The sequence below is a fragment of the Streptomyces lacaronensis genome, from assembly GCF_047337785.1.
Taxonomy (GTDB): domain Bacteria; phylum Actinomycetota; class Actinomycetes; order Streptomycetales; family Streptomycetaceae; genus Streptomyces; species Streptomyces lycopersici.
Window position 1 is genome coordinate 621,961 of record NZ_JBLHDK010000003.1, and the last position, 114,976, is coordinate 736,936.

The window sequence follows — 114,976 nt, forward strand, 5'->3', positions numbered from 1 at the left end:
TCGCGGACACCGGATCGATCACCCAGGCCGCACTGCTGCTGCATTCCTCGCAGCCCGCCGTCTCCCATCAGATCGCCTCGCTGGAACGCGAGACCCGAACGGCCCTGCTGCGCCGCGAACCCCGGGGGGTCAAGCTCACCCCCGCGGGACGTGCCGCCGTCGCCGACGCCAGGCGGGCGATCGAGGCAGCCGCCTCCGCGGTCAGGTCAGCACGTGCGGCCGGTCAGGCCGCCGGAGGAATGCTGAGGCTGGCCTGCGCACAGAGCCTCAGCGTCGCCCTGCTCGCCCCGGTGATCCACGAATGGCACCGCCGCCATCCGGAAGTGGCGATCACCCTGCGCGAGTCCACCGCGATGGACGAACTGCTCCGGTTCGTCGACTCCGACGAGGTCGACGTGGCGCTGCTGCCCGGCTCCCCACCGGGCAACTTCACGATCACCGCCGTCGCCGAGGAGGAGATCGTATTGACCGCGCCCGCCGGCCACCCGCTGGCCGAGCGGCCGGCCGTGCGTCTGGAGGACCTCGAGGGCGCGCCGCTGGTCCACTTCGCACCGGACAACGGCCTCAGCGGTTGGCTGGACGGGGCCCTGGCCCGTGCCGGAGTCCACCCCGAGACCGTGATGCGGACCTCGGTGACCACCGCGGCACCACAACTCGCCGCCGCCGGCCTGGGAATCGCCGTGAGCCCGGTCAGCGCGGTCAGCGACGGCTTCCCCGGCGCGGTGCGCTCGTTCACCCCACGGTGGGTCAGGCAGTTGGTCGCGGTGACATCCGGCGAACCCGACCCCCTCCTCACCCGCTTCCTCGCCCACCTGCGCGGCCACGGCGTACATGTACCTCGCGACGTACGGAATCAGCTGGACTCCGACTCGACATCCGGCCGCTAGGGTCCTTCTGACGGATCTCCGTCAGAAGGACCCTAGGGACTGTCTCCAGTTGTGATCATTGGGCTTTCAGGATGCTGCTGATCCAGATGGTCGCTGCGCGGAGATGGAGTCCGGCGAGGTAGCTCTCGGGCGTCTTGTCGTAGCGGGTCGCGATGCCTCGCCAGTCCTTCATCCTGTTGATGGCCCGCTCGACCGTGTTGCGGTCGCGGTAGAGATCGGCATTGTGGGTGACGGGCCTGCCGCCCCGGCTGCCTTTCTTCCTGCGGTTGGCGGCCTGGTCCCTCTTCTCCGGGATGACTGCCTTGATGCGGCGTTTGCGCAGATGGGCTCGGTTGGCGCGGGAGGAGTAGGCCTTATCACCGGCCACGGCAGCCGGCCGGGTGCGGGGACGGCCGACCGGCAGACGGACCCGTACCTTGCTCAGAACCGGGATGAACTGCGGGCTGTCGGCGGCCTGTCCGGCGGTCAGAAGGAGCGCCATCGGCCGGCACCGCCGGTCGGCAGCCAGGTGGATCTTGCTGGTCAGCCCGCCGCGCGACCGTCCGAGCAGGGCGGCCTTCAGCCGGGCCCGCCGTCGTAAGCGGATGCGCCGGCGTTCGGCCCGGACCGGATCGCTTTCGCCGTCCTGCCCGCCTTGTCCCTGCGATGCTCCCCCTTTTGCGAGGCTGCCTCCTCGAGTGCGGCCAGAGTCTGTTCGCTGACCCGCATGCCGGCGGCGTCGTGATGGGCCCGCGTGGTGGTGGAGTCCACGCTGACCAGGGACATGTCGATCTCGTCCCTGCGGGCGGCCTCGGCGATCGCTTCGTCCAGCAGGGTCTGGAAGACGCCCGCGTCCCGCCATCGCATGAAGCGGTTGTAGACGGTCTGCCAGGCGCCGAACCGCTCGGGCATCTCTCTCCACTGGCTGCCGGTGCGGAACCGCCAGATCACCCCCTCGAACTGCTCACGCAGCCGCTCGGGGTATGGGCCGAACCTGCCGACCGGCAGGAACGGCTCGATGAACTCCCACTCAAGGTCCGTGAGTTGCGCACGCGTCACAGCACAGTCTTATCGGACCGGCCCCCACCCCGGGGCTTGATCACAACCGGAGACAGTCCCTAGCCCTCGGCACGCTTCAGGCCGCGCACGGCCGGGATTGCCAGCAGCAGGGCACAGGCGACGAGCGCCATCGACGCGGACACGCGCAGCAGCGGCACCGTCCCCACGACGGCCGCGAGCGGCCCCGCCAGGGCCTGCCCGACTGGCTTCATCACCAGCGAGCCTGCCGCGTCGTACGCGTGCACCCTGCCGAGGACGTCCTGCGGGATGTGCGTCTGTACGCTCGTGTGGAACATGACGATCCAGAACGCCATGCCCACACCGCTCACCCCGTAGCACCCGGCGATGAGCGGCGCGGGAAGGCCGAGAGCGACGCCCAACGGCATGAGCGCCCAAAGGATCATGGAGAGGGCGCCGGCCCGGAGCGGATACCGCGGGCGGAACCTGATCGCGACGATCCCGCCCAGCACACTTCCCACCCCGAGGGACGACATGACCAAGCCGAACGTCGATGTTCCGTAGTCGGTGACGAGTGTGCTGTTGCCGAGGGTCATGGTGGGGCCGGCGCCGGCCAGTTGCCAGAGCATGAAGACGACGATGACGCTCCACAGCCAGGTCCTGGCCCGGAACTCCCGCCATCCCTCGACGAGATCGGCCCGGAACGACGATTCGCCGTCCCGCGCGGGCGGGCCCATCGGGACCGAGCGGAGCAGGAGCAGGCAGGCGCCGCTGACCCCGTAGGTCAGGGCGTCGAGGGCGACCACCGTCGCCGGTGAGGAGATCGCCAGCAGCAGGCCGGCCAGCGACGGGCCGATCACGGCGGTGACGGACTCCGAGATGCGGAGGGTGGCGTTGGCCTTCTGTACGTCCTGGGCTATGCGCGGGGTGATGCTGGCGACTCCCGGCTGGAAGATCGCGCTGCCCGCCCCGATCAGGGCCAGCAGCGCCAGGATCTGCCACAGCGGCGGCGTACCCAGCAGGAACAGCAGCGCGAGTACCGCCTGAGAGCACAGCCGAGCCGTGTCCGAGACGACCATCAGCCGTCGGGCGCCGAAGCGGTCGGACAGCACCCCGCCAAAGATGATCAGTGCTGCGAACGGCGCTACGAGCGCGGCGAGCGCATAGCCCACCCCACTCGCCCCGTAGCCCGCCCGGAGCACGGCGGCCGTGATCGCGACGGGGAGCATCGCGTCGCCCAGCAGAGAGGTGGTACGGGCGGTGAAGAACAGCCGGAAGTCCGCGCTCCACAGCGACGGATCAGACGAGGTCTCCTTGACTTGCAGGTCACGGGCCATGTCCGAGCCAGCCACCGCACACCGCCCCATGTATGCCGTTGATCCCGACCGGTGCGACAGTGTTGTGCCTCGGCCGTCCCCCAGTCAACGGCATATGTTCGACAAGCTCGTTCAGCACGTAAGCGCGTTGGGAGAGGCCGCCTAGGAGCGGGTCCGGCACAGTTGCTGGTCCACGAGTGTGCTCATGGCCCGCTGGGTGTCCTGGCCGCCGTCACTGGTGACGTACACCACGGCGGTCCGGGTCCCGTCCCGGGTGACGCCACCCCAGGTGTGATAGCCGAGCAGTTCGCCCGGGTGACCGAAGTAGCTGCCGCCACAGGAAAGCGGGATCTCGCCCAGACCGAGTCCATACCTCACGCCCAGCTCGGGCGCGGGCGTGGTGGTCGTCATCTCGTCGAGCTGCGCCGGAGCCAGCAGACGGCCGCCGAGCAGTGCGGTGTAGAACCGGTTCAGGTCGTGCGCGGTGCTGATGATCGACCCGGAACCGACGGCCATACTCGGATTGAGTGTCGTGACGTCGATGCTTTTGTCGGTGCCGAACGCGGCGTAGCCGTGGGCGTGCGGGCCCAGGATGGACGGGAAGGTGCCGGGCGTACTGGTGTCCCTCAGGTCCAGCGGGCGGATGATTCGGTCGTTCACCTCCCGTGCCCAGGTGCGGCCGGTGACCTCGTGAATGATCATTGCGGCGAGAATGTAGTTGGTGTTGGAGTACGACCAGTCAGTGCCCGGGGGGAAGTTGGGAGGGTGCCGCATCGCCGTCCCCACCAACTCTTCGGGCGTGTAGTTGCGGAACCGCTCGGCTCGATAGCCGTCCGCGCCGTTCAACGCGGGTATCTCCGGCTCGACGTCGGGGATGCCGCTGGTGTGTCGCAGCAGCTGTCGCACGGTGATCCGGCCGCCGTCGTTGCCGTTGCCCCGGACCACTCCCGGCAGCCACTGCTCGACGGTGTCCTCCAGGGACATTCGCCCCTCACCGACGAGTTGCAGCACGACCGTGGCGGTGAAGGTCTTGGTGGCGCTGCCGATCCGGAGCCTGCCATTGTGCGGCATCTGCCTCCCGGTGCCCCTCTCGGCCGTCCCGGCGCGTGCGCTGTCATGTGTGTGCGGTGACGTGACCTCGGCGGAGACACCGACGGCCCCGGTGTCGTGGGTCGCGTCCACCTGCTGTTGAAGCGGATCGGCCTGCTGGGCCTGCCGGGGTTTCGCCGACGCCGTCAGCCCGGTCGATGCGGCGAGGAGGACCGCCGCCAGGCCGGTCAGGACAAGTGGGCCTCGCCGACGCGCTCCTGACATCTGCATGAGTTCCCCTTTTCTGTTCAGGTCGCCCGCGCGTTGAGGAAACGCTCAGGCTGTGGCGCGCGGCGGCTTCGCCCCCGGAGCCGGTGGTCGACGACCATCCCACCAGCGGAGAGCGGATCGGCCCATCCGGCTATCCCCCTGACATGCCGATGCGCTGTCCTCAGGGCGGTGCCTGGGGCTACCCCTAGGCAGCTGCCAGACCCCGCACCGGCCCGGCAGCGCGATATGGGCACCGGGTCAGTGCGGATGCCGATCGCTCAGGGCTCCGTCCTGCTCGGCCCCTGCCGACACGGTGTACCCGATCCGGGTGGCGGTGGCGTCAGGGAGTGCGGAAGCCGCGAAAGGTCACATGCTTCCGGCTCGCGAATCCGAGCCGTTCGTAGAGCGCGATCGCGCCGGTGTTCGTCTCGGCCACGTGCAGGAAGGGGCGTTCGTTCCGGGCCAGGACGCGGGCGACGAGGGCACTGATCAGGCGGGCGGCGTGGCCTCGTCCGCGTGCCTCGGGGGCCGTGCAGACGGCACTGATCTCGGTCCACCCCGGAGGCCGGAGCCGTTCGCCCGCCATGGCCACCAGTCTGCCGCCGTCGCGGATGCCGAGGTAGGTGCCGAGTTCGCGGGTGCGCGGCCAGAACGGTCCCGGTTGGGTCCGTGCGACCAGGTCGAGCATCTGGGGCACATCGGCAGCGCCGAGTTCGGCCACGTCGGTGCCGGTCGGGGCAGGAGCCTGGCCGGGGCGGCCGTTGCCGGGCCAGATCATCTGCCGGCCTTCGAGGACGAAAACCTGCTCCCAGTCCGGAGGAGGGGACGCCTGGCAGCTGAACATGTCGGCGAACGCGTCCCGTCTCCCGCCGAGCGCCGCCGGGTGATCTCCGCGGTATGCCCCGCGGGATTCGCCGACCTGCTGGGATGCGATCCGGCCGGAGCGGACGTGCTCGCCGTGGACGGCAAGCACCTCCGTGGCTCCCGCCGCGACAGCGCACCCGCTGGCCGCCATGACCGGTGCCGGAGAAGCGTCAATCAGCCGCGTGTCCCGGCCAAGACCAACGAAATCCCCCGCTTCGCCTGCCTGTTGCCAGGGTCGCGGCGTAGGTGGTTTTGTCGCGGTTGGCGAATGACCGGCCGGCGAAAGTGGCTTTGCGGAAGGAAAGTGGCTTTGCGGAAGATGCGCCACCAGCTGTCCTGGAGGTTGAGCCGGCAGGCGCCGACGGGGATGAAGGCGTGGTGGACGCGGTGGTCGTCCTCCAGCCAGGTCCGGGTGGACAGGCTGTTGTGGGAGTACAGGTTGTCGGTGACGACCAGATCTCCCGGTGCGGGTTGACGTCCTCGACAGCCGGTGCAGCATATGTGCAGCGGCTGTCGAAGGTGCACCGTCAGGCAGAGACCACCGGGGCTCCGGTTGCGCTCCAGACCGTGCCCCGGCGCTCGTGCCGCATCAGTTCACCGACCGCGTGCGCAATGCGGGGCCCGATCTCACGCTCGACCAGGTGCAGCGCCACGTCTACGCCGGAGGTGACGTTGCCGCAGCTGACCAGGTCGCCGTCGTCGACAACGCGGGCCTCCACCGGAACCGCCTTCGTGCCGGCCAGGTCCTCTCCCCGTTCATGGGTCACCAAGGGACGTCCGTCGGCCAGGCCCGCGTGGGCGATCAGGATCGAGCCTCCGCACACGGTCACGACGGTCGTGCCCTGGTGGGCAAGCGCCTCACGCAGCAGGTCCGGCAGGCCCGTGCGTCCGGCCTCCGCGAGAATCCGGCCGATGCTGCCGTCGACGTCCGGGTCCATCGACAAGCTTCCCGCGGCGCCAGGAACGACGATCAGACCTTCCTTGTTCGCGTCCACAGCGGACGTGGCGCTGAGCGTGATCGACGGGAAGCCGCTGGGCACCTCTCGCGCCCCTTCGGCACTGACGAACTCGGTGGACACCAACCCTCCGGAGAACTCGCCCGCGGAGTGAAAGACCTCGAAGGGGCCGAGGACATCGAGAGGGTCGAATCCGTCGTAGAGCGCGATCTGCACATGCATGGCACAACTCCTTGTCATCAGAAAAAACGCTGTCGTCCAGGAGGCGATGTCATCGGGGAATAACGGTGTCTTGTGATGTCTTCCGGCAAAACGGCGCCTCGGCCGGACAGCGCCGGGAACCGGGTCAGTCCAGCATCCGGCGCAGGGCGTCGGCGCTCGCGTCGGCGGCGTGACCGAACCGGAAGCCGAGATGGACGAACGGCAGGAAACCGTGGGGAAGGTCCGGCTCGCGCACAGCCGTGACCGCAACGCCCGCGGCGCGCAGCTTCTCCGCGTACAGCTCCCCTTCATCGCGCAAGGGGTCGAATCCGGCGGTGACGAGATGAGCCGGTGGAGTCCCGGCCGCGACCGTGCCGTAGAGCACCGACACGAGCGGGTCCGTGCGGTCCACCCCGGGCGGTAGGTAGTGGTCCTGGAACCAGACGATGTCCTCATCGGTCAGCAGGAACCCTTGGCCGAACAGATCGCGGGACCGGTGGCGGGCCGCCAGATCGGTGGCCGGATACAGCAGCCATTGCCCCGCCGGGACCGGGCCACGACCGCGGTCGGCCGCGCGGCGGGCCGTCACCGCGGCGAGCGTCGCCCCCGCGCTGTCCCCACCCACCACGATCCGCTCCGGGTCGATGCCGAGTTCCTCCGCCCGTGCGGCCGTGTCGTCGAACGCGGCCAGCGCGTCGTCCACCGCCGCGGGGAACGGGTCTTCCGGCGCGAGCCGGTAGTCCACCGACAGCACCCGGTGGCCGCTGCGTTCAGCGAGGAACCTTGCCACGTGGTCGTAGCCGGCGCGACTGCCGATCACCCAGCCCCCGCCGTGGAAGAACACCAGCGCACCCGACGCCCCACGACAGGACGCAGGCTCGTACAGGGTCGCCTCCAGCAACCCCTGCGCGCCGTGAAGACACACTTCCGACACCGACACCGCCCGCGACGGGCGCCGGCCGGCACGCAACATCGGCGCGCCGCGCTCGAGCGCCGCGCGGGACAACTCTGGCGAGTCATCGACCACCAGCGCCGATCTCTTGCCGCCCAGGGCCCGGATCAGCAGGCGCGCGTCAACCGCCAACCGCGCACCATCGACGACGACCTCAGGACCCGCCATCACCGCCCGCACCCGGGCCGGTAGCCGACCCAGCAGCCCGACAGCGAACTCCTGCGCCCGCACCGCAACCGGCACCCGGGGTGTGTTCCACATCCCAAACCTCTCGATGACTTACAGTTTGACTGTAACTTAGTTTCAGGCAGACTGTAACCCAGCGGGAAGGGAACATGCCAGCGGATGTGGAGGTGAGCGGGAGCACGTGCAGAGACACGAAGTCGCGTCCCCGGCCACCGGTGAATAAGGCGTTTCTGGCGATGGCGCTCGCTCGCGGGCCAGGGAACACATCGAGGCTCGCCTCAGCGACCGGCTCGCCGATGCCCTGCACCCCGCACTGGCGCAATTCCCCGCACCGCAGGAAACGCATCACGGAAAGAAGATTGATGACGCCTCCCATGGACGCCGAGATCGCGGCCGTGCTGGCCCCGACGCTCAAGGCGATGAAGTCCGCCCCACCCCTGGAACCCGGCGACTGGCGAACCAGGCGAGAGCTGTTCGGCGCCGCACTGGCCGCGCAGGCCCACGCGCTCCCGGTACCTGCCGATGTCACCGTGACGCCCTGTTCGGCCACGGCCAAGGACGGCACCACGATCCCGATGCGCCTGTACCGGCGTGACGACACCCGCCCGTCGTCGCTGGCCGTCTACATCCACGGCGGCGGGATGTTCCTCGGCAGCCTCGACACCCACGACACACGGTGCCGCATCTACACCCACCTGTCCGGGGTCGCGCTGCTTTCGGTCGGCTACCGGCTCGCACCCGAGCACCCCCACCCCATCCCCGTGGAGGACTGCTATGCCGCCCTGCGCTGTTCCGTGGACAACGCTCCCGGCCTCGGCATCGGCCCCGCCCGCATCGCGATCATGGGCGACAGCGCCAGCGGCGGACTCGCCGCCGCAGCCGCTCTCCTCGCCCGAGATCGCCGGGGGTCTCGGCCGCGCCGGCGTCCCAGTCGAGCTCGTCCAGTATCCGGCAGTGCCCCACGGGTTCGACACCTTCGATCCCGCAGCGGCGGTCAGCCGCCGCGCCACAGACAACCGCGTACAGGCACTGAAAGCTCTCTGATCTCCAACCACCCGGCTTTCCTGTAGACGCTCTGATGGAAGAAACGATGAACGAGCGGTTCGTCCGCGAGGTCGGTGCCGTTGGTCGAGGCTCCGTGGCCGGTCAGGGCTGTTGCGACGGGCCAGTTCGGGATTCGTCCGGAGAGCGGCCGACCCCGTTTCACAAGAGCTTCCACAGGTGGTCCGTCGTTCCGCTGTCGTCGTACTGCACCACCTGTGCGCTGTTGGTGGTCGACATTCCGTCGACACCGAGTACTTTGCCGCTGTGTTTGTTGCGGATGCGGTACCAGCCGTCGCCGCTGTCGAGCAGTTGCCACAGGTGGTCGGCGGTGCCGTTGTCCTCGTACTGCACGACCCGGGCACTGTTGTCGGTGGACATCCCGTCGACACCGAGGACCTTGCCGCTGTTGCCATTGCGGATCAGGCACCAGCCGTCGCCCTGGTCCACCAGTTGCCAGGCGTGGTCGGCGGTGCCGTTGTCGTCGAACTGGACGACGCGGGCGCTGTTGGCGACCGACATCTGGTCCACGCCGAGGACCTTGTTGCTGTTCTGGTTCAGGACGCGGTGGAACGGCGGCTCTGGCGTCCAGGGCTTGCCGTCGGGTGAGGCGGTCGGGAAGGCGGTGATGCGCAGGCGTGCGGCGCCCATCGGGATCAGGGTGATGTCCTCGACGGCGGCGGTGCTGCGGGCGGGGCTCGGCTGGAGCGGGTTGACGACGCGCTGGCTGTCTGCGGTCCATGCGTCGATCCGGCGGGCTCGGGCGGTGATGCGGACCGGGGTGCCGGTCTGGGTGAAGGGGTCGCCGTCGAGCGGCCCGGGGTCGGCGGTGAAGCGTAGGCTGTCGGCGGCGTCGGGGGTCAGGCCGTAGTTCCACGGGGTGGTGGGGTGCACGGCGTACTCGGGGAAGTCGTCGGTGCCCGCGTAGCGCTCGTAGCGTTCGCCGATCCGCAGGGAGTAGGTGAGCGGGCCGCGGACGACGCTGACGGAGTCCTGGTTGGTATCCCAGGTGCGCACGGTGGTGTGCTGCGGCAGACGCAGGGTGACCCGGTCGCCGCGGGTCCACGTGCGGTGGATCCGGACGAAAGCGGGGCCCTTCCGTGCCGCCACCGGCTTGCCGTTGACGCGGATGTCCGGGCCGGTGCACCAGCCAGGGACACGCAGCAGGAGCGGGAAGGCGAGCGGCCTGGGCGTGGTGATGGTGAGGGTGACGCTCTCCTTGAACGGATAGTCGGTGTCCTCGGTGATGGTGATCTCGGTACCGTCGGCGACCTTGGCACGCACCACGCTCGGTGCGTACATCGCGGCGGCGAGCCCACGATCGGGCGTGGCGAGCCACAGCTCCTCGGTGAAGTAGGGCCAGCCCATGCCGTAGTTGTGCGGGCAACAGCGGTACTGGGTGACGCCTGGCTGGAAGGACTGCATCGCGAAGCCGTTCTGGAACTGGCCGAGGTTCTTGACGGCGTTGTCGAGGTCGATGCTGTTGGCACTGGTGATGTAGTGGACGCCGCGTCCGTGCGGATCGGTGGCGGCGGGCAGCAGGTTGAACGCCAGTTCCTCGCAGCGGTCGGCCCACACCGGGTCACCGGTGATGCGGGTGAGCAGTTCGTGGCTGGCCATGAACTCGACGATGCCGCAGGTCTCGAAGCCCTGCCGGGGGTCGCCGAAGCCGGGCCGGGCGTTCTCGTCACCGGCGAAGCCGCCACCGGGGAACTGGCCGTAGGCGCCCATCACGGTGGCGTAGTCACGGTACGTGGCCCGGGTGAGATCGGCGTCGCCCGAGCGCAGAGCGTACTGGGCGGGCTCGCGGAAGCCCTGGGCGATGTTGACGTTGTGCAGGTCGGGGAAGTTGTCGACCCAGTTGGCGCCGTAGCGGTGCATCTTGTCGGCCAAGTCGAGCAGGAAGGGCTCCCCGGTACGGTTGTACAGCCAGAAGGCGATGTCGAGGCCGTCGCCCCAGCGCTTGGATATCCAGCTGGTGTTGAAGGCGCCTGGGCCTTGGGCGTTCATGTAGCGCAGGAAGGCAAGCACCAACGGCACGATGTGTTCGTCCCCGGTGTGCTCCTCGTGGCTGCGCAGTGCCTGCAGCAGCGGCAGGTAAGGCCAGAAGTCCGGGCCGCCGCCCAGGGCGGTGCGCAGCCGGTTGGGGCCGAGGAAGCCGTCCGGCTGCCGGGTGGCGAGGATCGCGTCGATCCAGCGGCGGTTGGTGGCGATGGCGTCGTCGTCATCGGTCAGGACGGCGAGCCCGACGTGGCCGCGCAGCCAGTAGGTGACCTCCTCCCAACCCTCATTCTCGGGGTGGACCCAGCCGGAGTTGGCCATGTCGAGGTAGCGCGAGATCGCCGGATAGCGGCCGAACAGACCGTCACGCAATAGACGCAGCTGCCCGACGAGCCAGCCGCGCGGGGTGACGCTGCCGAGCGGCAGTTTCAGGAAGGCGGTAGGCGCGAGCGGGGCGGCGTTGGGGCCGTACAGACCGCCGCGCACCGGACTCTCGGCGACGGCCGAGACAGTGGTGTTGGCGAACAAGGCGGCGCTGCCGGCGGAGAGCGCGCCGGCACGGAGGAAATGTCGTCGGTCGAGGGTCACCGGTGCTCCTTGGACGATGGTCCGGATGCGCACGCGGACGCGGGCATCGAATCGACAGGGCACGCACTGTTCAACGTCGGATTTTGGGGCGACGTGTTCGCATATGTGGGATTGGGCTAGTCGGCATGACAACATGCCGCACGCCCCGCCGTACAGGTCCATGCCAAGACTTCTTCGATCGTGGCGCGGTGCTGGACCTCCGTCTCCCCGTGCAGCAGCGCAAAGAAGCCCGTGCCGTTCGCCAGCCACCCATTCGCCATCAGGTGCGTGAGAATTGCGCGATCTGGCCTGTTCAAGGCAGCACATGCTAATGGCAGGGTCCACTGGCGGCATCTTTGGCATCGCCTGCGCGGCCATGACGGCTACCGTGCCCGTGGAGACTTTGCCCAGGTATTTGGAGCCACTATGAATGACGAGCCGGTGCTGAGCCTTGACGAGGACAGCAGGGAGGTGGCGGGCAGGCTGCTCGTCTCGTTCCTGGACGAGTACGAGCGTTCCGCTGCGCAGCGTCCCCTCGTTCCGGACGTGGACCGTGACGTTCTCTCCAGCCTGCTGGAGACACCGTTCCCGGACGAGGGGATCGGGGTCGAGGGACTCTTCCGCGAGATCGATCAGAAGGTCCTTCCGAACTCGACCACGGTGGCTCACCCGCGGTTCCTTGCCTACGTACTCGGCCCGCCCAACGGCATCGCGCCATACGCCGAGGCGATCGCTTCCGCCATCAACCAGAACTGCAACTTCTGGCAGCTGTCGCCGGCCGCGAGCGTGATCGAGCGGGCCGTCATCGGATGGCTGGCCGGGCTGTTCGGCTACGGCGATCAGGCGGGCGGCATCCTGACCGGGGGCGGTTCGATCGCCACGCTCAACGCCTTGACGACTGCCCTGCACGCCCGGCGCCCAGCCTTTCGCGACGAGGGACTTCAGACAGCCGCTCCCCGGCTTGTGGTGTACACCTCCGCCGAAGCACATCGGTGTGTCGACAAGGCCGCGGCCATTTTGGGCATCGGGTTGGACAATGTCCGCCGCATTCCCGCGGACGACCGCTACCGGATGCGCGTCGATGCCCTGGAGGAGGCGATTCACGCTGACCGCGAGGCCGGGCTGGAGCCATTCTGCGTCGTGGCCACCTCGGGAACGGTCACCAGCGGTTCCATCGATCCGATCGCCTCGATAGCCGATGTGTGCACGCGGCAGGACCTGTGGCTGCACATCGACGGGGCCTACGGAGCACTGTTCGTACTCTCCGACAGCAAGCGCGAGACATTCGAGGCATGCGGCCGAGCGGACTCCATCGCACTCGACCCCCACAAGCTGCTGTTCGCCTCCCTGGAAGCGGGCTGTCTACTGGTACGCGACCGCACCAAACTGGCGCAAGCCTATGCGTTCTCCTCCTCGTACCTCACCGTGGAGGAGGACTCACTGATGATCGACTACATGGACTACGGCCCCCAGTTGTCCCGCGACTTCAAGGCCCTCAAGGTCTGGAGCGCCCTGCAGGCCTTCGGTATCCAGACCTTCCGGTCCGTGATCGACCGCATGCTCGGCCTCGCCCGATACATGGCCGACCGCATCGATGCGGAGCCGGATCTGGAACTGATGGCGCCCGTTCCACTCACCGCCGTCTGCTTTCGGGTCAAGGGCGCCACCGAAGCCGACCACACCGCCATACTCGGCGCCCTCATCGAGGAGGGCACCGCGCTCCTCGGCCCGGCACGGCTCGACGGCCGGTACGGCATGCGCGCCTGCGTCACCAACTACCGCACCACCCATGCCGACATCGACCTCATCGTCGCCCGCCTCTCCGAAATCGCCCGCCGCCACCGTGAGGCAGCGACCGACACGGCGGTGGCAGCCCGATGAGCGGCGGTACCGGCCGGGCACCCGGTGCTATGACTCGTTCCGAGCGCAGACGGCCGACCAGCTCAACGGACAGGCCGGCCAGGACGTGGGCGAGGCGGGTGACGTCGTAAGCGCTGCGCCGGTGGGTCCGCCAGACCGAGACCGGCCTGGGCGAACGGGATGACCGGCGCCAAGATCGAGACGGACCCGACGGAGCGCTTCAGGTGCTCACGTCGCCTGGTGGTCCGCAGCAGGGATAACTGGCAGCAGAAGGTGGGAGTCCAGTTCGCCGCCGGAGTGCACGGTGTTGATTCCGCGGAAGGCGGTTTCGGACCGATCCTGCTCGTCATTGTGACGGAAACGGCTGGGATCGCTTCGGTCAGCGGCCTGGACGACCAGACCAAGCCGATGCCCCTTGGCGAACACCATGCTGGTGGGCAGGATCTCCACGGAGGCCGGCACAGGAGTGCCCGGCTCCAGGGGGAGGCGCTCCGTGTGCGGGTGGTAGGGGCGGTAGGGCAGAGATTTTTCCTCGTCGAGTGCACGGTGCGAGACGCGAAGCCAGCCCTTGACGACCGGTCCGCGGTTGCCGACGCCGGAGGCGTCCTCGAAGGTGACCTCCTTGCCTTCGGGGTCGACGTTGATGAGCGTGACAAACAGGTCCATGTCCCGCGTGTCGGCCTCGACCCACACATGAAGGGCGGACGGGCCTGTGACCTCGATGTCCTCGGGGAAGGGCGCGGTGAGGAAGACAGTGCCGCCCTCGGGTGCCCGATAGCTCACCTCGCTGCGACGGTCGGGCTGTTCAGTGCCCAGGCTTCCGGTGGCGCCGTCCAGATAGAACTTCGTCCACCGGGTGCGGGCGATGGGCCACTCGTTCTCGGCGCGGAAGCGACCGCCGCCATAAGAGTCCCGGATGAATAGCTTCACCGGCGGCTCGTCCCGCCAGGCGCTGGCATCGTCCTTGAGCCAGCGGTCCAGGAAGCTCTTCTGATACTTCCGGGATTCCTCGGTATAGAAGGGGGTGAAATGGTTCCCACTGTGGATTTCCAGCCACTTGTGCGCCGAGCCGACAGCGGTGAAGCCCTCGGTATTGCCGCGAAGATGCAGCTGGAAGCTGGTCCAATTGCCGGCCGACAGCACCGGTACCTGAATCTTCGACAGATCGGCGTCTGCTGCGGTGTAAGTCTCGTCCAGCAGCGGGTGATCGCGGAATCGCTGCGGCAAGTCCACGTTCTTGGCCACTACGTGGCCGGGGTTGTCGGCACCCGCCGGCAGCGCGTTCTGGTTGCCAGTGATCTGCCGGACCCACCAGGCGTCAGTGAACTCGTTGGACAGAATGCCGCCGTGGTGGGACCAGTCGCGGTAGATGTCGACGGCGCCCTCCCACGGCACGATGGCGGCCAGATGCGGGGGCTGGAGGGAGGCGACGTGCCACTGGCCGATGGCGTAGTAGGAGATGCCCAGCAGCCCCACCTTGCCGTTGCTCCATTCCTGCACGCCGGCCCATTCGATGGCGTCGTAGTAATCTTCTCGCTCCTGGCGGCTGAAGAGATCCATCTGGCCTGGTGAATGCCCGGTGCCTCGCTCGTCGACCCGGATGACCACGTAGCCCCGGGGTACCCACCACTCGGGATTGGCGGTCTCCCAGTTCATATAGGGGCCGCGTTCGTCGACGATGGAGTACGCGCCTGCGTTGAAGTCCTCGAAGTGGATGTCCTTGCCGTACGGGCCGTGAGTCATGATCACGGGATAGCGGCCGGGCTCGGAGGGGCGAAAGACATCTGCGCGGAGCGGCGTGCCGTCTCGTGTCTCGATGACAACGTCCTTGTCCAAGGTGAACGGAACTGGGGCGGGCATGGCATTCCTCCTGGATGCGCCTCGGTCTCTGGTCTGGCAGGAGGCCGAGAATCAAATGCGTGGGTGCCAAACGCGGATGACCGCTGAGGCGGTGCAGCTCGCGTGCCGATCACCCGGCCTCTCGTCACATTCGCGCCTGCGCGAACACGTTCGCCGTACTACGGCCGGGTTCATGGCAGCGATGCTGTCGATTCGGGCTGATCCGACAGGCAGCACCGTCTTGATGTCAGCCAACGTATCAGCTAACTGATACATTGCCCAGACGTAGACTTGACGCGAGAGCGGGAGGAGAGTCAGTGGTAGAGGACTTCGGCCAGCGGCTGCCGTACATGATGCGCATGGTCAGCACCGCACTCTCACAGCAGCTCGACCGCACGCTGCGCAAGTTCTCGCTCACTCACGCGCAGCTAGCGGCCCTCGCTCAGCTCGGGCTCGAAAAGCCCAACGGGCTGTCCGGCGCGGAACTCTGCCGTCGCGCAGGAGTCACCGCGCAGTCGATGTCGAGCGCCATCGCCTCACTACTCGACCGAGGCCTGGTGGTGCGCGCCCCCCACCCCACACACGGCCGCATCCTCGACGTGCGGATCACCGAGTCAGGTCTGGACCTCCTCGAGCGTGCCCAAGCGGCAACCAAGGCTGTCGAGGACAGGGCTCTGGCGACCCTGACGGCCGCGCAGCAGCGTGAGCTCCGCGCTCTGATGCGGCAGATCATGGCCGACATGGATCTCTATCTTCCCGAGGTGTCCGGCTCTTGAGTCCTTGTCGAGGCGAGTCGACCAGTCTCCATGGTGGGCAACCTGGTACCGGGCACGCCGGCCACAACACCGCCACATGTGACACCAAAGGCGCCCATGCCGACGGCTCTCCCTAGCATGGTGCGCCATGGACAAGATAGATCGAGCAATTCTCGCGCATTTGATGAAGAATGGTCGGCTCGCGAACACCGAGCTGGCCGACCTCGTGGGCCTGTCCCCCTCTCCGTGCCTGCGCAGGGTGCGACAGCTCGAACGCAGCGGCGTGATCACCGGCTACCACGCGGCGGCCGATCCGGCCGCCATCGGCCGCGGCTTCCACGTACTGCTGCATGTTCAAATGGCGGTCCAGGACCGAGCCACCATCGAAGCGTTCGAAATGGCAGTCGCCCAACTCGACGAGGTAACCCAGTGCCTGCGGATGTTCGGCCAGCCCGACTACCTCCTATGGATCGCGGTACCTGACATCCAGTCCTACGAGGCCCTGTACATGGCAGAACTCACCGGCCTGCCCGGGGTGGCACGAACCAACTCGCAATTCGTTATGAAAACCGTCAAAATCACTCCCGGCTTGTCCATACCCTCATAGAGTCGGCTTCGGGGAATACGTGCCGCACTACGGATTTCGCGGCCCCCTCCGAGGCCACGGTGCCCGGCCATTGGGGTCGCGGACGAAGAACCGCCGCACACCCCACTCCTCGTCCGCTGGACGGTGTGGTGGAGGCCGTCGCCGCACCGCTCGCAGTGACGCATCCGATGGACAACGTCTCCTGATCAGACGTGGCGCCGGATTCCACTGCTCCGGGTGTTGAGGTGCTGTCGAAGGGACGAGGAATCGGCTGGTCAGCCAGGGTCGGGCAGTTGGGTGAGCCGGTCGAGGGCTGCAATGATGTGACCGGTCCAGGGCCAGTGCCGGGCCAGGCGGAGGATTCGCCGACGGCCGGTGGTCACGAGCTGTCCGGCCGCGGTGAACAGGCGGAGCCGCAGTCGGCGGGGCTCCCAGAGTCTGGCCTTGCCGGTCCGGCCGAGCATCGGCATCCAGGCCAGCAGGTCGAGAGCGATCTGCACGATCTCCAGCCAGATGCGGTTCTGGGCGGTGCGGTGCAGGGGCAGGTTGCGCAGGCCGGTGGCCCGGGCGGCGCGGATGCGGTCCTCGGCCCGGCCCGCAGCCGGTGACGGAGCTCGAGCTCGGCGATCGGCCGGCCCGAGGTGTTCGTGGCGAAACAGGTCAGTCGCATGCCGTCTGCATCCGTGAGCCGCAACTGGGCCCCGGGGTGCGGTCGTTCCTTCCTGACGATCAGCCGCATGCCCATGGGCCAGCCGTCCAGGACGTCGCCGGTGAGTTCAGCGACCCAAGCGCCGTCGCGGATCTCGCCGTCCGCCTCGACGGCCGCCGTCCAGGCCGATGCCGGAACCTTCAGCACATGCTGGTGTATCGCCTCGGTGATCACCATGCTGACCGAGTAGGACAGGCACCGAGTGCGCGATCACCAGCACCCCGTCGAGGTCCACGGTCACCGTCCCGCCCGCATCAGGCGCTTCCCGGTCGGCCAACCGCCAGATATTGTTGGCGGACTTCAGCGGCAGTCCCCGCCCAGCGCGACCGCCAGGGCCACGTCCAGCAGGATATTGCCCGGATCATGCACCGCCCGCGGACGTCGCCACGGTGCCAGCGCCGTCGATATCCCCCCGGTCCAGTCCAGCCTTGCGGACCGTCTTGGCCAGCAGCACGACCCCTGCCTGGGACACCACAGTCTGGCTACCGCCCTCGACGCGAACGCGGGGATAGGACCCGATACGCTTATTCACCTGGGAAGTGCCTCCGACGGTGATGAGGATCTCTGAAATCAGCCAATGCCGCTCTTCCCTCCATTCCGTTGCGTCGTGAAGCGTGTGGGGAGGGTGGGGAGCGAAGAGCATGTGTGAGGGCCCCGACGACCGAAGGTCGTCGGGGCCTGTTGATCAGTGAGGGTTAGATGGCGTCGGTGCCTGGCCTGGTCACGGGGTCCGCCGCAGTGGGGTGATGTCGGGGACGCGGTTGGTGATCGATGGCCGGGCCGCTTCCGGGGTGGCCAGCAGGGCCACGATGGTGATGGGCTGGTCGCAGTGCGGGCAGTTCCGGACGGCGGTCGGGGTCAGGGCCTCTTCCGAGCGAGGAGGACTGCTGGTGGCTGCTGGAGTCGGTCGTGCTTGTTGCTCGCCAAGACGGATGGCTCTCTGCTCGTCGCGTTCTTGGTTGCGCTGTCTCTCCGCGTCGCGTCGGCAGTTGGGCGAGCAGTAGATCTGCCGCAGGCGGGGGTTGGCGGTGAAGATGCCCTGGCAGACCGGGCAGGTGTGGGCTGCCGGGGGTGCGGGTGGGAGTCGATGGGCTGCGGATTTGCAGCGGGGAGAGCAGTAGATCTGGCGGGGGTGCGGGATGAACTCCCCCTGGCAGCTGGGGCAGTTGGCTGGCTGGGGGGCGATTGGGGCGGTCTCAGCGTCAGGAGACACGGGCGTTCACTCCCTGGCGGATGGCGTCGGCCTGGCTCTGGTGGCTGCGGAGCCGGTAGGAGGGTCCGTCGATGCCTGCCACCGCTGCTCGGTGCAGGAGCCGGTCGAGCATCGCGGCTGCGACTGTGGCATCGCCGAAGGCGCCGGCCCAGTCGGCGATGCCGACGTTGGTGGTCAGGATCGTGCTCGACTTCAAATACCTCTGGTTGATCACCTGGAACAGGGCAGAGGCACCGTCCTCGGGCAGCGGAAGATACCCGAGCTCGTCGATGATCAAAAGTTTGGGGCCTGCGAAGAAGCGCATGCAGGTCTTCCAACGTCCTTCGAGGGCGGCTTTGTGGCACTTGGCTGCGAGTTCGGCGGCGGTGGTGAAGTAGACGCGATGCCCGGCGTCGACCGCGGCCCGGCCGAGTGCCACGGACAGCATGGTTTTGCCCACCCCCGGTGGGCCGACGAACAGGACGTTGGAGGCGTCGTCCAGGAACCGCAGGGTGGCCAGATCGCGGATGAGTTTCTCGTCGACTCCCGGCTGGGCGGCGAAGTCGAAGTCGTTCAGGGTCCAGGGTTCCGGCAAGCAGGCGAACCGCAGCCGGGCGGCGAGTCGACGGGCCTCGGTGGCCTCGACCTCGATCTCCAGCAGCCGTTCCAGCGCGGCAGTCAGCGACATCCGTTCGGCGCGGGCCTGGTCCAACACTCGGTTGAGTGCCTCGGCGGCGTCATTGAGTTTGAGGTAGGACAGGTGACCTCGCAGCTGCTGGAAGCGGCGTGCTTCGCTCATCTGCATCGGCGACGTACTCACTCCGTGTTCTCCTCCTCCGGTGAGGGAACGCTCCGCAGCCGGTCGGCCACGGCGGCATAGTGGGACAGGTCGATCACGACCCGTTCGGCCGGATCGCCAGCGACGTCTCGCTGTCCGCGCAGTCGCTCGGCCTCGGCCAGCGCGGCCTCGGACAGCGGTCTGCGGACCTTGTTCTTGCACGGGGCCCGGTCCGAGAAGGAGGCCAGCACTTCGCGTTCCAGCGCGATGACGTGGCCGGCATCCCGCACGGTCTGGCCTGCTCCGCGCGGTGCCCGGCGGTGGCGGGCGAGCACAGCACGTCCGGCGGTGGCGATGTCGAGGTAGTCCTCGCCGAGCCGGTGCAGGACTCTGACCTGGGACCCGGCCAGTCCTGGTGGGACGGAGTACAGATTTCCCTCGAAGGACACCAGACACTGCGGGCTGACCGTCCGCTCCGCCTCCAGCTCAGCGGGAAACGGACGGACTGGAACATCCAACAACGGTTCCGCTGCCGCGAGTTCACCGACAGTAACCTTGATGCCGTCTACCGTCCGGCGGCGGTCATCCATCCGGACGGCGAGTTTGTCGATGCCGGACTGTGCCTGGAGAACGCTCAGCGCGTCAGGGACCGTGCGCCACCAGCGTTGAGCGGCTGAGTGGTTGGCTTTCTCGACGACGCCTTTGCGGTTACCACGACGGGGCGGGCAGATGTCTACTCCGACGCCGTAATACTTCGCGACTGCGGCGAAGGAGGCGGTGACCTGCCCGCTGGACGGGTAGCAGACCGTCGCTATCCGGTCGAAACGCCACCGTCTCGCGGTCCCGCCCAGTTTTCGCACTACCTGGTCGAGGGCCTGGACCAGGTGCGGGAAGTCCTCGGATTCCGCCAGCACTGCCCGCCAGCGGCCGGAGTGCGCGAGCGCCCCGACCATCAGATGAGCATGCTCACCCACTCCCGACATCTCCGGCGGGCCCGGTAGCTCAAGCCAGTCGAACTGGATCTCCCCACCGGGTGGATGTGCGATCACCGCGACGTTCCGACCGGTCGCGGCATGACACGGCTCGCAGTGAGGGCGGACCTGATAGCGGCGAAGCGCGCGGGTGAATGTCGAGTACCCGCCTTCATAGCCCAGGCTCTTGACCTCGTCGAACAAGGTTGAAGCCCACAGATGCGGATCGTCCGCCAGCCGCTGCCGGCAGTACTCCAGGAACGGCACGAAGGCATCCGGGCTCTGACGGCGCTGACCGGGAACCTGCTCGCCATTGAGATAGGCACGGATCGTTTTGCGATCACGGCCCAGATGCCGCGCGATCGCCGAGATCGTCCAACCCTGACGACGCAGTGCGTGGGCGTCCATGTCTTCCTCCCGCGTGAGCATTCAGGCCCCCGAACAGGCCGAACTCGTAGCTCACACAGGCTCTCCTCGAACAGAACGTCCCATCCCGACACGCCGAGCGAGATCACACGATGGGTGGGGAGATCAAAAGAGCAGGTTTGGAACCACCTCAGAGCACCGGGTGGCCGTTTTCAAAGAGCGTCATCAACCCGGCAGGAACAAGGATCTCGACAATCCTCATTCTTGCTGGGCAGAGGCACTTTTCGCATACCTGACCACCCGTCGGACAGCCCGCTTCACGACAGCGCGTGGCTAGTTGTCACGGTTCGCCATAGCTTCCAAGGCGAGGCAGGTCGGTGTCTGGCCGGTCCACAATGTGCCTGCGGTGCCTGCCTCGACGTGCTCGGCGTACAGGCGGCTTTTGGCCGCGATCACCGCGAGGTTCTCCGTCATCTGGGCCAGTTCGGCCCGCACGCGAGTCTCATGGGTGCGCAGGAGATCAAGGCGTTGCTGTTCGTTGCCCGGACCTGCGGCGACCAGTTCGGCGTAGCGCCGGATGTCGTTCAGCGGCATGCCGCAGGCGCGGAAGCGGTTGCAGAGCTGGAGCCATTCGACGTCGAAGGCGGAGTAGCGGCGCCGCCCACCGCTGCTGCGTGCCACCGAGCCCAGCAGCAGTCCCTGTTTCTCGTAGTAGCGCAGGGTGTGGATTCCCAGCCCGGTGCGCTCGCTGACCTCGCCGATCGTGAGGCTGTCATCGCTCACGCTCGTTCCTTTCCTTGACCTAGACCAAGGTCTAGATCATAGCGTCATCGACGTACCTCGAAGAACGACCCTGGAGCATGCACGATGTCTCTTTCTCTCGACCCCGAGCTGGCCGCCGCTTTCGCCGCCAGTGCCGGTGACACTCCGGCCGAGCCGCTCAAGCCCGGTGACTGGAAGACCTGGCGGGACAGCGTTGCCACTGTTTACCCGGTCCTGACCGCCGGCCTGGACCGGCCCGAGGTCGGGCACCAGGCGTTCACCGCGGCAACCCGGGACGGCGCGCACATCGACCTGCACTGGTTCACCCCACCCGGCGTCACCGGCCCGACCGCGGCCGTCGTCCACGCCCACGGCGGCGCCTTGGTCGCCGGCGAGGTGGCGCACTTCGCACCGTTCATCGCGCAGTACGTCGCTGCCGCGGGTGTGCCGTTCCTGTCGGTGGAGTACCGGCTGGCCCCGGAGGTGACCGGCTCGACCCTCACCGACGATGTGTACACGGGGCTGACCTGGCTGATCGAGCGCGCTGATGAGCTGGGCGTGGACGCGGCCCGGATCGCGGTGATGGGCGAGAGTGCCGGCGCCACCCTGGCGGCGACCACGGCGATCCGCGCCCGCCAGGACGGCATCGGTTTGGCCCGGCAGATCCTCATCTACCCCATGCTCGACAACAGCGACACCCCGCTCGCCCCGCACCTGCACGCCTTCTCCGCCGACCTGCACACCCTCAAGAACACCGCCTGGCAGCTCGTACTCGGCGACGCCCACGCCGCCGACGCGCCCGCGACGGTCGTCCCCGCCCGTCTGGAGGACCACTCCGGCCTGCCCCCGGCCTACCTCGAGGTCGGCGAACTCGACGCCTTCCGGGATGAGACCGTCGCCTACGCCCAGCGCCTGTGGTCCGCCGGGGTCAGTGCCGAACTGCATGTCCTGCCCGGCCTGAGCCACGGCTGGGACCACTTCGCGCCCGGCATCTCCGTGCACGCCGCGGTCCACGCCCGCCGCGTCACCCTCCTGAAGTCCCTCTGAACAACTACCGGTAAGGAAAGACCATGAGCACCCAGGACCTGCGCAGGCTCTACCTCGACTACATCGAGGCCATCAACGCCCGTGAGTTCCACCGGATGGCCGAGTTCGCCCACGACAACCTCGTGTTCAACGGTGAGTCGGTGTCTCGGGACGACTACGTCGCCACGATGCAGCAGCACATGGACGCCGTGGACAATTTCGTCTGGCGCCTTGACGACCTTGTCATTGAGGGTGACCGGGTGGCCGCCCGGCTCACCGACACCGGCACTCCGGTCAAGCCGTGGCTGGGTCTGGAGCCCACCGGCCGGAGTGTCACCTTCACCGAGTACGCCTTCTACCACTTCCGCGATGGGCGCTTCGAGGACATGTGGTACCTGCTCGATGCCCAGACCATCCAGCAGCAGCTGACCGCCCCGCAGGAAGAAGTCTGACCCACTGGCTCTCCGTGGCCTCCGGACCGGTCCGGACGGTTTCGACCAGCAGCACCGCCCCGGTCTGCCAGACCATTTTGCCACCGCCCTCTGCGCAGACCGGGTACAACCCGATACGGCTGTTCCTCTGGAAAGTGCTTCTTCCCGTGCAGCCAACAGGACCCTAGGGACTGTCTCCGGTTGTGATCAAGCCCCGGGGTGGGGGCCGGTCCGATAAGACTGTGCTGTGACGCGTGCGCAACTCACCGACCTTGAGTGGGAGTTCATCGAGCCGTTCCTGCCGGTCGGCAGGTTCGGCCCGTACCCCGAGCGGCTGCGTGAGCAGTTCGAGGGGGTGATCTGGCGGTTCCGCACCGGCAGCCAGTGGAGAGAGATGCCCGAGCGGTTCGGCGCCTGGCAGACCGTCTACAACCGCTTCATGCGATGGCGGGACGCGGGCGTCTTCCAGACCCTGCTGGACGAAGCGATCGCCGAGGCCGCCCGCAGGGACGAGATCGACATGTCCCTGGTCAGCGTGGACTCCACCACCACGCGGGCCCATCACGACGCCGCCGGCATGCGGGTCAGCGAACAGACTCTGGCCGCACTCGAGGAGGCAGCCTCACAAAAGGGGGAGCATCGCAGGGACAAGGCGGGCAGGACGGCGAAAGCGATCCGGTCCGGGCCGAACGCCGGCGCATCCGCTTACGACGGCGGGCCCGGCTGAAGGCCGCCCTGCTCGGACGGTCGCGCGGCGGGCTGACCAGCAAGATCCACCTGGCTGCCGACCGGCGGTGCCGGCCGATGGCGCTCCTTCTGACCGCCGGACAGGCCGCCGACAGCCCGCAGTTCATCCCGGTTCTGAGCAAGGTACGGGTCCGTCTGCCGGTCGGCCGTCCCCGCACCCGGCCGGCTGCCGTGGCCGGTGATAAGGCCTACTCCTCCCGCGCCAACCGAGCCCATCTGCGCAAACGCCGCATCAAGGCAGTCATCCCGGAGAAGAGGGACCAGGCCGCCAACCGCAGGAAGAAAGGCAGCCGGGGCGGCAGGCCCGTCACCCACAATGCCGATCTCTACCGCGACCGCAACACGGTCGAGCGGGCCATCAACAGGATGAAGGACTGGCGAGGCATCGCGACCCGCTACGACAAGACGCCCGAGAGCTACCTCGCCGGACTCCATCTCCGCGCAGCGACCATCTGGATCAGCAGCATCCTGAAAGCCCAATGATCACAACTGGAGACAGTCCCTAGTAGAGTCCTATCGTTGCAGTTCAGGAGCACTCTCTGCTTTTTTAACCGGAAGACGCTCGCGGAGATACGGCAACGGCGGGAAACGGCCGGTGCCACGGACGTGGACGGGTTCACTCCCGCCAAGCCGTGACAGGACGGAGAACAACGGCAGACCGCAGACGGCCCCGCCGAGCGGCCGACGTGGCGACGTCAACCGGCGCTCCAGGCCGGCTTGGGTCCGTGTCCGGTCCGAGCTGCGCCAGCACGACTTCTCGGTGCCGAGGCCAGTGCATACCGGGGTGCCCGGCGGAGTGTGGGTAACGGCGTTGCCGACAAGGTTGGAGGTGATCTGGCGGCGTCCGGTCTCGGCATCGAGGACGCGAGCGCCGCCCCGGCGGTCCGCCGCCGAGGCGGCCCGGTGAGGGTGACGGGGCGGTGCGGGTCGAGGGCGGGCGGCTGAACCTCACCATGCGGGTCACCGGCCTCATCGATCAGGAGACGCATCACTCTGGAAACGTGCCAGGTGAGAGGCTCCAGCAGGGGGTCGGCGAAGCAGCGGGCGACCGCCTCCGGTGAAGCCTACGAACGCGTCGCGGAAGTCATCCTCACCCTTCCGCAGGGAACGGCGTAGCATGATCCGCCGCTACATCGGCGAAACCGCCATGCCGACGACCAGCACCTACGCAGCGTCGTCGACAGGCACCTGGCAGTTGTCCGGTGCTTGGGCAGGTGGCGTGCGTCAAAGGCGGACGTTGCTGCTGCGAGATCGTTGAGTGCCGTGATTTCGGCGTGGTATGGCGGAAGGGTTCATCGATGGCCGAGGACGAGATCTTTTACCGGGACGCGACCGCGTTGGCGGAGCTGATCGGTGAACGACAGGTGTCCGCGGTGGAGGTGGTGCGGGCACATCTGGATCGTATAGAGGCGGTCAACCCGAAAGTCAACGCCGTGATGGCCGTGCTCGCCGAGCAGGGAATCGCCGCCGCGCGTGCCGCGGATGAGGCTGTGGCGGCCGGTGAAGCGGTGGGGCCGTTGCACGGTGTGCCCTTTACCGTCAAGGACGCGCTGAATGTGGCGGGAGCGGTGACCACACGCGGTTCGGCACTGTTCCGGGACCATGTTCCCGCGGCGGACGCGACCGCCGTGGCCCGCCTGCGGGCGGCCGGAGGGATTCCGCTGGCCAAGACGAACCTGCCGGAGTTCTCCTACTGGACCGAGACCGACAACCTGCTCGTCGGCCAATCCCGCAATCCCTGGGACGGCGAGCGCACTCCGGGCGGTTCCAGCGGCGGTGAGTCGGCCGCGATCGCCGCCGGGATGTCGCCGCTGGGGCTGGGCAGCGATGTCGCCATTTCGGTGCGCGGACCAGCCCATGACACGGGCATCGTTGCCCTGAAAGCGACTCGGGGGCGGATACCGATCACCGGGCACTGGCCCGCGGTTCCCCGTCGCTACTGGCATGTCGGCCCGATGGCCCGCAGTGTGCGGGACATCGCGACCGCGTTCGCGCTGCTCTCCGGGCCCGATGGCATCGACGGGCACGTACGGCACTCACCGACATCCATGGACGGACCGGGCGACGTGGCCGGGTTGCGCGTGGGCTGGGCGAGCGACCCCGCGTTCGGCCCGGTGGACCGCGAGGTGACGGCCACCGTTATCGCCGCCGCCGACGCGTTGCGGGAACTGGGCTGCGTGGTCGAGCCCGCCCCACCGGCCGGGCTGGAGGCGGTCGACGCAACCGCGTTGAGCGCGGTGCTTTACGCCGCCGAGGTGGTGCCGTACTTCCGCGAGGCGGCTGCCGGCCGGGAGTCCGCTGTGCATCCCGTCGTCCAGCGGACGCTCGCCGCACCGGAGGTCACGCTGGCCGACTATGTCGCCGCACAGCAGCAGGTCGACAGGCTCAGCTCACTGTTCGCCGCGTACTTCGAGCGCTACGACGCACTGCTGTGCCCGGTGTGCCCGATCCCCGCCCCACCGCATGCCCAGCCGACGTTCTCCATCGGAGACGCCACCGTCCCGGCGCGCGGCATCATGCGGGCGACCGTTCCGTTCAACCTCACCGGTCTGCCGGCCCTGGCATTGCCCTTCGGGACCTCCACCGACAACCTGCCGATCGGTGTTCAACTCGTCTCCCGCTGGTTCGACGAGACAACCATCCTGCGCCTGGCCGCCGCTCTGGAGACGGTCAGCCCTGTCCGGCACCATCGCCCTGGGCTGGTCTGACACCGCGACAGGGCATCGCTGGTCAGAAGTGGTCCGCGAGACGTCAGCAGGTGATGGCACAGGTCGGGCGAAGAAACGCTCCGTGGCCGGAACCCGACCGCGCGATCCTGCTGACGGTGCTGGCCGCCAACGTGCTCACCACCGCCCGCTACGCCGTCGGCCGCGGCCCGAGCCTGCACCCAGCACCGGGCGGCATTCCCTCGCCGCGTACGCCCAGTGGCGTGGCGGCGATGTGCGAGACCACCCATCAGGCAAGCTTTAAGCCTGTCTGATACTGTGGTGACTGAGTTCGCGGTAGGCCGACAGCAACGATGCTGGGCGGATCACCCAGGTAACGGCCTGCCACCACGACGAACAGCGTCTCGCCATAAGCGCGAGGGGTGGAGAGACGGTGCGACCGGACCGGCCATCGCCCCCGCGGGCGCCAGGTCATCCGAGTCCGACCAACATGTGCCCCACCCCGCAATAAGACCAACTGAGGAAGTCAATGAATAGTTTGAGTTCACGTGACCTGGGACTGTCTCAGCCGAGCACCCTGGCTGATGACGCCATGTCGTACGCCGCCGAGCATTTGCCTGGTCATCTGATGGGCCACAGCGCCCGTAGCTTCATGTTCACGCGTCCTACCGCTATGGCTCAGGGTCTCGAGCCGGGGCGGGATTATGACGAGGAACTGGTGTTCCTGATCTGCTTGTTACACGATCTGGGACTCAGTGAGGCAGGTAACGGCGAGCAGCGGTTCGAGGTTGACGGCGCGGACATGGCAAGCGCGTTCCTGCTCGATGCCGGAGTCGACAAGGAACGCGCCGAACGGGTGTGGGCCGGGATCGCGTTGCACACCTCTGATGGCATCGCCACCAGGTCCTCTCCCGAGGCTGGGGTCGCCCAGGTGGGCATCGCGACCGACGTCGCCGGCCTCGCCCGCGAGGCCCTTCCTGAGGACCTCATCGCCGATGCGCTCGCTGCGTGGCCACGCCATGACCTTGGATACGCGATCGCCGAGGACATCGCGGCCCAGATCGCGGAGACACCAGGGAAGGCGTCGCCGATTAACTTCCCCGGCCATGTGGCCACGATCTGCAGGCCGCCCGGCCAGGGCCCCACTTGGTACGACATGGTGGCCGGCTCGGAATGGGGCGACCGTCCACCGTACCGGCGGCCGGGGGCACCGGCGGCCGCCGAGACACCTGATCAACTCGCCCGGCTGTTCCTCGAGCGTTTCCAGGCAGGGGACGTCGACGGGCTGATCGCCCTCTATGAACCCAGCGGAATCCTCGGCCGCCTGGGCGACGATCCGGCCACTGGTCACGAGGCGATCCGGGCCGAACTGCGGAGACTGATCGACGACAAGGTCGCCATCGACCTCTCCATCCGTTCGGTAAGGGAAACGGGAGGGCTGGCATTGGTGTCCCACACCGCCACGATCACTCGGCGCGATGGTGCAGCCACCGTGGTGGACACCACCGAAGTCACCCGCCGTCAGGCCGATGGCCGCTGGCTCTACGCCATCGACGATCCCTTCTTCGCACGCCTGCCTGCCTGACACCACGCGGATGCGGTCGGTTCGGGAAACGTCACCTTCGGACGTCCTGACCCGTGGGCTCCCCTGGTTCTTCCAGTCCGAGCGCCTGCAAACGCCACCCCGGCTGCCGGCCTTTCCGGGGCCGGCCGACAGGTCCTGGTGGCACGTTCCCGTAAGCGGCTCGAGGCGGTGGCCCCGCCGACGGGGCCGTTGCCGACGCACCTTGTGGCGCTGGCCAGTGGCGCCCTGAACGCCGAAGAACTGATTACACATCGCTTCCCGCTGACGCGGTCAACAGGGCCATCACGGCGGTCCAGGACCGTCAGGAACCCAACTGGATGGCCGTGGTGCCCCGTCCTCTTCAATTCGGCTGCTCAACGCCGATGGGTCAAAGCGAAATCTGGGTCAAGCAGAGCGATGTGGCTGGAGCCCACAGCGGAGGCCAGGCCGTAGGCTCCAGCTCTTTCGCCTCGAAGATTCGGGCTATCGGCATGACACGTCCAACGCCGCCCGAACTACCAGGCGAAGCGTGCCCTCATGTCGACTCGTCTTATCCCCACCTCCTCAAGATGATTTCGTGGTGCCCGAGCCCACCGCCGTCCGCTGCTCCAGTACACGGGACACGGCGTGTTGAAGATCCTCGTCGATCTTTATGGCGAACTCATTGAACAGCGCCACCGCTTCGGGTCCCGCGCCCTGGGGGGAGCCTGCGTCGAAAGGTGGCTCGGGGGCGTATTCCATGGCCAGCTGTGCACATTTCGCGAACTTTTCTCCGAGGGCGTGCGCAGTGACCGTGAGGCCGAAGTCGATGCCCGCAGTCACGCCGCCGCCGGAGAACCTGTTCCGGTCAATGCACACGCGCTCCGTCGACACTTCGACGCCCAGCCGTGCCAGATGGTCACGGGTGGACCAGTGCGTTGCCGCGCGATAGCCGTCGAGCAGCCCGGCCGCCGCGAGGACGAGCGATCCGGTGCAGACCGAGGTGACATACGAGGCCGTCGCACCGCGGTCGGCCAGAAACGCGATGGCCGCACTGTCGAGCATCACCTCGTCCACGGACCCTCCGGGCACGAACAGGATGTCCAGTCGGGCAGGGCAGTCGTCGAATGTGACGGTCGGCGTGATGGTCACTCCGGTGTCGGAGACAACCGGTTCACGTGTGCCGGATATCAGGTGGACCTTCATGCCCGCGCCCGAGAAGGCCGTGTGCGGACCGATGAAATCCAGTGTGGTGTGGCCGTTGAAAAGAAGCATACCGACTTCCAACGTCCGTTCGGTTTCAGCGTTATTCTCTTCGCTCATACCGACTACGCTAGTTGTCGAAATAGTTGTGATCGAGTGGCAGGTCCGACAGGAAGCGCTATTTTTCTGCCATGCAGTCCTCTACGCTTACCGCCGGCGTGCCCCACACCATTGCTCTTCTGGTTTTGGAGGGTGTAGTGGCCTTCGACCTGGGAGTCCCACTGCTGGTGTTCGGCGCCTTGCCCGATAACTACCGCATCGTCCTCTGCGCACCCGAGCCGGGGACCGTGTCCAGTTCCGATGGATTCTCACTGGGCGTCAGCCGTGGACTCGACACTCTGGCGCAGGCCGACACTCTCGTCGTCCCAGGCTATGACATGGACAGGCCCGTCCCGGCCGCGGCGCTGGAGGCGTTGCGCGAGGCCCATGTTGACGGGGCGCGCATCGTGTCCATTTGCACTGGTGTCTTCGCTCTTGCTGAGGCCGGCCTGCTCGACGGGCTGACCGCCACTACACACTGGCGGGCGGTGGACCGCCTCGCCCGGCACCACCCCGCCGTACTCATCGATCCGGATGTTCTCTACATCGACCACGGCCAGGTTCTCACCTCCGCCGGCGCCTCCGCGGGGCTCGACCTGTGCCTGCACATCATCCGCCGTGACCACGGCGCGGCCGCCGCCAACGCCGCGGCTCGACTCGCGGTCGCGGCGCCACACCGTACTGGTGGTCAGAGCCAGTACATCAAGCGGTCCATACCTCACACGTCCGGGCAGTCACTCGCCCGGACCCGGGAGTGGGCACTGGCTCACCTCGGCGAACCACTGCCGGTCCGCCGACTGGCGAAACACGCGGCCTTGTCGGAGCGCACCTTCGCCCGACGCTTCGTGGAAGAAGTCGGGGTATCTCCAGCGCAATGGCTGCTGACCGCTCGCATCGACCTCGCCAAACAGCTTCTCGAATCCGGTGACCACAGCATCGACGAGGTCGCCCGGCGCGTCGGCCTTGGCACCGCCGCCAACCTCCGCGCCCGCTTCCACAAAGCCACCGGCACCAGCCCAACCGCCTACCGCCAGACCTTCACCCGCCACTGAGACACGACCGCCAACGGCCCGGCATGACTATGGGGTCGCCAGCTGTGACGTCGCCCCAGGCACGGGCTCATGCTTCCCTCATCACAAGCCCTCTCCACAAGGGCGCCGTATCTGTCCGTAGTCGACTTCGGCTTCATGACCAGACTGGAACGGCAGGTGATCGCCTGCCGTTCCAGTCTGGTCATGAGAGGGTGTCCTCCCTGGATATCAGGGTCGACATAGCAAGGGTGCGCCATGCCTACCGCAAACGAAGAGGGTACCTCCGCATACAAGCCGGCTATGACCGGTTCGCTGGCCTTGTTGCTGGTCGGTGCCGGACGTGCCGCTCAGCGCCGCATCGAGGATGCCTTGGCGGCCGATGGGCTGACGTTGCGTCACCTTGGTGCGCTGGGTCACCTGTCCCGGCGTCCGGACCTGTCGTACAGCGATCTCGCCCGCAGGGCAGGCGTCACCGCGCAGAGTATGCATGCCACCGTCCGTCAGCTTCAGGAGCTCGGTGTGGTCGCCGGAGTGCGGACCGGGCAGGGACAGCGAGCGCGCCTGGAGGTCACCTCCCAGGGTCGTGAACTGCTGACCGGTGTTGCCGAGAGGCTACGCGGAATCGACGAGGAACTGCTGGAGGGCCTGCCGGAGGAGCACAGAGAGCACGTCAAGGCATTCCTCGCCGGGCTGGCTCCGGGCGCGACCGAGATCGGTGACGGGATGTAGCACCACCCGACATTCAGGCAGCCTTTGCTGACCAGCCCGGCAGGCCTACTCACCCTCTATCATGCGCTCCGCATTCGCCGCGGTGGTGCCGTGGTGGACCGCTGAGTCACGGATCGGTGCCCGCCGCGGGCACGGGCCCGCACAGGCCGACGGGCACCGTGAGCTCAGGCACGACCACGGCACGCACACCGGGCCCACGGGGCACGCCCTCGGGTATCAGGACCACTCCGATGGCTTGCAGGACGAAGGGTCTATACCGATTCCCGGCGTTGCGGACCGGGCTGTCGTGCCACCTTGCTGCGCCTGCTGTCGGTGTTCGAGGGCGCCGTATTCACGATGGGCCCTCCAAGCAGTGCCGGGCGCATCCGCGATGTCGCAGATGTCGGTGGTGTGAAACACGTCGTCGCGACGCCAGGCGGGCAGGGGCCCGATCACCGGGCCGCGTCGTCCGGGTAGGCCGCCCGGAACGGCCGTGGTCGGCGGCGCCTCAACTCCGGCGGGCTGCTCGTCGCGCGCGCCACCGCGGTCGGTGCCGACACGCGACGCACAAGACACCGGCGATCAAGCTATGGCAGCCACGGCCGATACCCGCCGGCCCCGATCTCCTGGTCTGATCAGAACGCAGCAGATCTTTACGCAGCACAGCGGGGGCTGGACGTTCATCGCGGCGTCGGTGCGGGGCTCGCGCCGCTGGGTCCTTCGCCGAAACAGGTCGGCGGGACGGGTGAGGCAGGAAGCGGCAGAGCCTTGCTGGCCAGGCGCAACAACTGCATGCGCTCGCGCAGTGAGAGGTTCGCCAGCGGGGTCTGGTGAGTGATGATTTCAACAAGCCGGGCCCGGGCCCGGCTGCCGTCTGCGGTGAGATGCACGGTGCGGCTGCGCTTATCCCGGTGCCCAGGTTTGCGCTCGACTAGACCAGCACGCTCCAGCTTCCCGATGAGGAACGTGACCGTCGACGGGTCACAATACAGCTTGCCCGCCAGCTTCCCCATAGTCAGGGGCTCACCCGCCGGATCGATATGCCACAGGAGGTTGGCAAGCGCCTCGGTCAGCTCCAACTCCTGGAGGGCCTGGTTGACCGCGCCAAAGGTCGCCGCCGAGATGGCCAACACTCGGTCGACGAGGGCATATGTCAGCTCCTCCGGCGTCCGACGGGCCTCCTCACGAGGGTGCTGAGACATTGCGGTCACCTCTCCGGTTGCTTGGACTCTCCAAATTTGACATACCACTGGAGGCAGGACAACTTGGTTGGAGAATCCAAGCAAAATGGAGGTGCGGAAATTGCGACTGCTCGTCGTCGGAGCCAACGGGGGCCTGGGACGCCAAGTCGTCAGTCACGCTCTGAAACGCGGACATCGAGTGACAGCACTGGTCCGCCGGGCTGAAGCCATGGACACTGCAGAAGGCCTGAGCATCGTGGAAGGTGCGGCTGGTGACCACCTGCCATCCGTTTCCCACGCCGTACAGGGGCAGGAGGCGGTGATTTGCGCTCTGGGCAACCCGCTTTGGCTTGCGGGCCACAGAGGCCCGGCCGTCATGGCGCGCTCTGCGTCCAACTTGGTGACCGCCATGCACCTCCACGATGTACAGCGCATCGTAGTGCCCCTGGCCTGGGGTAGCGGCGAGTCGCGGTATGCAACCTCTCGGCCACTGCGTGTGCTCACCCGACTGCTGATCCGCCGGGACTACCAGGATTTCGATACGGCGGAGCAGATACTGGCCGCCTCGGGGTTGGACTACACCGTCGTCTATTTCGGTGCTCTCACCGACCAAGCAGCCACCACCGCATGGCAGGCCACGGGAGAACTGAGATCCCCAAGCCCGATGGCCGTCAGCCGCGCCGATCTCGCCCAGTGCCTCGTCGATGTGGCCGAAGGGCCTGGCTGTGCCACACATCTTGCTGTCAGCGGGGGGCGGACGGGGGGCGCGGCATGAACTTGAACGGCAAGACCGTGGTCCTGACAGGCGCCAGCTCCGGAGTGGGCGCGCAGGCAGCTCGCCGCTTGCGGGCACAAGGAGCCCTCGTGTACCTCGTGGGACGGGACGAACAGCGCACCCAACAGATGGGCGAAGCCTTGGACGCCCCCTGGTACACGGCGGACTTTGAGAGCCTGGCGGATGTGCGCCGCCTGGCCGAGCAGATCACACGCGCCACACACCACATCGACGTGCTGGCCGCCAACGCCGGCGCGGTCATGCCGAACCGGCGCACTGCGGCCGGCATCGACGCCACCTTCCAGGTGAACGTGGTCAGCCCGTGGCTGCTGATGACTCTGCTCGCCGACCATCTGCGGGGTGGCCGCGTCCTGGCGACCAACTCACGCTCCCACAAGAACGCCGCCATCGGACTGCACTCACTCAACGATATGGCCCGCAGCCGACAAGGGCTGTCCGGACACCGCGCGTATGCCCGCTCCAAGCTGGCAGCCGGAATCCTGCTGCGCGAATACGGTCACCGCTACCTCGCCGTGGACGTCGGCGACTTCCATCCCGGCATCATTGCCTCCGACTTCGGTCGCTACATGGGCAAAAGTGGCGCCGTCATGAAGGTGCTGGCCCGTCCCTTCATCGACTCTCCCGACCAAGGCGCCGCCCGCCTGGTACACCTCGCCTCCAGCGATCGCCCCCTGGCAGGCGCCTACCACACCCACACGCGGCCCTCGAAGGGGTCACCCCAGCTGTACTCACGCGACCTCGGCGCCGCGCTGTGGGAGCTCGCCACCGACCTCACCGGCTCTCGTCACCCTTCCCCCAGCACTGAAGGTACGCGCCATGACGAACAATCAGCGAATGAATAGCAGCTCCTCCGAGCCAGATGACGGCTGTGGCCACGTCACGAGCATTCTCTGGTCCAGGTAGGCCATCGCGCCGAGCACGAACGTCTGGAGCTGCACCTGCGCGTTCGGTCGGGAGGAAAGCGCCTTTTCGTAGGTGATGGGAAGGCATGGCCCAAGGCGGGGACGTTCGCCGAAACCTTCCACTCCCACCAGGCTCCCTGGAAGGTCTGATGACGGTCGGGACGCAGCCGCCAGGTCGTCGCCAGCGAGGTCTACGGACCGGTGCTGCCGACCGTGCGCCTGACTCGCCCCGCAAGGCGCGTGCTCACGCCGCCGCAGCACGGGTAGGTGTACGGCTTCCTGATCCCGACGCGCTGTGAGGGTCGGCCGGCACCTCGCGGCCCCCCGTTATCTCCTTCGCGGTCCTGCAAAAGGACCGCTGGCCTCTGTGTGTCAAGCGGCCGTAGTGAGAGCCGTGTGGTGGTCGCGTTTGAGGGTGCGGTAGACCACGTTTGACAGGCGTCGTTTGAGGGCCCGTCGTGCCTCCGCCGGCGTTTTGCCCTCGGCGATCTTCCGCAGGTAGTACTCCTGTCCGCGGCCGCCGTCGCGGATCTGGCAGACGGCGATGATGTGCAGTACCGAGTTCAGGGCTCGGTTGCCTCCGGTGTTGAGGCGGTGGCGGGTGTTCTTCCCGCTGGAGGCATCCACGGGCGCCGTGCCTGTGTAGCTGGCGAAGTGGTGCTCGCGCAGCTGGGCCTCGTTGTCACGGACCTGCCGGTCGATGCGTCGTAGGTCGGCGAGGAGGTCGCGGGCAAGGTCGCGGCGGCAGCCACCGCCCGAGAGCGGCTGGCGCGCCGGGAACTCGGCTCGGAGCTCGAGCAGGAACTGGAAGCCAGTGCCCGCAAGGCACGGCTGCTGGGCCAGCAGGCCACCGCCGAGACCGTACGGGTGGCGACGGACGGGCGTGCCGTCGTTGATATCGCGCGCGAGGTGGTGACCGCCACTGGCTGGGCCGAGCACCACTCAGCGAGCAGCCCCTGACAGTTCCTCGCCGCGAGCGGACATGTCGATACGGTCGGCGTTCCGGTCCCGAGAGCTGCACGCTCTGCCTGCCGTACGCGAGCTCCGACGATGCGGAAGTCGCGACAGCCGGTACCCGATTGGTGGACGTCAACCTGGATCCGCCGTTCCCGAGTGCGCCTGGCATCGCCCTGTGCCGGGCCGCCGGCCGCGTTGTCACCGGGCTCGATGGTGCCCGGATAGGCGAGGCGGGTCGTGGGCTTGTGGTCGCCGCCGACGACGAGACCCACGGGCCGCTGATGTCGATGACGCGCAGCCGAAGCCGGCGCTGTGACCGCATGGGTTTCGCCGGTGCTGGTCAGCAGCCGCTGGTCGCCGTGATGAGCCCTGATTCGTAGGCGCTGATGACCAGTTGCGCACGATCGCGCGCTTCCAGCTTGCTCAGCAGCCGGCCGATGTGCGTCTTGACGGTGCCGTGGCTGAGGTGGAGGTATTCGGCGATGTCGGTGTTGGAGAGGCCGCGGGCCACCAGCAGCAGGACTTCTCGCTCGCGGTCCGTGAGGTTCTCCAGCGAAGAGACGGGCGCCGGGCACGCGTGGGGAAGACGGGCGAACGCGGCGATCAGGCGCCGGGTCACCGAGGGGGCCAGGAGGGACTCCCCCGCGGCGACGGTGCGGATACCGGCCAGCAGGATCTCGGGCGAGGTGTCCTTCAGCAGGAACCCCGCTGCCCCGGCCCGCAGCGCGCCGTACACGTACTCATCGAGGTCGAAGGTGGTGAGGATGAGGATGCGTGTCTGTGCTGTCCCGGGCGACCGGGCTATGTGCCGCGTTGCCTCGATCCCGTCCATGCCGGGCATCCGGATGTCCATGAGCACCACATCCGGGCGCAGCCGCCTGGTGCTCTCGACGGCTTCCGTGCCGGTTCCGGCTTCGCCCACCGTGGTCAGTCCGGGCGCGGTGTCGATGAGCACGCGGAAGCTGCCCCGGAGCAGGGACTGGTCGTCGGCGACGAGTACCCGGATCGGTTCTGTCACGCGGTCGGCTCCCTTCGGTCGGATGCGGTCCCGGGCGCGGGTTCGGCCGGGAGGCGGGCCGATACCGCGAACCCGCCGCCGGGCCGCGGCCCGGCCTGAAGTGTCCCCTCGTACATCATCACCCGTTCCCGCATCCCCACCAGTCCGTGACCGCCCCTGAGGTCTGCCCGGCCGGACACGGGCGCCCTCCCCGCCCCGTCGTCGACCACCTCGATGTGCACCTGGCCGCGCGCGTCCGCGGTGACGGTGACCTCGCAGTGCGTTCCGTCGCCGGTGTGCTTGACGACGTTGGTCAGCGCCTCCTGGACGATGCGGTAGACGGTCAGTGCCGTCCCCGCGGGCAGGTCGGCCGCCAGCCGGGTACGGAGCCTGGCGCGGATGCCCGCCCGCTCGGCGCGCCGGACCAGGGCGGGCAGGTCGTCCAGTCCGGGTGGAGGTGCCATCTGCGCCGCGTCGGCACCTGGTGTGTGGGATCCGGTATCGGCACCTGAGGTGTGCGGTTCGGCGTCGGCACCCGGAGTGTGCGGTGTGGCGGTGTCACCGCGCAGCATGCCCAGGGCGCGCCGCATCTCGGTCAGCGCCTCCCGGCCGGTCCGCTCGATCGCGCCGATGGCGTCCCGTGTCTCCTCGGGGCGTTCCTCGGCCACGTGGTTGGCGACGGACGCCTTGACGACGATCACGCTGAGGCTGTGCGAGACGATGTCGTGCAACTCCCGGGCGATACGCAGGCGTTCCTCGGCCAGCGCCTCCTCGGCCAGGCGCCGCCCGCGCCGCGCCGCCCGGGCCCGCCGCCGGCGTACGGCACGGCCCGCACCCCAGGCGGCACCGGCCACCAGCCACACCAGCGCCGCGGTTCCGAGCGCTTCCGGCCATGGGCCGGACGGGGTCAGCACCGCCTCTCCCGTGATGACCCGGCCGCCGAGACGGCCAGGGTCAGTGCCAGCGCCACCACGGCCCGGCGGGGCGGTACCAGGAGCGCCACCGCGTAGAGGGCCAGGGCGGTGGCGAGGTAGGGGTCGCGGGTGATGTCGAGGAGCGTCGCCGCTGCCGTGGCACCCAGTACCACCGCGAGGGCGGGCAGGGGCCACAGGCGCCGGACGGCCAGCGGCGCTCCCACACCCGCCGCCACCAGCCAGCCCATCCACACCGGGCCGGAGAACCGGGGCAGTCCCTCGGACCCGCCCTGCCCGGCCAGTGCCACATACGCGGCCGTCACCACGCCCGCCACACAGGCGTCGACTGCCAGCAGATGTGGCCCGGTCCGCGGGCGCCACCGCACGATGCGCACCGCACGACAATACCGAGCGCTCATCCCGCCTGCCCGAAGCAGAACATCGCGGTGCCCACCGCACCCACCAGCACAAGCCTCCCGATGACCGTGGCCGCCCGCGGCGTTGGCCCTGTGCGCCATGCGGCCACGCCCAGCGGTACGAGCGCCACGCACAGCCCCGTGGCGGCCACGACCGACCACGCGGTCGTCCCCTTCAGCACCCCCAGTGGCATCACCGACACCAGGCCCAGGGCCACCGCGCGCCGGGGTCCGAGCACCCGTGCGCGGCAGGCGCCGACGGCCAGCAGGATCCAGCCGCCCATGATGGCGGCGTTCAGCGCGCTGAAGACGTGGAAAGCGCCATAGGTCTCGCTCACGGTCCGGGCCGCCGACGCCGCGCCCTGAGCAGTCACCAGCTGGAAGTCCGCGTGATCCACACCTGCGTGAAACGCCCGGGCGAACAGGCCCAGGACGGTGAGAACACCACCCCACACAGCCAGTTCCCGGCACCGCGCACCGATCCGGGCGGCCAGGAGCGCCACTCCCGGCCAGAGCAGCACCCACCCCGCCGCGACAAGGCTGTACGAGGCGGTCATGAGATGCGAATGGCGCTCGTAGGCGCTCAGCTGCGCGGGAAAGAAGAAGCTGAAGCGCACACGGAGCAGCACACCGGCAAGCACCAGCAAGGGCCCGACGACGAGGGATGCCGCGCCCACCCAGCGTCCCGGAAAGAGAGTCTGCGGCGCGGCGACTGACGGAGAGGTGACGGTCATGAGGCAACGATGTCGCCACCGCATACGCCACGTCGTCGGAGCACGGACCACACTTCCGGATCGGACCGTGGTCGTACCTCCCGCCGCGGAGTGCCGAACTGCCGGACCCGGTGGCCGATCCGGGCTGGGTCGTGGTGGACGTCGGGACCGCCGGGCTGTGCCACTCCGACGTCCATGTGCTGGACGGCCTGATCGAGCTCGTCTGCCGCCCGCCCTTCACTCTCGGCCACGACGTCGCGGGCACCGTCTCTTCATCCGCCAACCGATCGTGGAGGAGGTCCCCTTCGGGCCTCATCGAGTACCCCCCGGTCACGCGGAACGGGAGAGCTGTTCGCGTACCCATGCGGGGTCGGGGTTGGTGTGTGGCCGGCCTGCCACGACGACGGTCGGTACGGTCTCGTTGCCGTCGTTGGCCGCCCTCACCGCTGCCGCTCCAGCCGGGTCACGCCAGATGTTGACCCAGTGCGCCTGGCGGGCGCTGCGGCCCAGGCGGATGCGCAGACGGAGGCAGAACGCGCAGCCCGGGCGCCAGAAGACGACTGGGCGGCCGTCTGCCGCGCCGCGTCGTTGTGCCTCCGGTGCGCTGATCGACCTCGGGAAGATCAGGGGCGAGTTCACGACTGCGAGAGTTACGAACACCAGCAGGGGCGCTACGGCTGTGCCGGGGTTTCCGCTGGAGGTCAGGCCAGTGGCGAGGGCTGCGCCGCAGAACACGAGGACTATCGGCAGGATCCAAGCGCGCGTCATAGCGGCCAAGGTTATCGGCGTGCGGGCTCGGGCTCGGGCTCAGCGGGCTACAAGGTCATGGGAGCCGTATCGGGTCAGCCGCGTGGCCGGGCCCTGTGCTCAGCTCTTCCGGGGATGGTGCCGGCTCGTCCGGGGCGGTCTTCGGGCAGGTGACGAGCGGTCCGCCGGGAAGGGCGATGCCCGCCGCCACGAGGAGGGCAACCTGGTAGCCGGCGACCGCCGCGCCGGGGCGTGCGGCATCGGTGGGGCCGGTGCGCACGGCGGCGACGGCGCCGATGACGGTGCCGAGCCCCATGCGGTGACCGGCGACGGCGGTCGGGATGCCGTGGTGTGCGTGATCGCGAAGACGAGCAGGGAGAGACCGGTGACGGACAGCAGCGCACCGGGCAGGTCCAGTTCGCGGTGAGCCGTCACGGTACGGGCGGGCACGAGCCGGGGCGTGGCCACGACGGCCGTCAGGGCGACGGGAACGGACAGCAGGAAGACGTACCGCCATCCAAGGCCCTGGGTGACCGCACCGCCGATGACCGCTCCCCCGGCGGCGCCGAGACCGCCCGCCACGGCGACGGCGGCGAACATCCGGCCGCGCGCCGGGCCGTCGTCATCGATGACGCCGAGGTCGTGGTGCAGCTCAACGACTCGGGCGAACGCGATCCGCACCACCTGCTGAGCGTGATCGCCGAACAGCGCGTCACCTTCACGTACCTGGTGGCCTCCATGGTGGACGGGCCGGCTGGCCGGCCGGCCCGGCCGCCTCACAGCAGGCGTTGCGACCGGTGCTCGTCGACGATGGCGACGGCGTCCGGCCTGGTCCGCGCCCGCTCACGGAACATCTCCACGATGGTCGGGCGGATCCGGTCGGCCTCGGTGCCGTTGTCGACCCATCCGAGGATGTCGGCGAACAGTGTGCCGGGGGTGAGGTCGATGCCGTCGGGGCTCCGGACGTTCGGCCCCGTCTCAGATCGCGGCGCGAATCGCCCGTTCGAAGCCCTCGACATGGCTGTGGGCGAGCTGTGCCGCCTTGTCGGGGTCACCGGCGACGACCGCCTCGATCAACGGCCCGTGCTCTCCGACGTGACCGGCCATGTCGGACAGACGGTCGATGAACAGGCACCAGATGCGGGTCGCCAGATTGTCGTGGCGGACGAGCGTGTCCTCCAGGTACGGATTGTGCGTGGCGGCGTAGATCGCGCGGTGGACCTGGAGATCCAGGCGCATCAGCTCGGCGGCGTCGCGCTGAGGTGAATCCGCGCCCTCCAGCTCGCGCAGGGCGGCCGTCAGGGTCGCACGGTCCGCGGCCGTGGCGCGCCGCGCGGCCAGGGCGGCGGCCAGGGGCTCCAACTCCTGGCGCACCTCCGAGATATGGGCCAGGTCGGTGATGTTGACGTCGGTGGCGAAGGTGCCGCGCCGGGGGTAGGTCGTGATCAGGCGCTCGTACTGGAGCCGCTTGAGCGCCTCGCGCACCGGAGTGCGTCCGACGCCGAGGGACTGCGCCAGCTGGTCCTCGTTGATCGGCGCGCCCGGGCGGATCTCCAGCATGACGAGCCGGTCGCGGATGGCGCGATAGGCGCGCTCGGCGAGGGAGAGCTCCTCGCCCGCGGGTTCGGTCGCCACCTGCTGCATGAAATGCCCCCTTGACCTGTCTCGCGAGCTCTCATACCTTACCGCAGAGGCTGATATATCAGTTGCCCATTAGTTGGCTCTCAGGATGGTGCACAGATGGCAATCACTCCGTCGACCAGCACATTCGCCTCCCCACTCACCCTCCCGCTCAGCGAACTCGACCCGGACGTCGCCGCCGCGGTGGAGGCCGAGCTGCGCCGCCAGCAGTCCACCCTGGAGATGATCGCCTCCGAGAACTTCGCTCCGTCGGCGGTCATGGAGGCCCAGGGCTCGGTCCTGACCAACAAGTACGCCGAGGGCTACCCCGGCCGCCGCTACTACGGCGGCTGTGAGCACGTCGACGTGGTCGAGCAGATCGCCATCGACCGGGTCAAGGAGCTCTTCGGCGCCGAGGCCGCCAACGTCCAGCCGCACTCGGGCGCCCAGGCCAACGCGGCCGCGATGTTCGCCCTGCTCTCCCCCGGCGACACCATCCTCGGCCTGGACCTCGCGCACGGCGGCCATCTGACCCACGGCATGAAGATCAACTTCTCCGGCAAGCTCTACAACGTCGTGCCGTACCACGTGGACGAGTCCGATCTGCGCATCGACATGAACGAGGTCGAGCGGCTCGCGCTCGCACACCGGCCCAAGATGATCGTCGCGGGCTGGTCGGCCTACCCCCGCCGGCTGGACTTCGCCGCGTTCCGCCGGATCGCCGACGAGGTCGGCGCGTACCTGATGGTGGACATGGCGCACTTCGCCGGGCTGGTGGCCGCGGGCCTCCACCCCAGCCCGGTGCCGTACGCCGACGTCGTGACGACCACCACGCACAAGACCCTCGGCGGCCCGCGCGGCGGGGTGATCCTCAGCCGTGCCCACCTGGCCAAGAAGATCAACTCGGCGGTCTTCCCGGGTCAGCAGGGCGGCCCGCTGGAGCATGTCATCGCGGCGAAGGCGGTGGCCTTCAAGGTGGCGGCGGGCGAGGAGTTCAAGGAGCGCCAGCGGCGCACCCTGGACGGCGCCCGCATCCTCGCCGGGCGGCTGCTGGCCGACGATGTGGCCGAGGCCGGGATCACGGTGCTGACCGGCGGCACCGAGGTCCATCTGGTCCTCGTCGACCTGCGCAATTCCACGCTCGACGGGCAGCAGGCCGAGGACCGGCTGCACCGCATCGGCATCACGGTCAACCGCAACGCGGTGCCGTTCGACCCCCGCCCGCCGATGGTCTCCTCGGGGCTGCGGATCGGCACTCCGGCCCTGGCCACCCGCGGCTTCGGCGACGCCGAGTTCCGGGAGGTCGCCGACATCATCGCCCAGGCCCTGATGAACGAGCGGCTCGACGACGAGCGCGCGGGCCTGCTGCGCGACCGGGTCGAGAAGCTCGCCTCCGCCTTCCCCCTCTACCCCCGCCTGAACGGAGACGCGGCATGACCGCCCAGCCGCTGCCGGAGCACCCGGACTTCCTCTGGCGCAACCCCGAGCCGCGCTCCTCGTACGACGTCGTCATCGTCGGCGCGGGCGGCCACGGCCTGGCCACCGCCTACTACCTGGCCCAGAACCACGGCATCACCAACGTCGCCGTCCTGGAGAAGGGCTGGCTGGCGGGCGGCAACATGGCGCGCAACACCACGATCATCCGCTCCAACTACCTGTGGGACGAGAGCGCGGCGATCTACGAGCACGCGCTCAAGCTGTGGGAGGGGCTGCCCGAGGAGCTGGACTACGACTTCCTGTTCAGCCAGCGCGGCGTCCTCAACCTCGCACACACCCCGCAAGACGTCCGCGAGGGCGTGCGCCGGGTGGGCGCCAACCGCCTCAACGGCGTGGACGCCCAGTGGCTGGCGCCGGACGAGGTCGCCGAGGTCTGCCCCATCCTCAACGTCTCGCCCCGCACCCGCTATCCGGTCCTCGGCGCCACGTTCCAGCCGCGGGCCGGTATCGCCAAGCACGACCACGTCGCCTGGGCGCTGGCACGCCGGGCCGACGCCATGGGTGTGGACCTGATCCAGGGGTGCGAGGTCACCGGCTTCCTCAAGGACGGCGACCGGGTGGTGGGCGTCGAGACCAGCCGTGGCCGCATCCGCGCCGGCCGGGTCGGGCTCGCGGCCGCCGGGCACAGCAGTGTGCTGGCCGAGCTGGCCGGTTTCCGGCTGCCGGTGCAGTCCCATCCGCTCCAGGCGCTGGTCTCCGAACTGCACGAGCCGGTCCACCCGACCGTGGTCATGTCGAACCATGTGCACGTCTACGTCTCCCAGGCGCACAAGGGCGAACTCGTGCTGGGCGCGGGCGTCGACTCGTACAACGGCTACGGGCAGCGCGGCTCCTTCCACGTCATCGAGCAGCAGATGGCCGCCGCCGTCGAGCTGTTCCCCGTCTTCGCCCGCGCGCATGTGCTGCGGACCTGGGGCGGCATCGTCGACGTCACCCCGGACGCCTCCCCCGTCATCGGCACCACCCCCGTCGAGAACCTCTACGTCAACTGCGGCTGGGGCACCGGCGGGTTCAAGGCCACCCCGGCCGCCGGCTGGACCTTCGCGCACACCATCGCCACGGGCCGGCCGCATCCGCTGAACGCCCCCTTCGCCCTCGAACGCTTCGCGACGGGCGCGTTGATCGACGAACACGGCGCCGCGGCCGTGGCCCACTGACAACCGGCCGAGCCCCCACTGAGAGCCCGCCGAGAGCCCGCTGAGAGAAGGACACCGTGCTGCTGATCACCTGCCCATGGTGCGGTCCTCGCGACGAGGCCGAGTACCACTACGGGGGACAGGCCCATGTCCCCTACCCCGAGCGCCCCGCCGACCTCGACGACGAGCAGTGGGCCGCGTACGTCTTCTACCGGGACAACCCCAAGGGCCTCTTCGCCGAGCGGTGGACGCACAGCACCGGCTGCCGCCGCTGGTTCAACGTCCTGCGCGACACCGTCAGCTACGAGGTGCTGGCCTCCTACCGGCTCGACGCGCCCCGCCCCGAACTGCCACAGGCCGGAGGAAACCGATGACCGACCAGCCCCGCCGGCCCGACCAGCACTGTCGGCTCCGGCAGGGGGGCCGTATCGAGCGCGGCACCGTACTGCGGTTCACCGTCGACGGACGGGAGCTGACCGGGCACCCGGGCGACACCGTGGCCTCGGCGATGCTGGCGAACGGGGTCGTCGAGGTCGCCCCGTCGATCTACCGCGGCCGCCCGCGGGGCATCGTCGCCGCGGGCGTCGAGGAGCCCAACGCCCTGGTGCAGCTCGGCGGTTCATGCTCGGAGGGCATGCTTCCGGCGACGACCGTGGAGCTGTACGACGGGCTGTCCGCCACGACGCTTTCGGGGATGGGGCGGCTCGACCGCACTCCCGATCCCGCCGTGTACGACAAGAAGTACGTCCACACCGACGTCCTGGTCATCGGCGCCGGACCGGCCGGGCTCGCGGCCGCCGCCGCTGCCGCCGGCTCCGGCGCCCGGGTGATCCTCCTCGATGACCAGCCCGAGCCCGGTGGTTCGCTGCTGTCCGGGCGCGCCGAGAGGGTCGGCGCGCAGACCGCCCTCGAATGGGTCGCCGAGGTCCGCGCGGCGCTCGACGCCGCCCCGGAGGCCGTCGTCCTGTGCCGCACCACGGCGTTCGGAGCCTACGACGACAACTACGTGCTGGCCGTGCAGCGGCGCACCGATCACCTCGGAGCCGACGCGCCCGACCCCTCCGAGGGCGTCTCGCGCCAGCGGCTGTGGCACATCCGGGCCCGCCAGGTGGTCCTGGCGACCGGCGCCCACGAACGTCCGCTGGTCTTCGCCGGGAACGACCGGCCCGGGGTGATGCTCGCCGCGGCCGTGCGCTCGTACGTCAACCGGTACGCCGTGGCTCCCGGCTCGCGGGCCGTGGTGAGCACGACCAACGACAGCGCCTATGACACGGTCGCCGATCTCCACGCCGCCGGGATCGACATCGCCGCCGTCGTGGACGCCCGTCCCGAGCTGTCCCGCCGGGCCGCCGAGGTCGCCACGGCGACCGGGGCACGGGTGCTGACGGGCAGTGCGGTGGTCGGCACCGCGGGCGGCGGCCGGCTCACCGGCGTCACCGTCCAGGCCCTCGACGAGGAGGGACGACTCACCGGCCGACCGGTGTCGTTCGACTGCGACCTGCTCGCCGTGTCGGGCGGGTGGAGCCCGGTGGTGCACCTGCACAGCCAGCGCCAGGGCAAGCTGCGCTGGGAAGAGGACCTGGTCGCGTTCGTGCCCGACGGCACCGTACGGGACCAGCGGGTCGTCGGCGCGGCCCGGGGGACGTACGACCTCGACGGCTGTCTGGCCGAGGGGGCGCGGGCCGGTGCGCGGGCCGCGACGGACGCCGGGTTCCCGGTCCCCCTGCCGTCGCCGGACGAGGCCCGGCCCGGAGGCGGCCCGATCCGCGCGCTGTGGCTGGTGCCCGCCCCCGAGGGCGAGCCCGGCGGCTGGGACACCCACTTCGTCGACCTGCAACGCGATGCCACCGTCGCCGACGTCCGGCGGTCCACCGGCTCGGGCATGCGCGGTGTCGAACACGTCAAGCGCTACACCTCGCTCGGCACGGCGAACGACCAGGGCAAGACCTCCGGCGTCAACGCGATCGGTGTCATTGCCGAAGTCCTCGGCGCGGGCGCGTCACCCGGAGAGATCGGCACCACGGCCTACCGGGCGCCGTACACGCCGGTGGCCTTCGCCGCCCTCGCCGGGCGGGAGCGCGGTGAGCTGTTCGACCCGGAGCGCATGACGTCCATTCACAGCTGGCATGTCGCCCAGGGGGCCGTGTTCGAGGACGTCGGTCAGTGGAAGCGCCCCTGGTACTACCCCCGGCCCGGCGAGGACATGGACTCGGCCGTGGCCCGCGAGTGCCGCGCCGCCCGTGAGGGGGTGGCCTTCATGGATGCCTCCACCCTCGGCAAGATCGAGATCTGGGGCCGGGACGCCGGGGAGTTCCTGGGCCGCGTCTACACGAACGGCTTCAAGAAGCTGAGGCCCGGAATGGCCCGCTACGGCGTGATGTGCAAGCCGGACGGCATGATCTTCGACGACGGCGTCACGCTGCGCCTCGAGGAGAACCGCTACTTCATGACCACCACGACCGGCGGCGCCGCCGGGGTCCTGGACTGGCTGGAGGAGTGGCTGCAGACCGAGTGGCCCGAGCTCGACGTCCACTGCACCTCGGTGACCGAGCAGTGGGCGACGATCGCCGTCGTCGGCCCGCAGTCGCGCGAGGTGGTCGCCCATCTCGCCCCCGACGTCGACTTGTCGAACGAGGCCTTCCCCTTCATGGCCTTCCGCGAGACCACCCTGGCCTCCGGTATCCCGGCCCGCATCTGCCGGATCTCCTTCTCCGGCGAACTGGCCTACGAGATCAACGTCTCGGCGTGGTACGGCCTGGCGGTCTGGGAGGAGGTGTACGCGGTGGGCCGACCGTACGACATCACCCCGTACGGCACCGAGACCATGCACGTCCTGCGGGCCGAGAAGGGCTACATCATCGTCGGCCAGGACACCGACGGCACCGTCACTCCGCAGGACGCGGGCATGTCCTGGGCGATCTCCAAACAGAAGGACTTCATCGGCAAGCGCTCGTACTCCCGCCCCGACACCTCCCGCCCCGACCGCAAACACCTGGTCGGCCTGCTGCCGATCGATCGCAGCACCCGGCTGCCCGAGGGCACCCAGCTCATCGCGCCGAACGTGCCCGTCACCCCCGACGCCGGGCCGGTGCCGATGCTCGGCCATGTCACCTCCAGCTACCACAGCCAGGCGCTGGGCCGTCCGTTCGCCCTCGCCCTGGTCGCCGCCGGCCGGGACCGCGTCGGGGACACGCTCCTCGCCCCCGTCGGCGACGACCTCGTCCCCGTCCAGGTCACCGAACCCGTGCTCTACGACCCCGAAGGGACCAAACGAGATGGCTGAGCCGACCGACACGAGCCCGGTGGCGCTGCGCACCAGCCCACTGGCACATCTGGCGGACCGGATGCACGCGGCCGCCGTCACCGGCGCCCGCGGCGTCACGCTGGCCGAGCGGCCGTTCATCTCCATGGTGAACCTGCGCCTCGACCCCGCTTCCGAAGCGGCCGACCGGGTGGAGAAGACACTGGGGGCACCACTCCCGCGAGAGTGCGGCCACACAGCCGCGTCCGGCCCTCACACGGTTGTCTGGCTCGGCCCCGACGAGTGGCTCGTGCTGTCCGAAGAACCCGTCGACACCGCCGAGTTGCGGCAGGCACTCGCGGGAGACCCGGGCTCGGTCGTGGATGTCTCGGCGAACCGCACCACGCTGGAGCTGAGCGGCCCGGCCGCCCGCCAGGTGCTGGAGAAGGGCTGCCGACTGGACCTGCACCCCCGGGCCTTCGGCCCCGGCCGGGCCGTGTCGACCGCGGTGGGACCCGTCCCGGTGCTGCTCTGGCAGCTCGACGACGCGCGGACGTATCGGCTCCTCCCGCGATCCTCGTTCGCCGACCATCTGGCGCGCTGGCTCATCGACGCGATGAGCGAGTACCGCGGGCCGGAGGTGCCCTGACGAGGGCTCGGCGCGGCCGTGTCCACCGGACGTCAAGGCCTGCCAAAGGGGGAAAGCACCGCACCCTGGGGGACGCGGGCGTCTTCCATGAACTGATGGGCGGGCCCGAGTCCCGGCTCGTCCGCATGGGTGTGGTGAACCCGGAGGGGCCGGCCGAGGCGCTGACCGACCCGCGCCGCAGGCGCCGGAGGGCCAAGACACCTGCGGACGGACAGCCGAAGAGGTGGTCTGGCGCATCATCGGCCCGGTCCGGTCGAACAACACCCCGCAGTGCACCCGATCCGCCCAGTACGGGCGTCAGTTGACCGTTCGCGCCCAGGATCAGGACGCCCAGCCCGGCCATTCGATCGGCCTGACCTGCGGCGGTTCATCCATGTAGCCCTGCGCGACATTCCGGCGTTGCCCACGAATCCTGTGAGAGGTATTGACGCCGCTCACCGGTCCCCTACCATCCAGATTGCTCGATACTTCGACCCTTGTTCGGTATCACGAACAGAGCGCATCCGCTCCACTCGCACAGCAGGACACTTCCGGGCCACGCCCACCGGAACGGCCGAGTCGCAAGGAGCACGCCGCTTTGTATATGTCATGGCTCCTTCAGCCCTTCCCCCGTCGTCGCGCGACGGCGACAGCCACCGGCCGCATCCAGGGCACCACCTCCGCCGGTGTACGTGAGGTTCACCGTGCGGCGAGCTTGCACCACGACGAACCCGTCCGGACAGCCCCTGACGGGGCCGGCCGGAACCGCCTACTCAAGAATCAAGAGGTCCTCATGCGCCAAGGAAGTCTCAATCGCAAACGTCTGTCTGTGATGCTCGGCGCCTCGGCCGCGGCCCTGGCCTCGTTGGCGGCGACGCTCGTCGCCAACCCGGCTCAGGCGGCCACCAGCGCGTGTTCTCTTCCGTCGACGTACCGGTGGAGTTCGACGGGTGTGTTGGCGCAGCCGGCGAACGGCTGGGTCTCGCTGAAGGACTTCACCAATGTGGTGTACAACGGCAAGCACCTGGTCTACGCGTCGAACGTATCGGGATCGTCTTACGGCTCGATGAGGTTCAGTCCCTTCACGAACTGGACGGACATGGCGTCGGCCGGCCAGACCGGGATGGGCCAGGCCGCGGTGGCGCCCACGCTGTTCTACTTCGCACCGAAGAACATCTGGGTGCTGGCGTACCAGTGGGGTGCGTGGCCCTTCATCTACCGCACGTCGAGCGACCCCACCAACCCCAACGGCTGGTCCTCGCCGCAGCCGCTGTTCACCGGTAGCATCTCGGGCTCCAACACCGGCCCGATCGACCAGACCCTGATCGGTGACGGCCAGAACATGTACCTGTTCTTCGCCGGTGACAACGGCAAGATCTACCGAGCGAGCATGCCGCTCGGGAACTTCCCGGGCAACTTCGGCTCCTCGTACACGACGGTCATGAGCGACTCGACGAACAACCTGTTCGAGGGGGTACAGGTCTACAAGCTTCAGGACCAGAACCAGTACCTCATGATCGTTGAGGCGATGGGCGCGAAGGGACGCTACTTCCGCTCGTTCACCGCCTCCAGCCTGAGCGGTTCGTGGACCCCGCAGGCCAGCAGCGAAAGCAACCCCTTCGCGGGCAAGGCCAACAGCGGTGCCACCTGGACCAACGACATCAGCCACGGCGACCTGGTCCGCAACAACCCCGACCAGACCATGACCATCGACCCCTGCAACCTGCAGTTCCTCTACCAGGGCAAGTCCCCCTCCGCGGGCGGCCCCTACGACCAACTGCCCTGGCGGCCGGGTGTCCTTACCCTGCAGCGCTGACCTCACGCTTTCACCGGGCGGGCCGTCCGAAGCCTGACCACGAACGCGAGAAGTGCTTCCGACCTCCAACGACGGGACTTGTCGAGAGTCCTGCTGGTTGCGAGGAAAGAAGCACTTCTCCGGTGACCAAACGTATCGGGTCATACCCGCCGGATAGCCATCAAAGTCGGCGTCCGACCGCCCGCTCCAGCCGACGCAGAGCACCAACACGCTGCGCTGATCTCCGTGGCTCGTTCCAGGGACCGGAACGAGCCACGGCGGGCTGACCAGCGCAAAGGAAACATGGGATGGATCCGGTTCCGATTGAGGCAGACATGCCTATTGACACTGCGAAGGACCGGTGGAATCACTATGGGACATGGGATGTCTGAGAGTTCTCTGTGGATGCTTTCGGGTGCCCTTACCCCAAGGGAGGGTCACCCCATGACCTCATCCGGATCGTCCCCTCGCCCGAACGCACTGGCGGCGGCTCGTCGACCACGCTTACCGGCGGCCGCCGCCGTATGCGTGATGGCACTGCTGACCATGTTGCTGGCGACCGCGCCGACATGGTCGGCATCGGCGCCGGCGGTGACGGCCCCCCTGGTGAGCTCGGCGTCGGGGCGGTGTCTGGATGTCAAAGGCAACTCCGGCACGCCGGGAACGGCGTTGGACATCTGGGACTGCGACGACCAGGCGAATCAGGCGTTCGAGTTCACGTCGGCGGGTGAGCTGAGGACGATGAGCGGCACCCGGTGCGTGGACGCCCGCGACGGCCAGACGGCTCCGGGAACCCCGGTGGTCATTTGGTCGTGCGACGGGCGGCCGACCCAGGTGTGGCGGCAGAACTCCGACGGGTCCATCACCGGTGCCCAGTCCGGCTTATGCCTGGACGTCAACGGGGCGGGCACCAGCAACGGCACCGCGGTCATCCTGTGGACCTGCAATGGCCAAAGCAACCAGAAGTGGAGCACACCGACACTTCCGCCCGGGTCCGGCGGGTCCGGCCCGTGCGACATCTACTCCGCGGGCGGTACGCCGTGCGTGGCCGCGCACAGCACGGTGCGGGCGCTCTACGGTTCGTACAGCGGCGCCCTCTACCAGGTCAGGCGCTCCTCGGACAACGCGACCAGGGACATCGGCATGCTGGCGCCCGGCGGCTTCGCCGACGCGGCGGCGCAGGACTCGTTCTGCGCGGGTACCTCGTGCGTGATCACGGCGGTCTACGACCAGTCCGGCCACGGCAACGACCTGTGGTACCAGGGATCGGCCCAGGTCCCGGGCTCGAGTCAGAGCAGCCCCGCGAAGGCGGCCTCCGAGTCGCTGACCGCCGGGGGCACCAAGGCGTACTCGCTGTACATCAACCCCGGGAACAGCTACTGGCGGGACGGCCACCTGACGGGCGTGCCGACCGGTGCCGCACCCGAAGGGGCGTACATGGTGACCAGCGGCACCCACGTCAACAGCGGCTGCTGCTTCGACTACGGCAACAGTGAGACGGACAGGAAGGCCGACGCCGCCGGGGCGATGGACGCGATCAACTTCGGCACCGAGTGCTGGTTCGGCGGCTGCTCGGGAGGCGGTCCCTGGGTGCAGGCCGATCTCGAATGGGGCCTGTACTCCGGAGGCAGCCAGTCCTGGAACCCCAACCAGCGGGCTTTCCCCAGCAAGTTCGTCACCGCGATGCTCAAGAACAACGGGACGTCGAGGTTCGCCCTCAAGGGCGGCAACGCGCAATCCGGTGGCCTGACCACCTTGTGGAACGGCGGGCTTCCCAGCGGTTACAGCCCCATGAAGAAACAAGGAGCCATCGTCCTGGGAAGTGGCGGCGACTGCTGCAAGCCCGGCGGCGGGGCCAACCTGAGCGCCGGCACCTTCTACGAAGGAGCGATCGTCGCCGGCTACCCCTCCGATGCGACCGACAACGCGGTACAGGCCAACGTGACGGCGGCCGGCTACCGCTGAGCTCCTTTCATCACATCCGCGCGAGAGGTGGCGGTCCCCCGGCACGTCCGGAGAACGGCCACGAAACTGCCCCGCCGCCATGCGTGCCCCTCTCCCCGCAGCGGCCGCGCAGCCCGTGACCGTCGCTGGATCCCTCGGCGGCGGATGCTCTCCAGGAGCGCCGCACCCCGCACGCGCGGGAGGCGGCCCCCCGTCCAGCACGCGCGCCCGCAACGCAGCGGCGCCCCACCGCAGGAGGATCGGATGAGGACGAGAGCGAGACCCGGCCGTCTGGCACTGGTGGCCGGCATCGTCCTGGCACTCGTGCTGCCGCTGTCGGCGACGGACACGAGCCAGGCCGCCTCGGCCACGTCGCTGAACGTGAACCTGGCGTCGGCCCGCGGACCGTCGACCGGCGTGGGGGAAGGATTCCTCTACGGCTTCAGCGAAGACGGCAGCCGGCCGGCGGACCAGTTCATCCAGCCGCTGGGGATCAACGCCTTCCGCGGCGGCGGATGGTTCTCCGGCGGCTGGATCAGGGACGGCTACCAGTACGGCTCGGCCACCCGGGCCGACATCGACTCGATCATCGCGCAGGCGAAACGGCTCACCCGGCCGCCCTACCACGCGCAGTACCAGGTGCTCGTCAGCGACATCTATGGCGCGAACGGCGGCCAGCCGTCGAACACGAGGTATCCGTGCGACAACGGCGACTGCTCCAACTGGGTCGGCTTCATCGATTCCACCGTGGGAGCGCTACAGGCTTCGGGGCTCACGTTCTCCTACGACATCTGGAACGAGCCCGACATCTCCGCCTTCTGGACCCGGGGTGTCAACAGCGCGCAGTACTTCCAGATGTGGGACACCGCTTACCGGGAGATCCGGCGCATCGCCCCCGGAGCGCGGATCGTCGGCCCGTCACTCGCGTTCACCCCGGAGCGCAACCCGGGTGAATGGCGAACCTGGCTCGCGCACGTGAAGGCGGCCGGGACGGTGCCGGACATGATCGCCAACCACAACGAGGGCGATGTCGACGACCCGGTCACCGTCGCGCGGGCCCTGAATGGCGCCCTGACCGCGGCGGGCATCGGCCCGCTGCCGCTGTCCTCCAACGAGTATCAGCCGGCCGACCGGCAGACCGCCGGGGTGACGGCCTGGTACCTCGCCCGGTTGGCGCAGTCCGGGTACACCAACGCGATGCGCGGCAACTGGGTGTGCTGCGTCACCCCCAACCTGACCGGAGTCCTGACCCAGAGCGGGGGCAGCTGGCAGCCGACCGGCAACTGGTGGGCGCTTCGGGACTACGCCGATATGACCGGCACCCTCGTGGACACGTCCGGCCAGGTCGGTTCGATGGCGATCTCGGCCTCCGTGGACTCCTCCGCCAAGCGAGCGGTGGCGGTCATCGGCGACTCGAACGGATACACCGGCGCCGCGTCCGTGACCTTCAACGGGCTGGCGTCCCTGCCCTGGCTCGCGGACGACGGCGGCGTGCACGTCACCGTGCACCGCATCCCCGACCAGGCACCGCTCGGTGCCCCGCAGATCGTGTACGACCAGAACGTGAGCGCTTCGGGCGGCTCGATCACCGTGCCGTTCACGTTCCAGGGCTCGCACGACGCGTTCGCCGTCTATCTGACACCCGCCTCGTCGGGCGGCGGCTTCCCGGACGGCTACCACCACCTCCGCTGACCGCGGCTGAAGGGACGCCGACCCGCGAGCGACCTCCGGCAACCGTGGAGCCACGGCCCACCACGAGCAGCACGAGCACAGCACAGTCACCGCGCCCCATGGCGGACCCGGCGGCCAGGGGACGCCTCCGACCTGCGAAAGGAACTTCCCAATCGTGTTGTCAAGCTGCTCCCGTGACGGGAGGTGAAGCATGAAAGCACTCTCCGTCACGGATCATCGCCCACAGAACGTTGAGGCGTCGGCGTGCGAGGGCCAGCAGCGCCTGCTTGTGCCCCTTGCCCTCGTTCCGCTTCCGGTCGTAGTACGCCTTGGAGGCGGGGCAGCATCGAAGGCTGACCATCGCGGACAGGTACATAGTTCTCAGCAGCCCGCGGTGATAGCGCCGGGGTCTGCGCATGTTGCCGCTGACGCGGCCGGAGTCGCGGGGCCTGGGGGCCAGGCCGGCGAAGCCGGCCAGGCGGTCGGAGCTGGCGAAGGCGTCCATGTCTCCGCCGGTCGCGGCGATGAACTCTGCGGCGAGCTTGGTCCCCATGCCGGGCAGGCTACGGATCACCTCGGCGTGCGGATGCTCGCGAAACCGAGCCTCGATCAGGGCGTCGAGCTCGGCGATCTCCTCATCGAGGTCCATCACCCCGTTCGCGAGGCGGACCACCATGGCGGCGGCCAGCTTCTCGCCAGGGAGCGCGGTGTGCTGAGCCCGGGCGGCCTCCACCGCCGTCTTCGCCAGTGCGGCGGCACCTCGGACCTTGTGGTTCTTCAGCCACGTCTCGATCCGGTTCACGCCCGCACGACGGATCGCCGCCGGGGTCTGGAAGCCGGTCAGCAGCACCACCGGACCGTGGTTCGTCAGCTCCAAGGACCGCTCCAAGGCAGGGAAGATTTCCAGGAGTTGGGCACGCAGGCGGTTGATCTGGCGAGTGCGGTCGAAGACTGCGTCCAGCCGACGGGTAGTCAGGGTGCGCAGGTCGACGGCGATCTCGTCGCCGGGCCTCAGCAGGCCGAGGTCACGGCGAACGCGAGCCTGGTCGGCGATGACGAAGGCGTCCTTCGCGTCCGTCTTGCCCTCGCCGCGGTAGGTGGCAGAAGCACGGTGGACCGCCAGGCCGGTGAGGTAGGCGACCGGCTGGCCATGGCTGATCAGCAGGCCGATCAGCAGCGCGGCACCACCATGGTTGAGGTCCACCGCCCACAGCACATCCCGCGATATCTCCAGGACGTCGCCGATCAGAGCGAGGAGCTCGGCCTCGTCGTTCTGGACTCGGCGGGACAGCAGACGCTTGCCCTCCGCGTTGATCACCACCGCATGGTGATGCGTCTTGCCGATGTCCACTCCGGCCCAGATCTCGGGCACGTTCCCCTCCGCCAGCTCGTCGTATATCGATCCCACAGACGACCTCGCCGACGTTGTCCTACAGCAGCGATCAAAGTCGCATCTCCCAATTGGCGGTCGAGTCGTCGCGGGGCTCCGGGCGGCCAAGTTCCTTGAGCCATCGAACGGTCTCCACCATGCCAGCCATACCCAGAACCCCTGGGCCCTCCGATCTTACGAATGACCAGATCAGACCCACATCTGAAAGGTAGGACCCACCGTGCCAGCATTCAGACGGCTGTTCCGGCGTCTGCGCGCCTCGACGGCCGTGCTCACCGGCATCGTCCTGGCCGCCGGCGGCCTCGTCGGCACGGCTGCCGTGCCGGCCCAGGCAGCCACCTCCATCACGATCAACGGCGCGTCCGGCGGCCGCACCTTCGACGGTGTCGGCGCGATCAGCGGCGGGGGCGGCAACAGCAGACTTCTGATCGACTATCCCGAGCCCGAGCGCGGCCAGGTCCTCGACTACCTGTTCCGGCCCGGCTACGGTGCCTCCCTTCAGATCCTCAAAGCGGAGATCGGCGGCGACACCAACTCCACCTCGGGGGCCGAGCCGAGTCACCAGCACACCCGGTCCGACCTGAACTGCGACCGGGGCTATGAATGGTGGCTGATGGAGCAGGCCAAAGAGCGCAACCCGGACATCAAGCTGTACGGGCTCGCCTGGGGCGCGCCCGGCTGGATCGGCGGCGGGAACTTCTGGTCCACCGACATGATCAACTACCTGCTCTCGTGGCTGGGCTGCGCCAAGCAGCACGGGCTGACCGTCGACTACCTCGGCGGGTGGAACGAGCGAGGCTACAACGTCTCCTGGTACGAGCAGTTGCGCAGCGCGCTCAACAGCAACGGCTACGGCAGCACCAAGATCGTTGCGGCGGACTCCGACTGGGCCGTGGCGAACGACGTCAACTCCAACCCCGCGTTCGCCGCCGCGGTGGACATCATCGGCACGCACTACCCCTGCGGCTACCGGTCGTCCCAATCCAACTGCTCGGTGCCGTCGGCCGCCACATCGTCCGGCAAGCCGCTGTGGGCCAGCGAGAACGGCTCGGACGACTACAATGCGGGAGCCCCGGCCGTGGCCCGCGGCATCAACCGCGGATACATCGACGGCCGGATGACCGCGTATCTCAACTGGCCGGTGGTCGCCGCGATCACACCCAACCTGCCGTACCCCACCATGGGGCTCGCCCTGGCCGCGCAGCCGTGGTCCGGGCACTACAGGATCGGCAAGAACGCCTGGGTGATGGCGCAGACCAGCCAGTTCACCAGCCCGGGGTGGAAATACCTCGACGCCTCCAGCGGCTACATCGGCGGCAACCGGAACAACGGCAGCTACGTCTCACTGAAGTCCAAGAACAACTCCGACTACTCCACGGTCATCGAGACGATGGATGCCGGCGGCGCCCAGACGCTGAACTTCCAAGTCGCCGGAGGGCTGTCCACCGGAACCGTCCATGTCTGGTCGACCGACGTCAACTCCAACAACCCGGCCGACTACCTCGTGCACGCCACAGACATCACGCCGTCCGGCAGCGGTTTCAGCCTGACCGTGCAGCCCGGTCGGGTCTACACCGTGACCACCACGACCGGTCAGGGCAAGGGCACCGCCACCGGCCCTGCCCAGGGCACGATGAGTCTGCCGTACGGCGACTCCTTCGACAGCTACGCCACCGGCGCCGAGGCCAAGTACCTCATGGACTGGCAGGGCGCCTTCGAGGAGGTGGGCTGCGGCGGCGGTCGCGGCGGCAAGTGCGTGCGCCAGATGAGCCCGCAGAAACCGATCACCTGGGACGCGCTGTCCGATCCGCACGCCTTGCTCGGTGACGTGGGCTGGAGCAACTACACCGTCTCGTCCGACGTGATGCTCGAACAGCCCGGATACGCCGAGCTGATCGGCCGTGCAGGCGCACAGGACTACAGCAGCACCGGCGGGCTCAACGCCTACCACCTGCGGGTGAGCGACACCGGGGCCTGGTCGATCCTGAACTCCAACACAGGCGGCAACGTCTCCACCCTGGCCCGCGGCACGGCCGCGGCGCTGGGCACCAACCGCTGGCACACGCTGGCCCTCACCTTCTCGGGCACCACCATCACAGCCGTCATCGACGGTTCCACGGTCGGTTCGGTGAACGACCGCACCTGGGCCGGCGGGCAGATCGGCTATGCGACCAGCCAGAGCGAGACGGCACAGTTCGACAACCTGTCCATCACCCCCGGCAGCGGCGGAAACGGCGGCACGACCGGCGCGATCGTCGGGGTCGGCTCCGGGCGCTGCGTGGACGTGCCGAACCAGTCGCAGACGGACGGCACCCAGGTGGAGCTGTGGGACTGCAACGGCGGCAGCAACCAGCAGTGGACGAACACCCCGGACGGTGAGCTGCGGGTGTACGGCAGCGACTGCCTGGACGCCGCGGGCCAGGGCACCACCCCCGGTACCAAGGTGGACATCTGGGACTGCGACGGCGGCGGCAACCAGAAGTGGACGCTCCACGCCGACGGCACGATCACCGGTGTCCAGTCCGGCCTGTGCCTGGATGCCACCGGCGCGGGAACGGCCAACGGCACCTTGCTGCAGCTGTGGACCTGCAACGGCAGCGGCAACCAGAAGTGGACACGCGACTGATCCGGTGACCGGCCGACGATCAACGGCTACCGCACCTGCTCCGTCAATTCCCCGAGAGGCCCCCATGTCTTCCTCCTCCCTGCCGCTCAGCCGGCGCCGACTGCTGGCGTCGGCCGGCGCGGCCACGGCCTTCGGCCTGCTGCGGTTCGCCCCCGAGGCCGCCGCGACCGACGGCCCGGGAAGCTACACCGCGAGCTGGTCCTCCGTGGACCAGCACCCCCCGGCCCCGGCCTGGTTCCAGGACGCCAAGTTCGGCATCTACTACCACTGGGGCGTCTTCAGCGTTCCCGCGTTCGGGAACGAGTGGTATCCGCGCAACATGTACATCGGCGGCTCGGCCGAGAACAGACACCACATCGCCACCTACGGCGACCCCTCGGTCTGGCCGTTCAACAACTTCATCGACGGTGCCCGCGACAAGGCCGGCAACTACGTGCAGTTCGCCCCCAAACCGGTCTCCCAGGGCGGCAAGTGGGATCCGGACGCCTGGGCGCAGCTGTTCAAGGCCGCGGGCGCCAGGTTCGCCGGGCCGGTCGCGGAGCACCACGACGGCTTCTCCATGTGGAACAGCCGCTCCAACCCATGGAACTCGGTCCAGCACGGTCCCAGACTCGACCTGGTGGGTCTGCAGGCGCAGGCCATCCGCGGGCAGGGGCTGAAGTTCATGGCTTCGCTGCACCACGCCTACCACTTCAACGGCTACTACGACCACGTGCCGTCCCAGTCGGACCCGACACTCCGCGTCCTCTATGCCCAGCAGGGCTCGGCCGCGGAGAACAAGCTCTGGTACGACAAGCTGATCGAGATCATCGACGGCTACCAGCCGGATCTGGTCTGGCAGGACTTCGACCTGAACCTGGTGCAGGAGTCCTACCGGCTCGAGTTCCTCGCGCACTACTACAACCAGGCGGTCTCGTGGAACAAGGACGTGGTCGCGACCTACAAGGACGGCCTCAACAACAAGGGTGAGGTCTTCGACTTCGAGCGCGGCGGCCCGGCAGGGCTGCTCACCCCCTACTGGCTGACCGACGACAGCATCTCCTCCTCCAGCTGGTGCTACACGGAGGGCATCGGCTACTACTCGACGCAGGCACTGCTGCACTCGCTGATCGACCGGGTCAGCAAGGGCGGCAGCATGCTGCTGAACATCGCCCCGATGTCCGACGGCACCATCCCCTCCGGGCAGCGGTCCATCCTGCTCGCCATGGGCGACTGGCTCGGCCGCTTCGGAGAGGCGGTCTACTCCACCCGCTCCTGGACCAGTTACGGCGAGGGTCCCACCAAGATGGGCGGCGGCTCGTTCAGCGGACCGGTGGCCGGCAAACCGCAGGACGTCCGGTTCACCCGCAGCCGGGACAACAAGGTCCTCTACGCCACCGCGCTGGGCTGGCAGGGCGGCACCATGACCATCACGACACTGAACTCGAACCAGATCAACCTCAGCAGCCTGACCGGCGCCAAACTGCTGAACAACACCGCCGGCGCCTACATCGACCTGCCCGCACCGGTGCAGGACGCCTCCGGCCTGCACCTCACCATGCCCTCGTCCAACCCACCGTTCAGCGCCCTGGCGTACACGGTCAAGCTCACCTTCTCCGGTGAGATCCCCGTCCTGGGCGCGCCGGGCGGCTCGACGACCTGGGTGAAGATCGCCAACGTGACCAGCGGACTGGCGCTCGACAGCGGGGGCGACGTCGCCTCCGGATCCAACCTCAAGCAGTGGAACTACGACGGGAGCACCAACCTGCAGTGGCAGCTGATCGACCTCGGCAACGGCTACTACCGCATCATGAACCGCACCAACGGCATGGCCGCCGACAGCTGGGGCAACTCCGCCAACGGCGCTCCCGCCCGCCAGGAGGTCTGGAACGGCGGCAACAACCAGCAGTGGTCGCTCAGCAGCGTCGGCGGTGACCGCTACCAGATCGTCAATCGGGGCACCGGTACCGCCCTTGACGGCAGTGGCAGCACCACGGCCGGTTCGACCACGGTGATGTGGACTCCGAACTCCAGCACCAACAACGAATGGACCATCACCGGCGTCTGAACCGTCCCACAGGCAGTGCGGCCCGCGCCGCGGCGGACGCCGAGGTACCCGGCGTACCGGGGATCGTGTCTCTTGAGTCCGGCACCGTGCCGGCGGTTGAGAGGATCTTCCGCCACCAGAGCCGAGCCGCACTGCCGCCACAAAGGCAGCCACCTCGCGTACCGCGCGGGCCGATTACACCTGTGCTGATCACCTCAACGCGCCTCCCGCGCGTACGGCGCGACGGTGATCCGGTCGATCAGCGGGGCATAGCGGGAGCGGAGCAGCACCCCGGGGAAGGTGTCCGAGGCGTAGGTGGTGCCGTCGAAGTTCGGCAGTTCCCCGGAGCGGAAGGTGATCGGGTTCGGCCCCTTCCTGAGGTGGACGGGGACGGTCAGCTCCCAGAAGTTGTCCTGGTGGAAGGTGTGGGGGAAGCTGACGCGCCGCATCTCGTCGCCGCCCACGGTGATGTCGGCGTGGCGTGCGAGCGGGTCCGGGTTGTAGTGGGTGGCTTCGGACTGCTCGGGGTTGGAGTAACGGATGCGCAGCGCGTACAGACCGGCCTTGTCCGCGGCGACCGTGAACGTCGCCGTGTTGCCGTTGCCCGGATCGCCCCCTATGCCGGTGATCGCTGTGCCGTCGGTGGCCAGGGGCAGCGAGGTCAGCGTGGCCGAGCCCGCGAGCTTGGCGTCCCGCGCCTCGTACGTACGCGCCTTCAGCCTGCCGGCGCCGGGTGTGACGGTAAGGCGGTCGACGAGAGTGGTGGACGAACCGCCGGTCACCGTCACCTTGTTGACGCCACCCGAGAGGGAGACGGCCACGCTGCCGTTGCCCTTGCCCAGGCGCAGGACCTCGTGCCCGTTGACGGAGAGCCGCGCGTCCGCGCCGCCGAGGGTGTCGACTCCGAGGGTGGCCTCACGGTCGGCGGGCGAGTAGACCCAGAAGGTGGCGGTCTGATCCTTGGCGAGCCGGACCGCCCCCGAGCCGGTGGCAGGGGTTTCGGCCTGCCTGGGCACGTTGTACACGGGCTGTGCCCCGCCGGCTGTCCAGGCCAGCTCGCCCTCGTACACCTGGGTGGCGGCCGAAGTTCCGGGGAGGGAGAGGGTGAGGCGGTCGACGATGGCGTCGCCCTTGGTGGCGCGCGTACCGTCGGCGCTCTTCGCGGCAAGTGTGAGGGTGTGCTTGCCCTTGGTGAGACGTACCTTGGTGTCGGCGTGGTCCCATACCACCCATTTGTAGCCGAGCGGGAGGTACAGTTCCCGCTCGCCGTCCGCCTCGCCGTCCACGCGCAGGAAGACGTTGGTGGGGCCCTGTTCCCTCACCTTGTCGAAGGTGTTGAGGGAGTTGGCGAAGACGCTCAGGTCGTAAGTGCCGTCCTCGGGGACGTCCACGGTGAAATCGAGCGTGACGTCCGAGCCGGTGCGCAGGCCACCGACGTCGTAGCCGCCGGAGGTGTAGAACTTCGACACGTCGCGCGGCGAGCCCTCCGGGCCGTTCCTGGAGTAGCCGGACCCGGTGTGAGCGGCGTCCTCCGCCTCGTACGACGCCTGCCAGCGCACGGGCGGGGACTGCCTGCCCTTCGCCTTCCCGGCCGGGCTGAGGACGATCTCGTACGCCGAGGACTCCTTCAGCTTCGGCAGCTCGCCGTCACCGAAATCGACGACGACCGTGCCGTCGTCACCGACCTTCAGGTCCCGCTCGCCGAGGAGCTTCGGGCCGGAGGAATCGCCCACCTGACCGCTCCACTCGATCTCCCGCACCCAGGCGTGCACACGGTCCCCGAAGACCCCCTTCGGGACGCCCGCGAAGGCGATGTGGCCCTCGCCGGTGGACCCGCCGAAGAGCAGCCGGGCCTGCCGCTTGTCCTCATCCAGCGTGGCGACGCCCTGCATGGTGTAGTTCTCGCCGGGGAAGGGCGGGCTCACCCTCACGGTGTGTCCGCTCATCGAGGCGTACGAGTGCAGCAGCCACCACTGACCGTTTCCCCGATTGGACTGTACCGCGGAGTCGGAGAGGTTGCCGTCGATGTTCCAGTACGCGATGTCGGCGTCCACCTTGGACTCCTCGATCGCGGACACCCACTGGATCATCTGGCCGGGGACGGAGGTGTGGTAGTTGAAGGCGTACTCGTTGATGTTGACCGGGAGCCGGGTGCCCTCCTTGTCGGTGTCCTGGAACAGCTCCTTCTCCCACGTCCGGTACCTGGTGACGCTCTCGCGGACCGCCTCGGGGTGGCTGAGTTCGTGCCAGGTGACCACGTCGGGGAGGGTGCCGGCGGTCAGGGTATGGGTGAGGAAGCCCTTCACCTGGTCGTACAGGACGCTGGTGTTGGGGCCGGCGACGCGGGCACCGGGCATCTTGCCCTTGATGAGCTTGTAGACGTCGTCCCAGGCGGCGAAGAAGTCGTCCGGGTCGCTCAGCCAGCTGACCTTGTTGTAGCTCCACTCGCCGGTGCCGAACATGTTTCCCTCCGGCTCGTTGAACGGCACGAAGACGAGGTGGTCCCGGTACTCCTTCGGCAGTTTCAGCGCCTGGTCGACCTGGTCGGCGAGCTTCTCCTTGTAGAGCCCGAGCTTCCGCTCGGGGGTGTCGCCCGGCCACTCGTAGGGGAAGCCGCGGTGGATGTCGGTCATGTAGACGTACACGTCGCCGCCGGTGGAGTCGGCCAGCGGTCTGACCACCTCCAGCGCGTCGGCACCGGGGTGCTGCGGGCCGTCCTGCGCCTTTGTGGAGACGGTGCGCAGGCCCATACCCTCGATGAGGTTGTTGGTGGGGACGTCCGGTCCGTACACGCCGTAGAGGGTGCCGGATGCTCCGCCGTGGAACGTGCCGGTGTCCGAGCCGAGGTCGACATCGAGCTGTCCCTCACGGACCACCGTGACGGCCGCCTTCACGGCGCGCCCGGCAGCCGTTCCCGCGACCGTGAACGTGCCCGGCCGGGCGTACTTCTCGGGCCGTACGGCGTCCCAGGCGATCGGCGTGCCGCGGTCGTAGCCGTCGGAGAAGGAGGAGCGGACGACCGCGGGGAGGGTCGGGGCCGCCCCGGTCGCCGTACGGACGTCGAAGCCAGTCCGCGAGAGCCGCTGGAGCGTGGGCACCTTCCCGACCGTACCGGTCACCTGATGGGCGCTGAGCGCCGCGTGCCACACGGTGAAGTCGTCGATCGCGCCCTTGAACAGCGAGTACGGGGCGAAGGACTTGCCGATGTAACCGGCGGCCGTGGCGGAATCGTCCAGCAGATCGCCGGCCCTCACCGTCGTCTCGGCCGAGGAGACCGCCACGCCGTCGAGGTAGGTGGTGACCCGGCCCGCTGAGGCGTCGAGGGTGACGGTAACGGTCCGCCACTCGTCCGCGGGAAGCATCGCGTAGCCGCGGACCTGTGTCTCCGCGTCCGTGCCCCCTGTGGTCAGGGAAGTCTGCAGCCGCCCGCTGGTGCCGTGGGGGGTGGTGAAGAGGTGCTTGGCGGTGTTGGTGCCCAGGTCGAAGATGGGCGGCCAGGACGACGTGTCACCGCTCCACTTCACCCGGGCGGAGATCGTCAAACCGGTCGCACCGTCCAGCACTTCGCGGGGCAGGCGCACGTACGCACCGCTCGAGGTGGGTGCCCCGCCGGGCAGGGCCAGTGCCTTGCCGCCGTCCGTGCCCGCGACCGACTGCGCGGTGGAACCGTCCACCAGGGTCGCCGTCAGGCCGTTGCCGGAACTGTCGGCGATCCTTCCGGAGGCGAGGTCGCTCTCGTCGAAGGTGTAGTGAGCGGCGGGACGGGGCGCGCCGGCCGCCTGTGCGGGGGCGGCTGGTGCGGCCAGCAGGCCCGCGCCGAGGGCCAGCGCCATGGCAGCCGGGGCCCGGCGCCGCGCTGATCTGTCAGCGGATGGCATGGACTGCGTCCTCATTCCTTGAGTAACAGGTTCCGTCGGTCCACCTCGGCCAGCCGCTCGTCCACGTGCCGTCTCCGGTGAGAGATCCGAGACGGCGGGTGTCGAACCGGTTCGTTCATACGAGCCACACGAGGTTCGGGACCTGGCGAGTGGCGGGGATCGCGGCCCCGCGCTTCAGGTCGGGTTCACTGTTGCCGGAAGGATCGCTTCATCGAACTGGTTCGGCGAAGCTAGCACCGGGGCACCCCACCAGCAATCCCTCCAGCACAAGCATTTCCCGGTCCGCTGCCGGGTCGCGGCGGCATGGCCGAGGGTGTTGACAGGCGTTGAGATGGTTCCTACGTTCACTTTGACGCGAACCGGTTCGACGACCGGCCGTCGCGCCTGATTCCCTGACCCAACCTCACGACCGGCGGGTGTTCCTTGCTTCGGGATGCCGAACCGGTTCGAGCTAGGAGCCGCCGTGAACATCGGTGAGATCGCCCGGCGGGCCGGTGTCTCGCGGAGCACTGTGTCCTACGCGCTGAGCGGCAACCGCCCGGTCTCGGACGACACACGCAAGAAGATCCAGCAGGTTGTCGATGAGCTGGGCTACCGGCCCAGCGCCAGCGCCCGCGCCCTGGCCAACGGGCGGACCAGGACCCTCGGCCTGGTCTTCCCGCCGGCCGGGAACCATTACACGGGGATGCAGCTGGACTTCATCGGCAGCGTGGTGGAGGCCGCCGCGGCTCACGACTACGACGTCCTGCTGTCGCCCAGTGGCGTGGACAGCGACCGTTCTTTCCAGCGATTGCTGGGGGAACGGCGGGTCGACGGCGCGATCCTGATGGAGATCAGGCTGGCGGACGACCGGGTGGACCATCTGGCCGCCCTTGGCTTCCCCTCCGTCACCATCGGCCGTACCGCTCGTCCCGAAGGCGGGTGGTGGGTGGGCCTGGATCACACCGCGCTGGTGAAGGCGTGCGTCCGGCATCTGGCGGATCTAGGTCACCACCGAGTCGCCTTCGTCAACCGCCCCGAGCAGCTGTTGCGGGCCGGCTACGAATCCGCGCACCGTGGCCTTGAGGGTTTCACGAAGGCCGCTGCCGAACGCGGGCTGACGGTGCGGACGTACGCTTGCGGGGACGACGCCACCTCGGGTCAGACCTGTGTGCAACGGATCCTGCACGACGACCCGGCCACCACGGCCCTGGTCACGCTGAACGAGGCCGCGCTGGGCGGCCTCTACCGGGGACTGGCCCAGGCCGACCGTCATGTGCCGCGCGATTTCTCCGTCACCGGGGTCGTGGCCGGCCGCTGGGCGGAGACGGTGACCCCACAGCTCACCGCGGCGGACGTGCCGGCGGCCGAGATGGGCCGTCTCGCCGTCGACCTGCTGGTGGAGCGGCTCGACCATCCCGACGCGGCACCCCGGCAGCATCTCCTCGCGCCGCCGATTTCGCTGCGGGCCAGCACCGGGCCCGCGGGAGCCCCGCCAGGGGCCACGCCCACCGCGGACGCCGTGCCCCGTACGGCGTTCTGATCACACGCACGGGACCCCCTGTCCTCCTTCCTCACCCGGCCGGATTCCCGAACCGCGCGTCAGCGCCGTCCGGTGTGCGCGCCCCGGCCACCCGTTGCCCTCGGCACCCGCATGCCAGAAACAAAGGAACCCGCGATGAACAGCTTCTCCGGACAGCGCCGTCTGACCGTCGCAGTCCTGACCGCTCTGGCTCTCGCCACCAGTGCCACCGCCTGCGGCTCCGGCCTGGGCGGCACCGGGACAAAGGCGGCGGTCAGCGGCACCTACACCATCTGGGACCCGTACCCCCAATTCGCCGGGGACTCGGCCTGGAAGAAGCTGCTGGACGGCTGCGGCGGCAAGGCCGGTGTGAAGATCAAGCGGACCGCTTTCGACACCAGCGACCTGTCGAACAAAGTGCTCCTGGCGGCCCAGCAGGACAACTCTCCGGACGTGCTCATCGTGGACAACCCCGTGGTGCCGACCTTGGCGGAGGCCGGCGTTCTCACTACCACCGACGACAACAAGCTGGACACTTCCAAGGTCGACCCCAACCTGCTCGGGGCCGGCCGGTCGGGCGGAAAGACCTACGGAACACCGGTCGGGGTCAACACCCTCGCCCTCTATTACAACAAGGACATCCTCAAGACCGCAGGCGTGGACATCGCCTCGGTCAGGGACTGGACGTCGCTGACGGCGGCACTCGCGAAGGTGAAGCAGGCCGGGAAGAAGGGCATCACCTTCTCCGCGATCGGCACCGAGGAGGGAAGCTTCCAGTTCCTGCCCTGGTTCTGGGGTTCGGGCGCGAAGTTGACCCGACTCGACTCTCCCCAGGGCGTGGCGGCGCTGTCCCTGTGGACCGACTGGCTGAAGCAGGGCCACGCCCCCAACTCGGTGATCAACAACACCCAGACCACCAGCTGGCAGGAGTTCGCGAGCGGCGACTACGCGTTCGCCGAGAACGGCACCTGGCAGCTGGCCAACGCGGAGAAGGCCGGCTTCGACTACGGCGTCCTGCCCGTCCCCGGCGCCGATGGTGGCACCGCCGCGGCGCCGACCGGCGGCGAATTCGTCACCGTTCCCGTCCAGAGCGACACCGACCGCTACACCACGACGCGGAAGCTGGTCTCCTGCCTGACCGGCGCCGCGAACCTCTACACCACCGACACCACCCTGTCCTACCTGGCACCCACCAGCGAGGTGCGGGACAAGCAGGTGGCGGCCGACGCCAAGTTCAAGCCCTGGGCGGAGGCGGTCAAGGCGGCCAAGGGCCGCACCAGTGGCGATCTCGGCACCAAGTACCCCAAGATCTCCGAGCAGATGTGGAAGGCGATCCAGTCCGCCCTCAGCGGAGCCAAGTCCCCGAAGGACGCGCTCACCGCCGCGCAGCGCGCGTCCAACTAACCGTGATCCAGGGGCTGCTGATGAGCCATATGACACACCTGCCGGACCGTCGGGCCGTGCCCGACCGGGACGAGGCGGCCGGCGCCGCCCCGGACCGTACGACACCACGCCGGCGCGCCCACTCACAGCACTGGACCGCCTGGGCCTTTCTCGCCCCGGCGACCCTCTACCTCCTCCTCTTCTACGCTTATCCGCTCTACCGCAATCTCGACCTGAGCCTGCGCGACTACACCGTCCGTTCCTTCGTCGAGGGCGACGCGCCCTTCACCGGTCTCGCCAACTACCAGACCGTGTTCGACGACCCGACGTTCGCACCGGCGCTCGCCCAGACCACGGTGTTCGCCGCTGCCTGCCTGCTCTTCCAGTACGCCATCGGCCTGGCCCTCGCGGTCTTCTTCAACCAGCACTTCCGGCTCTCCGCGACCCTGCGCGCCCTGTTCCTCGTGCCGTGGCTGCTGCCGCTGATCGTGTCGGCCTCCACCTGGTCGTGGATGCTCAACAGTGACTCGGGCATCGTCAACGCCGCCCTGAACGCGGTCGGCATCGACTCCGTGAACTGGCTGACCTCCCCGTCCTGGTCGCTCACCTCAGTGATCATCGCGAACATCTGGATCGGCGTCCCGTTCAACCTCGTCGTGCTCTACAGCGGGCTGCAGTCGATCCCCTCCAGCCTGTACGAGGCCGCCGCCCTCGACGGCGCCGGCGCCTGGCGACGCTTCCGGAGCATCACCCTCCCGCTCCTGCGCCCGGTGTCCGCCATCACCCTCCTGCTGGGCCTGATCTACACGCTCAAGGTCTTCGACATCATCTGGATCATGACCAAGGGTGGCCCGGCGGACTCGTCCACCACCTTCGCCACCTGGTCCTACCGGCTCGGCTTCGGCAACCTGCTGCCCGCCTTCGGTCCCGGCGCGGCCGTCGGCAACCTGCTCGTGCTCGCCGCTCTCGTGTTCGGCCTGATGCACCTGAGGGTCCAGCGAAAGCAGTACGCCTCATGAAAACCATCACGACCCCATCCCGCCCGCGCCGGACACGCACCACTTGGTGGAAGACGGCCACGGGCCTCCTGCTCACCGGAGTCATGCTCTTTCCGGTCTACTGGATGCTGAACGTGTCCTTCACCCGTGACCAGGACATGCGCAAAGGGCCTCCGGACCTGTTCCCCGCGCACGGCACGCTGAGGGGCTACCGGGCCGTCCTGGATCAGCAGCTGCCCTATCTCGGCACCAGCCTGGTCATCGGCCTGGGCACCGTCGTCCTCACCGTGGCCCTGGCCGCTCCCGCAGGCTACGCGCTCGCCAAACTACGCCCGCGCGGCGGCAGTGTGCTCAGCTTCCTCTTCCTGGTCGCCCAGATGATCCCCGGCATCGTCATGGCGATGGGCTTCTACGCCATCTACCTCAGCCTCGGCTTGCTCCAGTCGGTGCCCGGCCTGATCCTGGCGGACTCCACCCTGGCCGTCCCGTTCGCGGTCCTGATCCTCACCGCGTTCATGTCCGGCATTCCCGAGGAACTGCTCCAGGCCGCAAAGACCGATGGAGCCGGCCCGCTGCGCACCTTCCGGTCGATCGTCCTGCCCATGAGCCGCAACGCCGTCGTCACCGTATCGCTGTTCGCCTTCCTGTGGTCCTGGTCCGACTTCATCTTCGCCAGCACCCTCGCGGGCGGCGGCACCCACGAGCCGATCACCCTCGGCATCTACCACTACATCGGGAACAACAACCAGGAGTGGAACGCCATCATGGCCACCGCCGTCGTGGCTTCGCTGCCGGCGACGGTCATCCTCGTCCTCGCCCAGCGTTACATCGCCGCCGGCGTGACCGCCGGCGCGATGAAGGACTGACCCCGCGCCGATCGCCGGTGACCCCTGCTGAAGAATCGAGTAACCCCCTCATGACCGCCGCCCGATCCGGCCCGGCCTTCTCCATCCACGACATTCCGTTCAGCACCCGCGGCTCCTGGTTCGGCATCTCCTACGTACTCGCGCAGAACGAGCGTGCCGAAGACCTCCACCTCGTGTCGCACCGGAACGGCATGCAGGCCGTCCTGCGGCTCCTTCCCTTCGACCCGGCAACGGGCCACCGGGCCGTCACCCGTGTCGAGACGACGCCCGGCCTGCTCCGCTGGACCCAACGCCAGGGCACGATCGACTGCTCCTACGAAACACCGGACACCATCCGCCTGCGCGGCCAAGGACTCGGCCTGCGCATCACCGCGGCCGCAGCGACCCTGACCCCCTTCACGGGCGCCTATTTCTACCGCGACCCGGTGGACGGAGCGTACGTGTTCACGTCGTACGAGACCGGGCGCCGGTACCGGATCACCGAGCTGTCCGGCGTCGGCGCCGAAGTCTCCGGCAGCCAGACTCTGGGCAGCGGCGACCGCGGCCTCGCGATCAGCGCGCAGGCCGGCGGAGTCTGGGAGGCCGCCGTCGAGGAAATCGACAGCGCACGCCGCCCTTACGTCTCCTCGACTAGGTTTCCGCAGGTCGTGGCCGCCGCGGAGCACGCCTTCGCCACCTTCACCGACACGATTGCCCCCTGGCGCTCGTCCCGCACCCCGGCCGCCGAGCTCGCCGCATACGTCCTGTGGTCGGCGACCGTCGCCCCGGCGGGCCTCGTCACCCGGCCCGCCGTGCTGATGTCCAAGCACTGGATGGACAAGGTCTGGAGCTGGGACCACTGCTTCAACGCCCTCGCCCTGGCGCCCGGGGCGCCCGAACTGGCCTGGGACCAGTTCTTGCTGCCGTTCGACCACCAGGACGAGAGCGGGGCGCTGCCCGACTCGGTGACCCACTCGGAGGTCCTCTACAACTTCGTCAAACCACCCGTACACGGCTGGGCCCTGGCCAAGCTGCGCCGACGGCTGCCCGAACCGCCGGGCCGCGCGGAACTCACCGAGGTCTACCGCAGGCTGGAACGCTGGACGAAGTTCTGGCTCACCGCGCGCCGCGCACCACACGCCGCTCTGCCCCACTACCAGCACGGCAATGACAGCGGCTGGGACAACGCCACGACCTTCGATCCGGAGCGCGTGGTCGTCACCGCGGACCTGGCCGCGTTCCTCACGCTCCAGCTCCGCGAACTCGCCGCTACAGCTGGCGAGTTGGGTCTTCCCGACGAGGCCCGCCGCTGGAGCCGAACCGCCGGCGCGACCCAGGCCGCGATGCTCGACGAGCTGTGGACAAGGGAACGGTTCGTGGCCCGCGGTGTCGACAGCTCGAAGACCTGGCATACCTCCAGTCTGCTCGACCTGATGCCCATCGCCCTGGGCGAGCACCTCCCCGGGCACGTCGGCAAAACCCTGACCACCCGGATCGAGGCCCACCTGACTCCGTACGGACTCGCCACCGAACTGCCCAGCTCGCCGCACTACCGCCCGGACGGCTACTGGCGCGGTCCGATCTGGGCGCCCACCACCGTCCTCATCGAGGACGGACTGCGCCGCGCCGGACACAGCCGCTTCGCCGACGAGATCAGCGCCCGATTCCGGCGACTGTGCGAAACCCACGGCTTCGCCGAGAACTTCGACGCACTCACCGGGATGGGCCTGCGTGACCGCGCCTACACCTGGACCGCCAGCAGCTACCTCCTTCTCGCCGAGGCCCACGAACTCCGCCACCTCGCAACCACGTCACGGACCGGAGCGTAAGACCCTGCGCACCGCGCGCTTCGCCTCCTCGCGGCGGATGCGACAGGCGCGGGGAGCCGGGCGCCCCCGGCGGTGCGGCCAATCCGCGCGCTGAGGCACACCCACGTCAGTTCACGGAAGCAGAGAACGAGTTCACTGCGAGACCTGCCCCCTCGATGCGCACCCCGCACCGGCCGGTGCACACCCGATGCGCTCACGATCGTGTAGTGCGCACCGTGGATGGCGGTGGTGCGCATTGAGTGCGCGCCACCGCATCGTGCACCACGCCGGGTGCACGCCGCAGGCGGGCGGGCTCGCCTTGTAGGTGCGTCGGTCGACGCGCGGGCTCTTGTACGCGCAGCCGCTTCGTCCGTGGCCTGGCAGGCGGCGTCCAGCTGTTGGAGCTGGGCCAGGAGCTGGTGGCCGAATGCGTCCTCGACGGCCGGGAGCCGGCGGGCGTACCCGGAGCGGGAAACGCTCAGTTACCACTCATGACAACACCAACGCCGGAGCGTGATGCCCCCTTTCGTCCGCACCGGTGTCCGACTTTCGTCGCACCCGTTTCCGACCGCGGGCTGATGCAACACCCCTGCGGCTCGGCCAGGATCTTCCGCATGACCTCAGACTTCCGCGCCGACCGGGCCCTGCTCACTGCCTTCCGCCCGGTCTACGCAATGCGCCACGTCAGCACACACATCCTGCTGACCTGCATCAGCAAGGACGAACGGGTCCAGGAGTTCCTCGCCTCCTACGACCTCACGACGCACGTGATCCGCAGGGGCATCGGGGAGATGGACGAGGAACCCGGAAAGGTCGAGGTTCCGTTGGCCGAGCAGGAGGACCGCTCGCTCACGCTCAGCACGGCCGGGGCGGCGGCGCTCGCCCGGTGTCAGGAGCAACCGTCCGTGACCGGTCAGGGCGCCGAGCGCTCGCCGGCCGATCTGCTGGCGGCCATCCTGGACGACCCGACCTGCGGAGCGGTGAGCTACCTGAACGGATGCGGGGTCGATGTCGTTGCGCTGCAGCAGGCCGTGCGATCGGGACAGGTCCCTGCCGTGGAGGACGCCGTCCCGCCGGAGCTGCGCTCCACCCGCGACGCCCTGGTGGGCCGCCGCCGCTACAAGCCCCGTGAGCTGGGGCAGTTCTGGACGACACTGCTGGTCAGGGTAATGCCGATCAACGCCGCGGCGCATCCGGTGCTGTGGGCGCGCCTGGAGGCCGGGGAACTCGCCAGACAGCACGGTGGGAAGGTTCGCACCGACGATGTCCTCCTGGGCATGCTGCGGACGTACGCGGTCGCGCAGGCCTACCCGCACCTGGCGAAACAGGCGAAGGCCGACTACGACGGGGGCCGGGTCCTGGTCGAGACCGGGGTGGACCACGAACGGGTGAGTGCGGTGATGTCGAGTGCGGACCTCAGTCAGGACACGGTGCCGCCGCGCGAGCTGCTCAAGGACACGATGGCCGGCGGCACCTCCGCCCTGCTGGACCGGCTGCTCAGCGAGCCGGGCAATCGCAGTGTCCGGCTGTTGGCGGCGCTCGGCGTGGAGCCGGCCGGTCTTCGGCGCCCCGCCGGTTCCTGACCGCTGCTGATTCCCGACAGCGGACACCTGGGCGACCTGAGCTTCGTCCCCGACCTGCGCACCTGGTGCTTTCGCCCCGGCCTGCGCATCAGGCGCGTCCGCTGCGCACCCGGCGTCCACGAGCTCACTTCGGCGCCGGACGGGCGCGCCACCTGGTCGTACGGCCGGGAGCGGCCCGGACATCGGGCGCCGACCGGACAGCGGCGGGTTCATGCCGACCGCGGTCAATTACACGTCGGGCCGCGCGAGCATCTCCACGGCAGGCGGGCGGAAGCGTGCCATCGCAGCAGGGGTCCAGGGAGATTTCGACGCGGCCGCGGAGGAAGGGGTCCCAGTAGTACTCACCGAAAAAACAACGGAGCAGCCCCTGACCTGGCCCGTTGCCGTGGAGTCGGTGGCTCGTTGGGCTGAACGAGTGAATCCGGCGGCGAGAGGGGCGGGCAGATGGCAACGCCCCGGTCAGAGGGTGCTGTCGGGGATCCAGGAGCCGTGGATCATGGCCGGGACGCGGCGGGGGAGATGGACGGTGGCGACCGGTGGCAGGGACAGGTCGGAGGCGTCGAGGACGAGGAGGCGGGAGCTGTCGGAGTTGAGGTCGCTGACGACGGTCAGGAGATACCCGGCGTCCTCGCCCGCCTGTGGGCCGCCTGTTGCCGGGGCGAAGACGGCCTCGCTGGGAAGGCGACCGGTGCCGAGCGGCTTGATCTGGCGGGCGCCGGTGGTGCGGTCGTACTTGACCAGGGCGTGCGTGCCGTCGCCGAGGTCGTCGGGGAAGGAGAGTGCGTACTGGTAGCGGTGCTCGCGGCCGGTGAACGCGTCGTTGATGGTAGGGAATTCGACGGTGAGGTCGTCGGTGTGCTCCTGCGTGACCCGGCCGGTGGCGAGGTCCACGGTCCAGCGCGTGGCGCGCGAGCCGGAGGTGGGCTCGGCACCACGGCCGGGGGCACCGACCCACCAGTTCCAGGAGCGCTGCCACCCCTCGTACCCGACGGCCGGGCCCTCGACGACGATGCGGCCGCCGGCGTCCTCGTAGGCGTTGGCGAAGTGCATGGCGTAGCCGGGCGCGATGTCGAACCAGCGCACGCGCCCGGCGCCGCCCTCGCCGCGCGGCAGGACGCCAATGCGGCCGGGCTGGTCATCGCTCCAGGCATACGGGATGCCGGAGTGCTCGGACGGGTCGAAGGTGACCGACCCTTCCACGAAGACGGCGTGGTGCTCGGTGAGGGCGAAGTCGTGCTTGAGCGCGGCACTGGCGCCCGGGACCTCCTGGCTGTGCAGCACGGTCCCGTCGGGTGAGGAGACGTGGTGGATGAGGAACGGGGGGAAAGGGGAGGAGGCGAAGAAGTGGAGTTCGCCGGTGACCGGGTCCTCCTTCGGGTGGGCGGTCATCGCGGAGGTCAGCTTGCCGCCGAAGTCGAAGGCACCGACCGTCTCCAGCTCCGCGGTCAGCTCGAAGGGCAGGGCGGCCTCGCACAGGGCGAGGAGACGGCCCGCGTGCTCGATGACGTGGGTGCCGGCGGTGCTGGCGGTCAGGTCGGGGCCGTGCTCGGTCAGGTAGGGGGCACCGTCCAGGGCGGGCGTGTGGACCCAGCGGTTGCGGTACCACTCGGCGCGGCCGTCGCGCAGCCGGATGCCGTGAACCATCCCGCTGCCCTTGAACCAGTGTGTGGGGGTGATGCCCGGCTTGGGGTTGTGGCTGTTGCGTATCAGGCGGCCGGTCAGCTCCGGCGGCAGGGTGCCCTCCACGGTGAGACTGGTGGCGGTGATCTCGTCGGCGACGGGGGTGTAATGGCCGGTGAGGTAGGGCTTGGCGGTCATGGCAGGTGATTCCCTTCGGCGAGTGGGGTCGAGGAAACAAGGAGTTCGAGGTGGGGCGGGGCAGCCAGGATGGGCGTTCCGCCGTGGTCTTCAGAGCGGCCAGCCAGCGTTCCAGGGACTGCCGCAGGGCCTGGCCGAGTGCCGCGGGTTCGGCCTCGACGGGGGTTCCGCTCCAGGACTCCTCGGTGCGGACGGTGACCTTGCCGTCGGACCTCTCCTCGAAGGTCCATGCGTGAAGCCGTCGATGCCGTGCTCGGGGCCGCCCCGGACGATGCGGCGCCCGGGGAGGAGCTCCAGCACGGTGGAGGTGATGTCGAGCCCGTGGGTGTGCCGGCGGAAGACGGCCCCGGCCGCGAGCGGGCCGGTGGACTCGGCCCGGGTGATGTCCGGGTTCCACTCGGGCCAGGCCGCGACATCGGTGTGCAGGGCCCAGACGTGGGCGAGGGAGGCGTGGACGGTCGTGGCGAGCCGTACGACGGCCGGAGCGGACTCGTCGATGGGATGGGCGACCGGGGTCTCGGGGGTCATCGGTGGACTCCTTCCGTGGCGTTGCCGTTGGAGGCGCGGGTGGGGGCACCACTGGTGGTCGGGGTTGCGCGGCGGGACAGCAGCGGGGTGAGGGCGGCGGCCGTGGCGGCGATGGCGGCGGCCAGGAGAAAGGCCGCCCGGTAGCCGTGTGCCAGCACTGCCGGGCCGTCGGCGGCGGCACCGGTGAAAGCGGTGGCGAGGGTGCCGAGCAGGGCCAGGCCCACCGCGCCGCCGAGCTGGCGGGTGGTGTTCACCAGCCCGCCGGCCGCTCCGGCATCCGCCGGCCGCACACCGTTCACCGCGGCACCGGTGAGCTGGACGAAAGCTATGCCCAGGCCGAGACCGATCAGTACGGTCGGACCACTCAGGCCCGCCAGAGTGGTGCCCGGTGCGCTGAGGAGAGCAAGCCACAGCAGTCCGGCGGCCTGGGCGATCAGGCCGACGGCCAGGGTGCGGTGCGGGGCAAGGAGGCGGGCCAGGCGCGGGGCGAGTCCCGCACCGAGCATGTTCGCCCCCGCGAGCGGGAGTTGCGCCAGTCCGGCGGCCAACGGGCCCGCGCCGAGCACTTGCTGCTGGAGCAGCGGAAGGAAGAAGAACAGCCCGACCCAGACGGCACCGAGCAGGGCCATCAGGAGATTGGCCGGGGCGACCGGCCCCTGGGTGAGCAGCCCCGGCGGCAGCAGCGGTGCCGGGTGGCGCCGTTCGATCCGCAGGAACATCAACAGCAGCAGTCCGGCCGCGAGAAGCGACCCGAGGACGGGCGGGTCGGCCCAGCCGTAGGTGCGTGCGGCGGTGAGCCCGTAGACGAGGGCGACGATCGCGGCCGTGACGGACAGCGCGCCGAAGACATCGACGTGCGAGCCGCCCACGTCGCCGCGCGGACCACCAGCATCGGCAGGGACCAGACGGAATGTCGCGACGAGGGCCAGGGCCGCCCCGAGCGCGCAGACGTGGAAGATCCAGGGCCAGCCGAACGCCTCGGTCAGCAGCCCGCCGAGCAGCACCCCGGCCGCACCTCCGGCTCCGGAGACCGCCCCCCATACCCCCAGGGCACGGGCGCGGGCGCCGCCGGGCGGGAAGACCCGGACCACCAGGGCGAGCGCGGCAGGTGCCGCCGCGGCGGCACCGACCCCCTGGGCAGTACGGGCACCGATCAGCACCCAGGGAGCGCCGGCCAGCCCGGCGGCCACCGAAGCAGCGGCGAACAGGCCAAGGCCGGCGATGAGGACCCGGCGGGCTCCGACCAGGTCGGCGACCCGGCCACCGAGGAGCAGCAGCGCCCCGAAGGCGAGCCCGTAGGCGTTGACAACCCAGGCCATCCCGCTGTCCGACAGGGCCACACTGTCCCGGAGCTGCGGCAGCGCGACATTGACGACGGACGTACTCAGGACGACCACGAACTGCGCTCCGGCCAGGGCCGCCAGGGCGGCGCCCGGAGCGACCGATCCCAGACCGCTGCCCCTGACGGGTGACCAACCCCGGCCTTGGGCACCCACGATGTGTCGCATGGCTCCCAACCTCTCGCGTATGTGTGGTTAACCACTCACTTCTCAGCTCCGAAAAGGGGCGACCCGCAGTCGATCAATGAGCGCGGGCCGCCCGGCCCGGAATCCCGCCCCGGCGTGACGGGCCGTGTTCGCCGACCTCAGTAGTGCGTGATGCCGACGGCGAGCGTGCGCGCCCAGGGCCCGTCCGCCGTTTCCACGTCGAGCGAGACGAGGAGATGGCAGAGCATCCCGACCGCGAAGAACTCCTGGACCTGCCGCTCGTCGCCGCCGGAGGCGCCGCGCACGTACTCCACGACACGGGCGTACCCCGCGCGGATCGCCTCGCGGATCGCCGGCTCGGAGACCGCGGCCGCTTGAGCGTGCAGCTGGACCAGAAGCAGGTCGTTGTCGCTGATCAGCCGGGCGTACGCATCCCCCATGGAGTCCAGGACCAGCTCGGGCGAGCCGCCCTTCGCCTCGGCCGCACCGCGCTCCAGCGCGGCACGGACCTGGACAAAGCAGTGCTCGACGACCGCCGCGAACAGGGCTTCCTTGTTCGGGAACAGCCGATACACATACGCCTGGGAGATGCCGGCGGCCTTGGCGACCTCCGTGGTCGTGGTCCCGAAGTACCCCCGGGCCGCGAAGGCGCCGATCGCGGTGCGCAGCACCGTCTCGCGACGCTCATCGGCGGTGGAGAGCCGGCGTTGCCGTTCCGTCTGCATGTGAGTAATAAACCACTCATACTTTGGGGGCGTCAACCCTCACCGAACACGCAACTCGCTACATCACGCTCCGATACCCGCCCCGCGGCCACCGTCCGGAGGCCTGGCCGCCGCCGCCAACCAAGATCAACCCTACTTGCCCCGAGTGTCGCCAAACGTTCCTTTGACGACGGGGAGTCCGCCCGTCCAATGAACCTGTGCAATCCGGGGGTTCGAGGCTCGACCGACCAGCAGTCGACCGCCCGGCAGAACCTCGTCCTGGACGAGGCCGGGATCGAGGACCCCGTCGCCTTCGAGGAAGACCCGGGAACCTCCAGCCGCCTCCACTCTCTACAGCGGCCGAAGTTCCGCGAACTGCTCACGTACGCGCGGCCGGGCGACACCGTCCACATCTCCGAGATGTTCCGCCTCGTGCGCGGCACCGGGCACATCCTCGACGTGCTCGACGTCCTGCACGCCGGCTGAGGGACATCGCCACACAGCTGCGCGAGGCAGCGGAGGTCTACCGCTGCTGGGCTCGCACACCGACCGAGCACAGCAACCGCGATATCGCGGCAGAGCACAAGACCATCTGCGATCGCGCCATCGAACGAGACGTACCAGGCGTCGTCGAGGCGCTCGGCCAGCACATCAACATCGCCGTCCAGCCGGCAAGAGCGACGCTCGACAGGGGGCGGCGGCGCGGGGCTCATGGGCGTCGCGCCGTCGCCGCCCTTTCAGTTGACGCGGTCGGCGAAGCCCTCGGGCAGGCCCTCGGGGCCGACCGCGATGACGCTCTCGTCGTTCTCGCCAACGTGCTCGAACAGGGTGATGCGGGCGAACTCCGGCACGACGTAGATCGGGTAGGTGGGGCCGGCGTCCCGGTAGGCGCGCATCTCGCCCAGGTGCTCGTTCTGGAAGAGCACCGTCCTGGAACCGTCCCGCTCGATCCACTGCGGGAAGAAGATGGTGCCGTGCAGGACGCGCCGGCCGGGCAGCACGTTGACGACGACCGAGGTGCCGGTCGGCTCGTTCCAGGAGATCTTGTAGACGTCGTCGGCGAGTCGCACCAAGTCGACCTCCTGGTCCTTCACCCAGCGTCCACCGACCATGCCCGAGTGGATGCGGTAGTCGATGGTCGTGGCGTTCTTCACGTACATCTCGTACTGCCAGCCGTTGGCGTAGGTGTAGATGAACCGGTGCCCGGTGATCCCGGACAGGTCCTGCGGCGGAACGGGGCTGTCGACGGTGGTCGGGGTGTCGTACCCAGTGGTCATGGCGTTGCTCCTTGCTGTGCTTCGAGCAGCGGCCCCCCGACGTGCGGTTCAGGCCGGCCCGGTTCCGCCGCTCTGAAACTCATTTTGTCACAAAATTAGTTTGTGACAAAATTATACAGCGGCACTCCATAATGGGAGGCATGGGTAACGCGGACGGAGCGCACGGAACAGAGAAAGCGACGGGCGGAAGGGGCAACTGCGGTCCGCCCGAAACTCCGGAAGCAGCCCGGGTCGCTGCCGGACTGGGCGGGCTGCTGGGGCCGTTGCGTCGCGCCGTACTGCGTGCCACCCGCAACGCCGAAGGTCTGCCTGACCTGCCGGAGGCGCAGATCGAGCTGCTGAGGGCGCTGTCCTCGTCGTCCGAGGGCCTCAGCCCCGGCGCGGCGGCCACGCGAGTCAGGGTGGCGTCGTCCACCGTGAGCAACCTGGTCCGGACGATGTCCGCCGCACGGCTGGTGGAACGGGTCCGACCCGAGCACGACCAGCGGACCGTGGTGCTCACCGCGTCGGGCGAAGCCCTGAACCTGCTGGAGCGCTACGACCGGGCCAGCACTGCGGCCCTTACCCGTGTGGTCGAGGAGTTGTCCGAGGCCGACCGGGTGGCGCTGGATAAGGCACTGCCCGCCCTGGACCGGCTGGTCACCGCCCTGGAGACCGCGGAGGGCGCCGGTGGCGATGCGCCCTGATGCCGGGTCGTCCGGACCGGGACTGAACACCGGGCCTCGGTGTCCACCGCTGATGGTCGTCAGACGTCGCCCGGCTGATGAGCACTCTGGATCACTCCCTGCGCCAGGCGGCTGACCGGTCGGCAGGGCACACCGCAGGGAGTCGCGCCAATGCGCTCAGGAGGGAACGCACGTCATGATCTTCCCAAAGGTCCGTGACCCTCGTCTTGTGACGATCCGTCGTGGTGGGACTCTCACTGATGCGAATCACCGGCTCCTCGCTCTATGGGCTGCCTCGTGTGCGGAGCACGTACTTCACCTCTTCGAGTCGGCCCAGCCCGGGGACCCACGACCGCGCCAGGCGATCGAGCATGCGAGGGCCTGGGTACGTGGTGAGGTCAAGATGATGCAGGCTCGTGCGGCGGGTGGCCATGCGATGGGGGCAGCCAGAGATTTGCGTGGGGCAGCACGGCATGCCGCGTACGCCGCCGGCCAAGCCGGGGCGGTCGCCCACGTTGCCGCGCACGAGCTCGGCGCGGCCGCCTACGCGATCAAGGCTGCACGTGCCGCGGCGCCGGAAGGCCGCAGCGAGGCCGCAGGGCGGCTCGAGTGCCAGTGGCAGCGTGATCAGCTCCCGGAGGCAATCCGCAAGCTCGTACTTGATGACCAGAGGTTGCGCAACGACATCTGTTGGTCGGTCTTCGACTGACTCCACCGCCGCTTCGCCTGCGGCCCGCCAGACCGCCGCGCTCCTCCCCCGCCGCCCCGACAGGCCGGTGGAGCGTGCAGCACCTGCCCGCGCCCGTCAGCGATCCCGGGCGGCGGAGGGCGCGGTGGTCCTCTGGGTGGACGAGAACCCCCCAGATCCAGGCACTGGACGACCGACCAGCCCAACTCCCGCGCCACGCCCTGGATCTGGGGAAGCTCTGGCGCAGAACCCTAGGTGAGGGCCGCTTGCCAGGAGGTACCGTTGCTGGTGGCGTCGCTTCGCAGGCGGTCGCGGGCGGCGGTGTCGCCGTACAGGCTCCAGCGGAACCAGTCCAGGAAGGTGTTCTGGGTCTGGGCGTAGTACCGGTAGTCCGGGGTCAGGTACTGGCCGTGGTCCGCCCCGACGTGAGTGAGGAACGCCTTGGGCGACGGAAGCTCCGCGTACGCGGCGCGCGCCGAATTGTAGTCGCAGGTCGGGTCGTGGTCACCGTGGATGAACAGCACATTGGCGTGGAGGCCGGCGGGGTTGCCCATGTCCACGCAGGCGACCGGGACGGCGGCGACGATGCGGTTGTCCGGCCAGGCGGTGAGCAGGCCGTGGGTGGTCATCCCGCCCATCGAGTGACCGGACACCCCGACACCGGCGCGGGTGTCGATGTGCCCGGCGAACGGGTCGCCCGAGGTGTTGTTGAGCGCCAGTGTCCGGGTGAGGACCTCGGAGACGTCCTTCGACCAGTTGCCGTTGTAGACGCTGCCGATGTTGGTGTTGTCGGAGAACGAGGGGGCGGGGCAGATGAAGCCCGCGGCGGCCAGATCGTGGGTCTGTGAGGAGTAGCAGTCGGAGTTGCACCCCATGCCGTGGCTCCATTCGGCGATGGGGAAGACGCCGTTGGCGATGGGCGCGTTCGGGATGGGGTTGCCGCCCGCGGTTCCGGAGGCCGGGTAGAAGATCTTCGTGTTCAGTTGGCGGTTGCCACGCGACCAGTAGAACTGGCGCACGCCGATGGCGAACTGCGCGGTGGGTGCCTGCCGCGGTGAGGCCATCCGCGGTGACAGGGTGCCGGCGGCCGCGCTGCTGCCGAGCAGGGACATGCCCGCGCCCGTGGCCGCGGCCGCGCCGAGGCCCAGTAAGGTACGCCGTCGCATCGACATGGGTGACTCCTTGTTGTTGTAGGGGTGAGCAGGGCACATGGGCGCGGTGCACCAGCGTGAGAGGGAATCCCGCAGAGGTTGCTCAGGGGGTCGGACCAGGTGGCACATGCTGCTGTCGCAGATGCCCCAGTAGTCCGGCGCACCGCGGAAGTTGCTGGTAAGGAAGTCCTCGAGTGCGGACCAGCTCTGCGGAAGCCCGCGACCAGTCGGAGAAGCTGGTGCAGGCCATGCTCCGGCCACGCGCCGTGTTCGCGGTCGGGTCGGCCGGAGACCCGCCACCGAATGTCGCCTGTGTCCTCGGTAACCAGCACGGCGGCAACACATGGGGGCCTTACCTGTACGCGCCGAACAGGAAGCAACGGCAGATGCCCCCAACGGGCGTCAGTCCGGCGGTGGAACGGCCGCCACCGCCGGAGGCGCGAGTCCAGCGGCAGGGCGAAGTGGCCGCCGTCCGGGGTGGTGATGGCCGTCGCGGTGCGACCGGCCCGGCATTGTCGCGCCCGAGACGGTGAGGAAGACGCGCCTGTTGATCGTCATGACATGACCTTCCGGCGGCATGTACGGAGGCGGGAGCGCGGGCACGGGACGGGCAGCAGTGCGCGCCGATACATCCCATGTCCCTCTAGGGGTCCCATGGGATCTTTGGGGCTGTCAAGAGACTTGACGTCGAATGATTCGGGGGCCTGCTGCGGAACTCGGGACGACAGCCCTGTCGCATGGGTGGCGGGAGAGGTCAAACATCACATGTCACCGACGATTCCGCCCGCAGGCCCACCGCCGGACTGCGGTTTTCGTCGCGATCTCCACACCCGTCCGTTGTGCGGTCTTGACAGCCTTCGGGGCTCCCCTATCATCCATCTCTGTCCGGTGTTTCGACAGCAGTTCGAGATATCAAACGACCGCTTCTCGTACCCCACGCCATCCAGCTGACCCGCGGCGCGACATGTCATGCCCCTGATCAGATTCCACCCTCCAGGAGGAGACGGTGCAGTCTTCATTGGTTTCCGTGCCGGGCGGTGTGCCCCGCGGACGCCGTTCACCCACCGCCTTGGCCACGGGCTCGGCGCTGATGTTGATTGCGGTACTGGTGGCGGTGTTCGGCCGGCCGGGGCCGGCGTCCGCCGCCGCCACCGGCCCCTGTGACATCTACGCGTCGGGCGGCACGCCGTGTGTGGCCGCGCACAGCACGGTGCGGGCGCTCTATGGCTCGTACGCCGGCAAGCTGTACCAAGTCAGGCGCTCGTCCGACAACGCGACCAGGGACATCGGCGCCCTGGCGGCAGGCGGCGTCGCCGACGCCGCCGCCCAGGACTCGTTCTGCGCGGGTACCTCATGCGTCATCACCTGGGTCTACGACCAGTCCGGGCACGGCAACAACCTGGGCTACCAGGGGCCGGGCGGAGTCGGTGGCTCCGACACCGCCGCGAACGCGACGAGCGAATCGCTGACGGTCGGGGGCAACAAGGCCTACTCGCTGTACATCAATCCCAGGAACAGCTACTGGCGTGACGGCCACACGACGGGCGTCCCCACCGGCAGCGCGCCTGAGGGCATGTACATGGTGACGAGTGGTACGCACGTCAACGGCGGCTGCTGCTTCGACTACGGCAACAGCGAGACCACCCGCAAGGCCGACGGCCCCGGAGCCATGGACGCGATCAACTTCAGCACGCAGTGCTGGTTCGGCGGATGTTCCGGGAACGGCCCATGGGTCCAGGCAGACCTCGAATGGGGTCTGTACTCCGGGGGCAGCCAGTCCTGGAACCCGAACCAGAGGGCCTTCACCAGCAAGTTCGTCACCGCCACACTGAAGAACAACGGGACGACCCGGTTCGCGATCAAGGGCAGCAACGCGCAGTCCGGGAGCCTGACCACCCTGTACGACGGCTCCCTCCCCGGTGGCTACAACCCCATGAAGAAACAGGGGGCCATCATCCTGGGCAGCGGCGGTGACTGCTGCAACGGCAACACCAACCTCAGCGCCGGCACGTTCTACGAGGGAGCCATGGTCTCCGGCTACCCCTCCGACCAGACGGAGAACGCCGTGCAGGCCAATGTCACCGCGGCGGGCTACCGCTGAACCGGGGCGCTTCCCCGTTCCCGATGACCACTGCCCCCCCCATCCGAGAAGGAACCATCTCGTGTCAAAACCACGCGGACGATTACTCCGCTTCCTCACGGCTGCCGCGCTGATCGGCACCGTCTTCACCACGGCCTCGGGCCACTCGGCCGCCCAGGCCGCCCCGGGCAGTCCGGCGCTCACCCCGCCGCTGGGCTGGAACAGCTGGAACAGCTTCGGGTGCGGGGTCACCGAGGCACAGGTCCGGCAGGCCGCCGACGCGATGGTCTCCTCGGGCATGCGGGACGCCGGTTACCGATACGTGGTGGTCGACGACTGCTGGTTCGACCCGCAACGCGACACCGCGGGCAACTTGCGGGCCAACCCGACAAAATTCCCGAGCGGGATGAAGGCGCTCGGGGACTACATCCACGGGAAGGGCTTGAAGTTCGGCATCTACCAGGTGCCCAACGAGCGCACGTGTGCGCAGGGCGGGGGCAGTTACCCGGGGTCCACCGGCAGCAAGGGCCATGAGACCCAGGACGCTCGCACGTTCGCCTCGTGGGGTGTGGACTACCTCAAGTACGACTGGTGCTCCTCCGCCGGCACCCAGGACGAGCAGGTCGCGCGGTTCACACTCATGCGCGACGCGCTGCGCGCCACCGGGCGCCCGATCGTCTACAGCATCAACCCGAACAGCTACCACGCCATCACCGGCGACACATACAACTGGGGCGAGGTCGCCGACCTGTGGCGGACGACCGAGGACCTGCTCGACATCTGGCAGAACGGCAACAGCAACAGCTACCCGATGGGCGTGGGCAACGTCGTGGACGTCACCGCGCCACTGGCCGCGCAGTCGGGTCCGGGCCACTGGAACGACCCCGATATGCTCGTCGTCGGCCGCCCCGGGCTGTCGCTGACCGAGTCCCGCTCCCACTTCGCCCTGTGGGCGCTGATGGCCGCGCCGCTCATGGCGGGCAACGACATCCGCACCATGTCGGCCGATGTGAGCGCGGTCCTGCGCAACCCGCGCCTGCTGGCGGTGAACCAGGACCCGCTGGGCGCGGGCGGACGCAGGGTGCGCGACGACGGAGACACCGAGGTGTTCGCCAAGCCCCTGTCCGACGGCTCGGTCGCCGTGGGCCTGTTCAACCGGGGGAACAGCACGGCGACCGTCACCGCCACGGCGGCGCAGGTGGGCCTGTCCGGCGGGTCGTTCACCCTCACCGACCTGTGGACCGGCGGCACATCGAGCACGACCGGACAGGTCTCGGCGAGTGTGCCCGCACACGGCGTCGCCGCGTTCCGGGTGACCGGCGGCACTCCGCTGGCCGCCACCACGTCCCGGCTGCGCGGTGACGGGTCCGGCCGTTGCCTGGACGTGGAGAACGCCTCGACCGCGGCCGGGGCGAGGGTGCTGATCCGGGACTGCCACACGGCCGCCGGCCAGCTGTGGACCACCTGGGCCGGCGGCGAGATACGCGTCTTCGGTGACAAGTGCCTGGACGCCTACGACCAGGGCACCGTAAACGGCACACGCATCATCACCTGGCCCTGCAACGGACAGGACAACCAGAAATGGACACTCGACGCGAACGGTTCGATCCGCAACGTCCACGCCGGCCTGTGCCTGGACGTCGATCAAGCCGGCACCGCCAACGGATCGCCGCTGATCCTGTGGACCTGCAACGGTCAGGGCAACCAGAGGTGGACCCGCGTATGAGGCGACGACCACAGCCCACTCGTACGAGACTCACGCGAGCGGTCGCCTGGGCGGCTAGTCTCCTGCTGGCCTTCGTCCTCGCGCCCGCAGCGGTGCATCCCACGGAGGCCAGGGCGGACAACCCGATCGTGCAGCACGTCTACACCGCCGACCCCGCGCCTTTGGTCCATGACGGCCGCGTCTACCTCTACACCGGGCACGACGAGGACAACTCGACCGACTACACCATGAAAGAGTGGCGGGTGTGGTCCTCCGCCGACATGGTCAACTGGACCGACCACGGCTCTCCGCTCAGTGTGGCCTCCTTCAGCTGGGCGTCCGCCAACGCCTGGGCGGGCCAGGTCGTCAACCGCAACGGAAAGTTCTACTGGTACGTGCCGACAACGGAGCGCGCGACCGGCCGCATGGCCATCGGCGTGGCGGTGTCGGACAGCCCCACCGGACCGTTCCGCGACGCCCTCGGCCACCCGCTGGTCGGAAACGGCGAGATCGACCCGACCGTCTTCATCGACGACGACGGACAGGCGTATCTGTACTGGGGCAACCCGAACCTGTGGTACGTCAGGCTGAACGCCGACATGATTTCCTACTCCGGCAGCCCGGCCAAGATCCCGCTCACCACGGCGGGCTTCGGCAGCCGCACCGGTGATCCCAACCGGCCCACGCTGTTCGAGGAAGGGCCCTGGGTCTACAAACGAGGCGGCCTGTACTACATCGTGTACGCCGCCAAGTGCTGCTCGGAGTTCATCGCCTACTCCACCGCCCCCGGCCCGACCGGGCCGTGGACCTACCGCGGAACGATCATGCCCACGCAGGGCGCCAGCTTCACCAACCACCCGGGCATCGTCGACTTCAAAGGCACTTCATATTTCTTCTACCACAACGGCGCGCTTCCGGGCGGGAGCGGCTACACCCGCTCGGTCGGCGTGGAGAAGTTCTCCTACCACCCCGACGGCACCATCCCGACGATCAACATGACCAGTACGGGGGCACCCCAGGTCGGCACACTCGACCCATACACCCGTCAGGAGGCCGAAACGATCGCCTGGGAATCCGGGATCGAGACCGAGCCGTCCAGTGAGGGAGGCATGAACGTCGGGTACACCGAGAACGGCGACTACATCAAGGTCAAAGGTGTTGCCTTCGGCGCGGGTCCGTCCTCCTTCACCGCACGCGTGGCCTCGGCGACCGGCGGCGGCGCCGTCGAACTGCGTCTGGGCGGCGCCAACGGAACGGTCGTGGGCCGGTGCGCCGTGCCGAACACCGGCGGCTGGCAGACCTGGACGACGGTGTCCTGCCCGGTCAGCGGCGCCACGGGCACGCAGGACCTGTATCTGCGGTTTGCGGGCGGCAGCGGCTACCTGGTCAACGCGGACTGGTGGCGGTTCACCGCCGGCGCCACCACTGCCCCGCCGGGACGGACAGGCGGGTGATGGCTGACGCGCGGCCGGGCCCCGCCACCGCGACGGCCTCGTCGTGGTGGCGGTGGGCGCGCCGGCCCCGCCTGGCCGCGTGCCGCGGGAACGGGACCGGTTCCGCGGATCAGCCGGAAACTCTGCGCCGTGGCCCGGGCATCGGGCCGGGCAACTGAACCGGAACACCGTCTGAGCGGAGTCGTTCATGACAGCGAAGGTCCGCGCGGTCGGCGCGAAGAGACCGGGAAAGCGACGCGGACGCCTCGGGGCCATGGCCGCGGGCGGCGTGCTCGCCCTGGTGGCCGTTGCCGCCTGCGGCAGCGGATCTGCCGACACGCGGGACGGCTTCCACCCGGTGAAGCAGACAGACGGCACGCTGACGGTGTGGGTCGACTCCTCGCGCCTGGCGGCCGCCGAACTGTACAAGGCCCGACATCCCTCGTTGAAGATGGACATCGTCACGTACGACGGGGATGCCAATGGCTCCAACTACTTGCGCACCAAGGTGGGCCTGTTCAATCGCACCCGCCACGGCTGGCCGGACGTGGTCTTCAGCTCCCAGAACAACGAGACGTCCTGGGCCGTGGAGGCAGGCTTCGCCGCCCCGCTGAACAAGGGGCTGATTCCCAAGTCCACGCTTGCGGGCTGGGCCAAGGGGGCGAACGACCCGTGCACCGTCGACGGGACGCTCTATTGCCTGCGCAACGACCTGGCGCAGACCGTTCTCTGGTACAACGCCGACCTCATGACGAAGTGGGGATACCAGGTCCCCCGCACGTGGGAGGAGTACGAGGCCCTGGGCGAGAAGGTCGCCGCCGAGCATCCCGGCTACCTGATCGGCTCGGCGGGTGACGCGTTCACACCCGAGATCTACCTGTGGGCGGGCAAGTGCGGAGCCAATCACATCACCGGGCCGAAGGCGGTAACGGTCGATACCGGCGGCGCGGACTGCAAGCGCATGGCCGGCCTCCTTGACTCTCTGATCGAGAACAAGACGCTCTCCTTGAGCAGCGTGTTCAGTTCGGACTTCGACAAGAACGCCGCTGACAAGATCCTCATGATGCCAGGCCCGTCGTGGTACGGCGGCTCGCTGTTCCAGGGATCGTTCAAGACTCCGGCTCATCGGATCGCGGTCGCCCCGATGCCCCAGTGGTCCGGGGAGTCCCGTCCGTCCGTCGGCAACGTCGGGGGAGGCACCTGGCTGCTGTCCGCGCACGGTGCGCACCTCAAGGCCGCGACCGCCTTCCTCACCTGGGTGACCACATCGGACGACTACCAGGGCGAGAAGGCTCCCGGCTATCCCGCGTACGCGCCCGCGGCCGGCACCTGGCTGGCCCAGCAGGCGTCCTCCCGGTACTACGCGAACGACATCACCCGTCCTCTGCGGACCGCGGCGGACCAGGTGTGGCCCGGCTGGGGATACGGCCAGTTCAGCCAGGAGGCCATCTGGGCGGCGACCGTCACACCGGAACTGACCGCGGGGAAGAGCGTCGTCTCGACCCTGCCGGCCTGGGAGCGGGCGATCGTGAACTACGCGCGCACCGACGGGTACGAGGTGAGCCGGTGAGCGCGCCGTCCGCGGAAGCCGACCGGGTTCGCCGGCCGATCGCCCGCCACGGCAGGTCGCCGGTCCGTTCCGGCCACGGTTTCGTCGCGGCGTATGTGGTGCTCCTGGTCGCGTTCGGCGTGGTCCCGACCGTCTACGCGGTCTGCTTCGCCTTCACCGACGCGGGTGGCACCTTCGTGGGCCTGTCGAACTTCGCCACGGCCGCGCGGGACTTCCGGTTCGTCGCCGCCGTCGAGCACGTGGGGCTCTACCTGGTGTGCTGGCTCGCCAGCCTGGTGGTGTTCTCCGTCGGCCTGGCCCTGCTGCTGCACCGGCTGGCCGCACAGGGCATGAGCAAGCTGCTGCGCTTCCTCTACTACCTCCCCGGCGCACTGGCGGGCGCGGCGAGCGTGATGGTCTGGCTGTTCGTGCTCGACCCCGCGGTCAGCCCGGTCGGTTTCCTGCTGCGCGGGCTCGGTTTCCCCACGTTCGCCCAGGTCATCGCCCCGTCACAGTTGCCCGTCCTGTTCACCCTGATCGCCTTCTGGACCGGCGCCGGTGGCTGGATCATCGTGATGTACGGGGCGCTGAACAACATCTCGCCGGACGTCATGGAAGCGGCACGGATCGATGGCGCGGGGCCCTGGCGGACCGCATGGCGGATCCAGATCCCGCTGCTGCGCAAGTGGATCGTCTATATGGTGATCCTCGCCTTCGCGGGCGGCACCCAGCTCTTCGTCGAGCCCCAACTCCTGTCGCAGGCCAGCGTCGGGGTCGCCGGACGCGACTACTCGCTCAATCAGCTGTCGTACGACTTCGCCTTCCAGAACAACGACGTGAACACCGCGGCGGCCGTCTCGGTGGAGCTGCTGGTGGTCTCCCTCGTCGTCGCCGGAGTCTTCGTCGCCCGATCGGGGTTCTTCGATGCGGACTGACACCCGGACGACCGCGTCCCCGCCGGCGCCCTACGCGGCGGCACCACGGTTCCGGGGGCCGCGCCGCGCTACCCGCCGCCTTGGCGTCCAGCCGCTGCCCGCCCTGGTGCTCGCGCTGTTCCTGGTCTTCTTCGCGCTCCCCGCGCTGTGGCTGGTACTGGCCGCCACCAAGACCGACAGCCAGCTGGTGCACGGCAACCCGCTGTCCTTCGGATCCTGGCACGCCCTGCGGGCGAATTGGAACGCGCTGATGGGCTACCAGGGCAACGCCGTCTTCCTGTGGCTGCGCAACTCGGCGCTGTACGCGTTCCTTGCCCTGATCATCACCCTGTGCGTGGCGATCCCCGCGGGCTACGGACTTGCGATGACCGAGTTCCGGGGGCGGCGCACGCTGTTGATCGCCACCCTGGTGGTGATGCTCATGCCGAACGCCACACTGGTTGTTCCGCTGTTCCTGGAAGTCAACGCGGTGCATTTGATCGGCTCGATGTGGTCGATCATCCTGCCGTACGCCTACTACCCCTTCGGCGTGTACCTGACCTACATCTACTTCGGTACGGCACTGCCGCGGGATCTGCTGGACGCCGCGAGGCTCGACGGCTGTTCCGAGTTCGACGTGTTCCGCCGCGTCGCCCTGCCCCTGGCCGCTCCGGTCGTCGCCCTCGTCGGCTTCTTCAGCTTCGTGGCGAACTGGACGAACTACTTCCTTCCCTACGTCATGCTGCCCGACAGTCGACAGTTCCCGGTCCAGGTGGGCCTGGGAACTTTGCTGAACGACGTCCCCCAGTTCAACCCCACGGTCGGCTCACTCGCCGTCCAGCGCCCTGAACTGGCACTGGCCACACTGCTGGCGATCACTCCGGTGCTGGTCGTCTTCCTCTTCTCCCAACGCTTCCTGGTGGCCGGCATGCTCGCCGGCGCCACGAAGAGCTGAGCCCCCGCGAACGCCGTGTTTGGGTGCCGTCCTGCCTGAATGGAGACCCGATGCTCCCCGTCATCACAGCCTCGGTGCCGTTGCTGGAGCCACCGGGCTGGGCCATCGCGCAGCGGGCGCTCTTCGACCTGCTCGACGAGGCCTGGCGCCGGTTCGCAACGGACTTCACGGAGGGTGACGGGCGGCTGAAGTACCGCGGCGGCCTGAGTTCCCGCGACGGCGCGGACGACTTCTACGAGGTCTTCTTCAACTGGCCGCAGCTCTACCTGCTCGGCGGGCACAGCGATCTGCTCGCGGCGTCCGAACGGCACTGGGAAGGAGTCACCCGGCAGCTGACCGAGCTGGGCATGCTGAGGGACGAGTTCGAACGGGGCTACGACTGGTTCCATCAGGGCGAGAGCATGCTGCTGTTCTACTTCCTGTGCATGGCCGCTCCCGAACGCTTCTCCCGGCGGGCGCGCCGCTTCGCGGAACTGTACGTGGACCCGAAGTACGGCAACTACGACCGCGCACACCGCATCATCCGCCGGCCGCACAACGGCAGCGACCCGCGGCGCGAGGGGCTGTTCGACGGCGACGCGTATCCCTGGCTTCCCCAGGAAGCCCGGATGTACGGCTTCCCCCTCGAGTGGACGCCGGGGGCGGGGTCCGGCACACCGCCGCCGGCCCGTGACCCGCGGCTGGGCGAGGAGATGCGCCGCAGGATGGGCCACGGAGACACCGCGGTCAATCTGGCCGTGACCGGACTGGTCCTCAACGCCCTGGTCCTCACCGGGGAGGACCGCTACCGCGACTGGATCGCCGAGTACGTGGGCGCCTGGCGGGAGCGTGCGGCTGCCCGCGGCGGCGTCCTGCCGGACAACGTCGCCCCGGACGGCACGGTGGGCGGACTGCTGGAGGGGCGCTGGTACGGGGGTCACTACGGCTGGTCCTGGCCACACGGGTGGTACAGCGTCGGGCATGCCGCCATCACCGCCGCCCTGGCCGGGGCAGCGGCCACGGGCGACGACTCCTGCCTGGACCTCGTGCGTCCCGCCCTGGACGAGATCATCGCCCAGGGCAAGGTCATGGCCTTCACGGACTCGGACTCGAGCCTACGGTCCAAATGGGCCGTCCAACTGGGCGAGGACGTGGTCACACCCACGCTGCATGTGCCGTTCCGGCACGCGGACCGGGGCTGGTTCGACTACAACCCGATGCTGATGGCTGTCCCGATGGCTCTATGGCACCACTCCGCCTCGGCAGCGGACAGGGAACGCCTCGAACGGCTCCGTTCCGCCAGTGGCTACGACTGGCGCACGGTACGCCCCTTCCGCAGCAAGGAGGAGGCCGGGCACGAGGAGCCCTGGTTCGCCTTCCTCAGCGGCGACGCCCCCTCCTACCCGGAGCGGATCCTGGCCGCCGCGCAGGCCCAGGTCCGCCACCGGCTGACCCGTATGGAACGCTTCCGCGGCACCGACGTGCCCGAAGCCGACATCCACCTCTGGCAGCAGTCGAACCCGGTCGTCACCGAGGCCCTGGTACAGCTGACCTGGGGCGCGCCACAAGTCGTCTACAACGGCGGCCTCCAGCAGGCACGAGTGCGGTACTACGACGCCACCGCCGCACGCCCGGGGCTGCCCCCTTCGGTGGCGGCCCTGGTCTCACGCATCGATCCGGAGGCCACCGTCGTCGACTTGGTCAACCTCGATGCCCAAGCTCCGCGATCGGTGATCGTGCAGGCCGGAGCCTTCGCCGAACACACCATCCGAGCCGTCCACCACACCGTCTGTGAGGATCCCACCTGGATCGGCGACCTGTACGACTACGGCCACGGCCACCCCGCCGTCACGTGCGCCACCACCCGGGCCGACGCCCCCTGGCTGCGGGTGGACCTGCCCCGTTCCACCCGGATCCGCCTGACACTCCAGCTCGACCTGCGCACCCGGCCGCCGACCTACCGGACGCCGTTCGGCGGACACGGCCCCGGGGCGACGTCATGAACGCGCCTGAGCCACTCGTCCCAGCACACGGTACGGACCAGCCACCGCTGACCGACTCCGCCCCTTCAACCCCGGGACCAGCCATGCACCGGTATCCAAGAATGGCCCTCGCGGCCCTCGCCGCGGCCGCCACCGCCCTCGCCGTCCTCGCCGCGGCTCCCGCCAACGCCTCGGCCGCCCGCGTCGCCACGATCGTCGTAGCCCCCGAGGGAAGCGACCGTAGCCAGGGCACGGCAGACCACCCCGTGGCCACCCTCGCCCGGGCCCAGCGCCTCGCGCGTGACCTGTCGGACACGTCCGACGTGGTGGTGGAACTGTCCGGTGGCACCTACCGCCTGACGCAACCCTGGAAGCTCAGCGGCGCCGACTCGGGCCGCAACGGCCACACCGTCACCTGGAGGGCGCGGCCCGGTGAGGCACCCGTCGTGTCCGGCGGCCTACGGGTGACCGGCTGGCGTCTCCAGGACGCGGCGTCGAACGTCTACGTCGCGCAGGTGCCGAAGGGCAAGGATTCACGGCAGCTCTATGTGGACGGCGCCCTCGCACCCCGCGCCTCGATCACCATCTCGCGCAGCGACGTCAGGGTGACGCAGACCGGGCTGACCATCGTCAACCCGGCCCTGAACTACCTCGCCTCGCTGCCCCGGCAGAACCGCGTCGAAGTGGAGAGCCAGAACTCCTTCACCGACCGGTACGCGCCCGTGCAGAGCATCAGCGGCACCACCATCACCATGCAGCAGCCGGCCTGGAACAACAACAACTGGGGCTACGACACCATCGCCAAACCCTTCGCCGGTGGCACCCTCCTGCTGGAGAACTCCTACTCCTTCCTCAAGACCGCGGGCCAGTGGTACCTCGACCCGGACGCGGGCCTCCTCTACTACAAGGCACCCGCCGGCCAGGACCCGGGCGACAGCGACATCGAACTGCCGCAGCTCACCTCGCTGCTGCAGATCGGAGGCACCTACGACAACCCGGTCCGGAACATCACCATCGAGGGTGTCCGCTTCGAACACTCCACCTGGCTCCGGCCGGGCACCCCGACCGGCTACGCCAACCAGCAGAACGGCACCTTCATCCCGTCCGCGTACCCCCAGCCCGCCGACTTCCTCACGTCCTGCCAGTCCGGCTGCCCGCTGTTCGAAGGCGCCCGCAACGGCTGGCAGCAGATACCGGCGGCCGTGCAGGTCTCGGCGGCAAGCGACATCACCTTCACCGGGGACACCTTCACCCACCTGGGCCAGGTGGCCCTGGGCATCGGCAACGACGCGAACGCCCACGCCTCCGGTGTCGGCCTCGGCACATCCGGCATCACCGTCCACGGCAACACCTTCATCGAAGACTCCGGCGCGGGCATCGTGGCCGGCGGTGTGCGGCCCGACGCCCACCACCCCTCAAACCCAGCGATGGTCAACAAGGACATCACCATCACGGACAACCTGGTCACACATGTCGCCCAGGACTACAAGGACATGTCCGGCATCCTGTCCACCTACGTCACCCACGCGGTGATCGAGCACAACGAGGTCTCCGACCTCGCCTACGACGGCATCGACGTCGGCTGGGGCTGGGGCGCCAACGACCCCGGCGGCAGCACGGGCTACAGGAACCGCGGCCTGTACAACTACCAACCGGTCTACACCACGCCGACGACGCTCTCGGACAATGTCGTCCGCCACAATCTGATCCACGGCACCAAGAAGGTCTTCCACGACGGCGGGAGCCTGTACAACCTGTCGGCAAGCCCCGGAACCGTCATGGAGGGCAACTACATCTACGACAACCACGACACCGTCGGCCTCTACCTGGACGAGGGCTCCCGCTATGTCGCACTCCGGAACAACGTGATCCAGGACGCCGGCGTGTGGGCCTTCACCAACGCCAGCGGAACCAACAACACCAACGACAGCACGTTCTCGGAGAACTGGTACAACACCGGTGCCACCCAGGTGGCGACCGGCGCACCGCACAACAACGTCCTGAGCGGTAACGTCAAGGTGAGCGGCGGAAACTGGCCGACGAGAGCACGCCAGGTCATGGAACAGGCCGGAATCGAACCCGGACCGCGCGCCGACGCCCGGCAACTCCGCTACGACGCCTCGTCGCCCGCCGGACCCGGCCGACCGGCGGGCTCGTCGTGGTCCAGGTGCTGACGCAGCCACTGCTCCGTCGTGCTCACATGCATCAGCGCCGCGGCCTCGGCCAGTGCGGAGTCCCGGCGCAGCAGGGCGGCGTAGATCGCCTCGTGCTCGGCGATGGTCCGGTCACCGGCGTGGTCGTCGACCATGCCGCGCCAGACCCGGCCGCGCACGGTGCGGCTGGAGATGCCCTCCAGCAGCGTAGCCAGCGTGCTGTTCCCCGCGGCTGCGATCACCGCCCGGTGGAAGGCGGCGTCGTGCTCGTTGAGCAGCTCGACATCGTCGCGGGCGGCCCTCATCGCGTCCAGGTGGTGCCTGACCCCGACGAGGTCGTCGTCGGAGATCCGGGTGGCGGCCAGGCCCGTGGCAACGGGCTCGAAGAGCCTGCGCACTTCGGTCAGTTCCAGCAGGGTGTCACCGTGGAGCAATTCCACCGCCGCGCCCAGCCCCTCGAGCAGCAGCGCGGGCTCCAGGCTCGTCACATAGGTCCCGTCACCCCGCCTGACATCCAGGACCCGCGCGACGACAAGCGCTCTGACCGCCTCACGCATCAGGTTCCTGGACAGACCAAGCTCCGTGGCCAGTTGCTGCTCGGGCGGCAGCTTGGCGCCCGGCGGTAATTCGCCGGACTGGATCAGCTCCCTGATGCGGGCGATTGCCTTGTCGGTCAATGACATAGGCGGACTCCACACTCCCTGCTCGCGCCATGCCACGCTAACAGGACCTCCCATGTTCCAAAAGGGACGGGAAGTCCTTCACGGGCGCCCCGCTCGCCGATGGCCACGCTCCCCTGCCTTCACCTGCAAAGGTGCGTTCCTGCCGACGATCCCTGGTCAGGTGGTTCAACCGCGCTCGAACGAACACATCCCATGTCACGGTCTTATGCGCTGACCGAAGTCCGTCCATCGGACATCTATCTCTGCCGCCTGCGCCACGCTGTTCGATCGGCCCGGAGAATTCACTCGGGCCGGACCAAATGCCCTGACGTGCCCCGGGTCCGGTAGCCCGGGCCGGCTACCGCCTCGGTCCCGCGACGGCGTAGGCCGTGGTGCCGGCGATCGTGAGCACCAGAGCTGTCCAGGTGCCCGCCGCCGTGCCGGGTGGCAGCATCATCCAGGACGCCACCTGCGTCGGCACACTCGTCGGAGGCGGGGCGAAGAACGAGAACGAGAGCCAGGCGAACGGCGGGGTCCACGCGTACTGCCCCCCGCACACCGTCGCCCCGACGGCGGCGAGCCCGATCAGGCCCGCGCTGTCCCGCACGACGAACGCGGCGGTGGTCAGGTCCTTCCCCGTCGCCTGCACCGCCAGCAGCACCACAGCGACGACCGCGCCGGCGAGCAGCACGTGCACCGCCCTGCGGGGCGCCCAGCGGATCGCGGCCGTCCGGTCCAGCGCGAGGTCCTGCCCGCTGAGCCCGGTCGAGAACGCCATCGCTCCCACGGCGAGGCCGAGCGCGGGCATTCGCGGATCACCCGGCCCCCCACCGCCGTCCCGGGCGAGTGCCCACACCGTCACCATGCTGATCATCACTGCGGCCAGTGACGCGGGTACCTGACGCGAGCGCGCGTACAGCGCCAGCCATCTCACCGGTACGCACCGCCGGTCAGCGCGTCGAGTGCGTCTCCCTTGCAGGAGAGCGCGTTGGCGCGCATGGCGTTGATCCGCTGGAGCTGCTTGGCCCGTGGCAGCGCTTTGAGGTCCTTCCACACCGCGCGGGCCTGGGTGTCGACCTCGCGTCGCACGTTCGGTGACCCCTGGCCGGGCGTCGAATTGAGGTCGCCGAGGACCCAGCCCACCGCGACGGTCCGCGCGATGTCCTCTCCCCCCGTGCCGCTCCAGCCGACGGGAGAGCACCCTGGCACCATGCCTTCGGCGATCAAAGCCCGGGTCAGCTCCTCACCCTTCGCGGCGGCGATGATGTCGTCGTCGAAGTCGATCAGCACGGTCTTGCTTGACCACCTCGGCGTGGAACCCTCCGGCTGTACGGCGGTGTTCTCCCGGACCGAGACCGGCGCCCGGCTTCCCAGGGCACCGTGCAGCAGGCGCAGCGCCTTTTTGCCGCGACTCGCGAGGTCGGCGAGTCGTGTCTGGTGGGTCTTGGTCACGCATACCGGGCCATCGCACACCAACTCCGCGGCGGCCTTGTCGAGGACATACATCCGGCGCGGGTCGGAGGGCAGGACGAGCAGGGCGACGGCCGCGCCCGCCAGGACGGGCGTCAGGGCGAGCAGCCGGGTGCGCGGGGTCGCGGCGACCAGCAGCGCGAAGCCCGTCGCGGCCAGGCCGAGCAGCCAGATCGTCTGCCCGACGTGCACGGAGGCGGAGAGCGTGACGAGAGCGTCGCGCACTTCTTCCACCGCCGGTGACAGCAGCGAGACCCGGTTCGGCTCCGAGCTCGGGATCCCTGTCGCCGTGTCCGTCTCGGTCCGTCCCAGCGACATGTGCATGACGGCAGTGAACACGAAGGCGCCCATGGCCAGCAGCGGCGGGGTGAGCGCGGACGGCAGGGCGCGGGCGGCCCCCATGCCCAGCACGGCTCCCGCGACCAGTGAGAGCGCCCCCACCAGCGAGATCGGCAGCCATCCGAGGTGGGTGTACTCGGTGTTGGCGAGCACCTGGACCGCGCCCGCGAGGACGAGCAGCGCGAACGCCGAGGCCAGGGTGAACGCCATCGTGCCCGCCAGCGTGGCGGCGCGGTGCCAGGCGGGACGCGATGTGGTCGTGAGCAGCTCGGATATCTTCGAGCGGTGGTCACGCAGGCCCTGCAACGCGCCGAGCCCCACGGTCAGCGGCCACAGGTAGAACAGCAGGGCGCGGGTCCACAGGGCCAGGGACGTCCACTGGGCGGTCCACGCCGTGGTGCCCCTCCACCATTCGCCGTCCACCAGGTACAGGAACGCCAGCGCGCTCGTCAGGACCACGGTGCCTGCCCAGGGGGCGACGGAGCGCTTCAGCTCGGTTCGCAGGACACGCGTATTCACCAGGCGCCCCTTCCCTGGCCGGGGCCCAGCAGCAGTGCCGAGTAGCCGCGCTCCAGCGGGCTGTCGCCCACGTGCTCGGGGCCGCCCGCCGCGGCCAGGTCGTCCGGGGTGCCCTGGAAGACCAGTCGGCCCTCGGCGAAGAGCACCACGTCGGTGCAGGCGGCGGCCACGTCCTCCACGAGGTGGGTCGAGACGACCACACAGGTGTCCTTGCCCAGTTCCTGCAGCAGCTCGCGAAAGCGCAGCCGTTGCGCCGGATCCAGGCCGGCCGTGGGCTCGTCCAGCAGCAGGATCGACGGGTCATTGACGATGGCCTGGGCGATGCCCACCCGCCGCACCATGCCGCCGGACAGGGTCTTCATCCGCTTGTCGGCACGGTCGGCCAGGCCCACCCGCTCCACGGCGTGCTGCACCGCCGCGGGGATGTCCGCCTTGGGCACCTCCTTCAGCCACGCCATGTACTCGACGAACTCGCGGACCGTGAAGCGCTTGTAGTAGCCGAACTCCTGCGGCAGGTAGCCGATCCGGCGGCGCAGCGCACGGTGCTCACCCCTGCCGCCCGCGGACTCGCCGAGCAGTTCCAGGGTGCCCTCGGCGGGGCGCAGTACGGTGGCCAGAGCCCGGATGAGGGTGCTCTTGCCCGCCCCGTTGGGGCCGAGGAGGCCGTGTACGCCGGTGCCCAGCGACAGGTCGACCCCGTCGACGGCCATCTGCTTTCTGCCGACCCTGACCTTCAGCCCGGTGGCCCGGATCTCCCAGGCGTAGGGCGTCGGCGCGATGTCGGCCGCGCTCACCGCGGGCATCATGTGGTGTTCCTTTCTCATGGTCAACGATGGGCTCCCAGCACGGAGTACGCGCCCCTGCGGGCGATCACGACACCGATGCCGAGCGCGAGGATCAGCCCCCACACGGGCAGACCGTCCGTCGCCAGGGCGAAGGTCGTACGGCCGGCGGCCAGGGTCGGTGCCACGACCACAGCGGCCCACCCGGCCACCAGCCAGGCGGCGGCGCGGGTCACACCGACGACACCGCCGAGCGCCAGGGTCGTCGAGGTGAAGGCCAGACAGGGCAGCAGCCATTGCGCGGCCGTCACCCCCGTCACCCATCCGCCCAGCAGCAACGCGGGGACGACCACGGCGAGCACGGACGCGGTACGCCGCAGCACCAGGTACAGTCCCGCCCTCGGCGCGGAGGCCGTCAGCTCGTACGCCGGGTCCAGACCGCGCGACCACGACGCCGCGACGCCGAGCACGGGCAGGACCGGGGAGAGCAGCAGCACCAGCGACACCTCGCGGGAGCCGGTGTCGGCCAGGTCGAGCAGCAACGCGAGCAGCGTCACCATCACGACCATGGCCAGCCACGGCACCATCACGGGCGTCATCCACCTCGACAGCCGCGCCGACCAGCGCCGTCGACGCGGTACCGGGGCGGTGTCGGCGAGCTGGGGTTCGAGGTCGGACCACACCGTGCCGACCAGCGCCGCGACGGCGGGCGCCTGCGCCGTGACGGAGGCCGACAGCCGGTCACGGCACGCCCGGCACGCCTCCAGATGGGCCTCCAGGGCCCACACCTCGTCGGCGGCGAGGTCCGTGTCGCCGCGCGCGTATCCGTCGATGATCCGAATCGACGCGTGTTCCACACTCATGCCAGTGCCTTCCGCATCTCGATCCGGGCCCGGCGGGCACGGGTCTTGACCGTGCCCTCGGGCAATCCCAGCAAGACAGAGGTCTCCCGGACGGACAGCCCGTCGAGCACCATGGCCTGCAGTACCTCTCTGAGCTCCGGCGCGAGGCGCCGCAGCGCGTCTCCGACCTCACCACCGACGGTCGCCGCGAGCGCCTCCTCCTCGGCGGCGGGCGCCATGGACCGCGGGGCAGCCGTGGGCGGCGGCTCCGCGTGGTGGGCCCTGCGCCGGAACGCGTCGACGAGCCGACGAGCCGCGATCGTCCACAGCCAGCCGACGGCGGTTCCCCCAGCCGCGGCCCCGATGAACGCACCCGCCGCGCGCCACACCGCCAGATACGTCTCCTGCATGACCTCGGCGACGATCTGCTCGTCCGCACAGCGGCGGCGCAGCCGCACCGCCATCCACGGCGACGTACGCCGGTACAGCTCCTCGAACGCGGCACGGTCGCCTCTGGCCACCAGCCGGACGAGATGCTCCTCGTCCAGTTCGCCCACTGTCTTCCTGACTGATCTCACACCCGCAAGACGTCGGGCACGAACGTCAGGTTTTCCCCCGGGCGTGACCCCCGTCACATATGGGGGCTCGGAAGCCCCGCCCCGACGGCAGAGGTCGGTCCCTCACCGCGCACGGCACGCCGGCCGGGCGCCCGGCGCCGTCACATGAGCAGAGGAACACCGCCCACCACGCCCGCGCGGATGTGACCTATCCCGTGGTTCGCGCTGGTCTCCGCCAAGGTCGGTACGGGCCACGGGTCGGTCGTGACTTCTCTGAAGGTGACGGGCGGATGGGCCGAGGTAGTCGCGACGATGAGTTGTTCCTGTCGCTGTCGACGGTGAAAACCTACCTGGCACGCATCCAGGCCAAGCTCAACGCCCGCAACCGGGTCGAGGTAGCGGCCTGGGCCTGGGAACACGGAGCAGTCCGCGGGAGCAGATGAGACGGCCGCCGGCACCTCACGTTCCAGCTTGGTGAGGAACTTCTTCAACTCCTCGGGGAGGATTGGGGTCGCTCGGGCCCAGCCGCACACAGCATTTCCCGGGCTCGGGAGCCAGCACGGCCCGGACCCCGTTGACCTCGAGGCCGTTGACGTAACCGGCGAGGAAGGCGTGGTTCATGCCGCACACCAAGTCGGGGGCCTTCGCGGTCAGCGGGTGGAACGGGCAGTTGCGCAGCCGGAGCTCGGTGGGGGCTTCCCGGACGGGTTCATAGCCGTACTCGTCCAGCAAGCGCTCACAGACGGTCAGCCCGCGCTCGGGGCCCAGGCGGCCGGGGCGGGTCTCGTCCCGCGCGGCCTCGCCCATCCGCCGGCCGCGCCGCTCGGCGGCCCGCACCGCCGCCTGCGCGGCGTTTTCGTCGGCCTCCTCGGTGAGGACGGCATCCAGGAGGAGGTCCGCCAGGAGTTCATGGCGCCGCTCGGGGATGCTGACCGTGATCTGAGCGTCGGTGGGTTCGTACACCTTCGGCCGTCTGCCGACCTTCCGGATCCCGCCGGGCGTTTCATAGCGGGCGCGCAGCAGGCCGGCGTCGACGAGCTTGTCGAGGTGGAAGGCGGCCAGCTTGCGGGAGATGCCGACGCTCGCGGCGGCCTCGTCACGGGTGACCGGACGTCCGGCACGCCGGATGAAGACGAACATGCGCCGCCGCGAGTCCTCGCTCAGGACGCTGACGGAGTCGATGGCGGTGTTGACCGTGTCGGCCGGCGGAGTCGAGTCAGAAGCCACCCGAGCACGATAACGCCCACTCACATGGGCACAAGTGCCCTTTTGGCTCTCTGCACTGCGTGGCTTGACGCGCCACCGCGATAAGACCAAGATTTATTGGCGAAACTCGTTTGGGAGCCAGGAGTGTCCGGCTGCCTTCGCCATGCTCATCTCGGGAGTTCTCCATGGACAACGTCCTCGTCCTGCCCACGGCTCCGGGCATCGGCGGCAGCTGACATGACCGAGCTCGCGCCCCGCGCCACCACCCGGATACGGCCGCACGACCCGGAGGAGCCGGCGCCCGCGGGCCCCGCTCTGCGGGTGGTCCATGAGTCCGGCGACATCGACCTGGCCGCCGCGGAAGCCGCGGCCGGTCAGTTCCTCAACGCCCTGGGGATCTCCACCTCGTCGGAGAGCCTGCGCGGCACACCGGGCCGGATGGCCCGCGCATACGCCGAGTTGTTCAGCCCGCGCCCCTTCGACCTGACCACCTTCCCCAACGACGAGGGCTACGACGAGCTCGTCCTGGCCCGGCGCATCCCCGTCCGGTCGGTGTGCGAACACCATCTGCTGCCGTTCGTCGGCACCGCCCACGTCGGCTACCTGCCCGGCGGCCGCATCCTGGGCCTGTCGAAGCTGGCCCGTGTCGTCGAGCACTTCGCCTGCCGCCCGCAGGTCCAGGAGCGCCTGACCAAGCAGGTCGCCGACTGGCTCCAGACCCATCTGGAGCCCAAGGGCGTCGGTGTGGTGATCGAGGCCGAGCACTCCTGTATGACCCTGCGCGGGGTCCAGGCCACCGGATCGAGCACCATGACCTCCACCCTGCTCGGACTGCTGCGTTCCGACGCCCGCTCGCGCGCCGAATTCCTCGCCCTGACCGGCGCGACCTCGTGATCGCTACGGTCCGGACGACACCGCGGCGACGGTGACGGTTCGACGTCCGGGGCGAGGCATGACGCCGTGCCGGCCGGTGCGGCGATCACGCCCGATGACGACGTGGCGCGCCGTCAAGAGTTGGCGAGCCCGAGTGATGGCACCCAGGCCATGCCTCCAACTCTGAAGTGGGGCGATCGATACTTCCGCGGCGATGTGGTCAAGCCAAGGGCTTTGGTTCAACTAGTGAATTCAGCATGACCCTTGACCGGCAAGGGCAGGGTCCAAGACAGTCGTTCCGTGTGAGCGCTCTCTCGGCCCCATCGGCGCTCGCTCTGCCCACTGTGCCCGAGTTCCCGTAGCCCGATCTCCCATCACCCCACGCCAGGAGCGGGCTACGAGGGCTCGCACACCCCATCAACGCTGTTCCTACGAACGAAAGCAGCCCCCCACATGTTCAGGATCACTTCCTCAGGCACGACGGCGGAGGCCAAACCCCGCCGCCGACGACGACGCGTTCTGGCCTTCGTGGCCGCCTTGTCGCTTCCGGTGACCGGACTGCTGGCTCTCACGGTGTCCTCCAACACCGCCGCCGCGGGTGAGCCCGCGGCCGAGGCCGAGTGGACCACCGTCTTCCAGGACGACTTCGACGGCGCGGCGGGCACCGGCCTGAACAAGAACGACTGGCTGTACGACATCGGCACCGGCTACCCGGGCGGCGCCGCGAACTGGGGCACCGGCGAGATCGAGTCGGTCACGGACTCGACCGACAACGTCTACCACGACGGTGACGGTCACATGGTGATCAAGCCGATCCGCGACGGTTCCGGGAAGTGGACCTCCGGCCGCGTGGAGACCCAGCGCACCGACTTCGAGGCGCCCGCCGGTGGGCAGTTGGAGATCAGCGCTTCCCTCAAGCAGCCCAACCCCGAGAAGGGCCTCGGCATTTGGCCCGCCTTCTGGGCCATGGGCGCCGACGCCCGCCCGGTCGGGGCCACCAACTGGCCGAGCATCGGCGAGCTGGACATCATGGAGGACGTCAACGGGCTCAGCAAGCACTCGAACACCTTCCACTGCGGTGAGTGGGCCGGCGAGTGCCACGACCCGGACGGGATCACCAGCGATCTGCTGCCGTGCGACGGCTGTCAGACCGACTACCACACGTACTCCGTGATCGTGGATCGCACCGACACCTCCGCCGAACAGCTGCGCTTCTACCGCGACGGCAAGGAAACCTTCACGGTGAAGCAGAACCAGGTGTCCGCCGAGACCTGGAAGAAGGCCGTGGACCACGGGTTCTTCGCCATCTTCAACGTCGCGGTCGGCGGCTCTTATCCCAACAAGGTCTGCGGCTGCACCTCACCGGCGGCGGACACCACCTCCGGTGCGGGGATGAGCGTGGACTGGTTCTCGGTCAAGGTGAGCAAGTGAGCAAGTAGTACCGCGCAGCACATTCGTCCTGGTAACAGAGCGCCCGGTCCCACCAGCGCGGCGGGACCGGGCGCATCCGGGTGGCTAACGGGACTGATCGAAGAGCCAGTCGACGACGACGTCGTTCTCGTATGTCTGGGCCCACGCGAAGTGCGGGCTCACCGGCGTCGTACCGGGCGTGTAGCTCGTGAACAGCACATGGCTGCCGGCCCGGCGGGCCCGGTTCAGCAGGGCCCTGGAGCGGGCTTCGAACTCCGCTTTCGGCAGGTCGTTGGCCCACTCCCCGCGGGTGACCGGTGCACCGGCGCTCTCCAGCGCGTTCATCAGCGTCCAGGTGCCGGGCTTTCCGAACCGTCCCTCGCGGTAGGGGACCACCGGGTCGTCGATGGAGTGGTCGGTCCACATCGGGATGTGCGTGATCCCGTCCATGGTGGACGGGTCGCCCCAGCCGGCGGTGGCCAGGGCCGCGGCGAAGGTGTGGGGACGCCTCGGGAGCAGGTTGAAGATGCCTCGCGCACCCGATGACAGGCCGACGAGATACAGCCGATCCGCGTCGACGGGGCGCCGCGTTGTGAAGGCGTCGATGAGTTCGACCAGCGCCGCGCGGACCTTGGGGTCGGTCCAGTCCGTACCGTCGGGTCCGTCCATGGGGCGGGGCAGTGGGATCTGAGGGGCGAGCACGAACGCCGGGTGCCGACGCTGACGTTCCGGCTTGGCGAAGGTGACGGCGACGCGATTGGCGGTGAGCTGGGTCATGTTGTTGTCTGCGACCTCGCCACCGCCGTGCAGGGTGACGACGAGCGGATACCGCGCGGCCGCCCCCGGACTCCGCACGAACCCTTCCGGCTGGTACAGCCGGAAGGCCAGCTCGAATCCCGTGGAGTCGGTGAACGATCCCGCGGTGAAGTCGTCGACCACCGGGGTGATGACGTCGTCGTTCTGGATCGCCAAGGGACCAGCCGCGAGCACCAGGTCACCGCCGGGGGTCCGCACATCGGCCACCTGCCTGACGGTGTAGGCGCGATGAAGCGGAAGAGGGTCGGTGCCGGAGGCCTGTGCGTTGGCGTCGTCCGGGTCGAGCTCGATGACGAGGTATCTGCCCGGCCGTCCGGCGTTGGGGAGGTCGTCCGTCCCGGCCACGGTGTTCGGGTAGGCCCGGGTGACCGTTCGGGCCGCGCTCTGTCCACCGAGGTCGGCGGTGACCTGGAACGCGGAGGGTGGGATGACACCGCCACGTAAATCGATGGGATCCGCGTAGCGGATGGCGACGGCGGTCACCCGCCAGTTGTTCCTGGGCGTCACCTGTGTGATGAGGGCGGTCCGCAGAACGGGATTGGCTCCGGAGGCCGCCGGCCGTCCCGGCGCCGGAGCATCGGCCACCGCAGTGGCCGTGTTGCTCAGCAACGAGCCGGTGACGGTACCCCCCGCCATGGCGAACGCCGTACGTCTGGTCATCTTTCTCATGGGTCCTCCGTCGTGTCGGGCGGCCCGAGAGGGCCGGACGTGGAGCCGGTCGCCTGGTGCGGGGAACCGAGGATGAGCGGTACGGCGGGGTGAGCGCCGATGCGTGGCTGGGCTGCGCCGTTCAGAGGGCGAGGCAGGTGGCGGGCATCGCCGTGTCCCCCGTGAGTCTCCAAGCTGTGTTCGAACGGTGTCCAGCATCGAAACCGGGATCTGTCGATGCGTCATCCGCATCAATCCGGCCGCGTGCTCGTGCAGCCCACTTCCGGAGCCTCCAAGGCCTGATCAACGGTCTTATGCGCAAACGACAGCTTCATATCCAAGGGCGGGGGGTGGCCCCGCCGTCACGCGCATCTGAAGCTTTGTTGGAACCATGTCAACACATTCCCTTTGTGCGGCACCCGATGCAATCCGCCGAAAGGAACCCCAGATGCGTTCAGCGCCGCCTCCACCCCCGCCCAGCGGCGCGTCCGCTGAGAAGGAACCGGCCCCCCGCTCGGTGACCGGCCGGGTTCTCAGCGTGCTGGACGCGTTCGCGGGAGAACCCCGTCGGCTGACTCTCTCGGACATCAGCCGGCGGACCGGGATGCCGTTGGCCACTACGCACCGGCTTGTCGGCGAGCTGTTGTCCTGGGGTGCACTCGAACGGCACCGGAACGGCCGCTACGAGATCGGCCTGCACTTGTGGGCGGTCGCGGCCATGGCCCCACGTTGCCTTGAGCTCAGAGACGTGGCGATGCCCTTCCTCCTGGCCCTGTACCGGAAAACCGGGCGGCAGCAGGTCCGGCTGGCGGTGCTGGACGGCATGGAGACGGTGCTCGTCGAGCGGATCGGTGTCCCGGGCACCGGCGGAGCAGGCGAACCGGTCGGTGGACGGCGCCCGGCGCACGCCACCGGTGACGGCCTGGTGCTCCTCGCGTACGCGGGGGCCACTGTCCAAGAACGCTATCTGGTCCACCATGCCCCGGCGACCGGCCTGCGTCGCGTGCTGGCCGAGGTGGAGAAGACAGGCTTCGCGGTGAACGGCCGGTGGCCCGGCCCCGGGGGCACGGTGTGGGCCGCGGCCCCCGTGCGGGACGCGACAGGCGAGGTCGTCGCCGCCGTGTCCGTCGTCCCGGGGACCTCTGATGCCGGACAGAGCGCACTCGCGCCCGTGGTCATGGCCACCGGCCGGACCATCTCCCGCGCGTTGTTCGGTCGGCAGAACGGCGCGTGAGCCGACGCCTCCAGAGGGCGCCGCGTGCGGAGTGGGCAAGAGCGGGCTCGCGAGAAGGGCTCCCACGGCGGGCCGTGGGAGCCCCTAGGCGGATCCGCTCAGAACGGACAGGTGTCCTGCCAGCGCGTGACCAGCGAGGGGTTGTTCTTGTCCGCCTCCCGCGCGGCACCGCACAGGAACGGGCCGAAGCGGGTGTCGCCGTTCAGCCAGCGGCTGAAGAACGACACGATCCACTTGCCCTGTTTGGCCTTGTCGCCGTAGCCGGTCATCGGGCACAGATGGTCGCCGGGAACCTCGACGAAGAGCTTCTCGGCCCGGGACATCGAGTTGTACCAGGGCAGAGCGTAGGTGTCGCCGTGGGCGACGGGGTCGCTCTGACAGGTCATGAAGAAGGTGGGGTCGGTGACTCCGGAGAAGTTCTGGTTGGGGTTGTACGGGGCCAGGGGCACGCCCGCCTTGAAGCGGGAGTCGTCCCGGAGAGCCACCATCACACCGCCGCCGCCCATCGAGTGACCGGCCGCACCGAGCGTGCCATTGACCTTCCCGTAGATCGGGTTGCCGACGGCGGAGCCGAACGAGAGCAGTTGGGTGCCGGCGGCGCTGATCTGGCGACCGCGCGACGCGGGATCGTCGCCCGGCGTAAAGGTGCCGACGTTGATGACGACGAAGCCCCAGGATGCGAGGCGGGGCGCGAGCCACCGCAGGTTCTGCTGGGTGCCTTGATAACCCGGCATCAGCACGACGCTCGGGTACGAGCCACCGGCCGTCGGGTAGGTGATCGTGCCGGACCCGTACCCGCTCGGGTTGGGAACGGCGTAAGTGGCGGTGGCCAGCGGCCCGTTCGTGGCCTCGAGTGAGGCGGTCGTCGGATCCGGGATCGCCGCGAGGACGGAAGCGTTCTCGGTGGGCGAGCCGACCGCGGGCTCGCTCCGGGACTGCCGCTCGGCGGCCGCGGTCGGTGTGACGGAGACGGTCAACAGCGCCGAGGTGAGGGTGGTCGCCAGCACGATCAGCACGGCCACGACGCGGGACCGGGACCGTAACGGGGGAGTCGCTCTGGTCGGACGACGGGTTGGACGCATCGATATACCTCCAGGATGCGGCGCGGGTACGCGCTGCGGAAGCGCAGCGCGACCGCACCCTAAAGCGCGCCAGAGACACCCGGAAGTCGGCTTTCTGCCCAGCGGAAGGAAAAACGGCGTGCGGGGTTCTTCGACGGCCCTTGTGTGGTCAGGGCGTGGCCCTGTCCCGCAGGAATCGGGCGACCTCGGTGGAGTCGGCCACGGGCAGATCTCCGGCGGCGAGCGGACCGACCTGGCTCAACACCGCGGCCATCACACCGGACTTCCTCAACGACGACCGGATCGGCCGGGCCCTGGACGCGATCGCCTCCGAACTGCTGTCCTACGACAGCGTCGCCGCCATGAACGCCGCCGGCGTGCGCTTCGCCGTCCCGGCCGCGGCCGCCTGTGGTGATCCGGCCGTGCACACGGCCCAGGATCTTCCCACCGCAACCGCGGTGGAGTACGTCGCCGAGCGTGACGCGTGCAAAAGCCCCCACCAGCGCGGCAGCCGTATCCTGGTCCACTCCAGCGCGAACGCCGCCGGGCAGAGGGCCGCCCGGGAGCGGAAGCCGGCCAAGGCCCGCGAGGACCTCGGGTGTCTCCGGCGCGGCCTGGGCAGCCACCACTACCCCGATCAGGCCGAGGTCGACGCCCGCCTGGCGGCCATCGCCCACACCCGCCGCGTCAGCGCCTACCTGCGTGCTGTCACCAGCACGGCACCGGACGGCAAGCCGTAAGCTCCGCTGTTCGACAACCCCCGATCCCATTCGTGCCCGCGTCGTGCTGTGCTCAGCGAGGAGCGGTACTGCCCGGGGACTCTGCTCCCAGGAGCGCGAGCAGCCCGGGAAATCTCTTCTCGATGTCCGCGCGTCGTAGTCGGATGCCCTTGCGGTTGCCGTAGTCGATCTCGTCAATGAGACCTGCCTCGCGCAGGACCCGGAAGTGGTGGGTCTGGGTCTGCTTCGAGATCGGAAGATCGAACGAGTTGCAGCCCCGCTCGCTGTCGCTGTGGTCGGCGGCCAACTCCGTCATCACCGAACGACGGTGCTCGTCGGCGAGGGCGCGGAACACCGCACCCAGATCGAGCGCATCGGCCTCCGGGCCGACCAGGTTCCTCCCGGCCACGCGACACCCCCTTCAGGTACGACTTGCATCGTACCTCAAGGGCATGCTCCACTGAGGTACGAAATTAATCGTACCTTGATCCGGGTGCGCTGCCCCGTGCCGCCGCTCCCTGAGACCCGGCCCGGCCCTCGCCGGGGACGTGGTTCATCGACACCCCCGAGAGGTCATCGTCATGAAGAAGCCCGAGGCGCTGATAGTCGGTGCCGGAATCGCGGGGCCCGCACTCGCGTACTGGCTCTCCCGGAATGGATACCGGCCGACGGTCGTCGAACACGCCCGGCAGCTGCGCTCCGGTGGTAGCGCGATCGTCGTGAAGGGGCCCGCGATCCCGGTCGCCGAGCGCATGGGCATCCTCCCGCAGCTCCGCGGGCTCGCCACCCGCAATCGGTCGCTGACCCTGCTCGACCCCGGCGGCAGGCGAATCCTGCAACTCCCGCTCACCTCGGACGAGGCGCCGACGGTCGAGGTGACCCGAGCCGACCTGTCCGAGGTGCTCCACCGGTCGGCGCAGACCGAGGCCGAGTTCTTGTTCGACGACACGGTCACCGCTCTCGACCAGGACGGAGGTGGGGTCGACGTCACCTTCCGGCGGTCCGCGCCACGGCGCTTCGACTTGGTAGTCGGCGCCGACGGAATACACTCCACCGTACGGCGCCTGGTATTCGGACCCGAGCGGCAGTTCGCGAGCGACCTGGGCCTGTACGGCGCGACCGTCCCGTTGGAACCCGACGCCATCGAGGACCCGAACGAGATGACGATGCTGACCGCGCCGAACCGGATGCTGGTCCTCCACCCCTCGCGGACCACTCCGCTCGCGATCTTCACCTTCCGGGCCGCGCAGCTGGGGCCCCACGACCGCAAGAACATCGCCCTTCACAAGCAGACCGTGGCCGACGCCTACGCCGACGTGCGGTGGCGGGCACCGGAACTCGTGGCGGCGTTCCTCGACCACCCGGCTCCGTTCTTCGACCCCCTGACCACTGTCCGGATGCCCTCGTGGTCCAGCGGACGGGTCGTACTGCTCGGGGACGCGGCGGCGGCGACAGCCCTGCTGGGCGACGGGTCCAGCATGGCGATGGCGGGCGCGTACGCCCTCGCAGAAGAGCTCGCCGCCCATCCCGGTGATCACGCCCGCGCCTTCGCCGCCTACGAGTCGCGGCTCCGCCGTGAAGTAGGCCCGCGGCAGCGACGCGTCGGTCTGCTCTCCAGGCTCATGGTGCCCCGCACCCGGCAGGGCCTCGCGGTGCGCAACGCGGTGGGCCGCGTGGTCGGCCGCACGAGCCGGATCGCTTCTCGCGAAGCCGCGAACCGGTAGACCGGATCCGCACCGACCGGTCACCGGTCGGTGCGCAGCTCCGCGGCAACTCTCAGCCGGGTCGGCGCCGGCACCATCCGGGTGCACTTCCGTGGCCGACGTCTCAAGCTGTGGCAACGTCGGCACAACAGCACCCACGCCAGGATCCGTTGCCTCGGCGAGCAAGCCATGGCCGCCCTGAAGGGCTGGCGCCTCCCGCGGCAACTCCGCTGTAGCACCAACCGGGTTCGCCGGGTACCTTCGCCGCGCTGCACGTCGCCGGACATCCGCGTCTGGAGGGGCGTACCGCCGCCGAGGCGGTCGCACCGGGCGCCTGGCGGGTGATCGCACCGGCCACGGCCGAACCCGAGGACCGGCAACGCGACCTCGCGGCGGCACCCGCTACGGCGAAGCCACCCGGCAACCCGCCCTGGTGTGGGAACCGCGCCCCGCCTACGTCCTGCGGTCACAGGACCGTGTGGTGCCGGCCGTCACCCGCCAGGGCCTGGTGAACTTCTCGCCGGTCACCCGCCCGCCGGTATTCACGGATCGCAGGGAGCGGACCGATGAGAGGGCCCCGGATACCCGCGGGCACGGCGCCCGGCGGTACGCCACGAGGAGGCGGCCATCCGCCCCGCCTTGGGTACGGGTGTCAGAAGGTGGACGCGATGTCGTCGTAGGTGGCCTCGTCGATCAGGCCGGAGTCGTCGAGTACGTTCTGGTGGTCCAGGACGGTGAGATTGACCTCGGAGGCGAACCGGCGCATCACAGAGTTCTTGGTGCTGGCGCGGACCTGGGCGATGGTGACGAAGATCTTGCCGTGAGTGCCGCGGAGGATGTTGGCGAACTTCTTGTCGAAGTCGGCCCCCTGGGCGTCCTCCAGGGTGCGGACGAAGCCCTGTTGCTCGGTGCTGGCCTCGTCCGGGATGGAGACATTCAGCGCCTCGGCGGTGTTGCGGACGAACTCATCCAGCTTGGAGTGTCCGTCCATGACATGCATCCCGGCACGTTTGACGGCCTCACTGGTGGCATGGGTCTGGGCGAGCCGACCGGCCGGGGCCTCCCACAGGTTGGCCTGCCGCACCTTCACCAGGAACTCCATGTCCAGCTTGCTCACCGGGCCGGCTGTGGTGACGACGTCACCGGGGGCGGCCGGCTTGGCGCTGGGGAAGCTCGCCGAGGAGTTCTCCGTGGCGTTCGCATCGCCTCGGGTGGCCCAGACGATGGCTCCGGCGATGACGGCCAGAGCGACGAGCAGGACGCCCGCGATGGTGAGGTTGCGTGAGCGGCCGGGTACTGACCGGGCGTGAGCGGTCATGGTGCCTCCTGGATCGGGAGTGCGTCCGCCAGGGGAAGACGGACGCCTGCGTCGTAGGCACGCAGCACGCTAGGCCTTTAGACACTGCAAATTTTGCTCCTTGATCAAGGGTGCGGAACCGATGGCAGGGGCTCCTCCGATCCGCTACAGTCCCGCTCCCACAGCGCCGTGGCCGCGCACCGCACAGGACATGGGCGGCCCGGTGAGTGCGGCGGGTGTGAATGCGCTTCGGCGATGTGCTTCACCGAGCTGGTGCATGTTGAGTATCTTGAGACAGTGCAACATTTGCATGACCGAAGTAGTTGACGACGGCGGAGCCGCCGTCTGACATCACCAGTTGGCGTGTGCCTGGGAGCCGTTCGGCACCGCGGGTTCGCCGCCCGCTTCCGTGAACGCCTGCAACGCGTCGATCAGATAGCGACGCCGACCCGGCGGCATGGCCTCGACGATGCGTGCGATCTCCTGCCGACGCCGGTCGGTGGCCTCACCCACGATCCGCCGCCCGCCCTTGGTGAGCGAAATCACGCTGGTGCGCCGGTCCTCCGCCGAGACGCCGCGCGCGACCATCCCCGCCGCGACCAGACGGTCGATCATGCGCATCGCGGTCGACGGCTGCACCCCCAACTCCCCCGCCAGCCCGGACAGACTCAGCGGCCCCCGGCCGTCGAGCACCACCAGCATCCGGAACTGCGGCAGCGTCAGGGACTCCTCCACCGCGGCCAGCGACCGGGCTGAGACGGCGACCAGCAGACGGGACGCGGTCAGCAAGGCGGAGACCATCGCCTCGGCTTCGGACTCGGGGGCTGGAGAACGGCGCGGCATACGCCCTTTCTACCGTCTCGATCCGCCCTACGGGGCACCGGCCGCTTCCCGAGCCCGCGCTCGAACGGGCTCACTCAGCCCTCGCCGGGCCGCTCCGACACGTCCCCGCGCCGCGCCGCACCGGAAGAGTCGTCCGTCATGCGCCCGCCCTCTGGCGAGCCACCGCGTTTTCCCGATGGTCGAGGGCGATCAGCGGGTCCCCGGTCAGCGGGTGCTCGATCACGGCCGCGCGCACGCCGAACACCTCGGCCAGCAGGGCCGGTCGCAGCACGTCGCGGGGTGCGCCGGAGGCGACCACGCGGCCGTCGTGCAGGACATGGAGCCGGTCGCACACGGAAGCGGCGGCATTGAGGTCATGCAGCGACACCAGGGTGGTACGACGGTGGCCGCGCAGCAGGGCGAGCAGTTCGACCTGGTGGCGGAGGTCGAGGTGGTTCGTCGGCTCGTCCAGGACCAGGACATCCGTCGATTGAGCGAACGCGCGGGCCAGCAGCACGCGTTGGCGTTCGCCGCCGGACAGCTCGTTGAAGCGGCGGGCGGAGTGGTCCGCCATGCCGACATCGGCGAGGGCACGGGCGACCATGTCCCGGTCGGCGGCGTCTTCCCCGGCGAACGCCCGCTTGTAGGGAATGCGCCCCATGGCGACGACCTCACGCACGGTCAGCTCGAAGTCCTCACCGCGCTCCTGCGGAAGGGCCGCGATGTGCCGGGCCGACCGGGCGGGGCTCAGCTCGCGGATGTCGGTGCCCTGGAGCAGAACGCGCCCGGCGGCGGGCTTCAGGTGCCGGTACACGGTCCGCAGGAGCGTGGACTTGCCGCTGCCGTTGGGTCCGACCAGGCCGGTGATCTCGCCCGCGGCCGCGATGAGGTGGGCACCGGCCACGACCGTGCGTCCGGCATACGCGACATTCAGGCCCTCGATATCGATCCTCAACCGACGCTCCCCCGGTCCGTCCTCGGCTCCCGCTTCCTCGGGCAGGACCGCGTCTCCTGCCCTCCGTCCGGTACTCAACTCCCGCTCCCCAACCGCCGGTCCAGCAGATACAGCAGCGCCGGGGCGCCGATCAGCGAGGTGACGACCCCGACCGGGAGTTCCTGCGTGTCCATGGCCGTGCGGCACACGAGGTCGACCACCACCAGCAGCAGCGCGCCGAAGAGCGCCGACACGGGCAGCAGGCGGCGGTGGTCACCGCCGACGACCAGACGGCAGACGTGGGGGACCATGAGCGCGACGAAGGCGATGGCCCCGGAGACCGCGACGAGGACGCCGGTGAGCAGGCTGGTGACCGCGAACAGCTCACGGCGCAGCCGTACGACGTCGATGCCGAGCCCGGCGGCCGTCTCATCGCCCATCAGCAGCGCGTTGAGCCCTCGGGCCCGAGCCTGGAGCAGCAGCAGGACCGCCGGAACCGCCACCGCGGGGCCGGCCAGCAGGGGCCAGCTCGCGCCGCTCAGGCTGCCCATGAGCCAGAACAGCACACTGTGCGTCTGCTGCTCGTCCCCGGCCTGGAGGACGAGGTAGCTGGTGAAGCCGGACAGGAACTGCCCGATGGCCACCCCGGCGAGCACCAGTCTGAGCGGCGCGAATCCCCCGCCGCGCCGGGCCACCGCCCAGACGAGGGCGAAGGTGGCCAGGGCTCCCGCGAACGCGGCGCCGGACAGGCCGAGACCCAGAGCGCCCCCGGTGCCGAGGCCGAGGACGATGGCGGCGACGGCGCCGAGGGAGGCGCCGTTGGAGACGCCCAGGAAGTACGGGTCGGCCAGTGGGTTGCGGACGAGGGCCTGCATCGCCGTACCGACCAGACCGAGCCCGGCACCCACCAGCGCGGCCAGCAGGGCACGGGGCAGGCGCAGTTGCCAGACGATCAGGTCGTTCGTGCCGGGCCTGGGGGCATGGCCGGTCAGTCTGCGCCAGACCACGCTCCACACCTCACCCGGCGGGATCGACGTGGAGCCCCAGGCGACCGCCGCTGTGAGGGCCGCCAGCAGCGCGACCGCGAGGAGCAGCGCCAGCGGCCCGGCGGGCACGGACCGCCGCGTGCGCGCGGGGGCTTGGGTGGCGCCATCGGTAGCGCCTTTCCGGCTCACCGTGACATCGAGCACGGTCAGCCGACCTTGCCCGGGTAGAGGGTCTTGGCGATCTTCTGGACGGTGTCGGCGTTCTCGACGCCGGCGATGGTGGTCGGCTCGGAGCCGACGCGCAGGAAGTGGCCTTCCTTGACGGCCTTCAGGCCCTTGGTGGCGGAGTTCGACTCAAGCCACTTCCGCGCCTCGTCGAACGCCTTCTCGTTCGCCGTCCGGCTGCCCCGGTTACGGACGCCCAGCTGGATCCAGTCCGGGTTCCTGGAAATGACATCCTCCCAGCCGACCTGCTTGTAGTCGCCGTCGCAGTCGGCGAAGACATTGCGGGCACCGGCCAGAGTGATCACCGCGTTGGCGACCTGCCTCTTGCAGACGGCGGTGGGCTGCTTGGTACCGGCGTCGAAATCGAAGAAGAAGTACGTCGGCCGCTCATCCTCCGCCGTCCTGCCGACCGCTTTCTGGACGGCGCCCACCTTCTCCTTCATGCCGTCGACGAGTTCCTTCGCCTTCGCGCTCGTGCCGGTGACCGCGCCCAGGGAGGTGATGTCGGCCTCCACCGCGGACAGCTCGGTCAGCGCGCGCCTGTTCCGCGCCGCACAGGCGGTGGACTTGAGGTAGATGTGCTTGATCCCGGCCGCCTTGAACTCCTCCTCCGTCGGAGCGTCGCCCATGCCGCCGCCCATGTTCATCGAGGCGAAGGTGTCGATGTACACATCCGCGCCGGAGCCGAGGAGCTTCTCCTTCGGGATCACGGATTGGGCGAGCACCTTCACCTTCCGCGCCCGCGCGTCGAGTTCACCGGGCAGTGTGCCTTCGCCGGGCGGGAAGCCGGTGCCGAGCACCTTGTCACCGGCGCCGAGGCGGAGCAGCAGCTCCAGGCTGGAGGCGTTACTGGTGACGATCCTCTCGGGGGCCTTCGAGAACGTGGTCCTGGCGCCCGCGCAGTCGGTGAGGGTGACCGGGTAGTCGCCGGTGGCGGACTTCTCGGCGCCGGCACTCGCCTTGTCGCCGTCCCCGCCGCCGTCCCCGCTGCCGCCTCCGTCGCCGCAGCCCGCCGCGAGGAGGCCGCCCAGCGCGACAGCCGTCGTACCCCACCACACACGAGAACGCATCGAAACACTCCTGGATCCACTTGGTACACGGGGCGGGAACGTCGCCCGGTGCAGTAGTCGTGGCGGATCCGGAGTCGGTTCCCGCCCGTTGGGAGGCATGCGAACGCCGTCCCGCGGTGGCGTCGCGCGTTCAGCCCTCCGAGGGAGTGCCCCAGCCCGGTACCGGGTCACCGACATCGTGCGCGGCGAAGAAATCCGCGACCTCGGCAGCTTCTTCCGCGTCCGGCTGATCGTTGGTGCACTCGGGGCCGGCCCAGGCGCCGGACATCACCTTGGAGCAGACGCTGCCCGGTCCAAGGTCACTGAGCGACAAAATGTGCCCCAGTTCATGCACGGCGATGCGGGACGGCTTGTACTTCTGAGCATCCCCTGTTTCGAGGTAGACCCAGCCCCTGCCCAAGCCGTTGACGAAGGAGTGGGAACCGGTGCCGTTCGCGGTCGTGTATTCCTTGACCCGTAAAGCCGCCGGGGTGTCCTGCTCGACGAACGTGATTCCGGGGACGGCTTTGTTCCAGATGGCCATCGCATCCCGGACCGGATCCGCATAGGATCCGGCCAGAAGGAGATCGATCGGAATGACTTCCGGCTCGGGCTCCACGGCATTGGCCGGAGCACCGGCACCCACCACGACGGCACCGGCGCATACTACGGCCGCCATCAGATTCATCACTCGTCTCCGCACTGCCACCATCTCCGTCACGCCTATGGGTTTCCGTTGACGTCTCGCACGGAAAACAGGGAACAACTCGCTGGATTGTCACGCCACTTCCCGTGCCCGCACCAGCAGGAATCTACTGGAGAGAATCCGCGGCAGCTACCAGTCCAGCGGACACTCGCCGAAGCGGAGCTGGACTGACCGCTGGGGAGGGCGCGCCATCCGCCGGGGCCCGCCACGGAGCGGCTGGCCGTGATCAGGAGGGGCCTCGTCCAGCTTCTCCACCACGCGCTCGGACACCTGCGCCAGCGTCCGCGGCTCCGCCGGGGTGATGTGGTCGAGGAACAGCTCGCGGACCGCCCGTCTTCGTGGCCTGGGGCCGATTCGGGCCCCACTCGTTCTGAAGGATCGGCATGACCTGCGTGCGGGGCCCTGGCGCCGCTCCGCGCCTCCGCCTGAAGCCTGAACCAACTCGGGTGCGGCCGGACCCGTTTCCGGGTCCGGCACCCGAACATCCGGCGACCCCCGTACGGCTCCGTGGCCTGGCAGCTCGCCCTGCCCGGCAGCCGGCCGGTGGTCAGCTGCCGGTGGACCGGACGGTACTCATGATCTTCTTGAGCTGGGTGTCCGTCAGCGCCTTCGGAACTCCTTGGTCCGCGTAGATCACCCAACCGTGCATCGTCCCGTCGGGGAGCTTCTGCGCGACGCTGTGCACGACGGCCTTCGGCGGAACGCAGGAGCTCGGGCGGTTGGTGACGGTGACCTGGGCGGTCGCGGTGTAGCCCTCAATACCCCCTTGCTTCCACGGCTTGGCCTCACTGACCTTGATCTTGGGCTTGTGGTCCGCACCGCCGTACGCGGCGAAGCCCCAGTTGCCCGCCCAGTTGCGGGCGTTCTCCTGGAGCGTGCCGTCCTTGCCGCCGCCCGTGGTGCCGACGGTGGCGAGCTGCCCCTTCCCCGCCTCACCAAATGCCTTGGGATTGGGACTCGACGCGCAGCCGCCCTCACGGTAGTTGCCGGCCGCGGTCATGACGACGATCGGCTGGCCGTTCTTGTCCGTGTAGGAGAGGGCCGTCTCCTCATCCAGGATCTTCCACTTCTCGGCCTTGGCGGGCACGTCGTAACGGAAGTGGTGCTTCTGCGAGGTCTGCGTCTGCCACCCCGTGAACAACGGCTGATCGCCCGAGGGGCTCTCCGGGGCGGAGGACTTGGACGACCCCGCGGAAGGCGCCTTCGACTCCGCGGCGCCGGTGTCCTTGTCCGTGCCGCTGCCGGTGTCCTCGTTGCATCCGCTCAACGCGACGGCCATGCCGATGCCGACGGCCGCGATCAGGGTCTTCTTCATTCGCCGAGACGACGTCGAGGCGGACTGCGGGTGGTGAGCAAGGTTCTTGAAGATCTTTGTTTGGGACATGACCGGCACTCTAGGCGAGCCGCGTCACCACACATCCCCAGGTGGGCGCCCCACCGCGAGACGGATACCCACTCGTGACACATCAGATCAAGCTGATACGCGCGGCTGGGGCCTCGTAGGGGACGCCGACCTTGGCGGCCAGGCCGGAGATCATCAGCTCCAGCCCGTACTGGAACTCCGCGTCGTGATCGCTGTCGGCCAGATAGGGCGCCGTCGCGGTCAGAATCGGGTCGCCGGAGGCCGCGATGGCTTCGGTGCGCTGCTGGACCTGGTCGCTGTCCATGGCGCCCAGATAGATGGCGTAACCCAGTTCACGCATGATCGAGCCGACCATGAAGGCGGTGTAGCCGCGCAGGACGTGGACCATCTCCTCGGGGGCGAGGCGGAGTTCGTCGAGGCAGGACAGCGTGGAGCGCATGGCCTCCAGGGCGGCGGGCGACTGCGTGGGCCGGGTCAGCACCAGCGGGAACGCCTTCGGGTGCTCCTTCGCGGCCGCGCGGAAGGCGGCGGCGTGCGCCCGGATCCGCTTCTGCCATGATCCGCCCTCCCCCTCGGGAAAGGCGATACCGGCCAAGAGCGCTTCGGCGACGCCGTCGAGAAGGGCCTCCTTGTTCGGTACGTGGTTGTAGAGCGACATGTTCTCGATGTCGAGCTCCGTGGCCAGTTTGCGCAGGGAGAAGGCGTCGGGGCCATCGCGGTCGATCATCGTCACCGCTGCCGCGATCACCTTTTCACGGGTCAGGCCGACCCGCCTGCCACGGCCGGTTCCTCGCGCCGTCATGCGTCACCTTCCCTTGACATCACTTACGCCGCAAGTCTAGCGTTCCGGCCCACGAGACTTGCAGTGCAAGTGTCACCGTGGGCGATCGCACAGGGTTCACGAGCTGACCAGGGAAGAAGGGACTCGATCGATGAAACTCGCCTGGCAGGACACCGATGTCCTCGACTTGTCCACGCCCGGCACCCCGATCACCACCCTCGACGGCCTCGCGGACGTACCCGGCGGCTACGGCGCACAGCTCGTGTGGGCCCGTGCGCGGGCGGAGGCGCTGCGTACCGAGTTCGCGGCGACCGGTACCCCGGACACCGTCACCACCTGCGACCTGGTGACCCTGCCCTATCCGACGAGATTCGGCCTCTTCCGCGCCTCCCGGGCCATCGCCCCGTTCCTCGCCATCACCAACCGCATGCTCGTCATCCGCTGGACCGAGGGCGACGGGCGGCGGCGGGTGCTCCTGTTCGAGCCGAGCGATGTCCAACTCGGCCGCAACACCCCGTACTTCGCCGCGCTGGCCCGCCGCACACCCGGCCCGGCGCGATCCCTGATGGTCACCGAACACGGCACCGTCCTCGGGCATCTGGCCCGGCTCGGCATCGCGCCCGAGGACGTCGACTATCTCCTCTTCGACCATCTGCACACCCAGGACCTGCGCCGGTGGATCGGCACCAGCACACCCCAGCCGGATTTCGGCGACGGTCCGGTCGAGCCCGCGTTCCCCCGCGCCAAGGTGATCGTGCAACGGCATGAGCTGCTGGCCATGTCCGAGCTCCACCCGCTCCAGCGGCCCTGGTACCAGCCCGAGGCCTATCGGGATGTACGGCCCGAGGCCTTGTCCGCCGCCGACGGCTCGCTGCTCCTCGGCCCCGGTGTCGCGGTCATCTCCACCCCCGGCCATGTGCTGGGCAACCAGACGCTCCTGCTGAACACCTCCAGCGGCATCTGGGCGTCCAGCGAGAACGCCATCGCCGCCGAGTGCCTGACCCCCGAGCACTCCCGCATGCCCGGCATCGCCCGCTGGGCTCGCGCCTGGCAGCAGGAGGTCGTTCTGAACGCCAACACCATCGAGACGACGGCCGAGCAGTACAACTCGCTCATCATCGAGAAAACACTCGTCGACCGCGCCCAGGCCGACCCCCGCTTCCCGCAGTTCTT

General features: G+C 69.0%; 94 protein-coding genes and 10 pseudogenes (2 of these 104 running past the window's edge). 53 read left to right on the forward strand and 51 right to left on the reverse strand.

All coding sequences use genetic code 11. From position 1 onward, the window contains the following. Nucleotides 1–887, forward strand: the 3' portion of a protein-coding gene (locus ACMTAK_RS03900) for a LysR family transcriptional regulator (protein ID WP_413804826.1). It extends 37 nt beyond the left edge of the window; only the last 887 of its 924 coding nucleotides appear in the window; its start codon lies beyond the left edge, outside the window; its stop codon occupies nucleotides 885–887. A 55-nt stretch (nucleotides 888–942) separates the two neighbouring features. Here the strand turns inward: ACMTAK_RS03900 and ACMTAK_RS03905 are convergent. The 6 genes and pseudogenes from ACMTAK_RS03905 to ACMTAK_RS03930 form a co-directional block, all read right to left on the reverse strand. Then, a pseudogene (locus tag ACMTAK_RS03905) lies at nucleotides 943–1,925 on the reverse strand (IS5 family transposase). 59 nt (nucleotides 1,926–1,984) lie between these two features. Beyond that, nucleotides 1,985–3,220 carry an MFS transporter gene (locus ACMTAK_RS03910; protein WP_413812788.1) on the reverse strand — a complete coding sequence of 412 codons (1,236 nt, stop codon included), beginning with the start codon at nucleotides 3,218–3,220 and terminating at the stop codon, nucleotides 1,985–1,987. Between the two features lie 141 nt (nucleotides 3,221–3,361). Then, nucleotides 3,362–4,519 carry a serine hydrolase domain-containing protein gene (locus ACMTAK_RS03915; RefSeq protein WP_413804827.1) on the reverse strand — a complete coding sequence of 386 codons (1,158 nt, stop codon included), beginning with the start codon at nucleotides 4,517–4,519 and terminating at the stop codon, nucleotides 3,362–3,364. A 319-nt stretch (nucleotides 4,520–4,838) separates the two neighbouring features. Then, nucleotides 4,839–5,471 carry a GNAT family N-acetyltransferase gene (locus ACMTAK_RS03920; RefSeq protein WP_413804828.1) on the reverse strand — a complete coding sequence of 211 codons (633 nt, stop codon included), beginning with the start codon at nucleotides 5,469–5,471 and terminating at the stop codon, nucleotides 4,839–4,841. A 418-nt stretch (nucleotides 5,472–5,889) separates the two neighbouring features. Continuing rightward, complete coding sequence (locus ACMTAK_RS03925) at nucleotides 5,890–6,540, reverse strand: DJ-1/PfpI family protein (protein WP_413804829.1); 651 nt, start codon at nucleotides 6,538–6,540, stop codon at nucleotides 5,890–5,892. A gap of 124 nt (nucleotides 6,541–6,664) precedes the next feature. Then, nucleotides 6,665–7,732, reverse strand: a complete 1,068-nt coding sequence (locus ACMTAK_RS03930; RefSeq protein WP_413804830.1) for an alpha/beta hydrolase — start codon at nucleotides 7,730–7,732, stop codon at nucleotides 6,665–6,667. A 287-nt stretch (nucleotides 7,733–8,019) separates the two neighbouring features. Between ACMTAK_RS03930 and ACMTAK_RS03935 the strand changes: the two genes are divergently transcribed. Then, on the forward strand, nucleotides 8,020–8,727 hold the full coding sequence (locus tag ACMTAK_RS03935; protein ID WP_413804831.1) for an alpha/beta hydrolase: 708 nt from the start codon (nucleotides 8,020–8,022) through the stop codon (nucleotides 8,725–8,727). 133 nt (nucleotides 8,728–8,860) lie between these two features. On the opposite strand, the gene ACMTAK_RS03940 is transcribed toward ACMTAK_RS03935, so the two are convergent. Beyond that, nucleotides 8,861–11,287, reverse strand: a complete 2,427-nt coding sequence (locus ACMTAK_RS03940; RefSeq protein ID WP_413804832.1) for an RICIN domain-containing protein — start codon at nucleotides 11,285–11,287, stop codon at nucleotides 8,861–8,863. A 231-nt stretch (nucleotides 11,288–11,518) separates the two neighbouring features. Here ACMTAK_RS03940 and ACMTAK_RS03945 point away from each other — a divergent pair, with 231 nt between their 5' ends. Then, entirely contained in the window at nucleotides 11,519–13,147 is a 1,629-nt protein-coding gene (locus ACMTAK_RS03945) for a pyridoxal phosphate-dependent decarboxylase family protein (protein WP_413804833.1), read from the forward strand. Nucleotides 13,148–13,354: 207 nt separating this feature from the next. On the opposite strand, the gene ACMTAK_RS03950 is transcribed toward ACMTAK_RS03945, so the two are convergent. Beyond that, nucleotides 13,355–14,986 carry a CocE/NonD family hydrolase gene (locus tag ACMTAK_RS03950; RefSeq protein ID WP_413804834.1) on the reverse strand — a complete coding sequence of 544 codons (1,632 nt, stop codon included), beginning with the start codon at nucleotides 14,984–14,986 and terminating at the stop codon, nucleotides 13,355–13,357. A 296-nt stretch (nucleotides 14,987–15,282) separates the two neighbouring features. Here ACMTAK_RS03950 and ACMTAK_RS03955 point away from each other — a divergent pair, with 296 nt between their 5' ends. Then, the gene (locus ACMTAK_RS03955; protein ID WP_413804835.1) at nucleotides 15,283–15,741 is read left to right on the forward strand and encodes a MarR family winged helix-turn-helix transcriptional regulator; all 459 of its coding nucleotides are present in this window, start codon (nucleotides 15,283–15,285) and stop codon (nucleotides 15,739–15,741) included. Between the two features lie 127 nt (nucleotides 15,742–15,868). Next, nucleotides 15,869–16,327, forward strand: coding sequence for an Lrp/AsnC family transcriptional regulator (locus tag ACMTAK_RS03960; protein ID WP_413804836.1), 459 nt, complete (start codon nucleotides 15,869–15,871; stop codon nucleotides 16,325–16,327). 254 nt (nucleotides 16,328–16,581) lie between these two features. Here the strand turns inward: ACMTAK_RS03960 and ACMTAK_RS03965 are convergent. The 5 genes and pseudogenes from ACMTAK_RS03965 to ACMTAK_RS03985 all read right to left on the reverse strand — a co-directional run bounded on the left by ACMTAK_RS03965 (nucleotide 16,582) and on the right by ACMTAK_RS03985 (nucleotide 21,105). After that, nucleotides 16,582–17,547: pseudogene (locus ACMTAK_RS03965) on the reverse strand (transposase). A 189-nt stretch (nucleotides 17,548–17,736) separates the two neighbouring features. Further along, nucleotides 17,737–18,228 (reverse strand): hypothetical protein, encoded by a 492-nt coding sequence (locus ACMTAK_RS03970; RefSeq protein WP_413804837.1) that lies wholly within the window; start codon nucleotides 18,226–18,228, stop codon nucleotides 17,737–17,739. Beyond that, nucleotides 18,218–19,027: an IS21-like element helper ATPase IstB gene (gene istB, locus ACMTAK_RS03975; protein ID WP_413804838.1), complete on the reverse strand. Its 810-nt coding sequence runs from the start codon at nucleotides 19,025–19,027 to the stop codon at nucleotides 18,218–18,220. Before istB ends, ACMTAK_RS03970 begins: the two co-directional genes overlap by 11 nt. Further along, nucleotides 19,024–20,364, reverse strand: a complete 1,341-nt coding sequence (locus ACMTAK_RS03980; protein ID WP_413804839.1) for a Mu transposase domain-containing protein — start codon at nucleotides 20,362–20,364, stop codon at nucleotides 19,024–19,026. The genes istB and ACMTAK_RS03980 overlap by 4 nt, the downstream gene beginning before the upstream one ends. 291 nt (nucleotides 20,365–20,655) lie before the next feature. After that, the gene (locus ACMTAK_RS03985) at nucleotides 20,656–21,105 is read right to left on the reverse strand and encodes a MerR family transcriptional regulator (RefSeq protein ID WP_413804840.1); all 450 of its coding nucleotides are present in this window, start codon (nucleotides 21,103–21,105) and stop codon (nucleotides 20,656–20,658) included. A gap of 84 nt (nucleotides 21,106–21,189) precedes the next feature. On the opposite strand from ACMTAK_RS03985, the gene ACMTAK_RS03990 reads away from it, so the two are divergent. From ACMTAK_RS03990 to ACMTAK_RS04015, 6 genes and pseudogenes are all read left to right on the forward strand, one after another. Continuing rightward, nucleotides 21,190–22,131 carry an alpha/beta hydrolase fold domain-containing protein gene (locus ACMTAK_RS03990; protein WP_413804841.1) on the forward strand — a complete coding sequence of 314 codons (942 nt, stop codon included), beginning with the start codon at nucleotides 21,190–21,192 and terminating at the stop codon, nucleotides 22,129–22,131. Between the two features lie 23 nt (nucleotides 22,132–22,154). Next, nucleotides 22,155–22,562: an ester cyclase gene (locus tag ACMTAK_RS03995; RefSeq protein ID WP_413804842.1), complete on the forward strand. Its 408-nt coding sequence runs from the start codon at nucleotides 22,155–22,157 to the stop codon at nucleotides 22,560–22,562. Between the two features lie 226 nt (nucleotides 22,563–22,788). Then, nucleotides 22,789–23,771 (forward strand): annotated as a pseudogene (locus tag ACMTAK_RS04000) (IS5 family transposase). Nucleotides 23,772–24,586: 815 nt separating this feature from the next. Then, nucleotides 24,587–25,996: an amidase gene (locus tag ACMTAK_RS04005; RefSeq protein ID WP_413804843.1), complete on the forward strand. Its 1,410-nt coding sequence runs from the start codon at nucleotides 24,587–24,589 to the stop codon at nucleotides 25,994–25,996. Nucleotides 25,997–26,049: 53 nt separating this feature from the next. Next, nucleotides 26,050–26,268 (forward strand): hypothetical protein, encoded by a 219-nt coding sequence (locus ACMTAK_RS04010; protein WP_413804844.1) that lies wholly within the window; start codon nucleotides 26,050–26,052, stop codon nucleotides 26,266–26,268. Between the two features lie 278 nt (nucleotides 26,269–26,546). Continuing rightward, on the forward strand, nucleotides 26,547–27,539 hold the full coding sequence (locus ACMTAK_RS04015; protein WP_413804845.1) for a nuclear transport factor 2 family protein: 993 nt from the start codon (nucleotides 26,547–26,549) through the stop codon (nucleotides 27,537–27,539). 543 nt (nucleotides 27,540–28,082) lie between these two features. On the opposite strand, the gene ACMTAK_RS04020 is transcribed toward ACMTAK_RS04015, so the two are convergent. After that, a complete protein-coding gene (locus ACMTAK_RS04020; RefSeq protein WP_413804846.1) occupies nucleotides 28,083–28,820 on the reverse strand; it encodes a DJ-1/PfpI family protein in 738 nt (245 codons plus the stop codon). Nucleotides 28,821–28,918: 98 nt separating this feature from the next. Between ACMTAK_RS04020 and ACMTAK_RS04025 the strand changes: the two genes are divergently transcribed. Beyond that, a complete protein-coding gene (locus tag ACMTAK_RS04025) occupies nucleotides 28,919–29,851 on the forward strand; it encodes a GlxA family transcriptional regulator (RefSeq protein ID WP_413804847.1) in 933 nt (310 codons plus the stop codon). Nucleotides 29,852–30,130: 279 nt separating this feature from the next. Then, on the forward strand, nucleotides 30,131–30,559 hold the full coding sequence (locus tag ACMTAK_RS04030; protein ID WP_413804848.1) for a MarR family winged helix-turn-helix transcriptional regulator: 429 nt from the start codon (nucleotides 30,131–30,133) through the stop codon (nucleotides 30,557–30,559). 659 nt (nucleotides 30,560–31,218) lie between these two features. Here the strand turns inward: ACMTAK_RS04030 and ACMTAK_RS04035 are convergent. Further along, entirely contained in the window at nucleotides 31,219–31,740 is a 522-nt protein-coding gene (locus tag ACMTAK_RS04035) for a MarR family winged helix-turn-helix transcriptional regulator (protein ID WP_413804849.1), read from the reverse strand. A gap of 85 nt (nucleotides 31,741–31,825) precedes the next feature. Between ACMTAK_RS04035 and ACMTAK_RS04040 the strand changes: the two genes are divergently transcribed. Both ACMTAK_RS04040 and ACMTAK_RS04045 read left to right on the forward strand, forming a co-directional pair. Beyond that, nucleotides 31,826–32,494, forward strand: a complete 669-nt coding sequence (locus tag ACMTAK_RS04040; RefSeq protein WP_413812789.1) for an NAD(P)-dependent oxidoreductase — start codon at nucleotides 31,826–31,828, stop codon at nucleotides 32,492–32,494. Next, entirely contained in the window at nucleotides 32,491–33,357 is an 867-nt protein-coding gene (locus ACMTAK_RS04045; RefSeq protein ID WP_413804850.1) for an SDR family NAD(P)-dependent oxidoreductase, read from the forward strand. The genes ACMTAK_RS04040 and ACMTAK_RS04045 overlap by 4 nt, the downstream gene beginning before the upstream one ends. Nucleotides 33,358–33,789: 432 nt before the next feature. Here the strand turns inward: ACMTAK_RS04045 and ACMTAK_RS04050 are convergent, their stop codons facing one another. Next, on the reverse strand, nucleotides 33,790–34,263 hold the full coding sequence (locus ACMTAK_RS04050; RefSeq protein WP_413812790.1) for a transposase: 474 nt from the start codon (nucleotides 34,261–34,263) through the stop codon (nucleotides 33,790–33,792). Between ACMTAK_RS04050 and ACMTAK_RS04055 the strand changes: the two are divergent. Both ACMTAK_RS04055 and ACMTAK_RS04060 read left to right on the forward strand, forming a co-directional pair. Further along, nucleotides 34,156–34,377 (forward strand): annotated as a pseudogene (locus ACMTAK_RS04055) (hypothetical protein); the annotation flags it as partial. The gene ACMTAK_RS04050 and the pseudogene ACMTAK_RS04055 sit on opposite strands and share 108 nt — an antisense overlap. A gap of 89 nt (nucleotides 34,378–34,466) precedes the next feature. Continuing rightward, nucleotides 34,467–34,754 (forward strand): annotated as a pseudogene (locus ACMTAK_RS04060) (hypothetical protein); the annotation flags it as partial. On the opposite strand, the gene ACMTAK_RS04065 reads toward ACMTAK_RS04060, so the two are convergent. Genes ACMTAK_RS04065 through ACMTAK_RS04080 form a run of 4 tightly spaced genes read right to left on the reverse strand, consistent with a single transcriptional unit; the run spans nucleotide 34,715 to nucleotide 37,435 of the window. Beyond that, nucleotides 34,715–35,392 (reverse strand): response regulator, encoded by a 678-nt coding sequence (locus ACMTAK_RS04065; RefSeq protein WP_413804851.1) that lies wholly within the window; start codon nucleotides 35,390–35,392, stop codon nucleotides 34,715–34,717. The pseudogene ACMTAK_RS04060 and the gene ACMTAK_RS04065 sit on opposite strands and share 40 nt — an antisense overlap. Next, complete coding sequence (locus ACMTAK_RS04070; protein ID WP_413804852.1) at nucleotides 35,389–36,285, reverse strand: sensor histidine kinase; 897 nt, start codon at nucleotides 36,283–36,285, stop codon at nucleotides 35,389–35,391. The genes ACMTAK_RS04065 and ACMTAK_RS04070 overlap by 4 nt, the downstream gene beginning before the upstream one ends. Then, nucleotides 36,279–36,680: a DUF7134 domain-containing protein gene (locus tag ACMTAK_RS04075; protein WP_413804853.1), complete on the reverse strand. Its 402-nt coding sequence runs from the start codon at nucleotides 36,678–36,680 to the stop codon at nucleotides 36,279–36,281. Before ACMTAK_RS04075 ends, ACMTAK_RS04070 begins: the two co-directional genes overlap by 7 nt. A 20-nt stretch (nucleotides 36,681–36,700) precedes the next feature. Then, nucleotides 36,701–37,435 carry a hypothetical protein gene (locus tag ACMTAK_RS04080; RefSeq protein ID WP_413804854.1) on the reverse strand — a complete coding sequence of 245 codons (735 nt, stop codon included), beginning with the start codon at nucleotides 37,433–37,435 and terminating at the stop codon, nucleotides 36,701–36,703. 131 nt (nucleotides 37,436–37,566) lie between these two features. Here ACMTAK_RS04080 and ACMTAK_RS04085 point away from each other — a divergent pair. Further along, nucleotides 37,567–37,686 (forward strand): annotated as a pseudogene (locus ACMTAK_RS04085) (alcohol dehydrogenase catalytic domain-containing protein); the annotation flags it as partial. A 58-nt stretch (nucleotides 37,687–37,744) separates the two neighbouring features. On the opposite strand, the gene ACMTAK_RS04090 reads toward ACMTAK_RS04085, so the two are convergent. The 4 genes from ACMTAK_RS04090 to ACMTAK_RS04105 form a co-directional block, all read right to left on the reverse strand. Beyond that, complete coding sequence (locus ACMTAK_RS04090) at nucleotides 37,745–38,182, reverse strand: glutaredoxin domain-containing protein (protein ID WP_413804855.1); 438 nt, start codon at nucleotides 38,180–38,182, stop codon at nucleotides 37,745–37,747. A 99-nt stretch (nucleotides 38,183–38,281) separates the two neighbouring features. Further along, nucleotides 38,282–38,845, reverse strand: coding sequence for an MFS transporter (locus ACMTAK_RS04095; protein WP_413804856.1), 564 nt, complete (start codon nucleotides 38,843–38,845; stop codon nucleotides 38,282–38,284). Nucleotides 38,846–38,937: 92 nt separating this feature from the next. Next, a complete protein-coding gene (locus tag ACMTAK_RS04100; RefSeq protein WP_413813273.1) occupies nucleotides 38,938–39,180 on the reverse strand; it encodes a hypothetical protein in 243 nt (80 codons plus the stop codon). Next, on the reverse strand, nucleotides 39,140–39,805 hold the full coding sequence (locus ACMTAK_RS04105; RefSeq protein ID WP_262697916.1) for a GntR family transcriptional regulator: 666 nt from the start codon (nucleotides 39,803–39,805) through the stop codon (nucleotides 39,140–39,142). Before ACMTAK_RS04105 ends, ACMTAK_RS04100 begins: the two co-directional genes overlap by 41 nt. 96 nt (nucleotides 39,806–39,901) lie before the next feature. Here ACMTAK_RS04105 and glyA point away from each other — a divergent pair, with 96 nt between their 5' ends. From glyA to ACMTAK_RS04135, 6 genes and pseudogenes are all read left to right on the forward strand, one after another. Then, nucleotides 39,902–41,218 carry a serine hydroxymethyltransferase gene (glyA, locus tag ACMTAK_RS04110; RefSeq protein WP_413804857.1) on the forward strand — a complete coding sequence of 439 codons (1,317 nt, stop codon included), beginning with the start codon at nucleotides 39,902–39,904 and terminating at the stop codon, nucleotides 41,216–41,218. Further along, nucleotides 41,215–42,435 (forward strand): sarcosine oxidase subunit beta family protein, encoded by a 1,221-nt coding sequence (locus tag ACMTAK_RS04115; protein ID WP_413804858.1) that lies wholly within the window; start codon nucleotides 41,215–41,217, stop codon nucleotides 42,433–42,435. The genes glyA and ACMTAK_RS04115 overlap by 4 nt, the downstream gene beginning before the upstream one ends. A 56-nt stretch (nucleotides 42,436–42,491) precedes the next feature. After that, nucleotides 42,492–42,788 carry a sarcosine oxidase subunit delta gene (locus ACMTAK_RS04120; protein WP_413804859.1) on the forward strand — a complete coding sequence of 99 codons (297 nt, stop codon included), beginning with the start codon at nucleotides 42,492–42,494 and terminating at the stop codon, nucleotides 42,786–42,788. Next, nucleotides 42,785–45,697, forward strand: a complete 2,913-nt coding sequence (locus tag ACMTAK_RS04125; protein ID WP_413804860.1) for a sarcosine oxidase subunit alpha family protein — start codon at nucleotides 42,785–42,787, stop codon at nucleotides 45,695–45,697. The genes ACMTAK_RS04120 and ACMTAK_RS04125 overlap by 4 nt, the downstream gene beginning before the upstream one ends. Continuing rightward, nucleotides 45,690–46,304: a sarcosine oxidase subunit gamma gene (locus ACMTAK_RS04130; RefSeq protein ID WP_413804861.1), complete on the forward strand. Its 615-nt coding sequence runs from the start codon at nucleotides 45,690–45,692 to the stop codon at nucleotides 46,302–46,304. Before ACMTAK_RS04125 ends, ACMTAK_RS04130 begins: the two co-directional genes overlap by 8 nt. Nucleotides 46,305–47,196: 892 nt before the next feature. Next, nucleotides 47,197–48,099 (forward strand): annotated as a pseudogene (locus ACMTAK_RS04135) (non-reducing end alpha-L-arabinofuranosidase family hydrolase); the annotation flags it as partial. 416 nt (nucleotides 48,100–48,515) lie between these two features. Here ACMTAK_RS04135 and ACMTAK_RS04140 read toward each other — a convergent pair. After that, nucleotides 48,516–48,755, reverse strand: a complete 240-nt coding sequence (locus tag ACMTAK_RS04140) for a hypothetical protein (RefSeq protein WP_413813274.1) — start codon at nucleotides 48,753–48,755, stop codon at nucleotides 48,516–48,518. Between ACMTAK_RS04140 and ACMTAK_RS04145 the strand changes: the two genes are divergently transcribed. Together ACMTAK_RS04145 and ACMTAK_RS04150 are read left to right on the forward strand one after the other, a co-directional pair. Next, nucleotides 48,670–50,043, forward strand: coding sequence for an arabinofuranosidase catalytic domain-containing protein (locus ACMTAK_RS04145; RefSeq protein ID WP_413812791.1), 1,374 nt, complete (start codon nucleotides 48,670–48,672; stop codon nucleotides 50,041–50,043). The two genes, ACMTAK_RS04140 and ACMTAK_RS04145, sit on opposite strands and share 86 nt — an antisense overlap. A 243-nt stretch (nucleotides 50,044–50,286) precedes the next feature. After that, entirely contained in the window at nucleotides 50,287–51,714 is a 1,428-nt protein-coding gene (locus tag ACMTAK_RS04150) for a hypothetical protein (RefSeq protein WP_413804862.1), read from the forward strand. Between the two features lie 160 nt (nucleotides 51,715–51,874). On the opposite strand, the gene ACMTAK_RS04155 is transcribed toward ACMTAK_RS04150, so the two are convergent. Further along, nucleotides 51,875–53,065 (reverse strand): IS110 family RNA-guided transposase, encoded by a 1,191-nt coding sequence (locus ACMTAK_RS04155; RefSeq protein WP_413812792.1) that lies wholly within the window; start codon nucleotides 53,063–53,065, stop codon nucleotides 51,875–51,877. A gap of 238 nt (nucleotides 53,066–53,303) precedes the next feature. Here ACMTAK_RS04155 and ACMTAK_RS04160 point away from each other — a divergent pair, with 238 nt between their 5' ends. Together ACMTAK_RS04160 and ACMTAK_RS04165 are read left to right on the forward strand one after the other, a co-directional pair. Then, nucleotides 53,304–55,709 (forward strand): ricin-type beta-trefoil lectin domain protein, encoded by a 2,406-nt coding sequence (locus tag ACMTAK_RS04160; RefSeq protein WP_413804863.1) that lies wholly within the window; start codon nucleotides 53,304–53,306, stop codon nucleotides 55,707–55,709. 64 nt (nucleotides 55,710–55,773) lie between these two features. After that, complete coding sequence (locus ACMTAK_RS04165; RefSeq protein ID WP_413804864.1) at nucleotides 55,774–57,756, forward strand: alpha-L-fucosidase; 1,983 nt, start codon at nucleotides 55,774–55,776, stop codon at nucleotides 57,754–57,756. A gap of 194 nt (nucleotides 57,757–57,950) precedes the next feature. Here the strand turns inward: ACMTAK_RS04165 and ACMTAK_RS04170 are convergent, their stop codons facing one another. Continuing rightward, on the reverse strand, nucleotides 57,951–61,613 hold the full coding sequence (locus ACMTAK_RS04170; protein ID WP_413804865.1) for a LamG-like jellyroll fold domain-containing protein: 3,663 nt from the start codon (nucleotides 61,611–61,613) through the stop codon (nucleotides 57,951–57,953). A 463-nt stretch (nucleotides 61,614–62,076) separates the two neighbouring features. Here ACMTAK_RS04170 and ACMTAK_RS04175 point away from each other — a divergent pair, with 463 nt between their 5' ends. From ACMTAK_RS04175 to ACMTAK_RS04200, 6 genes are all read left to right on the forward strand, one after another. After that, nucleotides 62,077–63,135, forward strand: coding sequence for a LacI family DNA-binding transcriptional regulator (locus ACMTAK_RS04175; RefSeq protein ID WP_413804866.1), 1,059 nt, complete (start codon nucleotides 62,077–62,079; stop codon nucleotides 63,133–63,135). Nucleotides 63,136–63,270: 135 nt separating this feature from the next. Then, nucleotides 63,271–64,518 carry a sugar ABC transporter substrate-binding protein gene (locus ACMTAK_RS04180; RefSeq protein ID WP_413804867.1) on the forward strand — a complete coding sequence of 416 codons (1,248 nt, stop codon included), beginning with the start codon at nucleotides 63,271–63,273 and terminating at the stop codon, nucleotides 64,516–64,518. Nucleotides 64,519–64,538: 20 nt separating this feature from the next. After that, entirely contained in the window at nucleotides 64,539–65,516 is a 978-nt protein-coding gene (locus ACMTAK_RS04185) for a carbohydrate ABC transporter permease (protein ID WP_413804868.1), read from the forward strand. After that, the gene (locus tag ACMTAK_RS04190) at nucleotides 65,513–66,361 is read left to right on the forward strand and encodes a carbohydrate ABC transporter permease (RefSeq protein ID WP_413804869.1); all 849 of its coding nucleotides are present in this window, start codon (nucleotides 65,513–65,515) and stop codon (nucleotides 66,359–66,361) included. The genes ACMTAK_RS04185 and ACMTAK_RS04190 overlap by 4 nt, the downstream gene beginning before the upstream one ends. 50 nt (nucleotides 66,362–66,411) lie before the next feature. Next, the gene (locus ACMTAK_RS04195; RefSeq protein WP_413804870.1) at nucleotides 66,412–68,169 is read left to right on the forward strand and encodes an amylo-alpha-1,6-glucosidase; all 1,758 of its coding nucleotides are present in this window, start codon (nucleotides 66,412–66,414) and stop codon (nucleotides 68,167–68,169) included. 593 nt (nucleotides 68,170–68,762) lie between these two features. Beyond that, nucleotides 68,763–69,731: a Clp protease N-terminal domain-containing protein gene (locus ACMTAK_RS04200; protein ID WP_413804871.1), complete on the forward strand. Its 969-nt coding sequence runs from the start codon at nucleotides 68,763–68,765 to the stop codon at nucleotides 69,729–69,731. 459 nt (nucleotides 69,732–70,190) lie between these two features. Here the strand turns inward: ACMTAK_RS04200 and ACMTAK_RS04205 are convergent, their stop codons facing one another. From ACMTAK_RS04205 to ACMTAK_RS04220, 4 genes are all read right to left on the reverse strand, one after another. Beyond that, nucleotides 70,191–71,549, reverse strand: a complete 1,359-nt coding sequence (locus tag ACMTAK_RS04205) for a carotenoid oxygenase family protein (protein WP_413804872.1) — start codon at nucleotides 71,547–71,549, stop codon at nucleotides 70,191–70,193. Between the two features lie 90 nt (nucleotides 71,550–71,639). Further along, nucleotides 71,640–72,077 carry an SRPBCC family protein gene (locus tag ACMTAK_RS04210; RefSeq protein ID WP_413804873.1) on the reverse strand — a complete coding sequence of 146 codons (438 nt, stop codon included), beginning with the start codon at nucleotides 72,075–72,077 and terminating at the stop codon, nucleotides 71,640–71,642. Further along, entirely contained in the window at nucleotides 72,074–73,585 is a 1,512-nt protein-coding gene (locus ACMTAK_RS04215; protein WP_413804874.1) for an MFS transporter, read from the reverse strand. The genes ACMTAK_RS04210 and ACMTAK_RS04215 overlap by 4 nt, the downstream gene beginning before the upstream one ends. Nucleotides 73,586–73,722: 137 nt before the next feature. Beyond that, the gene (locus ACMTAK_RS04220; protein ID WP_413804875.1) at nucleotides 73,723–74,289 is read right to left on the reverse strand and encodes a TetR/AcrR family transcriptional regulator; all 567 of its coding nucleotides are present in this window, start codon (nucleotides 74,287–74,289) and stop codon (nucleotides 73,723–73,725) included. Between the two features lie 189 nt (nucleotides 74,290–74,478). On the opposite strand from ACMTAK_RS04220, the gene ACMTAK_RS04225 reads away from it, so the two are divergent. Continuing rightward, the gene (locus ACMTAK_RS04225; RefSeq protein WP_413804876.1) at nucleotides 74,479–74,754 is read left to right on the forward strand and encodes a recombinase family protein; all 276 of its coding nucleotides are present in this window, start codon (nucleotides 74,479–74,481) and stop codon (nucleotides 74,752–74,754) included. A gap of 251 nt (nucleotides 74,755–75,005) precedes the next feature. Here ACMTAK_RS04225 and ACMTAK_RS04230 read toward each other — a convergent pair whose 3' ends face one another. Next, on the reverse strand, nucleotides 75,006–75,545 hold the full coding sequence (locus ACMTAK_RS04230) for a phenolic acid decarboxylase (RefSeq protein WP_413804877.1): 540 nt from the start codon (nucleotides 75,543–75,545) through the stop codon (nucleotides 75,006–75,008). A gap of 140 nt (nucleotides 75,546–75,685) precedes the next feature. On the opposite strand from ACMTAK_RS04230, the gene ACMTAK_RS04235 reads away from it, so the two are divergent. Then, the gene (locus ACMTAK_RS04235) at nucleotides 75,686–76,231 is read left to right on the forward strand and encodes a MarR family winged helix-turn-helix transcriptional regulator (RefSeq protein WP_413804878.1); all 546 of its coding nucleotides are present in this window, start codon (nucleotides 75,686–75,688) and stop codon (nucleotides 76,229–76,231) included. Between the two features lie 175 nt (nucleotides 76,232–76,406). Beyond that, nucleotides 76,407–76,919 (forward strand): putative immunity protein, encoded by a 513-nt coding sequence (locus tag ACMTAK_RS04240; RefSeq protein ID WP_413804879.1) that lies wholly within the window; start codon nucleotides 76,407–76,409, stop codon nucleotides 76,917–76,919. 230 nt (nucleotides 76,920–77,149) lie between these two features. On the opposite strand, the gene ACMTAK_RS04245 is transcribed toward ACMTAK_RS04240, so the two are convergent. Then, nucleotides 77,150–78,070 carry an alpha/beta hydrolase family protein gene (locus ACMTAK_RS04245; RefSeq protein ID WP_413804880.1) on the reverse strand — a complete coding sequence of 307 codons (921 nt, stop codon included), beginning with the start codon at nucleotides 78,068–78,070 and terminating at the stop codon, nucleotides 77,150–77,152. 1,132 nt (nucleotides 78,071–79,202) lie between these two features. Between ACMTAK_RS04245 and ACMTAK_RS04250 the strand changes: the two are divergent. The 8 genes and pseudogenes from ACMTAK_RS04250 to ACMTAK_RS04285 form a co-directional block, all read left to right on the forward strand. Then, a pseudogene (locus tag ACMTAK_RS04250) lies at nucleotides 79,203–80,150 on the forward strand (arabinofuranosidase catalytic domain-containing protein); the annotation flags it as partial. A gap of 61 nt (nucleotides 80,151–80,211) precedes the next feature. Then, complete coding sequence (locus tag ACMTAK_RS04255) at nucleotides 80,212–81,855, forward strand: glycoside hydrolase family 27 protein (RefSeq protein ID WP_413804881.1); 1,644 nt, start codon at nucleotides 80,212–80,214, stop codon at nucleotides 81,853–81,855. After that, entirely contained in the window at nucleotides 81,852–83,288 is a 1,437-nt protein-coding gene (locus ACMTAK_RS04260) for a glycoside hydrolase family 43 protein (protein ID WP_413804882.1), read from the forward strand. The genes ACMTAK_RS04255 and ACMTAK_RS04260 overlap by 4 nt, the downstream gene beginning before the upstream one ends. Before the next feature lie 187 nt (nucleotides 83,289–83,475). Next, nucleotides 83,476–84,837: an ABC transporter substrate-binding protein gene (locus ACMTAK_RS04265; RefSeq protein ID WP_413804883.1), complete on the forward strand. Its 1,362-nt coding sequence runs from the start codon at nucleotides 83,476–83,478 to the stop codon at nucleotides 84,835–84,837. Nucleotides 84,838–84,875: 38 nt separating this feature from the next. Further along, nucleotides 84,876–85,751 (forward strand): carbohydrate ABC transporter permease, encoded by an 876-nt coding sequence (locus ACMTAK_RS04270; protein ID WP_413812793.1) that lies wholly within the window; start codon nucleotides 84,876–84,878, stop codon nucleotides 85,749–85,751. Next, on the forward strand, nucleotides 85,741–86,685 hold the full coding sequence (locus tag ACMTAK_RS04275; protein ID WP_413804884.1) for a carbohydrate ABC transporter permease: 945 nt from the start codon (nucleotides 85,741–85,743) through the stop codon (nucleotides 86,683–86,685). Before ACMTAK_RS04270 ends, ACMTAK_RS04275 begins: the two co-directional genes overlap by 11 nt. A 50-nt stretch (nucleotides 86,686–86,735) precedes the next feature. Continuing rightward, a complete protein-coding gene (locus ACMTAK_RS04280) occupies nucleotides 86,736–88,667 on the forward strand; it encodes a hypothetical protein (RefSeq protein ID WP_413804885.1) in 1,932 nt (643 codons plus the stop codon). A 101-nt stretch (nucleotides 88,668–88,768) separates the two neighbouring features. Beyond that, nucleotides 88,769–90,820: a right-handed parallel beta-helix repeat-containing protein gene (locus ACMTAK_RS04285; RefSeq protein ID WP_413804886.1), complete on the forward strand. Its 2,052-nt coding sequence runs from the start codon at nucleotides 88,769–88,771 to the stop codon at nucleotides 90,818–90,820. Here the strand turns inward: ACMTAK_RS04285 and ACMTAK_RS04290 are convergent. From ACMTAK_RS04290 to ACMTAK_RS04315, 6 genes are all read right to left on the reverse strand, one after another. Further along, nucleotides 90,757–91,482 carry a FadR/GntR family transcriptional regulator gene (locus tag ACMTAK_RS04290; protein WP_413804887.1) on the reverse strand — a complete coding sequence of 242 codons (726 nt, stop codon included), beginning with the start codon at nucleotides 91,480–91,482 and terminating at the stop codon, nucleotides 90,757–90,759. The genes ACMTAK_RS04285 and ACMTAK_RS04290 overlap by 64 nt on opposite strands. Before the next feature lie 337 nt (nucleotides 91,483–91,819). Then, the gene (locus ACMTAK_RS04295; RefSeq protein WP_413804888.1) at nucleotides 91,820–92,395 is read right to left on the reverse strand and encodes a hypothetical protein; all 576 of its coding nucleotides are present in this window, start codon (nucleotides 92,393–92,395) and stop codon (nucleotides 91,820–91,822) included. After that, nucleotides 92,392–93,789, reverse strand: coding sequence for a hypothetical protein (locus ACMTAK_RS04300; protein WP_413804889.1), 1,398 nt, complete (start codon nucleotides 93,787–93,789; stop codon nucleotides 92,392–92,394). Before ACMTAK_RS04300 ends, ACMTAK_RS04295 begins: the two co-directional genes overlap by 4 nt. Further along, a complete protein-coding gene (locus ACMTAK_RS04305) occupies nucleotides 93,786–94,595 on the reverse strand; it encodes an ABC transporter ATP-binding protein (protein WP_413804890.1) in 810 nt (269 codons plus the stop codon). Before ACMTAK_RS04305 ends, ACMTAK_RS04300 begins: the two co-directional genes overlap by 4 nt. Nucleotides 94,596–94,615: 20 nt before the next feature. Beyond that, a complete protein-coding gene (locus tag ACMTAK_RS04310) occupies nucleotides 94,616–95,434 on the reverse strand; it encodes a zf-HC2 domain-containing protein (protein WP_413804891.1) in 819 nt (272 codons plus the stop codon). Further along, entirely contained in the window at nucleotides 95,431–95,934 is a 504-nt protein-coding gene (locus ACMTAK_RS04315; RefSeq protein WP_413812794.1) for an RNA polymerase sigma factor, read from the reverse strand. The genes ACMTAK_RS04310 and ACMTAK_RS04315 overlap by 4 nt, the downstream gene beginning before the upstream one ends. 350 nt (nucleotides 95,935–96,284) lie before the next feature. Here ACMTAK_RS04315 and ACMTAK_RS04320 point away from each other — a divergent pair. Further along, nucleotides 96,285–96,413 (forward strand): annotated as a pseudogene (locus ACMTAK_RS04320) (response regulator transcription factor); the annotation flags it as partial. Between the two features lie 16 nt (nucleotides 96,414–96,429). On the opposite strand, the gene ACMTAK_RS04325 reads toward ACMTAK_RS04320, so the two are convergent. Beyond that, nucleotides 96,430–97,197, reverse strand: coding sequence for a helix-turn-helix transcriptional regulator (locus tag ACMTAK_RS04325; protein WP_413804892.1), 768 nt, complete (start codon nucleotides 97,195–97,197; stop codon nucleotides 96,430–96,432). Between the two features lie 216 nt (nucleotides 97,198–97,413). On the opposite strand from ACMTAK_RS04325, the gene folE reads away from it, so the two are divergent. Beyond that, a complete protein-coding gene (folE, locus tag ACMTAK_RS04330; RefSeq protein ID WP_413804893.1) occupies nucleotides 97,414–98,070 on the forward strand; it encodes a GTP cyclohydrolase I FolE in 657 nt (218 codons plus the stop codon). Nucleotides 98,071–98,502: 432 nt separating this feature from the next. After that, nucleotides 98,503–99,480: a glycoside hydrolase family 16 protein gene (locus tag ACMTAK_RS04335; RefSeq protein WP_262697866.1), complete on the forward strand. Its 978-nt coding sequence runs from the start codon at nucleotides 98,503–98,505 to the stop codon at nucleotides 99,478–99,480. Between the two features lie 84 nt (nucleotides 99,481–99,564). Here the strand turns inward: ACMTAK_RS04335 and ACMTAK_RS04340 are convergent, their stop codons facing one another. Then, nucleotides 99,565–100,944, reverse strand: coding sequence for a PHB depolymerase family esterase (locus ACMTAK_RS04340; RefSeq protein ID WP_413804894.1), 1,380 nt, complete (start codon nucleotides 100,942–100,944; stop codon nucleotides 99,565–99,567). A gap of 427 nt (nucleotides 100,945–101,371) precedes the next feature. On the opposite strand from ACMTAK_RS04340, the gene ACMTAK_RS04345 reads away from it, so the two are divergent. After that, the gene (locus tag ACMTAK_RS04345; RefSeq protein WP_413804895.1) at nucleotides 101,372–102,157 is read left to right on the forward strand and encodes an IclR family transcriptional regulator; all 786 of its coding nucleotides are present in this window, start codon (nucleotides 101,372–101,374) and stop codon (nucleotides 102,155–102,157) included. Between the two features lie 98 nt (nucleotides 102,158–102,255). Here ACMTAK_RS04345 and ACMTAK_RS04350 read toward each other — a convergent pair whose 3' ends face one another. Further along, nucleotides 102,256–103,179, reverse strand: coding sequence for a poly(ethylene terephthalate) hydrolase family protein (locus ACMTAK_RS04350; protein ID WP_413804896.1), 924 nt, complete (start codon nucleotides 103,177–103,179; stop codon nucleotides 102,256–102,258). Between the two features lie 215 nt (nucleotides 103,180–103,394). Here ACMTAK_RS04350 and ACMTAK_RS04355 point away from each other — a divergent pair, with 215 nt between their 5' ends. After that, nucleotides 103,395–103,958, forward strand: a complete 564-nt coding sequence (locus tag ACMTAK_RS04355; protein ID WP_413804897.1) for a hypothetical protein — start codon at nucleotides 103,395–103,397, stop codon at nucleotides 103,956–103,958. Nucleotides 103,959–104,010: 52 nt separating this feature from the next. On the opposite strand, the gene ACMTAK_RS04360 is transcribed toward ACMTAK_RS04355, so the two are convergent. Continuing rightward, a complete protein-coding gene (locus tag ACMTAK_RS04360) occupies nucleotides 104,011–104,346 on the reverse strand; it encodes an ArsR/SmtB family transcription factor (RefSeq protein WP_413804898.1) in 336 nt (111 codons plus the stop codon). A gap of 172 nt (nucleotides 104,347–104,518) precedes the next feature. On the opposite strand from ACMTAK_RS04360, the gene ACMTAK_RS04365 reads away from it, so the two are divergent. Together ACMTAK_RS04365 and ACMTAK_RS04370 are read left to right on the forward strand one after the other, a co-directional pair. After that, complete coding sequence (locus tag ACMTAK_RS04365; RefSeq protein ID WP_413804899.1) at nucleotides 104,519–105,661, forward strand: FAD-dependent monooxygenase; 1,143 nt, start codon at nucleotides 104,519–104,521, stop codon at nucleotides 105,659–105,661. A gap of 69 nt (nucleotides 105,662–105,730) precedes the next feature. Continuing rightward, nucleotides 105,731–105,985 (forward strand): annotated as a pseudogene (locus ACMTAK_RS04370) (hypothetical protein); the annotation flags it as partial. A gap of 307 nt (nucleotides 105,986–106,292) precedes the next feature. On the opposite strand, the gene ACMTAK_RS04375 reads toward ACMTAK_RS04370, so the two are convergent. The 8 genes from ACMTAK_RS04375 to ACMTAK_RS04410 form a co-directional block, all read right to left on the reverse strand. After that, a complete protein-coding gene (locus ACMTAK_RS04375) occupies nucleotides 106,293–106,958 on the reverse strand; it encodes a DUF4142 domain-containing protein (RefSeq protein WP_413804900.1) in 666 nt (221 codons plus the stop codon). 330 nt (nucleotides 106,959–107,288) lie between these two features. Next, the gene (locus ACMTAK_RS04380; RefSeq protein ID WP_413804901.1) at nucleotides 107,289–107,780 is read right to left on the reverse strand and encodes a MarR family winged helix-turn-helix transcriptional regulator; all 492 of its coding nucleotides are present in this window, start codon (nucleotides 107,778–107,780) and stop codon (nucleotides 107,289–107,291) included. Nucleotides 107,781–107,916: 136 nt separating this feature from the next. Next, entirely contained in the window at nucleotides 107,917–108,714 is a 798-nt protein-coding gene (locus ACMTAK_RS04385) for an ABC transporter ATP-binding protein (protein ID WP_413812795.1), read from the reverse strand. 74 nt (nucleotides 108,715–108,788) lie between these two features. Beyond that, nucleotides 108,789–109,868 carry a FecCD family ABC transporter permease gene (locus ACMTAK_RS04390; RefSeq protein WP_413812796.1) on the reverse strand — a complete coding sequence of 360 codons (1,080 nt, stop codon included), beginning with the start codon at nucleotides 109,866–109,868 and terminating at the stop codon, nucleotides 108,789–108,791. Nucleotides 109,869–109,885: 17 nt separating this feature from the next. After that, nucleotides 109,886–110,974, reverse strand: coding sequence for an ABC transporter substrate-binding protein (locus ACMTAK_RS04395; protein ID WP_413804902.1), 1,089 nt, complete (start codon nucleotides 110,972–110,974; stop codon nucleotides 109,886–109,888). Nucleotides 110,975–111,104: 130 nt separating this feature from the next. Continuing rightward, entirely contained in the window at nucleotides 111,105–111,641 is a 537-nt protein-coding gene (locus ACMTAK_RS04400) for a snapalysin family zinc-dependent metalloprotease (protein ID WP_413804903.1), read from the reverse strand. 565 nt (nucleotides 111,642–112,206) lie between these two features. Then, on the reverse strand, nucleotides 112,207–113,043 hold the full coding sequence (locus ACMTAK_RS04405) for a hypothetical protein (protein ID WP_413804904.1): 837 nt from the start codon (nucleotides 113,041–113,043) through the stop codon (nucleotides 112,207–112,209). A gap of 82 nt (nucleotides 113,044–113,125) precedes the next feature. After that, nucleotides 113,126–113,824: a TetR/AcrR family transcriptional regulator C-terminal domain-containing protein gene (locus tag ACMTAK_RS04410; protein WP_413804905.1), complete on the reverse strand. Its 699-nt coding sequence runs from the start codon at nucleotides 113,822–113,824 to the stop codon at nucleotides 113,126–113,128. 130 nt (nucleotides 113,825–113,954) lie between these two features. On the opposite strand from ACMTAK_RS04410, the gene ACMTAK_RS04415 reads away from it, so the two are divergent. Beyond that, on the forward strand, nucleotides 113,955–114,976 hold the 5' portion of the coding sequence (locus ACMTAK_RS04415; protein WP_413804906.1) for an MBL fold metallo-hydrolase. Its footprint extends 82 nt past the window's final position; only the first 1,022 of its 1,104 coding nucleotides appear in the window; its start codon is at nucleotides 113,955–113,957; its stop codon lies off the right edge, out of view.

Bases quoted from the DNA above. Each gene is read 5' to 3' on its own strand.
- ACMTAK_RS04080 (WP_413804854.1), bottom strand. From the start codon at position 37,435: ATGACCGTCACCTCTCCGTCAGTCGCCGCGCCGCAGACTCTCTTTCCG.
- ACMTAK_RS04235 (WP_413804878.1), top strand. From the start codon at position 75,686: ATGGGTAACGCGGACGGAGCGCACGGAACAGAGAAAGCGACGGGCGGA.
- ACMTAK_RS04400 (WP_413804903.1), bottom strand. From the start codon at position 111,641: ATGAATCTGATGGCGGCCGTAGTATGCGCCGGTGCCGTCGTGGTGGGT.
- ACMTAK_RS04005 (WP_413804843.1), top strand. From the start codon at position 24,587: ATGGCCGAGGACGAGATCTTTTACCGGGACGCGACCGCGTTGGCGGAG.
- ACMTAK_RS03980 (WP_413804839.1), bottom strand. From the start codon at position 20,364: ATGGACGCCCACGCACTGCGTCGTCAGGGTTGGACGATCTCGGCGATC.
- ACMTAK_RS04290 (WP_413804887.1), bottom strand. From the start codon at position 91,482: ATGTCATTGACCGACAAGGCAATCGCCCGCATCAGGGAGCTGATCCAG.
- ACMTAK_RS03915 (WP_413804827.1), bottom strand. From the start codon at position 4,519: ATGCAGATGTCAGGAGCGCGTCGGCGAGGCCCACTTGTCCTGACCGGC.
- ACMTAK_RS04010 (WP_413804844.1), top strand. From the start codon at position 26,050: ATGGCACAGGTCGGGCGAAGAAACGCTCCGTGGCCGGAACCCGACCGC.
- ACMTAK_RS04040 (WP_413812789.1), top strand. From the start codon at position 31,826: ATGGAGGTGCGGAAATTGCGACTGCTCGTCGTCGGAGCCAACGGGGGC.
- ACMTAK_RS04180 (WP_413804867.1), top strand. From the start codon at position 63,271: ATGAACAGCTTCTCCGGACAGCGCCGTCTGACCGTCGCAGTCCTGACC.
- ACMTAK_RS04305 (WP_413804890.1), bottom strand. From the start codon at position 94,595: ATGATGCCCGCGGTGAGCGCGGCCGACATCGCGCCGACGCCCTACGCC.
- ACMTAK_RS04170 (WP_413804865.1), bottom strand. From the start codon at position 61,613: ATGCCATCCGCTGACAGATCAGCGCGGCGCCGGGCCCCGGCTGCCATG.
- ACMTAK_RS04365 (WP_413804899.1), top strand. From the start codon at position 104,519: ATGAAGAAGCCCGAGGCGCTGATAGTCGGTGCCGGAATCGCGGGGCCC.
- ACMTAK_RS04405 (WP_413804904.1), bottom strand. From the start codon at position 113,043: ATGTCCCAAACAAAGATCTTCAAGAACCTTGCTCACCACCCGCAGTCC.
- ACMTAK_RS04140 (WP_413813274.1), bottom strand. From the start codon at position 48,755: ATGTCCAACGCCGTTCCCGGCGTGCCGGAGTTGCCTTTGACATCCAGA.
- ACMTAK_RS04045 (WP_413804850.1), top strand. From the start codon at position 32,491: ATGAACTTGAACGGCAAGACCGTGGTCCTGACAGGCGCCAGCTCCGGA.
- ACMTAK_RS04410 (WP_413804905.1), bottom strand. From the start codon at position 113,824: ATGACGGCGCGAGGAACCGGCCGTGGCAGGCGGGTCGGCCTGACCCGT.
- ACMTAK_RS04260 (WP_413804882.1), top strand. From the start codon at position 81,852: ATGAGGCGACGACCACAGCCCACTCGTACGAGACTCACGCGAGCGGTC.
- ACMTAK_RS04220 (WP_413804875.1), bottom strand. From the start codon at position 74,289: ATGCAGACGGAACGGCAACGCCGGCTCTCCACCGCCGATGAGCGTCGC.
- ACMTAK_RS04335 (WP_262697866.1), top strand. From the start codon at position 98,503: ATGTTCAGGATCACTTCCTCAGGCACGACGGCGGAGGCCAAACCCCGC.
- ACMTAK_RS04230 (WP_413804877.1), bottom strand. From the start codon at position 75,545: ATGACCACTGGGTACGACACCCCGACCACCGTCGACAGCCCCGTTCCG.
- ACMTAK_RS04015 (WP_413804845.1), top strand. From the start codon at position 26,547: ATGTCGTACGCCGCCGAGCATTTGCCTGGTCATCTGATGGGCCACAGC.
- ACMTAK_RS04210 (WP_413804873.1), bottom strand. From the start codon at position 72,077: ATGACCCCCGAGACCCCGGTCGCCCATCCCATCGACGAGTCCGCTCCG.
- folE (WP_413804893.1), top strand. From the start codon at position 97,414: ATGACCGAGCTCGCGCCCCGCGCCACCACCCGGATACGGCCGCACGAC.
- glyA (WP_413804857.1), top strand. From the start codon at position 39,902: ATGGCAATCACTCCGTCGACCAGCACATTCGCCTCCCCACTCACCCTC.
- ACMTAK_RS04100 (WP_413813273.1), bottom strand. From the start codon at position 39,180: ATGTCGAGGGCTTCGAACGGGCGATTCGCGCCGCGATCTGAGACGGGG.
- ACMTAK_RS04285 (WP_413804886.1), top strand. From the start codon at position 88,769: ATGGCCCTCGCGGCCCTCGCCGCGGCCGCCACCGCCCTCGCCGTCCTC.
- ACMTAK_RS04215 (WP_413804874.1), bottom strand. From the start codon at position 73,585: ATGCGACACATCGTGGGTGCCCAAGGCCGGGGTTGGTCACCCGTCAGG.
- ACMTAK_RS04115 (WP_413804858.1), top strand. From the start codon at position 41,215: ATGACCGCCCAGCCGCTGCCGGAGCACCCGGACTTCCTCTGGCGCAAC.
- ACMTAK_RS03990 (WP_413804841.1), top strand. From the start codon at position 21,190: ATGTCTCTTTCTCTCGACCCCGAGCTGGCCGCCGCTTTCGCCGCCAGT.
- ACMTAK_RS04185 (WP_413804868.1), top strand. From the start codon at position 64,539: ATGAGCCATATGACACACCTGCCGGACCGTCGGGCCGTGCCCGACCGG.
- ACMTAK_RS04200 (WP_413804871.1), top strand. From the start codon at position 68,763: ATGACCTCAGACTTCCGCGCCGACCGGGCCCTGCTCACTGCCTTCCGC.
- ACMTAK_RS04240 (WP_413804879.1), top strand. From the start codon at position 76,407: ATGATCTTCCCAAAGGTCCGTGACCCTCGTCTTGTGACGATCCGTCGT.
- ACMTAK_RS04310 (WP_413804891.1), bottom strand. From the start codon at position 95,434: ATGAGTGTGGAACACGCGTCGATTCGGATCATCGACGGATACGCGCGC.
- ACMTAK_RS03925 (WP_413804829.1), bottom strand. From the start codon at position 6,540: ATGCATGTGCAGATCGCGCTCTACGACGGATTCGACCCTCTCGATGTC.
- ACMTAK_RS04165 (WP_413804864.1), top strand. From the start codon at position 55,774: ATGTCTTCCTCCTCCCTGCCGCTCAGCCGGCGCCGACTGCTGGCGTCG.
- ACMTAK_RS03995 (WP_413804842.1), top strand. From the start codon at position 22,155: ATGAGCACCCAGGACCTGCGCAGGCTCTACCTCGACTACATCGAGGCC.
- ACMTAK_RS04340 (WP_413804894.1), bottom strand. From the start codon at position 100,944: ATGAGAAAGATGACCAGACGTACGGCGTTCGCCATGGCGGGGGGTACC.
- ACMTAK_RS03930 (WP_413804830.1), bottom strand. From the start codon at position 7,732: ATGTGGAACACACCCCGGGTGCCGGTTGCGGTGCGGGCGCAGGAGTTC.
- ACMTAK_RS03910 (WP_413812788.1), bottom strand. From the start codon at position 3,220: ATGGCCCGTGACCTGCAAGTCAAGGAGACCTCGTCTGATCCGTCGCTG.
- ACMTAK_RS04375 (WP_413804900.1), bottom strand. From the start codon at position 106,958: ATGACCGCTCACGCCCGGTCAGTACCCGGCCGCTCACGCAACCTCACC.
- ACMTAK_RS04195 (WP_413804870.1), top strand. From the start codon at position 66,412: ATGACCGCCGCCCGATCCGGCCCGGCCTTCTCCATCCACGACATTCCG.
- ACMTAK_RS04225 (WP_413804876.1), top strand. From the start codon at position 74,479: ATGAACCTGTGCAATCCGGGGGTTCGAGGCTCGACCGACCAGCAGTCG.
- ACMTAK_RS04150 (WP_413804862.1), top strand. From the start codon at position 50,287: ATGAGGACGAGAGCGAGACCCGGCCGTCTGGCACTGGTGGCCGGCATC.
- ACMTAK_RS04190 (WP_413804869.1), top strand. From the start codon at position 65,513: ATGAAAACCATCACGACCCCATCCCGCCCGCGCCGGACACGCACCACT.
- ACMTAK_RS04395 (WP_413804902.1), bottom strand. From the start codon at position 110,974: ATGCGTTCTCGTGTGTGGTGGGGTACGACGGCTGTCGCGCTGGGCGGC.
- ACMTAK_RS04130 (WP_413804861.1), top strand. From the start codon at position 45,690: ATGGCTGAGCCGACCGACACGAGCCCGGTGGCGCTGCGCACCAGCCCA.
- ACMTAK_RS04090 (WP_413804855.1), bottom strand. From the start codon at position 38,182: ATGACGCGCGCTTGGATCCTGCCGATAGTCCTCGTGTTCTGCGGCGCA.
- ACMTAK_RS04205 (WP_413804872.1), bottom strand. From the start codon at position 71,549: ATGACCGCCAAGCCCTACCTCACCGGCCATTACACCCCCGTCGCCGAC.
- ACMTAK_RS03960 (WP_413804836.1), top strand. From the start codon at position 15,869: ATGGACAAGATAGATCGAGCAATTCTCGCGCATTTGATGAAGAATGGT.
- ACMTAK_RS04280 (WP_413804885.1), top strand. From the start codon at position 86,736: ATGCTCCCCGTCATCACAGCCTCGGTGCCGTTGCTGGAGCCACCGGGC.
- ACMTAK_RS04035 (WP_413804849.1), bottom strand. From the start codon at position 31,740: ATGTCTCAGCACCCTCGTGAGGAGGCCCGTCGGACGCCGGAGGAGCTG.
- ACMTAK_RS04105 (WP_262697916.1), bottom strand. From the start codon at position 39,805: ATGCAGCAGGTGGCGACCGAACCCGCGGGCGAGGAGCTCTCCCTCGCC.
- ACMTAK_RS03935 (WP_413804831.1), top strand. From the start codon at position 8,020: ATGACGCCTCCCATGGACGCCGAGATCGCGGCCGTGCTGGCCCCGACG.
- ACMTAK_RS03950 (WP_413804834.1), bottom strand. From the start codon at position 14,986: ATGCCCGCCCCAGTTCCGTTCACCTTGGACAAGGACGTTGTCATCGAG.
- ACMTAK_RS04125 (WP_413804860.1), top strand. From the start codon at position 42,785: ATGACCGACCAGCCCCGCCGGCCCGACCAGCACTGTCGGCTCCGGCAG.
- ACMTAK_RS04265 (WP_413804883.1), top strand. From the start codon at position 83,476: ATGACAGCGAAGGTCCGCGCGGTCGGCGCGAAGAGACCGGGAAAGCGA.
- ACMTAK_RS04380 (WP_413804901.1), bottom strand. From the start codon at position 107,780: ATGCCGCGCCGTTCTCCAGCCCCCGAGTCCGAAGCCGAGGCGATGGTC.
- ACMTAK_RS04345 (WP_413804895.1), top strand. From the start codon at position 101,372: ATGCGTTCAGCGCCGCCTCCACCCCCGCCCAGCGGCGCGTCCGCTGAG.
- ACMTAK_RS04030 (WP_413804848.1), top strand. From the start codon at position 30,131: ATGACCGGTTCGCTGGCCTTGTTGCTGGTCGGTGCCGGACGTGCCGCT.
- ACMTAK_RS04275 (WP_413804884.1), top strand. From the start codon at position 85,741: ATGCGGACTGACACCCGGACGACCGCGTCCCCGCCGGCGCCCTACGCG.
- ACMTAK_RS04245 (WP_413804880.1), bottom strand. From the start codon at position 78,070: ATGTCGATGCGACGGCGTACCTTACTGGGCCTCGGCGCGGCCGCGGCC.
- ACMTAK_RS04020 (WP_413804846.1), bottom strand. From the start codon at position 28,820: ATGAGCGAAGAGAATAACGCTGAAACCGAACGGACGTTGGAAGTCGGT.